The sequence below is a fragment of the Anaerosporobacter faecicola genome (assembly GCF_012070565.1).
Taxonomy (GTDB): domain Bacteria; phylum Bacillota; class Clostridia; order Lachnospirales; family Lachnospiraceae; genus Anaerosporobacter; species Anaerosporobacter faecicola.
The window spans coordinates 1-115343 of sequence record NZ_JAAQRO010000032.1; the positions used below are offsets into that span (position 1 = coordinate 1).

A 115343-nucleotide genomic window follows, 5' to 3' on the forward strand; every position below is an offset into this window, starting at 1 on the left:
GCTTACAAAAGTAGCATCTCACTTACAAAGTAGTGTAAAAGTAGCGTTTCGTTTACAAAAAATGATTCTTGATTATAAACATTGCATTTCGTCTTACAAAGTAGCATCTCATTTTACAAGTCACCAAAATTGGTAATATACGTAGTACTGATAGTAGAATATACAAGTAAAAATAGACATATGTAAAAATATGTTATACAATAGAAAATAAAGGACACTATTTGCAGAGAAAATAGAGATTCATATTAGACGCAGATTAGATTTTATCATATTGGTATGTTAAATTAGCTGACTAACGGAGGTTGTGCAATGAAAAATAGATATGGTTTTATAGTAATTCTTCTATTGCTGCTCCTATATTGCTGTTATAGCAGTATTTTAGATGAAAAAAATGAAACCAATAAACATACAGATACTGGATATAGGAAAGAGCAAACAGATGTAGAACGAAAAGAATGTTATGATGAAATAGATGTAGCTACTGAATTCGCTTTCAATCTACATTACGAAGAATTTTCAAGAATAGATAATGCTACCCACACAGATATACATATTGAATATCCACAGATAAATAATATGAAGTCCGTTGAAATCGAGAAGAAAGTCAATATGTTGCTTAAGGAAAAAGCAATTTCATTGTATCTCGATTTCGATTCGGAGGGGCTAAACTTACCAATGAAGACGAACATAGAATATTGCAATTCGAATATCCTTTCTGTTAAATATTCAGGCTATGGCTATTATTATGTGGCAATAAATGGAATGAATATAATGTATGCAACCAATATTGATTTGAATACGGGTGAGATAATTAACATTCATGTTTTGTTTACGGAGCGTTTTCAAGGGGTGTTAAATCGGAATGTATTTCGATACGATGGAGAAGATCAAGCTAGTGAGGGGGAATCAATGGACCCTAATTCTAATGCATATAGATATAGTACGGCAGATGAGAGTATCATTATGGAGATGTTTGAAAACTACTACAACGATCTGCAAACGGATCGATATTATTTTAGTGAGTCAGGTTTCCATTTACTTGTAATTACACCAAGTGGACCTACAATCTTTTTAGAATTAGTTGCAAGTTATGAGGATTTAAAGAGTTGTATGAATTTTAGCAATGGATTTTGGGATGACTATTTCGATTTGCAATAAATGCACGCAAATCAAAGAAATTAATCAACCGAATAACATGACCATTACTAATACTGTGAATAGTACAGAAAAGTTATTGTATAAAGGAGAACAACTATGATACATTCAATCAACGTTCAGTGGAAGATTATGACTCATAAAATGGAGTTTATATTTGCATTTTTGGTTGCGGTTACATATGCATGTATATCGTTGCTTTATAATTTTAATTATTATAAAGATACGGATATAAGTAAGATTCCGGCTGCAGATACACTATTTTGTATGTCAAGCTATTCGAAAACATGGTCATATTTTGAGGTTATTTTTCCATTTTTAGTTATTTTACCTTTTGCAATTTCTTTTATCAATGAAAATAGAAATGGGATAACTCCAATGTTAGTGTATCGAAGCACACATAAACAGTATTTCTTGTCAAAAGCAGTGGTATGTTTCTTAGGCGGGTTCCTAATTATTATGTTGCCTTTTTTACTTAATCTAGTATTATGTCATATCTTTTTTTCGAATAATCACAATGTGATTTTTGGAGAGTATGGGATGCCAAATTATTTTCGGACATTACTAGGGACGAATCAAGGATATCGTACGACGTTTCATGCGAAACCTTTTTTAGATGTATATTTGGTAAGTACAACCTTATACAATTTGTTGTATATCCTGTTACTATCCTTATTTAGTGGGTTAGTAGGTGTTTTCGTACTATCCTGGTCGTACTTTATTAAGAAACATGTGATTTTATTGTTCTTACCTTTTTTCATCTTAATTAGAATAACGAATGCTATGACGGTCTCGTCGTTTAACATTGCAAGTCAAAATCATGAAAAATTATTTCTTAATTATTCCATAATGGATTACTTCTCTCCATTTTCATTTAGTGGGCAAAATTGGTATTACATGCTATTACTATGTTTGATGATGATTCTGTTTTGCTTGATTGCCCATGTGTATATTTTAAGGAGAGCGTCAAAAGGTATCTTAACACTTTAGACCCTATCTACGAGAGGAGATCTCATGAAATACGTAAAAGAGTTAGCGAAAGTACTAATCGTTATTCCATATGTTCTTATTATCTCTAGTACTGATTTAGTAGGTGTTCCCTTTGATATAGAGATAGCAGAGTTACTATGGAATCGTATATTTGGAGTAGTTACGGTTGGAGATACGAAAACTTTAGTTTTGGCTGTTCAGAATATGAGTTTTATTTTTTTATTTGGTATTCTATTTGGTCACTTTATGTATAAGACGTTTACAGTTGGAAGTGTATATTATTTTTCAAGGATTTATAGTAGAGGATACTGGTATTGGGGAAAAGTAGTACAGTTAGGTATCATTAGTTTTCTATATTCTGTTACTTATGTAATGGTAAACCTATGGATCTGTATGAGAAAATCAACACAGACAATCAATCATACTGATTATTGTGTAGTATTAATTATCATTGTGTATATTGCAATTCTTATACAATTAATTGCTGTAGTTATTAATTTGCTATCAATCAAGTTAGGAAATATAATTGGTTTTTTGATGGTATGTATTGGAATTGTTATACTAATTGGAGTGGCATTAAGTGGAACGACAAATTCTGTTATACGATTACTAAATCCATTTATGATGGGAGATATGATGTCTCTTAAAGCAAGATGGATGTATTCCAAGATTATTGCGAACAGTATTTGGGTATTGGGAGGTTGCATCTATGGTATGCAGCTAATTAAGAAAAAGGATATATTACATACAGATATGGAATGATAGGGAGGAAGTCAAGATAATGCATACGGTAAAGACAATTAATTTATCAAAAAGTATAAAAAAGAGTGAATTAATCGTTAATGTTAATATGGAGCTAGAGGGTGGAACGATATATGGCTTAGTAGGTGAGAATGGTTCTGGAAAGACGATGCTTTTTCGCATGCTATCTGGTTTGGTTTCTCCAACTTCAGGTAGAATATATTTCGATGGAGAAGAAGTTAGTAGAAGTAATAAACCGAATATCGGTGTGATGATTGAAAATGCATCCCTGTTTCCAGAATTCACTGCCTATCAGAATTTAAGTTATTTGGCTGGAATAAAAAAGATTGTCGGGAAGGAAGACATTATTCAAACAATTGGTAAGGTAGGGTTAGATCCATATAGTAAAAAAACATATAAGAAATTCTCACTAGGTATGAAACAACGATTATTATTGGCACAAGCTATAATGGAATCACCAGATTATTTGTTTTTAGATGAACCGACGAATGCAATTGATCAAGAGGGAATACAAGTTATGCACAATGTTATTAGAGAACAAGCAGATCGTGGAACGGTTGTATTAATTGCAAGTCATAATAAATCGGATATATCACAATTGTGTACGTTGACCTTTCGAATGGAGCAGGGGAGGATAGAACGTGAAGAATAACAACTTGAAAATCGGTATTATCGTAGGAATATTGCTCCTTGTAAGCGTTATCGTATATGGTTTTGTATGGAAACTGAATTGTAAGGATTGTGGACTAGCCCATGTTTCCACGACGGAAGACCTTGATCACATTTCAGTCAGACTAGATTATGCGTTTGGAATGCGTGCTGAGGAAGAAAAATTATTGTTAAAGGAATTAAAAGAAGGAAAAACGCTGATTGAAGAAGCGTTACAATCAGATATAATTGTAGTTGGAAAGGCTACAGGAAATATTGTACAAAGCAATTGCAGTCAAGGACAAGAGATCATTGTAGAGAAAGTACTTACAGGACAAGAGAACATATCAGAAAACAGTAGTTGTTTTGTGTACGGATATTTTGGCTTTCAAGAAGTAGAGGGTCAAGTTATTTATATGAATCCATTAAATGTGATGCAGCCAAATGAGGAGTATCTGTTGTTTCTTGAATCTTCTGAACTTAATGAACGACAGAAGAAAAAGTCTTATTATTTGACATCAGATAGTCTTGGATATATAGCACTTAATAATAGGACAACACCTACGATTGAGAGAGAACAGATGAATGAAATTGAATTCTCCGAACTAAAAAAGTACAATTTCTTTTCTGCATCTACTGAAGTTACAGAAGCACTTATCACACTACAAAAAGAGATTATCACAACACTACTGCGGTAATTTGGACTTAATATCCCGTCGATAATAATACAAGCATCTGCCATACATATAATCGTATAGAACGATAAAAACTTCAACGATTGGTACAAAAAGCAGGAAGGTTGGAATGCGCAGATTCGTGAATAATTCCTTGCATGTAAAGTAAAGGGTGAAGATACTGATATTTGCGATTAGATAATTCAGTGCATGAACCAAGATCTTTTTGGAAGTTCTAGAATACCAGTGGTACCAGATTCCATAGTGTCCGAAAAACAAGATATATGGGACGATCGCAAGCTTATTCGGAAGTAGTAGTAGCGCAAGGAGGGAGGAAGCAACATAAAAGCTAATTCCAGTTACCCAGTTACTTTCTTCGAGAATGATTAGTATGAAGATGGAACTCAGACAATAAGAAACCATCTGTACACTTGTGGTAGAGCTTGCAAGGAATAGAAAGAATAAAGTAAATATTAAGAATATACCACATAAACTTAACGTCTTTGGCGTTAAGTTTTTCTTTTTCATGGAATTAGAAGTGTGATGTGCTCTCATGTTTGGCTCCTCCCAATATAATTATAGTAGTTTGGCACTCGAACAGTGCGTTCCCCCTACTCGAGGGAAGGGGAATGTTCTGTATAACGAGCAAAGATTGCATCACTTTTTTCTCGTATGGCAATACACAATACATTGAATACAATCCCTTTATAATCAACGAACTGCATATCCGTATATAGATATACAATCTGTAATAAGACAGAATTGATGTGTTGTTTGACTTCTTGTAGGAAACGCTCGTTGTCCTGTCGATAAGCAGAAAGCATCGGATTAAATGCATGTTCTTTTTCATCTTTTTCTAAATCATCCAGTGCATCGATACAATAAATCCATTGACCTAGATAGTCGAATAAGTTGCTAATTAATTCGGTCTGTACCGTGCAGATCGGTTGAAAGAGCTCTGCAAGTGCTTGACCGAATAATTTGCCAAGCAGTACGTAGTCGGTGCAGCCTGCTGTTTCATAGTCATGTAATTCTTTCGTATACTTGGTGAAACGTGCGGTTTCATGGGGATATTGTTTGCTAACTTTCTTGTAAGCAGAATGGTAGATTGCACTGGCAGTACGTGTTTTGAATCCACCCTCATCTTGCAAGTTATCTTGAATCTTCCCATAGGCGAAGAGAAGGTTCATATCTGCCATATATTTCGTGTATGTGTTGAGCCTGATGGGCTTTTTCTTGTAGGCGTGTAAGCAACAACGGTGTGTGGTTTCTTCTGTTTGGGTATCTGCTAGGGAAGAGAGGAGTAAAGCAAAGAATGTTACGTCATTGCTTAACAACATTCTAGGAAGTTCTCCGATATGTTTCTTGATCTCACAACAAATTCCGCAATAGAAAGAACGATATTGTTTGTATTCATACACGCGAAGGTCATCGATCTTTGGTTTAAGGTATCCGATCATAAGAAGCCTCCATTAACAACAATCCACACAATCCATACACATTAAGCAACCAAGACATTGGCAACAGTCATCACAGCCATCGTTACGATGTGGATAGATGGAATTGTAATTTTGACCATAATAACCCTGGTTGCCACCACCCCAGTAAGCATTCCCCGATTGTTTGGCAGCGAGGATCTGTTCTTTCGCAGTATTTCCAACTGCACGATATAGATCGTTAAGCTCCTGATTAAGATCATGATGATACGTTGCACAAGCAGACTCATAGGTTTGTCTAGTGGTGCGGCGGGTATTCTCAAGTTCACTCATTAAGTTAATGAACTGGTAGTTTGCCTGGGAAGCAACTGGAGTACGTTGCATCTCTTCATAAGCAACTTTCAGAACGGTTGGAATATCATTATAGATGACCAATGGTTCTTTCGTTATTAATTTGTCGTATTTGGACTGAATGGCAGGGTAGATTTGTAGAATTGTAAGCAATATAGAGATGGTCTTGTTCATCTCCTGTTCAATGGTAGGTCGAACGTAATTGCTGAATTCATCGGATGAACCGCTGCTTTGGTATCCGTATCCATAGCCATAATCGGAGTATTCATTTCCGCCTTTTTCAAATCGTGCACAGAGTTCATTGTATTCTGCATTGATCTCCTGCATCTTATCTAAATCTCCACCATTATCCGGATGGTAGACACGTATGAGTGCTTTGTATTGTTTTTTAACATCTTCCATTGATGTTGGATTATGAAACCATTTCATTGGAATTCTCCTTTGTCTATATTGATGTTGGGGTTGGGCACATTAACCGCTCAAACTTTATCTGATTATAACATGACCTTGTTTTATTTTGATAGTAACAAATGTCATATTTAATAAAATTATAAGAAAATCCCAATCGAATGCTAAGAGGATGCAATAATGAACAAATGTTAAGTTTTGTTTGTTTATGTCGAAAATGCATTTACAAGGGATAAGAGAAAGCATAAAATGTAAGAAAAAAAAGCAGGTGATTATTAATGCAAGTATTAAAAGAAGAATTACAAGTGATGATTGTGGAATCAGCAAAACATGAATTTTACATACATGGATTTAAAGCAACCTCAATGCGAACCATTGCAAAGAAAGCCAATACGACCATTGGTAATCTATATAACTATTTTGCAAACAAGGAGGAATTGTTCCTTGCGGTGGTGGGAGAACTTCCTACTTTATTAAAACAGGCACTTTATGGTCATCAGGACGCATTTGAAGAAGCACAGAATACAGAATTGAATTTTCGAGAGATTGTATTAGCAATGGAAGAACAACTTCCACAAGCATTTTTTCTCCAACATCTTCTTAGTCAGGAGTTCATTATATTGATGGAGGGGGCTGAGGGAACAAGTCTGGAAGGGTTTCGGGACGAGTTCTTGGGATTTTGTATCGAACATATGCAGGAACATATGCCAGGGGAAGAGAATGCACTTTTGGCAGCGGAGATCGCCAACAGTTTTGTATCTGTATTGATTTATGTTGCGAAACATAAAAAGAGCTTGGAGGAAGGAATCAGAGCCATTACTAGATACATAGAAATCTTGATTGCAGGTATTATGGAAGTAAATGATACCATGACGACAAATGATTGATACATATAAAAAGCTTATAAAAGTTTCGCAGTATATGATTTTGGTTCACAAGTAGAGGGAAGTTTATGGAAGGATAGATATTCTGACGTATTCCTATAGAAACAATACTAGGGGATTGGTCAGAAAAATGAGAACACAAACGAAATCGAATGTTACATAAATGGAAAGGACAAGGTGAGGAGTATGATCAAAGTAAATGATGTACATTTTCGGTATAAAAAGAATCAGGCAGAGATTTTAAAGGGGATTTCTTTTACCGTAGAAGAGGGAGAAATCTTTGGGTTATTAGGTCCTTCAGGAGCGGGAAAAAGTACGTTACAAAAAGTTCTACTGGGATTAAACAAAGGCTATAGTGGTAGTGCTCAGATTATGGGGACAGAAGCGAAGCAGATTGGAAGCCGATTCTATAATAAGATTGGTGTAGGTTTTGAATTACCGAATCTATATGAACAGTTGACCATTGAAGAGAATTTAAAAACATTTCAGAAATTATATGAGAATCCAGCGGATATTCCTGAGCTACTGCGTGAGGTGGGACTTTATGAGCATCGGAATAAGAGAGTGAATGAATTATCTAAGGGAATGAAAATGCGGCTAAACTTCTGTAGAGCATTGATTGGAAATCCGTCGATCCTGTTCTTAGATGAACCAACTTCGGGTCTTGATCCAAACAATACGAAAGTAATTCAAGATAAGATACGCAAGTTAAAGATGGAAGGGGTTACGGTTATCGTCACAACGCATAATATGACATTTGCGGATCAGATCTGTGATAGGGTGGCATTTGTGGTTGATGGGACGATCAAGGAAATCGGGAAGCCGGAAGAATTGCGCTTGCAGTATGGAGCGAGTCGGATACGCGTTAAGACGAAGCTGGAAGAGAGGGAATATCCATTAGCCGAGATAGGACAAAATATGGATTTTCTTACACAGATCAAGAATCCCGTGCTTCACATCGACACCATATGCCCAACGTTGGAGGAAATCTTTACAATTGTAACGGGGAAGATCCTATTATAACTTCACATAATACGATGCAGGGACAAAAGGACATTTCACATGGTACTTGCATGAAAGAGTAGATGGTGTTGATTTTTATATCATAAATTAGAAAGGAAAATGAACATGCGTATAAAAGGTGTTTTAAAATGGTGCGAACATGAGATTCGGATGCAGGTAAAGAATGGAATGTATCCAGTCTATATTATTGTAAATCTAATTTATATCTTTGCATTAGGCTATGTACCAGATGGTTGGAAGGAAACGGTGGCAATTCTATTAATCTTGTCGGACCCAACATTCTTAGGAATGATTTTCGTGGGAGGAATTTTATTATTAGAGAAGAATAACAGTATACCAAAAGGTATCGGCGTTTCCCCTATTGGAAGTGGAGGTTATATCCTTGGGAAATGTTTCTCCTTGTTACTCATTACAGCTATTACGGCAAATTGTATCCTGGTAGCAGGAAAAATCCCGATTCGTTTGTGGAAAGAGCTTGCGATCTTATTAACTGCGTTACTATTTACGATGATTGGTATGATTCTAAGTACATTTTCTAAAAGTTTGAATCATTTTATTGCTTTATTCATAGGTGCCACCGTAATTGGAGTACTTCCTATTGTACTTGGGTGTTATTTTCCAGATCAACTTCTTCTCAAGTGGATTCCAACGTTCGCTCTTTTCCGTGTGCTTATACAGGATGGATTTCAATTGACCAGTAATATCAAGGTGTTAACGATGGGTGAGAATCTATTTTTCTGTTTGGAACTGGTAATCTGGTGCGTTGGTACTTATGTAGGAACGAAACACGTGATTGAGAAGCGATTATTTGTTTAGGGGGGAGAGAAATGTTACGGGCTATATTTCAAAATGATGTACGGTGTGTCAAGAAAGATCCCATGGTTTGGGCGGTCTTTGCAATGCCATTTATTATGCTAACATTTTATTTTCTGGTTAGGGAGTTTGTTCCATTGATCAAGGAGTATCTGCCGGCATTGCAGTATATGTTCATAGCAATGGCAGGCTTGATGCCAGGTGCCATATTTGGTTTACGTATCTTAGAAGAAAAAGATGAACATATCTTATCCTACTTTGCTGTGACACCATTTACACTAACTGGATATTATTGCTTTCGTATGGGCGTAGTTTTGTTGTTAGGTATGGTAGAAACCATGATATTATGGTTTGGATTAGGCATTCATGCCAACCCTGTATTGTTGGTATATAATGCCCTGCTTAGCATGCTTATGCTTTGGCTTGTTGGAGCAGTAGCGAAGAATAAGATTCAGGGAATGGTATTCTTGAAATTGTTTGGTGTGGTGGTTTTATTACCTTGCGTTCGTTTATTGGGAGAAAATCATTTGGATTGCTGGCTTGGCTTGCTTCCATGGGATTTTCTATATCGAGAGATTGTGATAGGTACAAGTTTTAAAGCGGCACCATACCTCTATATGCTGTATGCAATTGGTGGAATCCTGTTATTTTATCGAAAATCCCTATCCAAAGCATAAGAGAATTCGACACATGATAGCTCTTCTTTCTGCATACAATAAAACTAAGTAATACGAAGGAAAGAAAAGAGAATGGAGAAGAAAGTGATCTTTGTCTTAGTTATCATTCTGTTGATCATTATGGGGAAGATGTGTCGTGGAGAGCTATTCGAACCGACGATGCAGCAGGAAACAACAGAAGATACTGCAATAGAGCGTACCACGGAAATGGAAGAATCGATTGTAACGGATAAAGAGGAGTTTGCAAAACAGGAAAAGCAAACGAATTCTGGTAAAGAAGAAACAATCAAAGAAGAGACAATCAAAGAAGAGACAAAGGAAACGACAAAGAAAAAAACCAAGGAAACAACAAAAGATGCAAGTAACAAAATAGCACAGAGTGAGGATTACATGGAATTATATCCAGACATGTATGTGAAAAAGCAGGCGAAGATTCCCTTGGCAACTGTAGATGAAGATGTCTTAGGTTTTCGTAAATATATGATGTCCTACCCAATTCAGAATGCAATACAGAATAAAAAGAAAGTAGCTTATCTTACGTTTGATGATGGACCAAGTGAAAATACCATAAAAGTACTTGAAATCCTACGAAAACATAATATAAAAGCTACTTTTTTTATGATCGCGGAGACAATTACACCAGATCAGTATGAACTTATACAAGAGATGATCAAAGAGGGGCATACCATTGGAATTCATACGTATTCCCATAATTATAGGCAGATCTATTCTTCGGTGAAAGCGTATCTGGAAGACTTCTATCTTGCATATAAAAAAATCTATGAAGTAACGGGAATGCAGCCTACTATCTTTCGGTTTCCAGGTGGAAGTTATAACTGTTATATGAAAGGAATGCGGGAAAAGGTAATTGATGAAATGAACCGAAGGGGATTTAACTATTATGACTGGCAGGTATCAGCAGAGGATTCCGTGGGAAATCCATCCCGTGCTTCCATTACTAGAAATGTTTTAAAGGACTTTAAGAAATATCAAAAGCCTATAATCTTAATGCATGATTCTTCCATTAATGCCCTCACTGTACAGGCTTTGGATATTATTATTCAGACAATGAAGGAAGAGGGGTATGAATTCGATACGGTAGACCGTAGATAGAATTTAACTTATGCAATGCCAATACATAAGCGAGGTCATGCTTCCCAAGTTGTTGTATGATGTCATGAAACATGTAAACAAGAAGTAATGTTGAGATGTTTCACACCCGTTCTTAGGCATCATACATCAACAGGGAAACAAATTAAGAAATTGGTAGTTGGGCGTAATTAATCGTAGTCATTAATTTTATAGCATGGTTAGATACTTAAGTTCTAATAGAAAAATTACATAAAGAACTGTAAATAAATACAAAACGCTTTAAGCAAAAACACGAAAAAAACTTTCGTAAATAAGGAAAATTAATAAAAAGTATAAGAAAATATAGTATTTTTTATAAAAAGTATATATTTCTTACAAATAAACCAAATATATTATAAGATAATTAGTAAAAATATATAATCTTTGTATTTTATTACATTTTTATCCGTACCCCTCATTGCTATACTGGAATTGAGAAACATTGATCAATGTGGGAAAGGAGATTTGTTATGAAAATACGAAAAGTATTTAACAAACGTAGTAAATTACTATTGTCAATCGTATTATCCATATCAATGGTTATGGGGCAGCTGATGATTCCAACGAACACGGAAAGCAAAGCAGCAGCCTATGAGGGGACGATTGAGTCAGTAGAAGTAAAAAGTACACTACCTGCTTATATGAAGAAGTCAAAATTAAGTTCTATGCCTTCTAATATATCAGTAAGTGTCAATGGAGGAGATGCCTTTACAACGCCAGTTACTTGGTCTGTGAAATCGGGCAATGCTTCTTACGTTGGAAGTGCCGTTGTGTTAAAGGGGATTTTACCTGAGGTAGAGAATTATGAAATAACGGCAAATGTAGTGGTATATTCCACAAAACTTGTTTACTTTGTTGACTGCGGTTCCGTGTTAAAAAGTGTAACGCCAACCGTATACAATGAGATAAAAGCTTTAGATGGAGTCAATCTAAAGAATACCGTTGCTGATCAGAATTCAGATGGAACTTGGGGATATACAACCACATCTGCTGGAAGCAAAGGTGCGAATACGACTTTAGCAGCAAGTTACCTAAGCCAGTTGAATGCAACTGGATATTATGGTAATAGCAGTTCTGGTAATAAATTAGGATACATCTTTGATCTTGAGGAAGGAACATATCAGATTACCACAGGACATTATGAATGGTGGTCTGGTCCTAGAACAAGTAATGTTACAGTTAATAGTACAAGCATTGGATCCTGTACGGTAAGCTCTAGTCAGGTACAAGGATATGTATCAGGAGAATTTGTTATGGATGCAGCAGGTACAGCCACTGTAACATTAACAAAAGGTTCTTCTGGTGATGACGCCGCTTTAACCTATATCGCGATTGAGAAGATTGAAGCTGATTCAAGTATTGATACTTCAGCTTGGGATAGTAAGTTAGCAGAAGCGAATGATAAGATTAATTCAGGAATCTATTCTGAAGAAACAGAAACAAAATTACGAACAGCAGTAGAATCTGGAAAAGATTTAATTAAAGTAGTGGAGTCTGCGCAAGATGTAACCGATGCCATAACGATGGTGCAGTATGCAATTGATGGACTTGCTTTAGCAGATAAAACAACTTTGATTAATTATGTAGAAGAGCCATTGGATACAGGACTCTATACAGTAGATGCTGCATTTACTACATATAAAGAATTGATTCAAAGTAGCGAAATTCAATCGGTATATACCGCAGCTACACCAACTCGTACGCAGATTGCTGATGCAGTAATAGCCATTGAAGCAGCTCGTGCAGGATTAACAACTACACGTACACAGATCGTAGTTGATGGGAATGACGTAGATGTTGATAATAATGGAGATGTTGTGAATAAGTTCCAAGGTTTTGGAGCAGTTACTTGTAACAATACATCCAACTTATTAATTGATTACAAAGAAGAAAACCCAACAGAATATTGGGAAATGATGAATATGCTTTTCAATACGGAAACAGGAGCTGGTTTAAGCCACGTGAAAGTAGAGCTTGGTGGAGACGTAAACTCTTCCTCTGGTACAGAACCAGCAACAATGCGTAGCGAAGATGAAGAAGCAAATGTTCGAAGAGGAGCAGGCTGGGTATTTGCAGCGGATGCTCTGACAATTAATCCAGACATCACCATTGAAGCACTTCGTTGGGGTGAACCATCTTGGACTTGGGATGGTGGATTTGAAGCAAGATACAAATGGTACAAGGAAACGATTGATGCAGCATATGATGAATTTGGAATCAAGTTATCCTACTTAAGTCCAGGACAGAATGAAAATAATGCAGGAAGTGGTTCTGTATCAGTTAGTGATAACTTTGCTTGGATCAAATACTGTGCACAAAGACTAAATGCGGAGACAGAAGGTCGTTATGATTACAGCCAAATTAAAATCGTTGCTTCCGATTCACACTGTGGTAGTGAAGCAATTGCAAAAGCAATGTTAGCAGATCCTGAATTAATGGATCTAATCGATGTTATTGGTGACCATTATCAGATTCGTGGTAATGCCTCTTTAACAACTTTGAATGAAGAGTATGGAAAAGAAGTATGGTACAGTGAAGGTGTTGCGCCTATGATCAATGCCAAAGAAAGAATCAATGCACAGCCAGAGTACGGTGGAGTTGGTGGAACAGTTGGTATGATTGATCTTGCAACCCGTTACATATGTGCATATCAATATGCAGGAACAACCTATAGTGCCAAGATGACAAGATGGGAATTCCAACCTGCCATTGCTGGTTTCTATCAAGGTAGCGCATATAGTCCAAAACAATTGATCGGTGCATTCTATCCTTGGTCTGGATATTATGAGGCAGATGGTGGATTACAAGTTGTACAACATTTTACCTTATTCTCTGAAACAAATTGGCACTACATTGAAGGTGCTTGTTACGGAGATGGAACCTATAATGATGGTGGTGTTAAGGCAGATACAGGAACAAACCATTATCTAACCATCAAGGATCCAGATACCGATGATTACTCCATGATTTTTGCCAATAATACTGCCAATGAAAGAGTATATCAGGTTCAAGCAAAGAATCTGGATACGTTCAAAAATCAACTAAATGTATGGGAAACAAGAGGACCAGATGATGGAGAAGAATATGATGCGAACTGGTTACAAAAGATCGACACCATAACACCAACCGTTTCCTCAAGTAATGGAATTAGCTATTACAATATTACAGTAAAACCATATTCTATGGTAACAGTTACAACTTTATTAGACAAAGGAACTTCTTACGTTACTGGACAAAATGAGTCAAGTGCTTCAAATGATATCTTAGCACTTCCTTATACGGATGATTTTGAATATTCCGAATATTCAGTTGATGAGAACGGAATGACTTATTTGGAGAGAAGAGCAGGAACACCACGTTATACTGCTGACCAAAGAGGTGCGTTTGAAGTGCAATCGGATGCAGACAATACAGCGAACCATGTGTTGACGCAGGTAATTTCCAAAGATATCATTCCGGCTGAATGGAATGTATGGGGTGGAAGTACAAGAACAACCTATACACCAAACACTTGGCTGGGAGACCAGAGGTGGGCAAACTACAAAGCGTCCCTTGATGTGAAGATTGATACATCAGGAAGCGACAATAATTTTGCTGGCATTGGTATTCGTCAAAACGAATCTTCAAGTGGAAGTGATTCTTCTGCATATGGAATTCGTATCTATCATGATGGTACATGGAAATTAACAGACAGTGCAACGGTTGTACAACAAGGCATTATTGATGGATTTGATAGCTCAATCTGGCATAACCTTGCAATAGAAGGAAAAGAAAATGTAATTACTGCATATGTAGATGGTGTGGAAGTAGTTACGTATACGGATACTTCAAGCCCTAACCTATGTGGTCGTTTAAGTATATTAAGTGGTTATTATAACACGTATTATGATAACTTGATTGTTGAACCAGTTGATGGATATGCGCCATATTCTGAGAAGATTGATGATGCAAGTGATTCTATAGAATTCAGTGAAACAGGTTGGACATTCCAACAATCTGGATACGCACATTATAACAGAACATTAATGGCAGGCTCCGAATCAGGTGTGATTCTATGTAATACTTATGCAACGAATCCAGGAGATTTGAATAAGATCTATTATTATAAACCAGATGGAAGTTCATGGGGATATTATGATGACACGTATTCTAGTACAACTGGATCTTATGCAGAATTAACATTTGCAGGAACAGGAATTGACTATTATGCAAAAGCACAAAATGCTTCTACGAATGTTAATGTCTATATCGATGGAGAATTAAAAGAAAATGTTACTTTAAATTCCACTGGTGTGGTATATAGTATCTCCAACCTAGAAAATACGCAACATACGATTAAGATTGAACAAGCCGCTGGATGCGTAAGTATCGTAAAATTCAAAGTACATGATTCACAAGAATCAACTACCTTTACGAGCCATTTCACAGGAACTGGATTCAATCTATTTGGTGCAACAAGTGCAAGTACCATTGATGTATATGTTGATGGTGAGTTAGTGGATGATGATGCAGCAATCCCTGCTACAGGAAATCGAGATTGTTCTTACTTTTTGAGAGGACTTACAGACGGTGAACATATACTGAAAGTAGTTGTGGAGAGTGGTACATTTACATTAGATGGTATTGATGCTATTGGTTCCATCTATGGTGTACCATTTAATAAGACGATTACAGGAATCGAAGTAAAGACAGCACCTACTCGTGTTGATTATGCAACAAGTGAATCCATTGTTGACTTGTCTGGTATTGTTGTTACGGTAAATTATGAAGATGGAACAGCAGAGGATTTCTCTGATCCAGGTCTATTCACACCAACAGCCATTGCACAGGATCAGATTGGGGAACAAAATATAACCATTAAGTATCGCGGATTTACTTCTTACTTTACGATTAATGTTGTTTCTGGATTAACATTACTTGATCCAGTTTCTCTTACCGTTCTTACAATGCCTAATAAGACGATTTATGGAGTTGGTGATGAGCTGAATACCAATGGTTTGGTCGTACAGGCAGGATTTGATAGTGGAGAAACCTTAGATATTAGTGACAGTCGAGTTATGGAATTCACGGGATATGACAAGACGAAAGTTGGTATACAGGATGTAACAGTAACATACCGAGGTTGTTCAACAACCTTCCAAGTAACGGTTACAGATTTCTCAACAGGAGCTCGTTTATCCGGAATTCAGATTATTGAACAACCGAACAAGGTTTCTTATGAAGCTGGAGAATCTTTGGATACCAATGGACTAGTTGTAGTTGCTACCTACGATGATGGGTCACAAACGGAGATCACAGATCTTTCCTTGCTTTCCTTTACAGGATTCAATTCAGGCGTTAATGGATTCCAATTAGTAACCATTACATATGAAGGAAAGACGGCTACCTTCTTTGTCGAAGTAAGTGGTAATCAAACAGCAAGTTCTGATGCTGGTGAATCAAGTCCTGTTACACCAGGGGTTATTACAAACCAAGATGAAACAGGTACTACCGATCACAGTGTTGTTCCTGCAACTATGAAGACGCAGATTAGCAATGGAATGTTACTTGTAGCAATTAATGTGAATAAAGATGTTGTTCGTGATGCAGCGAACTATAATAAGACCAACAATATTAATACGGAATTGAATATACAGATTCCAGCAAGCCAAAGTATTCTTACCAGTATTAAATCAGAAGAAGTAACCAGTATCTATTCCAACATTTCCATTGATCAAACATGTATGCCTGGAGCAGAGGGTACAGCAATTCAAGGTATCATTGTTGATAAGGGAATCATAGGAGCATTGCAAGAAACAGAAAAGACAATGCAGTTGAATATCGTAGATGAATCAAATCAAATCTGGTATTCATGGATCTTCAGTGGAAAACAGATGAAGGCTTCTAAAGATGTAGTAACGAATAAGAACCTTGCAATTGAAGTAAATGATTCAGAAAGCAAGAAAGAAATAGATACTTTAGTCTACAAGGATAAGAACAATACCAATGGCTATGTAGTAACAGCAAAAGAAACAGATCAATTACCAAGTGGTACGGTATTAAAGATCAATGTAAAATCCCAGTTGGGTTACAAAGCAGGAACGAAATTATATGTATATCACTATAACGAAGAAACTGGCAAGTTAGAAAGTATGGTAAAAGTGAAATATACGGTGGAGGCAGATGGTTGTATCAGCATGAACACCAAATATGCCGATCAACTTGTTATCCTTGAAAAACAAGCCGATTCTTCTGTTAAAACAACTTTGTTAGGCCAGATCAAAGGCTCAACGAAGAAACAAACGGTGAAGAAAGGTAAGACGATTTATGTTGCACCTACTTTACCAGAAATAATCGTAGCTGTACCAAATTACAGTGCGAAGTATACATCGTTATATGGAGAAGAAACGATGCTTGCTATGGTAACGTATCGTTCTAGCAATTCATCTGTTGCTTCTGTTAATAAAAACGGAAAAGTTGTAGCAAAGAAGAAAGGAAAAGCAACAATTACAGTCACAGTCAAATTAGAAAATGGAAAGAGCAAGACATTCAAGAAAACAATAACAGTTAAGTAACACAACCTTTGCACTTAAATGTTTTTACTGAGTAGATCATTACTATATTCGTCGGAAAACGCGCTCTCGCTTGGATCACACATACCGGTACAAAAGTTGTAAAAGTAATCACCTACTCATAGACAATTTACGGTGTACAAAGCTTGTGTTAGTAAGTGAAACGGGTGTGGTCATGGGGGATCACACCCGCAAAAAAAGGAGTGTAGAATTTTTATGAAAAAAAAGAATGTAAGACGTATGATTGCATTGCTTTTGGTATTGACATTAATTCTTCCTACGAATCCATTTGGCTATGGGGTTACAATTGCGAAAGCAGATACCGCAACCGTATTTGCTTATTATCCATTCCGTGGAGATACGAAAGATTATAGTGGTAATGGGTATGATGGTACCATTGTTGGTAATGCAACCTATGATTCGGAAGGTGGAATCAAGTTATCCAATTCCACAAGTAGTGTACGTCAGAATTATGTATCATTAGATTCTGGAATTTTAACGAAAATGCAGGATTCCAATGCATTGACCATATCTGCTTGGGTGAAGAATGGGGCATCTGGTAATAATAAGACATCGGTATTTACATTTGGTGCTTCAGATACGTATTTCTTTGGGTTTACCCCATTTAACTGGGGCTTAGCAAGATCTAGCTTTTATGTTGGAAGTGAAGTTACTGGTATCCAATATAACACTGCAAATAATGTGAATTCACCAACAAGTGGTTGGTATCAAATTACGATTACCTTAGAAGATGTATCTTCTGGAAGTAACAGTACGAAGATTAGTTATTACAAAGATGGTGTATTTGTTTGTTCTGTTACATCAGCAGCTTCTGTAAGTGCACTAGGCGAACTGTCTTTTGTAAATATTGGTGCTGGAATGCCAAGTTCAAACTACTATGATTTCATTGGTAGCTTACGTGATATCAAATTCTATAGTAGTGTATTATCTACAGAGGAAGTAGCAAATACATATGTACAGGAACAATTTGATCTTGTGGCAGCAGAAATCTGTGATTCAATTGGAGCAGATTTTCAAACACATACCGTAACACTTGACCAAGATGTGACGTTACCAACGACAGGTTCCAACAGTGCGACCATTTCGTGGGCAACAACGGATGAGAATGTAATTACTACAGATGGTGTGATTACGAAACCTTCTTTTGAAGAAGGTGATGTAGTAGCAACGTTAACAGCCACAATCGCTATTGGAGGCGTGGAGAAAGAAGTACCATTTACCGTTACAGTGGAAAAGGAAATGTCAGCAGCAGAGAAGATCGCAGCAGTAAAGGACAGCTTGAATCTTCCTATAACAGATGGTATTACAGGCAATATTACATTACCAACTAAGAATTCTTATGGAGTAACGGTTACTTGGACAAGCTCTAATCCATCTGTAGTTTCAACAGAAGAGATTGCACAAGATGGCTACGATGCAATACCAGCAGGTGTTGTTACCCGTCAAGACACAGACACGAATGTTACATTAACAGCGAACCTTAGTTTAGATGGAGAGACAGACACAAAGGAATTTGCTACAACTGTGAAAGCGAAATCCTCTTATACAACAGCAGATAATGCGGCATATCTGTTTGCATATTTTAAGGGAGAGGGCTTAACCAATGGAGAGCAAATCTATTTTGCTACCAGTGAAAATGGTTTGGATTGGGTAGACCTGAATGAAGGGGCACCTGTACTTACCTCTACATTGGGTGAATGTGGTGTGAGAGATCCATTTATCATTCGTTCAGCAGAAGGAGACAAATTCTATCTGATCGCTACAGATCTTAAGATCAATGGACGTTCTGGTGGAGAGTCAGGAAATGTATGGACAGACAGCCAAGTAAATGGTAGCCAATCCATCATGATCTGGGAGTCAGAAGATTTGGTTAATTGGTCTGAACCAAGACTTACGAAGATTGCAGCAGACAATGCTGGCTGTACTTGGGCACCTGAAATCTTCTACGATAAGAAGACAGGGGAATATGTGGTGTTCTGGTCTTCAAAAACCAGTGATGATAGTTATAGCAAACAACGTGTATATTATTGTAAGACAAGAGATTTCTATACTTTCACAGAACCAGAATTATGGATAGAATTAAAGGGACAATCAGGAGAAACTTTAAGTGCTATTGATGCTTCTGTTATCTCCGTTGAGAATGGAGACGGTTCTCTTACGTATTACCGTTTCTACAAGAATGAGGATAGTACACCAGAAGATGGAGTAACAACTGGTGGTAAATACACGATTGTTGAGAAAAGTGATTCTATGTTAGGAACATGGACAAGAGTATCAGCGGATGTATTAAAGGAAAACCAGTATGTAGAAGGTGGTACTTGCTTTAAGTTTAACGGAGAGAATAGATGGTGTCTGCTTCTTGATAACTTTGGCGGTGGTGGATATTATCCATTGGTTACTACAGATTTAGCAAGCGGTTCCTTTACTAAATTAACAACAGATGAATATTCTTTCCCATCTACTATGCGTCATGGAACGGTTATGAATATTACCAGAGCGGAATATGATACATTAATGGAGAAATGGGATTTACGAGCAAAAGAAAATACAGAAGCAGAAGTTATTGAACCAGTAATTTCTTATGACTTCAATGAAACATTGTCTGGTACGAACATTGCAGATCAATCAGGCAATTCACGTGATGGAGAGCTATTCGGTAATGCAACGTATGTTACAGATGCAGAGAAAGGACAAGTCCTTTACCTAGATGGTACAACAGATACCTATGCAGCTTTACCAACAGGCTTCTTTGATGGTAGAAACAAGTTCTCTGTATCTTTTGATGTGAAAGCAGAGACAAGTGCTTCTTCTGGATATTTTACATTTGGTATTGGAAAGAACAGTGATAAATATCTGTTCTTGAAAACAACTTCCGATACGTATCAGTATGCGATTACAAAAGGCAGCTGGAGTGGTGAGCAAACATTGAAGGCAACAATGCCATCTACTATTCAGGATGTATGGCATAATGTGAAACTTGTTGTAAACAAGAATGTAATGAGCTTATACATTGATGGTGCATTAAAATCTACGGTTAATGATATTACTACAAATATTTTGGATTTTGATAGCAGTGTAGCAGCTTATCTAGGAAAATCATTTTATTCTGGAGATGGTTATTACAAAGGCTATTATGATAACTTCAAAGTCTATAACCGTGAATTAACGAAAGAGGAGATTCATGACGAGTACTATGCAAAAGTATCCTATACCGCTTCAGAAGGTGGTACCATTGAAGGTACATTATCACAGGATGTAAGAATTGGAACGAATGCAACATCAGTAAAGGCAGTACCAAACTACGGTTATGTATTTAGGCAATGGAGTGATGGAGTAACAACTGCAACAAGACAGGATACGAATGTGGTAAATGATCTTGCTGTAACAGCAGAATTTGAAAGAGAGACGGTTACCTTAACGTATACAGCCAGTGAAGGTGGATATATTGAAGGAGAAGCCGTTCAGGTTGTTGGTAAAGGTACCAGTGGTTCAGAAGTCCGTGCAGTTGCGTCTGGAAGTAGTATCTTCGTCAAATGGAGTGATGATGTAACAACTGCATCTCGTACCGATACCAATGTAATGGAAAACAAATCGGTAACAGCAATTTTTACAGAAGGTAATGAAGGTTCCATTGAATTAACAACACTTCCTGACAAAACAATCTATCAGTTAGGAGATACTCTTAATCTGGCTGGAATTGCAGTGACCATTCATTACGCAGATGGTTCAGAGAGAACAACCTCTGATCTGTCAGAAATTACTACAACAGGATTTGATAGTTCTATTCTCGGCCAACAAAATGTTGTAATAACGGTTGCGGGAATGGCAGCTACATTTTCAATTACAGTAGTAGATGTTCCTATGGTAAAAGAGATAGTTGGAATCTGTGTGAAGAAGAATCCATCAAAATCTGGTTACAAATTAGGTGAAGAATTTGTTATTGATGGTTTGGAAATAACGGCATTCTATAACGACCGTTCCGAGGCTGACATCATTGATACCAGTTTATTTACGATAACTGGTTTTGATTCCACAACAGCAGGTACGAAGAAATTAACGGTTACATACGAGGGGAAAGAAGCAACGTTCTTCCTATATGTAGTAGATCCAAACAGTAGTAATGATGTGGTAAGTGGTGGTGGATCGAATGGCGGTTCCGGTGGAAACGGCTCAGGTGGTAGCGGAGATGTAATTATCACGATTCCAAGTAATCCAAGTGGACAGGAAACAAACGAAGATCAGCAACCGCTATCGACAGAAGAAACGATTCAGGCAGGCCGTGATGTGAATGCAACAATGGATACCAAAGTAGTAGATACCAATGTTGTTACAACAATTACCCTTAATCAACAGATGTTGAAAGAAGCAATTACGAATCAGGGACAACCTGTAGAGCTTTCTTTGCCAGTTGCGAATGCAACGAAGTTAAGACAAGAATTAGAAGCGCAGAATGTACTGGGTGCTACAACAAAAATCATTTTAGATAAAGCATATTTGCAAGAAAATGATGACGTTATTGTAAAAGACCTTGTTGCAACAGCAGAAGTATTGAAAGTGTTAAAGAACACGAAGAAAGCATTAGAAATTAAGGTAGTTGATGAGACTGGTACTACATGGTATGCATGGAATCTTAATGGAGACCAGATGTTAAAATCAAATGATTACCTTGAAACATTAAATCTTGTTGTTTCAGGAAGTGATGCAAAGGGTAATGCTTCTGTTCAAAAAACTTTGGAAGAAGATAAGAACAATACGACTGGATATGTGATTTCTTTTGATGAGAAAGCAACACTTCCAAGTGGAAGTGTACTCCGTGTGAATGTGAAGTCGCAATTGGGACTTAATTCAGGAGACGCAGTGTATGTGTACCGATTTAATGAGGAAACAGGTAAATTCGAAAGCAATGCAAAAGTACGTTATATTGTAGATGAAGATGGAATGATTAATACAAATCTTAAAACAAAAGATACGTATGTGATTCTTACGAATAAAGCCTCTACTGAAGTTAAAGTTACATTAAAACAACAGATTAGTCTGTCGAAGAAAAAAGCAACCATAGCAAAAGGAAAGAGTACGACGATTCAAGTTAATCTTCCTGATACGATTGCATTAGTACCTTCTTTCCAAGCTTCTGCAACGGAGCAATATGGAGAAGAAACAGCAGTAGCAACGGTATCTTATCAATCAAACAATAAGAAAGTTGCCACAGTGAATAAAAATGGTAAAGTGGTAGGAAAGAAAGCTGGTAAGGCAACAATCACCGTTACCGTTACTTTTGAAAATGGTACGAAATATCGTTATACGACGAAAGTTACAGTGAAGTAGAATGTCGTAAAGGAAAAGACAATCTTATGTGGAGATATCCCCAAGTGGGTCATTGATTATACCTACTTGGGATACCAACACGAAAGATTGTCTTTTTAACATACTAGGAAAGTCCTCCGACTTTCCTAGTATAACTTTCTTTACTTTGCAAAGCATTCGCTTATCTCATGTAATACAGGACATAGTTTGATGAAAATTTATACCAATTCAGCAATTCTTGATACGGCAACATAGATCTGAGAAATCCGATACCAGGTAGGGAAGTCTACAACACCAGATGCAGGCAAATCAAAAATTTGTTGGAACTGGCGAACGGCTTCTTGGGTACGTGAACCAAATGCGCCATCAGCATTGATCTTAGGAATCAAAGGATAGTTGTTGGATATGACATTCAATTGTTCCTGCATCTGACGGACTTTTGCCCCGCTGCTTCCAATCGTAAGATCGTATCCAGGCCAAGAAGAAGGCACACCAGCGATTTCGTCTGCTGTATTAATAAACATGTTTTGACCATAGAAATTACGAAGGATTTCAATTGCTGTATACCCTTGGTCACCAAGAGATTTAGAGCCCCATTGGGTCATCCTTATTGCAAAAAGGGAGGTAATAATAGAAACGGATGGTTGCAGTTTCTTTGTCATATTCCATATGATGGAGTAAGGTTGTTAGAATCTGTCTCTTATCAGAATCCAATACTTGCTCTGACAAAAGGAGAGAAGCAAGGGAAGGGAAAGAAGGAGTTTTTTCGGGTTCATTCGTATAAGCAAGAGTTTCCTTTGGCTCCTTCCTAAGTTGTTCCATCTGTTTGGTTAGTTCTTTCTTCGTTTGTGAGTAATCAGCCAAAGTGTCTATACCATTTAGATAAGCATCTTTTGCGCGCTGTAATCGGGTACTTAATTTATGTATAAGATCTTCTGTAGAAGGGAGATTTTTAGAATGGGTGTGTATGGTGTGCATAGATAACTGGTAAAACATAGAAGTTTGTGGATAAACTTCAAGCAAAGAGTCATGCAATGTGGATAACATCTTCTGTAAGCTGAGTTGATGGGACTGTAGACATCGTCCTTTCTGATAACCGCAGCATTGTAGATTATAATATGTTTTCCCTCTCCTTTCAAGTACTCGTTTATATACAAGAAGAGAACTTCCGCAATTGCTGCATTTTACCAATCCGGATAGCCAATGTTTGCTTCCTGGTGCATGTTTCCTTGGTTCTTGTTTCGTTAAGTCTTGCATCTTGGCAGCAGCATCGTAAAGTTCTTTGGTGATTAAAGGTTCATGAACACCTTGCGTTAGAATTGCAGAAGAGGGGGCTTTCTTTAACTGAAAGCGTATATACCCTGCATAGAAAGGATTGGACAGGATATAGGAAATGGTACGTTTCTCAAAAGGATTTCCACGCTTCGTTCGATAACCATAGGCATTCAGTTCACGTGCGATTTCATATGGGGAGCGGTGGTCAATAACAAATCGATGAAAGATCTGCCGTACAAGAGTGGCTTCCTCTTGGGAAATACGTGGAATCTCTTTAGCATGTGGAATATAGTAGCCAAGAGGGGGGGCCGCTTGATATCCACCACGAATGGCTTTCTCTGTCATACCCTTTAGTACTTCATCAGATAGATTAAGGGAATAGTACTCTGCCATGGCTTCTAGAATAGCTTCTAGAATAATGGAAAATTTATCATCTTCTAGATGTTCGGTAATACTGATCACACGAATGCCACATTCTCTTTTAAGAATAGATTTATAAAGAATACTGTCTTCTCTTGAGCGACTGAAGCGGTCGAACTTATGAACAAGAATTGCGTCAAAGGGATGGGGTTTCTTTTTTGCCATTCGAATCATTTGCATAAAAGCAGGTCGTTTATCTGCACGCCTTCCCGATATTCCCTCATCGATAAATATGAATTCTTCTGGGACATGGTAATCATTGGTCTTGGCATAATTAAGAAGCAATCGCTTCTGTGCATCAGGAGAGTAATCCGTTTGTTCTTCCGTACTGACACGGATATATAGTGCTGCAATATTCATTGATATAGTCTCAAAATCAAAAGGATTACTATATCCGTATTCCATACTATTTGGCCATTATGCTAATACTGTGAAACAAATGCTTCCATACTGGTATACGATATTTACTACGTTGCACAAGAACCAGAAAGTTTTATAAGAATAAATATTCTTGCTTATTCATCAATAAACTTTTATGAGGGGTTTTGTTGTGCTACTGTTGCCGTTTGTTCGTTCATAATATGATTAATATACGCGATTTTCACACTTGAATGTTTTGAAGAGTATGTGGTTGTTAAATTCTAATAAACGTTTTCGATGTGCGAAGTTTGCGTTATGTATTAATAAAAGTAAGATGCTAGAGGTGAGTACCGGAATACAAGTTTCGCAAACAAGAAAGAGGGAGGAAGAATAATATGGAAAAGATTAAGTTTGAAAATTATATTTATGAAAAAAACGGTTCCATCCGAAAGTTTCAAGCGTTATCGGAGGAGGAAAAGAAGGAGATGCATCGGCAGATGTTTCGAATTCTACAAGAACGAACGAACCTAACATGTTCTAACGAAAGTGCTAATAAAGAAAAGGAATGAAGGAATGAAGAAAAGAAAGAAGCAAAGGAATAAAGGAAGGAATAAGTAAGATAGATTAAGGAAACAACATATAAACCATATGGATAAAATTGAAAATGTTGGATAAACTACTTCTAAAACGAATCGTAAGGAGGAACCAATGAAAAAGGTAGTTTCCATATTAGTTATTGTGCTGCTTCTCGCAAGTTTAATTGGTTGTGGGAGTAAAAGTAAGAAAGGGTCAGTTAAGACCCAAGACTTGATTGATTCTATTGGAGAACAGATCGCAAAGGACAAAGGGTTGGGTTCTAAGGAAGAATTGAGTTGGAATGAGGTTGACTTACTTAGTGAGGAAGGAGCGGCAATGGTAGAGAAGATGTCACTTAATCCTTCTATATTAGAAGAGGCAATCTATTACGAAAATCCGATGAATGACAGTGCAGATCGAATTATTATTGCCAAAGTCAAAGAAGAAAAAGATGTAAATACAGTCAAATTAGCTTTTGATGAATTTCGAAAGAACCAGGAGAAAGAGTGGAAACAAAATCTGCCAGAACAATATGAGAAAGTAAAGGGTGGGCAGGTATTTGTAAAGGATGCATACGTGTTCTACTATGTCTATGATGATATTGCCAGCATAAAAAAAATCTCAGATGATGCATTAGTCAAATAAGTATCCTATTGGTTTCTATATCTAGGAACGAATGATCGAACAAAAAAAGGTTTCAATACAAGTAATTGTATTGAAACCTTTTTGTCAATTATTCTTCGTCTTCATCTTCATCAAGCATATCTTGGAATTCTTCATCATCTAAAAATTGATCAAAAGCATCCGCAACTGCTTCATATTCTGCATCATCTTCAATGTTAAGAAGCTCGATTTCATCATTTTCTAATTGTTTGAAACGATATAAGAATACTTCGCTTTCTTCATCAGTTTCTGCTTCATCTGCTGGTAATAATGCAATGTAATCATTTTCACCAACTGGGAAAATAGTTAATACGATACATTCCATCTCGGTACCATCATCTAGTGTTAATGTTACCATTCCGTGTTCTTCTTCGTTGCAACCGCAATTGCAATTGTCATCATGACGTTCGTCGCTCATGTAAATACCTCATTTCTTTGTAATAGAGATTGTCACAGAAGAAATGTAACTTCTGTTCAGTTAGTTACTGTTACTTATTTCCTATTGCAAATCTAAAAAATAAACGATTAGTAAGCTAATGTTTCTCGTTATTATGAATGTATCAGATTGCATGTGAAATTGCAAGGTGTTATTTTAAGAAAACCAGTAAAATTCAATGAGTTTATTGCAAAAAACAGTAAAAAAATATTGACTTTATTGTAAAATGGCATAAAATAATTAAGAGCGGTATATTATGCTACTATAACGGTATAATAGCGATACCTGTTTTTTGAACATTCACAGTTTAGGAGGAGAACATTCAGTGGTTACAAGCAATGCTAATGATAGCAGACCAAGAGAAAACCGTAGCAACGAGGCGAGAAATAATAATTATAGACCTAGAGTAAATCGAGATAATGATAATAATCGCGACCAAAATAGATCTTATAATGGAAACCGTGAAAATCGTCCGTATAATAAGGAAGGAAGACCATATAACAAAGAAGCTAGACCGTTTAACAAAGAATCAAGAGGCTTTAGCAAGCAAGGCGATTCCAACAATCGTGATGGTAGACCTGCAAGACCATACAAACGGGATGGAGAATCATCTGGTAATTACCAGAGAGACAACAATGGATTCAGAGGCAGGGATAACAGAGACGGTAGAGATACAAGAGGCGGAAGCTATAATAGCTACAACAAAGATCGTGGTTACAACAAAGACCGTGACTATGATTCTGATAAGAATGAAGGTAGATCTGGTAAAAGCTACGGCAGCAGAGACCAAAGAATGAAAGATACAAGTTCGCGAGAAAAAGAACAACAACCAGATAAATTTGAAACAATCAAACGTTTAGAGCGTGAGAAAAAAGCCATGCAAAAGAAACAAGAAAGCAAGAAGACAGAAAAGCAGGCAAAACCACAAGTAAAACAGAAGAGAGCGAAGAATATAGATTGGACTCGAGGATATCAAAATGGTCTTTATGACGATGATGATGAAGACTATACAATGTATCTTTAGTACAGAGGATTAACAACTTTTACACCCTGGTAGGAAGAAGGCAAACAAGCTTTTTGAATACCAGGGATGTAGAAGTTTTTTTTATAGTTGAAGCTTTTTCGTGACAACACATATTTGTGAATTATTGCGTATTACGAACAAATGTACTATAATGAAAGATAACGCAGTAAAGAAAAGGAAAGGAATTGCAGAATGTACAAGATTGTGGATCATGTCATAAAAGTCTCTGTACGGAATCTAGTGGAGTTCATTTTAAGAAGTGGCAATATTGATAACACACAGGTGATGAACGCAGATGCAGACGCAATGCAGGAAGGAAGCCGTATTCATCGAAAGATTCAAAAGCGTATGGGAAGTGAATATCAAGCAGAAGTGCCACTTAGTATAACAACGCTAGCATTTACATTAGAGGAAGAATATTCTCTATGCGTAGAAGGACGAGCAGATGGTGTCATTCATACCAACGTATGTGACGACGAGACTGGATTAGAGAAGAATATTGTAATCATTGACGAAATCAAAGCAATCTATATGGATCTGAGTTTCTTAAAAGAAGCATTTTCTGTTCATAAGGCACAAGCGATGTGTTATGCCTATATCGTGGCAAGACAAGAACAATTGGACCAAATTCAGGTGCGAATGTCCTATTGTAATATCGAAACAGAACAGATGAAATACTTCGAAGAAGATTTTACTTTTTCTTATCTAGAACAATGGTTTCTTGATTTGACAGCGGCATTTTCCAAATGGCTTCAATGGCAATGTTCCTGGAGGGAAGAACGGAATGCCTCCATTAAGGGAGTGGAATTTCCATTCCCATATCGAGAAGGACAAAGAGAGCTAGTAACGGGGGTATATCGGACAATCATACGTAATAAGAAGCTCTATATAGAAGCACCTACCGGTGTAGGTAAGACGATTTCTACTGTATATCCTGCAGTTAAGGCAATGGGAGAAGGCTTTAGTAATAAAATCTTCTATATGACGGCGAAGACAATTACTCGAACGGCAGCACAGGATACCTTTTCTTTGCTCTCTTTAAAGGGAATGAGATTGAAAGTAACCACGATAACAGCCAAAGACAAATTCTGCATTCTAGAGAAACCAGATTGTAATCCAGGAGCATGTGAGCGTGCGGAAGGACACTATGACCGAGTAAATGATGCTGTTTACGACTTAATCACTCATGAAGATGCAATAACAAGAGAGTTAATCTTGTCTTATGCGGCCAAACACCGGGTTTGTCCATTTGAGATGTGCTTGGATGTAACAAACTGGTCCGATGCGGTTATTTGTGATTACAATTATGTGTTTGATCCTAATGTCTATCTTCGTCGTTTTTTTGCAAATGAAACGAAAAACGATTATATCTTTTTAGTTGATGAAGCCCATAATCTAGTGGAACGAGCAAGAGAGATGTATAGTGCACAACTTTTTAAGCAGCATTTTCTAGATGTGAAGAAGATTGTGTCGGGTTACAGTAAGAAGATGAGTAAGAGACTTGATGCATGTAATTCCAGTCTTCTGAAATTAAAAAGGGCTTGTGAAGAATGTGAAGTCGTAGAGAATATCGGAGATTTAGTTCTGCATCTTATGCGATTAGTTGCGGAATATGAAGAGTTTTTAGTGGAATGGAAGAACTTTGAAGGGCGAGATCGTTGTTTGGAACTATACCTTCAGATTCGCCATTTTATGAATATGCATGAATTATTAGATGAGCATTATCTAATCTATTCAGATTATGACGAGATGGAAGGATTTCGTGTAAGACTCCAATGTATGAATCCGACGCATAATCTGGCAAATTGTTTAGCCAAAGGAAAAAGTGCAATTTTCTTTTCTGCTACACTTCTACCGATTGCATATTATAAAGACCAATTAGCTGGATCTGAAGAGGATTATGCAATCTATGCACCATCACCATTTGATAAGGAGCGTCGATTGCTAGTCATTGGAAACGATGTGAGTACGAAATATACAAGAAGAAACAGACAGGAATATGAAAAGATAGCAACCTATATTCAGAACTTGGTAAATGGGAAGATCGGAAATTATATGGTGTTTTTTCCATCTTATCAATTGTTAAAAGAAGTAGCCGGTATTGTAGAAGAGAGAAAACGAAGGGATGAGATTCAAGCAGATGTGGATATACAGCATAATAACATGACAGAACAAGAGAAGGAGCAGTTCCTAGAAGATTTTGTAGAGAATCCCACAAGAACAAGAATCGGCTTGTGCGTTATGGGTGGAATCTTCAGCGAAGGAATTGATCTACGAAGCAATCGTTTGATTGGTGTTATCATCGTGGGAACGGGTCTTCCTATGGTATGCAATGAACGAGAACTGTTTCGTAACTATTACGAACAATATAACGGACATGGTTTTGATTACGCATATCTGTATAATGGAATGAATAAAGTGTTACAATCAGCAGGACGAGTGATCCGAACCCAAGAGGATCGTGGAATCATCGTACTGCTTGATGAACGGTTTACCAATCGTCAATACCAGAATCTGTTTCCGAGGGAGTGGTTCCCACACGAAATAACACGAACGGAAGAATTTCCACAATTAGTGCAAAAGTTTTGGTGCGAAACACCGTAACCCTATTACCAGTTGTAATACCTTCTTCCTTCTAAAAAATCATAATGACGTAGGTGATTGTATCGGTTATTCAAAAGAAAGAATATACAGGAACCGAGCAATCCACCGAGTACGCCAAGAAAGATATGTTCCACATCCGTTGCTTCCTGTGCAATAAAATGTTTGCAGAGTTCAATGACGATTGGAAGTGGAAACAAAAGAAGCAAACGGATCAAATGACCTTTTCTCTTAAAAAGTAGGGCAATATAAAAACCATAAGGCAATGTCACCAAAGCTGATGCAAGAATATATTGAAATAATGGTTTCAAGTCCGTGTGATTATAGATGGAGTCTTCAATATAGCATGCAATACGATAGAAGGGAATCATATTACCGTGGGATGCTTCCTTTATGGATTGTTCCATTGTACTACTGATACAAGGCAATGTAACGGGTTTTGCTACAATGAGTAATGCTAAAAAACCAGCATAGTAGATAATGAACTGAATGGAACTTTTGTTAAAAAAACTAGTGAAGTGTGCATATTGCTCTCTGGAATCATGAAGATTGTGAATGACAGAGCAAAGCATAGGAATAAGCCAATTAAGCAAAACGAGGTAAAAAAGCTCCTCTTGGTACTTGATAGAGAAGGCATTTCCTTTTATGAATAAGAATCCGATGACAAAGGAACTAAATAACACAAGGATAAAACTATATAAAAATACAGCATCGAACGTATGAGAGGTTCTTATAAATATGCTGGTACACACAAATAAAGTCAAACATAAGATTGCAAAGAACAGAATTCGATTCGTACAAGTGTAGAAAAATACAAATTCTGATCCTAGGGTTAACAAACTGACTACGTCAATGATTGTTGTAAGTCGTACAGAAAGACGATTCATGATACCATCCTTTCGAAAAGTAATAATTTGTTACGACTGATGCATGAATTGTTCCGTTGTATTAGAACTCACAATTCTGAAACATTCGCAATCTGGTATATAAGTGGTGCTACTTGCGTATGTTTGATCGGCCAACACAGCGTGAAGTGACCGTTTGACCATTGCATCATATAATAATAATGAAAATATTAGGAAAATATGTCTATAACCAATTTACTATATATTTCTACTTTTGTATAGGGGAAAGTTCGTATATTTTGAATAATTTGGAGTGCATACAGTTGTTTTATCCAATCTATATGATTATAATACTGGTAAAGAAGCAGATAAAAGAACTAATAAAAGAGTAAGGTAATGGAAAAGTTGGATTTTTACAAGAGGGGTATTGCAAAAGTAATCTGCAATGTGGTAGTATATGGTTCTAGCATTTTTCTTGGGTATTTAGAAAGGTTTTTACTTAGTCGATTTAAGCAAGAGAATGTATCGTATTTTTATTTGAATGAATAAGCAGGACGAAAGAGTCTAGAGGTAGAACTCCTTTGTTTGCTCATTGCGGAACTTCAATGTGCAGCGGTGGCATTTTGGAGAATAGAGAGTATGGGAACGAAAGACTTTTGATAAAGATTACGTACACATGATTACAAATGAAAATGGAGAATATTACATTTGTACGAAAGGTAAAAATCCTTTATAGTAAATAAGCATGTGAAGGTTTGCATCTAAGAAAAATGGCTTATGTATATGAAGGAGAATTGTGGAATGAAATATTATTGTAGAATATTGATTGCGCTTATCGGTATTTTCTTTGTAGGGTTAGGTGTGGCGTTTAATGCTGCAACGCTATTTGGAAATGATGCGATTGCGATTTTATATGATGGCTTAAGAAATGTATTGAAGATGTCACCAGATCAATTAGGATTGGTTTCGAACGGTGTAAATGTTGCAATGATCATCGTTTTATTTTTCTTAGGAAAAAGATTTATTAATATAGGAACGTTGATCTACATTTTGCCATTTGGATTTTTTGTTTCAATCGGAACGAAGATCTTTCATCTTTTTTTACAACAGGAAAGTTTTATACAACGAATCATTGGAGCTGTTATAGGCTGCAGTGCAACGTATTTTGGAGTGGCATTATTTATCTGGGTTAATTTGGGACTGGATCCATTTACCGGAGTTGTTATGGCAGTATCGGAAAAATTAAAATGGACGTTTCGTAAGACGAAAATCTGTTTTGACATTATCATGGTAGCGACTGGATTTCTTATGGGCGGAAAACTTGGCGTGATTACGCTGGTAACCGTATTGACCGCTGGTCCAATTATTCAGTTCTTTACAGAACAGCTCAGAAAAATCCGCCTAGTGGAAGATAATAAATAATCAAATTATCTTGTTGCTTGATGCAGAATGTTAGCTATTGGGGAAATAGGTAAGTGAACATAAGGTTTTTTGTAAAGTTTATATAAGATCATACTATAAAATCTTCATAGAATAGGAAGTTTGAATTAGACGCGAATGTAGTCTTTCTTGCTTCTTGATTTATGAAGATTTTTTCTGACTTTTTGAACGCATTTCGAAGACATTGCATGTTATGAAATTCCTGTTTGAATTTGTCTACGAAACATTACAAAATGTGGTAAAATGGGAGTAAAGAAAAGAACTTAGGATAATGTTAAATGAAACGGTTATATAAAAAATTTTGAACAGAAGTTAGACGTTGCATATTCATTTAGAAAGAGAGGCGAGAAGAAAAATATGAAATTTATTCATACAGCAGATCTGCATATTGGAAAAGTTGTGAATGAGTTCAGTATGTTGGAAGAACAGAAACATGTGTTGGATCAAATCCTAACGATTGCAAAGGAAGAAGAGGCTGACGCTTTGGTATTAGCAGGAGATATCTATGATCGTTCTGTGCCTTCTGCGGAAGCTGTGATGGTATTAGATCAGTTCCTTCGAGAAGCCACAGCACTGGGAATTTGCATTTTTATGATCAGTGGAAATCATGATTCTCCGGAGCGAATAGCATTTGGACAGAGCATTATGTTGGAAAAGAAACTATACGTAGAAGGGGTTATCCGAGGGAATATGGAACCCATTGTTCTTGAGGATACATACGGTCCTTTGTATGTGTATTTGCTTCCATTTGCAAAGCCGGCGACAATACGACATCTATATCAGGATGAGGAGATTGTATCATGTGAAGATGGTGTTCGTAAGATGATTGAAGCAGCAGGTGTAGATGAAGCAGCGAGAAATATTTTAGTTACCCATCATTTTGTTACCAATACAGGGAAACCACCAGAACAAAGTGAGTCTGAATCAAATCTGTTGTTAGGTGGAGCAGAGAATGTAGATATTCATGTGTTTGATGCATTTGATTATGTTGCACTTGGACATATCCATGGTCCACAACGAATGGGAAGGGATACCATACGATATAGTGGTTCACCAATCAAATATTCCTTTTCCGAAGTCTTTCATAAGAAGAGTGTATCAGTAGTGGAAATCAAGGAAAAGGGGAATGTAACCATTTGCACAAGGGAGCTGACTCCACTCCATGATATGAGAAAAATTAAAGGGAAACTAGAAGAACTGATGAGTGAAGATGTGTATTCTTTAGCTGATGTGAATGATTATCTACATGTAACCTTATTGGATCGGCAGGAATTGTATGATCCGATGGGCGAATTGCGAAGTGTCTATCCGAACGTTATGCAGATTGCATTTGAAAAAAATGAACGGAAGAAGCAAGACGAAGGGCTGGAACAAGCCAGAATCTCAGTAAAACGGAAGAACATCTATGAACATTTTCAGGATTTTTACCAGAGTGTAACGGGTGAAGAATTGACAGAAGAAGAGGAGCAATGTATGAAGGACACGATTGAGGAGATTGGAGGGGAACAACAATGAGACCAATTCAGATCACCATTGCAGCGTGGGGCTCCTATAATGAGAAAGTTGTGGTGGATTTTACCCGATTTAATCAGGGAAGTTTATTCTTAATTACAGGACCAACAGGAGCAGGTAAGACAACAATATTTGATGCCATTTCTTTTGCTCTATATGGAGACGTAAGCGGAAAGACGCGTGAAAAAGGGTCCTTGCGCAGTGACTTTGCTGCAGCGGGAGAAGATACTTTTGTAGAGTTGCTCTTTGAACACAAAGGAAAACAGTACAAAGTGTACCGTGCACCCAAATACGAACGACCAAAGAAAAGAGGAGAAGGAACCACCACATCCCTTGAAGTTGCAGAACTATATGTGGAGGATCAACAGCCAATTGTAATCATAACAGAAGTGAATCGAAAGATTGAAGAAATTCTCGGATTGACATATCAGCAATTCAAGCAGGTTTCCATGATTGCCCAGGGGGAATTCCTAGAATTGCTTGTAGCCAGTTCAAAAGACCGTGTTGAAATCTTGCGAAATATCTTCAAAACCAATCAATATGAACGTTTGCAGAAGGCGTTAACAGAGAAATCTCTTCGTTTACAAAAAAATCTTGCGGAACAAAATAGCCGATTGGAAGAAATCGTGAATACATTAGATACAACCAAAGAAGAGGAAGAATTACAAGAATTATTGGAAAGCCCACCTTATCATTATGCAAGAATTCTAACACTTCTTAAAGAGTCTATTGCAGATGGGAAAAAGCAGGATCGAATACGGGAGGAAGAGATCCAGATAATGGAGAAACGGGAGAAAAAATTAGTTGAAACCATTGCAAAGGGCGAGAAAGTGATGGAAGATCGAAGACGCCTGCAACTATTGGAAGAAGAACACCTACAACTGGAGGCACAAAAACAAGAAGTTGTGCTAAAACAGGAAAAAGCAAAATGTGCATTGAAAGCGATGCAGGTAGAATCTTTTGATCGTATGTATGCATCTTCTGTAACGCGCTATACCAATGCAAAAGGAAAATGGGAGAAGATCAAAGCAGAGTTAGAAGAAGTTAAGCCAGAGCATACCAAGAGGCAGGAACAATTTCAACAGATCGAGGGTATGGAAAAGGTTCTACTACAACTACAGATGAAACAACAGCAGGTTGAAGGGTATGTTCCATTGATGGAAGAGATAACAACACTTGAGAAAAAGAGGGAACAGAATCTTGTAGAATATAAGAAAAACAAGGAGAACCAACAAGCAAGCCTGGAAGAACAAAAACAACTGCAGGAAACATATGAAAAAGAGAAGGAAGAATATGCTTCCTATGAGAATCTGGAAGTAGCAATTGAACAGAACAAAGCAAAACAGGAGAAACAGAATACCCAATTGAATCGCATTCGTGTGTTACAGCAGAAGAAACAGGAATTAGAGGACCAGATTCGTAATTGGCAAGCACTTGTTCCAGCGTATAAGGCAATAGAAGAGGAACAGATGCAGGCAAAACGCATTTATGATGAAAAAGAGATGGAATATCGAAGAGCAATTGTAGGAATTGTTGCGCGAGAACTAGAGGAGGGAAAACCTTGTCCTGTTTGTGGTTCAACAAGTCATCCAAAAAAAGCAGTTGTGGCACATGATGTTCCAAACGAGAAGGAAGTTGAAGAATACAAGAAGACAGCGGAGAAAAAGAACGCAGCATATCAGCAATATTTTATTAAAATGACTGGTATGAAAGAAAAACAGAAGGCACTACAGGAAGAATTGGAGCATTCCTGTCTAGAACAGGATCTTGCCATTAACCAGATTGAGGGAAGAGAGAACGAACTGCTCCTTGCTTTACAGGAGTTACAACAAGAAGAACAGCTACTTGGTAAGAAGAAAACCAAAAAAGAGGCTGTTAAGAATTGTATCGTTGAAAGAGAAAAAGCGATAAAAGATGTGGAAAACATATTGTCCCAACTAGGAAACAAAGCACAGCTTTTACAACAGGAACAAAGACAATGGGAAGAACAGCTTCAACAAAAGAAAGAGGCTTTACCAGTTGAATATAAAACAGTGGAAGCAATTACAGAAACACTGACTACTCTTAAAAATCAAATAGCAGCAAGCAAAAAGGAAATCAGTGCAATTCGAGAAAACTATGAAAAAATTAATTCAAGATTTGATCAATTGCAAGCGCTTCGTTGTGAACGAGAAGAGGAGATGCGTTCGATTCATGGACAATCTAAGGAAGAGAAAAAGAATCTGGAAGAAGCCCTTATAAAGTATGGATTTTCCTCCAGAGAAGCATACCAACAAGCATTTCTTCCAGAGGAAGAACGAACACGTTTAGAACAAGAAATCAAACAATATATGGACACCTATAGTCAAAATGAAGCACAGCAGAAGACGCTTAAAGAAACAATTGGGAAAGAACAGGTTCTTCCCTTGGAGGACTTGCGTAAGGAACAGGAAAGCTGCAGGAACAAAAAAGCAGAATTGCTTGAAAAACAACAGATTTCCCATACCAAACGAATGGTGAATCAAAAAGCATCACAGGCTTTAGAAGAAAAGATTAAAAAGCGGGCTGTTTTGGAAGAAGAGTATGGTGTACTAAAACAGTTGGATAATGTGACAAAAGGAAACAATTCCGAGCGTCTGGTATTCGAACAATATGTATTGGCATCGTATTTTGAAGACATCCTTCATGCAGCCAATCTGCGATTGCTGGTAATGACCAACAGCCGTTATGAACTTATGCGGTCAATGGGGGTGAATGATGCCAGAAAGAAAGACAGTTTGGATCTGGAAGTACTTGATCACTATACGGGAAAGAAACGATCGGTGAAATCGCTATCTGGAGGAGAATCGTTCAAGGCGGCTCTTTCCTTAGCACTTGGTATGTCGGATATTATCCAGAGTTATGCTGGGGGAATTCAGATTGATACGTTATTCATTGATGAAGGATTTGGCTCGCTGGATACAGAATCCTTAGAGCAGGCATTGGAGACCTTATCGGGCCTGACGGAAAAGAATCGTTTGATCGGGATTATATCCCATGTTAATGAGCTCAAGGAACGGATTAATGACCAGATCGTGGTGGAACGAGGAAAACATGGAAGTACGCTGTATATGAAGACAATTTAATGATGTAAGGGTCAAGTATCATGGAATATCATTTGACCCTTATATTTAGTTCACATTTTCTCATGTATGCAGGGCAGAAAGCATGAAAATGTTTTAATAAAAGAAATTATTCAAAAAATTAAAAAAACACTTGACTTTCTTGTCGAAAACAAGTATACTAGCAAAGTACTTGTGACGTAGCAATACAGAGCAGTACTTTGATATGGGATCATAGCTCAGCTGGGAGAGCATCTGCCTTACAAGCAGAGGGTCATAGGTTCGAGCCCTATTGGTCCCATTCCTTATCATTATGTTAAGGACAAGAAATCAAATATGGCGGAGTAGCTCAGTTGGCTAGAGCATGCGGTTCATACCCGCAGTGTCGGCGGTTCAAATCCGTTCTCCGCTATTATATTTACTGAATGAGATGTCAAATAATAGGTACACTATTATTTGACATTTCTTATATTAGGGGTCGGGTTTCAAAAACCCTTAATTTCAATCGTAATCAGGCTTGTATCAAATAGAATAACAAATGGCTAAAAGGAGGAATAACATGCGAGTAGGTATGGGATATGACGTACACAAATTAGTGGAAAACCGTGATTTGATCCTTGGAGGGGTACCCATTCCATATGAATTAGGGTTATTGGGACATTCGGATGCGGATGTTTTGTTACATGCAATTATGGATGCACTACTGGGTGCAGCAGCGCTTGGAGATATTGGAAAACATTTTCCCGACACGGATGATCGATACAAAGGAATCTCGAGTTTGGCTTTATTAAAAGAAGTAAAAAATTTGCTTGATCAGGAGCTATATGTCATTGAGAATATTGATGCAACCATTATTGCACAAAAACCAAAGATGGCTCCTTATATTCAAACGATGCGTGAGAACATTGCAAGTACTCTTCAGATTGAAGTGAGTCAGGTTAATGTCAAAGCTACTACAGAAGAAGGCTTAGGCTTTACAGGAGAAGGAAAAGGAATCTCCTCTCAAGCAATCTGTATGTTGACGAACGTTAGTAATTATGCCTATGATCATGTGATAGAAACCTTCCAACCAGCAGGTGGTTGTGGCGGATGCAGCGGTTGTAGCGGTTGCGGTAAGAAGAATGCTCCTGTGTAAGAGCAATATTGGTATATGATTAGGGTGTCAAAAGCCCATATGATCATTATATTCACTGGAAACACACAAACAAAATAAGGAATACTAATATTTTAAGTTGACAAAACATAAAATAATGAATAGAATAAAGCAAAGAATAGTGTAAAAGCGATGAACAGAAAAGTAGCAGATATTGAGATAACAGAGATGGAGTGTCACCGGCTGTAAGCATTCCTTATCAACGTATAGAATAATCTTCTTACAAATGGTTTGTAAGACTGTGAAGTGCATCTGGGAGCTGATTTTGTGAAAGGGTACTGTAGCAAGATCCGGTAGCAGCCGTTATGTGTAATGAGAGATTAATAAGAAGTATTGATTAATAAATAGAGTGGAACCGCGAAGTATTCGCCTCTAATAGGATGTTTGTCCTGTTAGAGGCGTTTTTTAGTTGATGCAAAGGTCAAAAGGTCATTTCACATTGTGCTTGCACAAATGTGAATATGACATATTGACCTGCAGGACATGAGCAAGAAGCGCGAATGCGTGGATTGCGAATGTTCCAGAATTGTGGGAGTTGCGAAGCAACGAAACAATTCGTGCATCATACAAAGGTCAAAAGGTCATTTCACACCTGGCTTGCACAAATGTGAAATGACGCTCTAATCAATGTGATCCCAAATGGAAGGAAAGTGGTTAAGAATGGGATTTATAAAGTTTGTAAAAGAAGAGATGCAGATTATCAAAGAACGAGATCCTGCAATCAAGACGCCAATGGAAGTTTTTTTATATCCAAGTTTTAAAGCCGTATTACGGTATCGGATTGCACATAAATTATATTTGAAGAAGCATTTCTTCTTGGCAAGATGGTATTCGCAAAGAACGGTTCGAAAAACAGGTATTGAAATTCACCCAGGGGCAACAATAGGAAAAGGGTTATTTATCGATCATGGAAATGGTGTTATAATAGGTGAGACTGCCATTGTGGGAGATAATGTTACCTTATATCAGGGCGTGACATTAGGTGGTACGGGTAAAGAGACGGGAAAACGTCATCCTACCATCGGTGATAACTGTATGATTAGTGCAGGTGCAAAAATCTTAGGATCCTTTACCGTTGGAGAGAATTCCAAGATTGGTGCGGGTAGCGTTGTTCTGTCCGAGGTACCGCCAAATTCAACAGTTGTTGGTGTGCCAGGACGTGTTGTCAAACGAGATAACGTGAAAGTGCCAAGAGAAGATATGGATCAAGTACATTTACCAGACCCTGTTTTGAATGATCTGTCAAGATTACAAGAAGAAAACTGTACATTACGGGAAGAGTTAGAAGCACTGAAGAAACGGGTAGAATTATTAAGCAAGTAAGTATAGGTAGGCTAGTTGGAATGACTAGGTTGCAAAATGACTACGTTATAGACAACTAAATGATGATTATTAAGTTACGTAATGAAAAGCAAGAGAAAGGAATGGTGAAGCAATGAAATTATACAATACATTAACGAAGAAGAAAGAAGAATTCAAACCACTAGAAGAAGGCAAGGTACGTATGTATGTGTGCGGACCTACTGTTTATAACTATATTCATATTGGTAATGCAAGACCAATGATTATGTTTGATACAGTAAGAAGATATTTTGAATACAAAGGATATCAAGTAAACTATGTATCAAATTTTACAGATGTAGATGATAAAATCATTAAGAAAGCCGTAGAGGAAGGTGTACCAACCACTGAGATTACGAAACGTTACATTGATGCTGTTAAGGAAGATATGAAAAACCTTAATGTTAAGCCTGCAACAACCCATCCATTAGCGACTCAGGAAATCGATGGAATGATCGAGATGATTCAGACGCTTATTGAAAAAGGGCATGCGTATGAAAAGAATGGTACCGTTTATTTTAGAACAAGAAGTTTTGATGGATATGGTAAATTATCTAAGAAAAACATTGATGATTTGGAAGCTGGGGCAAGAATTGCAGTAAGCGAAGAAAAAGAAGATCCAATGGATTTCGTTCTTTGGAAACCAAAGAAAGAGGGCGAACCATACTGGGAATCTCCATGGAGTGAGGGAAGACCAGGTTGGCATATTGAATGTTCCGTTATGAGTAAGAAATACCTTGGTGACCAGATTGATATCCATGCAGGTGGAGAGGATTTAATCTTCCCACACCACGAAAATGAAATTGCGCAAAGTGAAGCTGCCAATGGAAAAGGTTTTGCAAAATACTGGTTACACAATGGCTTTTTGAATATTGATAATAAGAAAATGTCCAAATCATTAGGAAACTTCTTCACCGTACGTGAAGTTGGTGCCGAATATCCATATGAAGTATTACGTTTCTTCATGCTAAATGTTCATTATAGAAGTCCAATCAACTTCAGCAGAGAATTGATGGAATCAGCAAAAAATGCATTAGAGAGAATCAAGAATGCAGTAAGTAACCTTGCATTTCTTCTTGAAAATGCACCAGAGCGTGCATTAACGGCAGAAGAGACAGAATTCTACAAGACAATACTTGAGAAGAAAGAAAAATTCGAAGCAGCAATGGATGATGACTTCAATACAGCAGATGCTGTTGCAGCAATATTTGAAATGGTAAAAGCAGCGAACACGAGCTTAACTGCTGATTCCTCAAAGCAAGTCATCGCGGATACAAAAAATTGGATTGTAACATTATCGAATGTATTAGGTGTTGATGTGGATACAAAGGAAGAATTATTAGATAACGATATTGAAAAATTGATTCAGGATCGTCAAGACGCGAGAAAGAATCGTGATTTTAAGAAAGCGGACGAAATTCGTGATCTACTATTAGAAAAAGGAATCATTCTTGAAGATACGAGAGAAGGGGTAAAATGGAAGAGAGCATAAAAGAAATCGCCTTTGCCAAATATCTTAGAGGTGCGTTCGAGTTAGAAGAGGTGGATATTAAAACCTATTCCCCTTTAACCCTTGCATATATTGGTGATGCGATTTACGATGTAATTATTCGTACCTTACTAGTAGAGAAGGGAAATGCACCTGTTCAGAAACTTCATAAGAGAGCAAGTTCTCTTGTGAAAGCTTCTGCCCAAGTGGAGATGTATCGGGCAATAGTAGACGAACTGACAGAGCAGGAGATGAGCATCTATAAGCGTGGTCGTAATGCCAAGTCATTTACATCAGCCAAAAATGCATCCATTACCGATTACCGTATGGCAACAGGTGTGGAAGCACTGGTAGGATATCTATATCTAACGGATCAGATGCCGCGAATCATTACATTAATGAAACTAGGACTTGCTCAGATGAACGAGGAGAAAAAGTAAAAACCATGCCATAGGCAGATAGGAGATTTATGAGATACGAAGAATTTACAATTGAAGGTAGAAATGCGGTTTTAGAAGCATTTCGTGCAGGAAAGACAGTGGATCGTCTATTCCTTTTAGATGGTTGCCAGGACGGACCAATTAAATCCATTCTTAGAGAAGCAAAGAAGGGAGATACCCTAATCAATTTCGTTAAGAAGGAACGTCTTGACCAGATATCTGAAACTGGAAAACACCAGGGTGTTATTGCTTATACAGCTGCTTACGAATATGCAACAGTAGATGATATCCTACAAGCAGCCAAAGAAAAGGGCGAACCACCTTTCATCATCGTGTTAGATAATATTGAAGATCCTCACAACTTAGGTGCGATGATCCGTACCGCAAACCAAGCAGGTGCACATGGTATCATCATTCCAAAACGCCGTGCCGTAGGCTTAACAGCAACGGTTGCGAAAGTATCGGCAGGAGCGATTAACTATACACCAGTAGCCAAGGTTACCAACCTTGCCACAACGATTGAAGACCTTAAGAAAGAAGGTTTATGGTTCGTCTGTGCAGATATGGACGGAGAAGTGATGTACAACCTAGATCTGAAAGGACCAATTGGTTTAGTAATTGGTAGTGAAGGAGAAGGTGTAGGAAGACTTGTGAAAGAAAAATGTGATTTCGTAGCAAAGATTCCGATGTTAGGAAATATTGATTCTCTGAATGCTTCTGTTGCAATGGGTGTACTTTCTTATGAAATTGTTCGTCAGAGAATGAAGTAGGGAATAAAGTGCGTATATTTTTCAGATATTTTATACAATTATATTGACAACCTGTATACGATTTGTTAAAATATCTTCGTTGACGCGATATGTGTTAACAAATCGAATACAGTTGCTGCCATGGCTCAGTCGGTAGAGCGTCGCCTTGGTAAGGCGGAGGTCGGCGGTTCAAGTCCGCTTGGCAGCTTAATAAAAAACCCTTGATGATTCAAGGGTTTTTGTTTTTGTTATTCCTCTTCTTCGCCTTCTTTTACGATCTCTCCTAGAACACGGATCAAGTCATGAATCGTGTTAATTTGGACATCTCGCTCTAAGATGATGTTACGTAGACCAACGGATAGGGTATCGAATTTTTCTTTTACTTGCGGAGCAATATAAGACATGAATCGGACCTCACTTTCTATGCTGGTTAACATAAAATTGTCTGGAGCAATCCACTCCAGCAGCATGTTTTGATCAACTTGAAACCGGCTAGGATTACTCATCGTCATCCAGAATAGAATGCTTAAGCTAACACCATTTTGCTGTATTCCTTGTGGATACATAAACATGTGCCAGACAATAAGATGAAGAACAACTTCTATAATAATAAGGGAAATTACAATTAATGTACTAACTAAAACTTCGTATTTGAATGTTTTATCAGTAGGTGATAAATTGTAATGTTCTCTTATGAAAAATAGTATCTCCATATGAGATAGATTAACACGTAAAATCTATGTGAAATTATACCTAAAGAATGAAAAAATAGCCAAAATCAATTGGAAAAAAGCGAAAAGCAAAGTATAATGTAGAAAAGAGATAATAGGAGGTATTGTTGATGAACAAATCAATAGAAAATATTATTGAAAAAGCAAGTATATCATTTCAAATGATTCATGAAATGAATGCGGCGGTACAGAAACTGTGTGAAGAAACGAAGAGTTCCGAGAATATTACAATTTCTGTTGAAGATGAATGCTTGAATGTCAAGATTAAAGTTGGAGAGAACACAGCATATACGCAGATCGCCATGTCTGAACTATATGCAAAGGTTATGAAAGCAAATACGGCAAATTGTTATGATAAGATCCTTGAGATCATTGAAGAAGGAATTGATGAAAATATTATGGTATATGCAAATTATGCCAAATAGATGAAATAAGATGTTTACATAAGCGCTCAGAAAACAGTGGAAACTACAATAGCAACAATGTTTTCTGGGTGCTTTTTGTTTGCTTGCAATCTGTAGTAAAAAAAGATAGAATAAAGTACAACAAGCAACAATGGAGGAAATAGAATGAAAATCGTGTGTTTGGAAGCAAATTGTTTAGGAAATGATGTTGATTTAACTTGTCTTCAGGAGTTTGGAGAAGTGGTACAATATGGTTCATCAACAGTGGAAGAAACCATTGAGCGTGTAAAAGATGCCGAGGTAATCGTAGTGAATAAGGTACCAATGAATGCGGATACATTAGCAGGAGCAACGAACCTAAAAGTCATCTGTGTGACGGCAACAGGAACCAATATTATTGATACAGAATATACAAACGGAAGAAATATTACGGTAATGAATGTGAAAGGATATTCCACAGATGCTGTGGTACAACATACCTTTGCCTTACTCTTTTATATATATGAAAAATTAAATTACTACGATTGTTTTGTTAAATCAGGTGAATATGTAAAGAATGATATCTTTAGCCATTTTGATAAAAAATTCTTTGAATTAAAGGGAAAGAGATGGGGAATCATCGGTCTTGGTGAAATCGGAAAAGGTGTAGCAAAAGTAGCAGAGGCATTTGGCTGTAAGGTATGGTATTATTCTACATCAGGTAAAAATCATGACCAGATATATGAGCAAGTTTCTTTGGAGAAATTGTTACAGGAGTCTGATATCATATCCATTCATGCTCCACTGAATGAGCAGACTACCAATCTGATCACAAAGAAAGAATTAAGCCAGATGAAGAAAACAGCAGTACTATTAAATCTTGGAAGAGGTTCGATTATTAATGAAGCAGATTTAGCAGATGCTTTGGAAGAGGAACTGATTGCAGGAGCTGCACTTGATGTTTTAGCAAAGGAACCAATGGCTGCAGATAACCCTCTATTGCGTGTACAGGATAGTACAAAGTTGATCATTACGCCACATATTGCGTGGGCACCTGTGGAAACAAGAAGGCGTGTGGTAGAAGAAGTATGTATGAATATGAGGGCATACTTGGCTGGAGAAGAGAGAAATGTGGTAAAATAGTACTATTTTGTAAGAAAATAGGGTTGTAATAAATGTAAAACTTAACAAGATTATGAAATTATTTTTAGAATATTAATTAAATGTTTCACTTGAATAATGGATGCAATTGGCGGAATGTATAAAGATAATCCGTTCAATTGCATTTGTTTTGTGCAAAAACACCATGAAAATTAATAAATGTAAAATATTGTAGCTTAATATGGATGAAAAAGGGCTGGAAAACTCTTGATTTTTTGACTATCTATGTTATACTTATTAAGTAAATGTTAACAAAATGTTACTTGCTTTTCGAAGATGTTTCTTAATTATTATAACTATTACAAAATAAATCGTTTGAATCAAAGAAACAAGGTACGAAGATAAAGTTGAGTGAGTAATAAGTGGATTGCGGGACAGCGCTTTCCTACTGCAAGTGAGTGTATGAACAAGCACTTACAATTTCAAATTCATAATAATGTAACGATTGTTATTATGTGACCAAAGATAACCCAAAAAAGGTTATTAAAAGGAGATTTTATATGAAGATGAAAAAATTCTTGCTTTGTATGGCTACAGCATTATTTGTAGCAAATACAGTAAGTATCAACGCATTTGCAGCGGAAGTGAATACAGTAGAACAGACACAAAACGCAGAGACAACAGTTAATGATACAACTTCACAAGAAGTAGATCAAACTACTACAAGTGATTCTACGAACACAGAAGAGAATACAACAGAAGAAACAGAAACTGCTGAAACAACAGAAACAGTAGAAGAGTCAAAAAATGAAGAAACAGATAATGTTGATAAGGTTAAAGAAGTAAAAGAAACATCTACCAAAACAACCACGACAAAGAAAGTTACAACAGCAAAAGTTTCTTACACAAAAGCCGAATTACGTTTATTATCTGCTTTGATCTATTGTGAAGCAGGGAATGAGTCCTATGCTGGAAAATTAGCAGTTGGAATCATCGTAGTTAACCGTATGGAATCAAAAGCATTTCCAAATACGTTAAAAGGTGTTGTATACCAAAAATCACAATTTGGACCTGTAAGAAACGGTTCATTAAACAGAGCATTAAATGAATATGATAATAATAAGTTTACTTCCGCAAGAGAAAAGCAATGCATCAAAGCTGCAAAAGCTGCATTAAGCGGAACCAAAACAATCACATATAAGAAGAATGGGAAAACAACCAAGAAGAATTTAAGCGGATACTATTATTTCAGTGGTAGATTATCCAATGCAAGATTTTCACTTGGTGGACATCAATTCAAGTAAAAACAGCTGATATATATAATGCTACAGTAATAACGATTAGATTATTACTGTAGTATTTTTTTTCGTTCAGAAGATGGGCATGGTCTAGTGTTATAATTTTTTCATCTGTTATGTGAATTCTTTTTATATCATGAGTTCAAGGATAAAAATTTTAGTTTTATCTAAATAGGAGTATAGTATATCCAAAAAATGTTTTGTCATATTATGAATAGCACTTTTCTAATCGAGGTAAGTGTGGTATGATAAAGTTGAAAGAAATCTACTTTTCTACTACTGGTATAAGAAGCCAGTTTTATTTTGCAATTTTGTATTGCGAGAGCATGTAGTGCGTAGTAATACATAGTATCTAGAGTGGCATACTAATTTTGACGTTCTTACTATAGAAGTAAAGTTGACATAAATTATGTTACACAATGTTACGAGTGCAGTAATTATTCAGAAAGTAGACATCTGACAGTTACAGAACGAGAACGTAGGAGGAGTCATTGAGTCATGGAAAATGTTTCGACAGAGAAGGAAGTTGTATCGAAAAACTTCATTGAACAAATTATTGATAAAGATATTGAAGAGGGACATTGCAAACAGGTTGTTACCAGATTCCCACCAGAACCAAATGGTTATCTTCATATCGGTCATGCAAAATCAATTCTTTTGAATTCTGGTTTAGCAAAAAAGTATAATGGTAAATTCAATTTACGTTTTGATGATACGAACCCAACCAAAGAAAAAACAGAATTCGTGCAGTCTATTATTGAAGATGTAAAATGGATCGGTGGAGAGTTTGAAGATCGATTATTCTTTGCATCCGATTATTTTGATCAGATGTATGAAGCAGCGATTAAGTTGATTAAAAAAGGAAAAGCATTTGTATGTGATTTGACAGCAGACGAAATTCGTGAATATAGAGGAACATTAACAGAACCAGGTAAGAACAGTCCTTACCGTGACAGAAGTGTTGAAGAAAACTTAGAATTATTCGAAAAGATGAAGAATGGGGAATTCGAAGATGGAACAAAAGTTTTGCGTGCGAAGATTGATATGACATCCCCTAATATCAACATGAGAGACCCTGTTATCTATCGTGTTGCGCATATGTATCATCATAATACAGGTGACAAATGGTGTATCTATCCAATGTATGATTTTGCGCATCCAATTGAAGATGCGATTGAAGGAATCTCCCATTCCATCTGTACATTGGAGTTTGAGGATCATAGACCATTATATGACTGGGTTGTTAAAGAGTTAGAATATGAAAATCCTCCAAAACAAGTAGAATTTGCAAAGATGTATTTGACCAATGTTATTACTGGTAAGAGATATATTAAGCGTTTAGTAGAAGAAAAAATCGTGGATGGCTGGGATGATCCGAGACTTGTATCCATTAGTGCATTAAGAAGACGTGGATTTACACCAGAATCCATTCGCAAGTTTATGGAATTATGTGGCGTATCAAAGAGCAACAGTTCTGTTGATTATGCAATGCTTGAGTATTGTATTCGTGAAGATCTTAAACTAAAGAGACCGAGAGTTATGGCTGTTCTTGACCCAATCAAATTAGTAATTACCAATTATCCAGAAGGACAGATTGAATATCTTGAAGAATCGGTAAATCAAGAAAATCCGGAGATGGGAAAACGAGAAGTTCCTTTCGGAAGAGAATTATATATTGATCGAGATGATTTCATGATCGAACCACCAAAGAAATATTTCCGTTTGTTCCCTGGTAATGAAGTGCGCTTAATGAACGCATATTTTGTTACTTGTACCGATTACATTACCGATGAAACTGGTAAAGTAACGGAGGTGCATTGTACGTATGATCCAGAAACAAAGAATGGGACAGGATTTACAGCAAGAAAAGTGAAGGGAACCATTCACTGGGTAGAAGCTACAACTGCAGTAAAAGCGGAAGTTCGACTTTATGAAAATATTGTAGATGAAGAAAAAGGAGTGTATAATGAAGACGGAAGTCTTAATTTAAATCCGAATTCACTAACAATTCTTAAGGAATGTTATATGGAACCTGCTGTGAAAGAAGCAAAACCTTTGGATAGTTTCCAATTCTTAAGACAAGGTTATTTCTGTGTGGATTCCAAAGATTCCAAAGAAGATCATCTTGTGTTTAATCGAATCGTTTCATTGAAAAGTTCTTATAAACCAGTTTAGGGAGGATGAAAAATGGCTAATATATTTTCAGGATTAGAGAATTTTGGACTAGGTGAATTATCTGGTCTGGATGTCTATAATACAACAAACGGGGACAAAAAAGACGGGGACAAAGAAGACGATAAACCCAAAATAACGGAAGCGGATTTCATATTTGATAAAACACATACTTGCCCAGTATGTGATACAGAGTTCAAATCAAAAGCAATAAAGACTGGTAAAGTGAAATTATTGGGAGCAGATTCGGATCTGCGTCCAAAATATCAATTAGTAGATTCCTTAAAATACGATGCGATTGTTTGTCCAAGTTGCGGATATAGTGCATTGAATCGTTTCTTCAACTATATGACTGCACCACAGGCAAAATTAATTAAAGAACAAATTACCGTGAATTTCCGCGGTATTGAGGATAATGGGGATATCTACACTTATGACGATGCAATTGCGCGTCATAAGCTTGTTCTTGTTAATACCATTGTAAAGAAAGCGAAGAACAGTGAGAGAGCATATACTTGCTTGAAGATTGCTTGGTTGCTACGTGGTAAATATGAAACATTGCCAGAGGATACGGAGAATTACGAATCCGTCGTTGAGAATTTGAAAAAAGAGGAAGACGAATTCATTCTGAATGCATATGAAGGATTCTCAATTGCATTCTCTAAGGAAATGTTTCCTATGTGTGGTATGGATGAGAATACGGTTACATACCTTGTTGCTGATCTTGCAAGACGTTGTGGTAAGTTTGATGAAGCAGGAAGATGGATTTCTCGAGTATTAATCGCTAGAGATGCCAATGAGCGTATTAAATCCAAAGCACGTGATCTAAAAGAGCTAATTGTACAGAATAAAAGAGAGAACGTATAGATGAATGAAAAAGACTCTCCATCATATGGAATACTGTGTATCATACACGAGCAGTCCTATGATGGAGAGTTTTTTTGTTTCTTATTCCACGTCTACACTATTCGTTTTTTGAATGGTTCGAGGAAGAGCATCTTGTGAATTCTTCCAAGGTTCATTCGCATATCGGTAATCAAATTTGTCAATGAACCAATCCAGGTCATCTCGTACACGTTTCATGTTCTCTAGATAGATTTGATTAAGGTCTTTCATAAAATTTTGTAGCATCTCTCCATTTAGCTGCTCCGGCGCCATTTGGTAGAGATCTGCATAATGGGTAGTACAAAGTCCTTTTGAATTGTGAAAAAGATCGCGGAATTCTGCTTCTTTCTTATATAGATAGAAAATAGTAACCAAATACCGTTTGTATGTATCTTCAATACGATTACATACAAAGCAAGAATGGTTTAAGGTCTGTATATAAGTAGGGACTCCTTTTGCTTCACTTTTCTTACGGAAAAGAGAGGTAGAAACTACTTTTTCGGAAGCAGATAACTTTTCTAAATCCGTAATCGTCTTATCCATATGGGTTTTCAACATTAATGCAAGACCGAGGCGATTTTGATTTTTGTAGAGCATTTTAATGTGGTTATTGCAAAAACCAACCTCATCTGTGACAGCCCGTATGTCATCTTCCATATAGCTTGGTCCCATAGTAAAATCAATTGCTTTGTTTTCGAGACTCTTATACATAGAACAAACAGGGCATTCGCAGTCTTCCTTATAGGCATCCATTACGGGAATGGTGTAGAGTTGTTCTTTCATACGATATCCATGCTTAGCATGGCTCCTTTCCAAGTCTGTACGATGACCAGATTCTAGTCACCAGTAATTTCATTATAGCATAGGAAACGTACTTTGTGCTATAATGGTTTGATTTGTAAAGAAACGTGTCGAAAAAGAGAAATGGAGTATTTCTTAATTAGGAGGATGGATATGAGGATTATTGAGAAACAGAAGAAAACGATCATAGAAGACATCAAGGATTTTGATCTGAAACAAAGTCTAGAGTGTGGGCAATGTTTTCGTTATGAAGAATTAGGTGAAGAGGAGTATCTTCTTGTTGCCAAAGGGAAAATGGTTCATGTGAAACAGAAGGATACGACATTACAGTTTTCTTGTGTAAGAGAAGAAGTGGAGAAAATCTGGATTCCGTATTTTGACCTAGATCGAGATTATGGAGCCATTAAACAATGGCTTATGGAAAAGGATGAGAAGATTGGGGAGGCAATCAAAGAAAAAAGCGGGGTACGAATACTGAATCAAGATTTTTTTGAAATGCTGATAACCTTCATTATTTCTCAAAATAAGCAGATCCCTCATATTATGCAGATTGTTGAGCGTATATCCCAAAGATATGGTGAATATATTGGAGAGTGGAATAACAAGGCATATTATAGTTTCCCAACACCACAGCAATTAAGTAAGGCCAGTGAAGCAGATTTCTTGGACATGAAAGCAGGTTTTCGTGCGAAATACTTAGTAGATGCTTGTCAAAAGGTGTTGAATGGAGAGATAAAGGAAGAGCGGTTACGTTCAATCTCTTATCAGGAAGCGCTCGAAGAGATTCAGGTGATCAAAGGGGTAGGGGAGAAGGTTGGTAATTGTGTCCTCTTATTTGGTCTTGGCAGAAGAGAAGCGTTTCCAATTGATGTATGGATGATTCGAATATTGGATAGACTTTATTTTAGCAAGAAAGGGAAAAAAGAACAAATGCAGCAGTTTGCTAAGGAGCATTTTGGTGAATATGGAGGATATGCGCAACAATACTTGTTTTATTTTGCAAGGGACAATCAAGTAAAGTAAGAATAATTACCCAGCAATTATAAAAAGAGAGAAAAAATGAGAAACAGAGAGTAAATGAGAGTATACATGAGCAAAAACCTGAAAATCGCGAAGTTTGAGAAAAACATTCAGTTGCATTTAAAAGGTAAATTTACTAATATATAAATAATCTTTTAGCACTCATTTAAAGTGAGTGCTAATAACTAAAAAGTAATGACTACGGTTAAGGAAGACTTTCCGTAATGACAAGAATAAGGAGGAATTTAATATGAAATTAGTACCTTTAGGAGACAAAGTTGTGTTAAAACAATTAGAGGCAGAAGAAACAACCAAATCAGGAATTGTTTTACCTGGTCAAGCGAAAGAAAAACCACAACAAGCTGAAGTCATTGCAGTAGGACCTGGTGGCACAGTAGATGGAAAAGAAGTTACAATGCAAGTAAAAGTTGGAGATAAAGTAATTTATTCAAAATATGCAGGAACAGAAGTAAAACTTGGCGATGAAGAATATATGGTTGTTAAACAAAATGATATCGTAGCAATTGTTGAGGATTAATTTTATTCAAGTCAAGAAGAATACACGAGAAATCTGGTTCGTACGGATTAGAACACGATTTTGTTGCACAAGAATAGATCGAATAATTGGTATAAAATAGAATAGGAGGCAATTTATATTATGGCAAAAGAAATTAAATATGGTGCAGATGCAAGAAAAGCTCTTGGAGCAGGTGTAGATAAATTAGCAAATACAGTTAAAGTAACATTGGGACCAAAAGGAAGAAACGTTGTTCTTGATAAATCCTTTGGTGCACCACTTATTACAAACGATGGTGTTACAATTGCAAAAGAAATCGAACTTGAAGATGCATTCGAAAACATGGGTGCTCAATTAGTAAAAGAAGTTGCAACAAAAACAAATGATGTTGCTGGTGATGGTACAACAACTGCTACAGTATTAGCACAAGCAATGGTTCAAGAAGGTATGAAAAACCTTGAAGCAGGTGCTAACCCAATCATCTTAAGAAAAGGTATGAAGAAAGCAACGGAATGTGCTGTTGAAGCAATCAAGAAGATGAGTTCAAAAGTTACAGGTAAAGAACAAATTGCTAAAGTTGCTGCAATCTCTGCTGGAGATGAAGAAGTAGGTCAATTAGTTGCTGACGCTATGGAAAAAGTATCAAATGATGGTGTTATCACAATTGAAGAATCTAAGACAATGAAGACAGAACTTGACTTAGTGGAAGGTATGCAATTCGATCGAGGATATGTATCAGCTTACATGGCAACAGACATGGATAAGATGGTAGCAAACCTTGATAATCCATATATCTTGATTACAGATAAGAAGATCTCTAACATTCAAGAAATCTTACCAATTCTTGAACAAATCGTTCAATCTGGATCAAAATTATTAATTATTGCTGAAGATGTTGAAGGGGAAGCATTAACAACATTAGTAATCAATAAATTAAGAGGTACATTCCAAGTAGTTGCTGTTAAAGCTCCTGGTTATGGTGATAGAAGAAAAGCTATGTTACAAGATATCGCAATCTTAACAGGTGGTACTGTAATCTCTGATGAACTTGGATTAGACTTAAAAGAAACAACAATGGATCAACTTGGACGTGCAAAATCTGTTAAAGTTGAAAAAGAAAATACAATCATCGTTGATGGTGAAGGTAATAAAGAAGAAATCGCTTCACGTGTTGCACAAATCAGAGCACAGATTGAAGAAACAACTTCTGATTTTGATAAAGAAAAATTACAAGAAAGACTTGCTAAACTTGCAGGTGGCGTAGCTGTTATCCGTGTTGGTGCTGCTACTGAAACAGAAATGCAAGAAGCTAAATTACGTATGGAAGATGCCCTTGCAGCTACTAGAGCAGCAGTTGAAGAAGGTATCATTGCAGGTGGTGGATCTGCTTATATCCATGCAACAAAAGAGGTTGCTAAACTAGTTAGTGAATTAGAAGGTGACGAAAAAACTGGTGCTAATGTAATCCTTAAAGCATTGGAAGCTCCATTATTCACAATCTCTGCTAACGCTGGTCTTGAAGGTGCAGTTGTTATCAGCAAAGTAAGAGAACAAGAACCTGGTATGGGATTCGATGCATTAAGAGAACAATATGTAGATATGGTTCAAAATGGTATCCTTGACCCAGCTAAGGTTACAAGAAGTGCATTACAAAATGCAACAAGTGTAGCTTCTACATTGCTTACAACAGAATCTGTTGTTGCTACAATCAAGAAAGATGAACCAGCTATGCCAGCAGGTCCTGGAGCTGGAATGGGAATGATGTAATTCCCTCCTTTGCAATCTAAGCAATCTAAGCAATCAGTGTATGATCGAAGCAAGTGCTAGAAATATAAGCAAGTGACCTGTTGGATAAACAAGTGACCTGCTGGATAAACAATTGATTGGTTTTATAAACAACCCATACTCCAAACTAGAATCCATTATCATTGTTTCTAGTTTGGGAGATGGGTTGCTTTTGTTTCACTCTGCATCGGCAGTTTATATAAATTTTATTACATAATACTTTCATTTTCGTACATTTTTTAGTATAATGTATTTAATTGCTTAATTTGTAATTGTTTAAAACCAAACGACACAAAGAAATCGGATGAACGTATACAAGAGTACCATCAAAAGAAGTACGTTAAAATCTGTTAATGCTAAGTTTGTTTGAACGAATAAGAAAAGGCAGAATAAGTGAAAAGGAATAAAGGATTTAGGAGGACCTAATTATGGGCGACACATATGCAGAAGCAGGAGTACCAAGACTACCAAATATGAAGACATATCTTATTAAGTTTTTACTAATTGTATTAACGTTATCTTGTGGGTTTCTTACGGTAGCTGTATCACCAGTTTTCTTTACATTTTTATTAGTTTGTATAGTAGCAGATACATTTTTATTCCCAAGATTAAATGTGGAATATGAGTATATCTATTGTGATGGACAGATTGATTTTGATCGTATAAGCGGAAAAGCGAAAAGAAAAAGAATGTTACGTATCGATATGGATCAAGTAGAGATTGTAGCTCCAGCAACATCACATGCATTAGATTCGTACAAGAATAATACGAATTTCAAATTAAAAAACTACAGTTCTTTAAGAAAAGACGTTACACCATATGTTATCTATTATGCATCAGGTGAGACGAAGACAAAGATTTTATTTGAGCCAAGTTCCAAGATGCTTGATTGTATGAAATACAAAGCACCTCGTAAAGTGATGAGGGATTAGTATTTTGGTGATTTGGGAAGAAGTAGGTTTATACAATTTCTTAATATGTATATAAGAAATAATTATATAATATCTACAAATAATAAAAAAAGTAAATATAGCAACTAAAATATAAAAAAGATTGTGTGAAAACAATCTTTTTTTGCGTTTAATAGGTTGACAAGTTAATTTTTTTTGGTTATACTTGTGAAAATTACTGTCTACGACAGAAAGACATTTTGAGAATAATGTCATTCATTAACAATTATGAGAAAGTGAGGATATTTGAAATGGGAACAATTATCGGTGAAGGAATTACATTTGATGATGTGTTACTCGTACCAGCATATTCAGAACATATTGCGAATCAAGTTGATCTATCGACTAACTTAACGAAAAAGATCAAATTGAATATTCCAATGATGAGTGCCGGAATGGATACTGTAACAGAGCACAGAATGGCCATTGCAATGGCAAGACAGGGTGGCATTGGAGTTATCCACAAGAATATGTCAGTAGAAGCACAAGCAGAAGAGGTAGACAAAGTTAAGCGTTCAGAAAATGGCGTTATTACCGATCCATTTTATTTATCACCAGAACATACATTAGAAGATGCCAATAATTTAATGGCTAAATTTAGAATCTCTGGTGTTCCAATTACGGAAGGAAAGAAACTAGTAGGAATTATTACAAATCGTGATCTCAAGTTTGAAACTGATTTTACAAGAAAAATCAAAGACTGTATGACTAGTGAAGGTTTGATCACTGCTCCAGAAGGAATTACCTTAGCCGAAGCAAAAGAGATGCTTGCTAAAGCCAGAAAAGAAAAATTACCTATCGTAGACAAGGATGGTAACTTAAAAGGTTTGATCACAATTAAGGATATTGAGAAACAGATCAAATACCCATTGTCTGCAAAAGATGAACAAGGTAGACTCTTATGTGCGGCAGCAGTTGGAATCACAAATAATATCTTAGTTCGTGTAGATGCTTTAGTTAAAGCAAAAGTAGATGCAATTGTTATTGACTCAGCGCATGGACATTCTAAGAATGTATTGAATACTGTAAGAATGGTAAAAGAAAAATACCCAGATTTACAAGTAATTGCTGGTAATGTAGCAACGGGAGAAGGAACGAGAGCTTTGATTGAAGCTGGTGTTGATGCAGTTAAAGTTGGTATTGGACCTGGTTCAATCTGTACAACAAGAGTTGTTGCTGGTATCGGTGTTCCACAGATCACAGCAATCATGGATTCATATGCAGTAGCAAAAGAATATGGTATTCCTGTTATTGCAGATGGTGGTATCAAATACTCAGGAGATATGACGAAAGCAATCGCAGCAGGTGCGAATGTTTGTATGATGGGTAGTATCTTCGCAGGTTGTGATGAAAGTCCAGGAACTTTCGAATTATTCCAAGGTAGAAAATATAAAGTATACCGTGGTATGGGTTCTATTGCAGCAATGGAAAATGGTAGTAAAGATCGTTACTTCCAATCAGATGCAAAGAAATTAGTTCCAGAAGGTGTAGAAGGTCGTGTTGCTTATAAAGGAACAGTAGAAGATACAGTATTCCAACTTATGGGTGGTCTTCGTTCTGGAATGGGTTATTGTGGATGTCCAACTGTTGAAGAATTGAAAGAAAGAGGAAGATTCGTTAAGATTTCTGCAGCTTCCTTAAAAGAAAGTCACCCACATGACATTCATATCACAAAAGAAGCTCCAAACTATAGTGTAGAACAATAATAGATTAAATCATATATACCAATCTGTTGAATTGAACAGAGGGAAATACAAAAAGAACGATGAAGGAATTCATCGTTCTTTTTGTGTATTCACCAAGTGAATATAGTGAATACAAGTGTAAGGTAGCGAATAATCGATTTTTGGGGTAATGATTTTAAATTGTCTTCAATTTCGGTAAGTTATAATTAATTCCAATGTTTCTATTATATATAGAAGAAAAAACTCCACCTTATATAAAATGCACCATATATGGAAAGGTTAAGAATTTATTAATGTGTTGAAACTACAGGAAAATTGTGAAATAATAAGTATAAAAGACGAAAGATATATAACAGTTCATGCTGATAGAGGAATACAAGATTGATGGGGCAAACACAATGAGAAGAAAATTGACAAGAGAACAGTATAGAAGAAAAAAGAAGATGAAGCGACTGCTTGTTTTGAGTAGCTTAATATTACTATTCATAACAGGGGTGGGGTTGATCGGTGGAGGATTAAGCAAGTTAGGAAAGTCAATCTTTCATCAGAAGAGTAGACAAACGATGCAATTGGTAGATGGTTTCTATGAGAAATTAGAAGTGGAGGAGATGCTATTAACCCCCAATGAATATTCAAGACCACAGATTGCCTTGAATAAAGTGAATGGTGTAGTGATCCATTATACTGCAAATCCAGGAACAGATGCAGAAGCAAATCGTAATTATTTTGAAGGACTTAAGGAAGGTAAAACTTATAGCAATGGAAATTATATCTATTCCAGTAGTAATTTTATTGTAGGACTGAAAGGAAATATTGTTCAATGTGTACCGCTTAACGAAATAGCTTATGCATCCAATGAACGTAATGAAGATACCATTTCAATTGAGGTATGTCATCCTGATGACACGGGAAAATTTACGAAGAAATCCTATAAATCATTGGTGAAATTAACCGCCTGGATCTGTTCCGAATATAATTTACAAAAGGAAGATATTATACGTCACTATGATGTAACTGGAAAACAATGTCCCAAATATTATGTTGAACATGAGGAAGAATGGCTACAATTTAAAGAAGATGTATTTCAAATGATTGAAGAAAATGCAAAGAATGAGGAAAAAAAATAATAGAGTTCAGGAACGATTATTACAAGTATCTATTAAAGAGGAATAGGAAAAGAAGAGAAGTAAGAAAAATAGAAAAAGTAATAAAAATTGAAAAAGTAATAAAAAACGGAAAGTAAGAAAAAACGAAGGTAATAAAATAGTAAAGCAAGAAAAAAGAAAAGTAAGAAAAAGAAAAGTAAGACAAACAAAAAGCAAGTAAAGAAGTGAATAGCATATAAAAAGAAGACAATCTTTAAAGAAAAGATTCAAGAGGTACATCATCTTTTGAATCTCCATTTAAAGGTTGTCTTTTTGTTTTAAAATGAATGAATTATAAGGATAACGTAATGTCTTTTCCAAGTGGCGTATAACGTGTGAATTTAACGCCGGCAGCAGTAAGCATGCGTTTGGAAGCATGTACAGCAGGTGTATGTGCATATTTGTCATCCATATAGATGATTTCTGAAATCCCTTTTTGTATGATTGCTTTCGTACATTCATTACAAGGAAAAAGGGTTACATATACTTTGGAACCTTTGATATCAGAACCCGTGTAGTTCAGAATTGCATTGAGTTCGGCATGACAAACGTAAACGTATTTGGTCTCAAGGGGATCTCCTTCTCGTTCCCAAGGAAATTCATCATCGGAACAGCCGTAAGGCATTCCATTGTATCCAACCGATAGAATCTTATTATCTTGACTGACGATACAGGCACCTACGCTAGTTCCTGGATCTTTGCTTCGTTCTGCTGATAAAAGTGCAATTCCCATAAAATAAGCATCCCAATTAATATAGTCTTGTTTCTTCATAAAGTAACATGCTCCTTTCGAAGTCAGACGGCTTTGTGTACAGAACAAATTGCCGTGAGATTGCATGAGGTGTTCTCACAGACCTCCGTCGCTAATCGCGTGTAGATGTCATCGTTTCGTACACATATTTTATCACTTATCCCTATGTTCTGTAAATCGAATTTTTGTGGAAAATGAGAAATTAAACCAGTATTTCTGTAATTATACGATATTTTCTGACGGAATACTATTACAACGAGAATCAAACGACTTTACATAAACTTAACATTCAAAAAATATGTAGATAACATGTGTCGTGTAAATTATGTACTGTAAGGGAGAGGTAACAAAGAAAAGGGTGAATATCAAAGATGTTCCAGGAAGTTACCTTACATAGTAAAAGGGGCTATGGAGAACCTTAAGCGCAAAAAAGAATAGAATAAGAATTTATAAAATTGGAGGAAAAAAAATGAGACTAAAAAAATTCGTAACATTATGTATGGTAGGAGCAATGGTTTTTGCATTTGCTGGTTGTTCAAAAAAAGACAACAATACTAATTCAAACAACGCAAATACGCAGGAAACAACAGAAACAACAACAGAAGCAACTGATGCAGCAACAACAGAATCATCTACAGATGCAGCAGCAACAACAGATGGATCAAGCTTAAGTGGAACAGTAGTTATTACAGGATCGACTTCCGTTGAAAAGATTTTGAATGACATGATTGATGAATTTCAAGCAATGAATCCAGATGTAACGATTAACTATACTGGTACTGGTTCATCAGCAGGTATTGCGGACACATTAGCTGGTAGTAATGATTTAGGTGCTTCTTCAAGAGAAGTAAAAGACGAAGAAAAATCAGACACAATGAAAGAAGTTGTATGGGCACATGATGGTATCGCAGTAATCACAAACCCAGCAAATCCTGTAGCAGATATTACTCTTGAAAACCTTGCTAAAATCTACAGTGGTGAAATTACAAACTGGAATCAAGTTGGTGGAAATGATGCTCCAATCGTAATCGTATCGAGAGAAGGTGCTTCAGGAACAAGAAGTGCATTCGAAGAATTAATCAAACTTGAAGATAATGGTGGATTAACAGAAGATGCAACTGTAGTTGAAGGAAATGGTAACGTTCAAACTACCGTAGCTGGTAATGAAAATGCAATTGGTTATGTATCTTTCTCATTCATCGATGACACAGTAAAAGGTCTTACAGTAGAAACAGTTGAACCAACAGCAGAAAATGCAAAAGCAGGAACATATCCATTATCACGACCATTCTTATTCGTATACGATGAAAACAACTACACTCCACAAACACAAGCATTTGTAGAGTTTGCAACAAGCGATGATGGTCAAGCATTTGTTGAAGAACACGGAGGCATTAGAATCGATTAATATGAAAACGACAAAGATACGCGAAAAAATAATAGAAACAGTATTCTTCCTATGTGCATTAATTAGCGTAATCAGTGTTGTAGCAATCATAGCATTTGTATTCTCCAAAGGACTGAAACCGTTCTTTGGAGATCATGCGTATAATTTTCTTGATTTTATCACTGGGGTTCGTTGGGACCCAGAGAATAACCAGTATGGTGTATTCTATATGATAGCGGGATCCGTATTTGCTACAGCTGGAGCCATTATAATTGGTGTACCAATTGGTTTATTAACAGCAGTATTTATTGCAGAAGTTGCACCGAAAAGTTTAGTTAAGATCATAAAGCCTGCCATTGAATTACTTGCAGGTATTCCTTCTGTTATCTATGGAGCATTTGGTATGGGAATCATCATACCTGTAATAGAAAAGATTTCTCCTCAACCACAGGGGCAGTCATTATTAGCGGTTATCTGTGTACTGACCATTATGATCTTACCTACGATCATTACATTATCAGAAAGTTCGTTACGTGCAGTACCAAAATCCTATCGAGAGGCTTCTTTAGGACTTGGTGCATCGAAGATGCAGACAATCTTTCGTACAGTAATTCCTGCTGCGAAATCTGGTATCTTATCAGCAACCGTATTAGGAATTGGTAGAGCCATCGGTGAAACAATGGCAGTTATGATGATCGCGGGAAATGCAATCGGTGGAATACCAACAAGTATATGGGATAAGGTTCGTCCATTAACGGTTAATATCTCAATGGAAATGGGATATGCATCAGGTACCCATCAGGAAATGCTATTTGCAACAGGTGTTGTATTGTTTGTATTTATCATGTTTGTCAATATAACCGTAATCCGTATAACACATAAAACAGTTGAAAAAGATTGAAAGGCAATATCGCACTACATCGGATTCGATGAACGGCGATATGCATGGGTATAAGAATGAAGATAGAGAATAATAAATCAAGAATGATCAAAGATGCTATTGGAAAAATTGCGTTGTATGTTGCTTCCAGTTTAAGTGTAATGACATTAGTAATCATCATTGGTTTTGTATTCGTGAAAGGTTTGCCAGGCATTAATTTTGATTTTCTCACAAGACAGTGGCAGGATAAAACTACATTTGTAAATGTTACTTTACAGAATACGGAGGATACGGATCTGAGTGATTCTTATATTCCGTCTATTCGTGCCTATGTGGAGCATAGTGAAGAAAGTTTTACGATTATAAAATTAAAAGATGGTTCATCTCTTGAAAAAGCAAAAAATCTTAAAAATGAAACATATGAAGTGAAAAAGAAAGATATGATTACCAAGATCGATTCGACTAATGTGAAGGATATGAGTATGGAAGAGTTCAGCGAGCAGATGAATTCTGTAGCAAGCCAGGGAATTACCCGCCTGAAGGTAACAAGACCAGGTGGTGGAATTCAACCAATGCTTATATCAACACTGTATATCATCTTACTTTCGTTGGCGATTGCAGCGCCAGTGGGAATCTTATCTGCATTGTATCTAACGGAGTATGCAAAGAAAGGTAAGATATTAGGTGTAATCCAATTTGCAATTCAAATGTTAGCTGGTATTCCTTCAATAATCTATGGTCTGTTTGGTATGTTAGTATTTGTACAGTTGCTAAAAATGCAGTATTCCATATTAGCAGGTGCATTAACATTAAGTATATTGTTGTTACCAACGATCATTTCGACAACTTCTGAGTCACTAAAAGCAATACCAAAGGGGTACCGGGAATCTTCCTTAGGACTTGGTGCAACGAAATTACAGACGAATTTTCGCGTAGTACTTCCTAATGCTCTTCCAGGTATCTTAGTAGCAATCATTTTAAGTATTGGTCGTATCGTTGGAGAATCTGCGGCACTAATCTGGACTGCGGGTACGATAGCACAAGTGCCATCGGCTTTAACAGGGAATACGGCAAGTGCAGCAACACTTACAACGAAATTATATCAGTTATTAAAAGAGGAAGGCGATGTAGCTTCTGCCTGTTCCATTGCGGTTGTTATTATTGTTTTGATTTGGATACTGAATCTATTATCTAAGTGGATCACTAAGAGATTTACAGTGAAAGAGTAAAGGAGTTATTACATGACAAATAATGTTAAATTTCAAGTGCATGATCTAGACCTCTATTATGGGGACTTCCAGGCACTTAAAAAAATAAATATGGAAATATTAAAGAATCAGATCACTGCATTCATTGGTCCATCTGGATGTGGGAAATCTACATTTTTAAAGACGATTAACCGAATGAATGATTTGGTTGAAGGTGTAAGAATTGATGGTCAAATTCATATGGATGGCATAGATATTTATAAAGATATTGATGTGATCAATTTACGTTCAAGAGTTGGAATGGTATTTCAACAACCAAATCCATTCCCTATGTCCATCTATGATAATGTAGCATATGGACCAAGAATACATGGTATCAAGAAAAAAAGTCAATTAGATGAGATCGTTGAGAAAAGTTTACGTCAAGCAGCAATCTGGGATGAAGTAAAGGACAAATTAAAAAAGAATGCACAGGCAGTTTCTGGTGGACAACAACAAAGAATCTGTATTGCACGTACCTTAGCGGTAGAACCAGAAGTCATTCTAATGGATGAACCAACTTCTGCACTTGATCCAATATCTACATTAAAGATTGAAGATTTAGCAGAGGAATTAAAAGATAAGTACACCATCATTATCGTAACACACAATATGCAACAAGCTAGCAGAATATCAGATAAAACGGCGTTTTTCCTTCATGGTGAAGTGGTGGAATATGGAGAAACCAGTCAAATCTTTAATAATCCAAAAGAACAAAAGACAGAAGACTATATTACAGGACGTTTTGGTTGAGAATTATTATTGTGTAATGAAATAAAATCGTATATGATTAAAGGAGATTGTATCTATGACAAGACATATATTTATGCAGGAGTTACGTGAACTAAACCAACATGTAATCCGAATGGGAAGCTTATTGGAACAATCAATGAATGATGTGATTGTTGCACTAGAACGCTTAGATGCGGATTTAGCCAATCAGATTATCAAACGTGATGATGCCATTGATGAATTAGAACATCAGATTGAAAAGGAATGTATCGCCATCATTGCAAAACAACAACCTTTAGCTTCGGATCTTCGTAAAGTTACTTCTATTATGAAGATTGTTACAGATATCGAAAGAATTGCAGACCATTGTGCGGATATTTCAGAATATATCATCTTATTAAGTCAACAATCGGATGGAGTTGCACCAAAGAATCTAAAAGAAATGGTAAATACCATGAAAGGTATGGTTATTGAAACAATTGATAGTTTTGTAGAAGTTGATCTAGAAAAGGCAAACCAAGTCATTGCAAAAGATGATATTGTAGATAATTATTTTGCAAGCATCAGTGATGAACTTACCCAGATCATGTTAGAAAAGAAAGAAGCGATACCAGCAAGTGTTAGTTACTTGATGATTATTAAATATCTGGAAAGAATGGCGGATCATGCAACCAATATTGCAGAATGGATTGAATATATTATTACAGGAAAGATGATTGAGTAATCATCGAATCAGATACATTAGAGGATGGAATGAAAGAAGGGAGTTTGCTTATGAGTACGAAGACGATCTTGGCGGTAGACGATGAACCACATATCTTAGAACTGCTTCAGTATAATTTGGAAGGAGCAGGGTATGCGGTAGTCAAAGCGGAGACAGGAGAGGAAGCAGTAGAACATCTGGAGAATAAGAATTATGATTTTTCAGTTGTATTACTGGATTGGATGTTACCAGGAATCGATGGAATTGAGGTACTTAAGCGAATTCGTATGAATGAGAGATACAAGAACATACCAGTGATTATGCTAACAGCAAAAAGTGATGAGATCAGTAAAGTCGTGGGATTAGAGATTGGTGCAGATGATTATCTCTCGAAACCATTTGGCGTACATGAGTTATTAGCAAGGATCAAGGCTGTATTACGAAGAAGTGGTGTGACAGAGCAGCCTCCTGTTAAGGACCAAGAAGAAATCATTGCAATTGATGGATTGGTGATCAACAAGACTAGAAGGACGGTCGAAATTGATGGTAAGAATGTAGAACTGGCATTAAAGGAATATGAATTATTATATCTACTGGCGAAAAATAGGGGGATTGTATTCACAAGGGAAAATCTTCTGGAGAAGATTTGGGGATATGATTACCTAGGAGAAACAAGAACAGTAGATGTTCATGTTCGAAATATAAGGAAGAAGATTGAAAAGGATGATACAGCTCCTCTTTACATAAAAACGGTAAGAGGAATTGGATATAAATTTGATTAGAGGCAAGATCTTGTGTGTAAGGGAGGAAAATGATGCAAAAGAAACTGATGTTTTCTTATTTGATAATTATCCTTGCAGCAGTAGGTATCTCAATGTTTGCTTCATGGTCTAAGGGATATCAATACATGGACGAACAGAAAAAAGAATATCATCTGATGCAGGCGGAATTATTGGCAGATACATTTTCAGAAGCAACCATTCCGTCATTCCAAACATTTGTAGAAGAGTATGGTAATAAATACGGAGTCAGGATTACGATTATCAGTAATAAGGGAGAAGTATATGCCGATTCAGAAACAACGAATAAGTTGGAAAATCATGCTACGAGAGAAGAAGTCGTTGGAGCATTAAAAGGTGAACATGTTACTGTGATCCGTTATTCCAAAACAATGGGGAAAAAGTATGCATATAGTGCAGTTCCCATTAAAAATGGTGATTTTGAAGGGGTAATGCGTGTTTCATTACCATTAGCAGAGGTGAATGCACTGAACAAGAATCTAGTAGTATCGGTAATCATGACGGTACTTCTTTGCATGGTTGGTGCAACATTACTCGCATTTTTATTTACGAAATACCTATCGAAACCAATTGATGATGTGACCAAGGCAGCAGAAGGCATTGCTTGTGGCGATTATGAAACAAAAATCTATACCAGTGATACCCAGCAGATTGGACGTCTTGCCGAGGCATTCAATCGAATGAGTGATAATCTTAACACCAGTGTTCGTGCTTTAAAACGTAGAAATATTGAGTTCGATGCAATGTTAAAGAGCATGGCGAGTGGTGTGATCGCAGTGGATAATAATGATATGGTGATGTTCACGAATTCGGTATTTACGGAGATGGTTGGCTACGAGAAAGAGCAAATCGAACATCAACCATTTTATTCTTTTATGAGAAATGCTCTTTTATTTCAGATTATTTCTGATGTAAGAGAAAACAAACAAACGGTTATGCAGGAAGGTACCTTATCAATGACCAAAGATAAGATCATTCGTGTAACCGCAACACCGTTATTAAAGGAAAACCAAAAAGAGTTAGGAATATTATTAATCTTAGAAGATATCACACAGATTCGTAAGTTAGAGAATATGAGACGGGATTTTGTTTCTAATGTTACCCATGAGTTAAAGACGCCTTTAACGTCAATTCGTGGATTTGTTGATACGTTGAAAGCAGGCGCCATTAAGGAAGAACAGGTTGCTGTTCGATTCCTTGATATTATCGATATTGAAGCAGAACGACTTTCTGGTCTGATTAATGATATCTTATTGTTATCTGAGATTGAATCGAAGGAAGACCAAGAAATTGTGCCTTGTGACGTGAACCAAGTTATTACAGACGTCATTGAGTTATTGCAACCAAAAGTAGCAGATAAGAACATTCGGATCATCTATGAACCGAAGATGGGCGTGGACTCATATCCTGCTAATGTTGATCGGATGAAACAACTACTTATTAATTTATTAGATAATGCAGTGAAGTATACAGAAGATGGAACCGTAACCATTCAATGTGAGAAGAAGAATGATAAGTTAGTCCTCTCAATCCAAGATACTGGTATTGGTATGGAGGAGGAGCATCTTGATCGAATCTTTGAACGGTTTTACCGTGTTGATAAAGGTCGTTCTAGAAAGATGGGAGGTACAGGTCTTGGCTTATCCATTGTGAAGCATATTGTTGAGCGTTACAATGGGACCATCCGAGTGGAAAGCAAAATCAATAAAGGAACCAAGTTTACCATACAGTTACCATATTAATAGAGAGCAACCGAAGTAGTGAATGAACTATTTGGGTTGCTTTTTGGTTGCAAAACTCTCAATAGATCTTCAATGCTTCCCTACTGGTGCACAATGTCACGAAACACGCTTCACATCTAAGCATTCCTAAATGTGTACGGAAGGTTCAGCAAGAGGAACGGAATCGCCATCGATTCGGCCTCCTGCCTCAGACAGGCTGGCTCGGCAAGAGGAAGTTTAAATTTGCTCTTGCATATTGTTAGAAATGGTGGTATATATTAAGTGACCGAAAAAATAAAAATGGTCATATAAGTTATTGATACATAAAACTTATAGATACATAAAAAATATAGATACAAAAAGATATGTTAATGTTTTGATAAAATAAAAGTATGACTTTTTTATTATAAGGTAATAAACAATAAAGAATAAAGAATAAAGAATAAAGAATAAAGAATAAAGAATAAAGAATGAGTAAGCAAAAGAGGGAACAGATATGCCACCTATATTTACGATTAAGAAACGGGAAGAGATTAGTGTGAAATTGTTAGAAGCGGGCATCTCCATTATTAAGGAGAATGGTATTCGTAAGATTTCTATTGAGAGGGTAACAAAACGTACAGGTATTGGGAAAGGTACTTTTTATCATTTTTTTGATAGTAAGGAGCAGTATCTTGTTGAAGTGATTCGTTTTAGCAAGGACCAGATGTATCAGTTCCTTAATCAGACGATAGAAGAACGAGGCGGAATTGATCGAGAAGCGTTTCTTACATTATTAGATCGATTTTCTGTTAATGGTAGTAATAATATTATTGCTTTTATGACAAAAGAGGATGAGGCGTGGTTAGAAGATCAATTTTCGAATAAGAAACTCTTTGATCGGGAAAGAGAAAAAGAGATTATTGCAAAGTTATTTGCCAATGCAAAGGGATTACGAAAAGATAGAAATCCTCATGTAGCTGCCAATATGATGAAAATCATGGGTTTTACGGCGGAATGGAAAGAAAATCTCTATGAAGATGCGTTGGATGAAAGTATTCGATGTCTTGCAATGAGTTTGTGTGATTATTTGTTTGAAGAATAGGCTGATGCTGAGGTTGATAAAAAGGAGGAGTATCCATGAAAGTTGTCGAACATATAACAAAAGGGGAGTTATTTCAAATTGGAGAAGCAATCGGAGAAGCTTTTGTAACCAATGAATTGTTTCATGAATTTGGAGATTTACAGGAGAGAAAATCGATCGTTATGAAATACATGCATGCTTATGTACAGTGTACTTATGAAAGCGGGTGCTTATATCAGAGTGAAGATGGGAAAGCATTCATTGGATTGGCCTATAGCGACCAAAAGAACATTCTGCCGAAATTGAAGATGTTATGGAAAGTATTAAGGGCAATTCCTTTTTCAAAGGCAAAACGATTTATGAACCATATTGGAGAAATTGCAGATGGGAATAAAGAATATACCAAAGACCTCTATCTAGAAGTCTTAATGGTATGTGTGCTGCCAGGTTTTCAGGGGCAGGGGCGGACGAGAGAATTGTTTCAATTTGCGAAAGACATGGCAATGAAAAGAAATGTCCCTGTACTGTTTGACACCGATATGGAAAATTATGCGAAGATCTATCAGCATTATGGCTGTGAATTATATCACACCAAAACTGCTTCCAATGGAGTAACGCGTTATAATCTTATATGGAAACCTTCTTTTGCTTCCGAATCAGTCGATCGATCAGGAAAAGAATAAGACTTCCAAGTATTACGAGAAGGACGATTCCAATGGCACAGTACATAAAATATTCTTCTGGCAGCAGATTAATAATTGGATCTGTTGCTGGATCGAATAGCCAGTCATCATTTCGGAAGGCTATCTTATGAAATAGAAGAAAGGTCTTGTCAAAGTTTATCGCGGTAGCCAAGCCGAATAATAGGGGCAATACGATAATGGTAATTGCAGAAGTTCTCAGATAAGAGGTATCATGCCTCTTTTTTTTGTACATAATGATACCTAGAAGTAAAATGCCTGTTATAGCAGCTACGTAGTAGAAGGAAACAAAGATTACTTTCGTTTCTGCAAAATGACTAAGCCCGCTAGGAGAAGCTGGTAAGGAAGGAAAGTTAAGTTCACCGTGATAGAAAGGAGAACAGTAATCGATCAGGGCATCGTAATTCTCTATAATCGTCTGACGATCTAGCCCAGAGTATTCCTGTATTTCCAATTGATTGATATTTTTATAGTATAAACTACGGGTATTAAGTATGATTATAACGGAGATGGATATAAAAAATAAGGTAAATAATACACCAATAAGGATGTTTGTTATCCGCGTTGACCATTTATTTTGTAGATACTTCATATGAACTCCTTTGCTTTGTTTCAGAATAGTATTTTTTTAGTAGCATTTCTTTATAGGAAACATCTGCTAAGATGATATCATAGAGGGAAAATAATAGTCAAGGTGGGAAACAGTAAGAACAGGATCATATTGCGATTTTTTATCAGTATATGAAAGGATAAGAATTTGCATAATTGGACATAAAGTGCTATAGTAACAATGGGTTTTCTAAGTAATATTGGAAAATTATTCGGTAACAGTAAATAGAGGCGAAGGTGCTGTTTTGGTGTAAGAAACAGTTCCTGCTGTTGAAGAAAAGAGGTATTCATAATGACAAAGATTGATATTATATCAGGATTTTTAGGAGCTGGAAAAACAACTCTGATTAAGAAATTAATAGAAGAAGCTTTCAAAGGCGAAAAACTTGTACTTATTGAAAATGAATTTGGTGAGATTGGTATTGATGGAGGATTCTTAAAGGATGCAGGAATTCAAATAACTGAAATGAATTCTGGTTGTATTTGCTGTTCGCTTGTTGGTGATTTCGGTACTGCATTACAAGAAGTCATTACCAAATATTCTCCACAAAGAATTATTATTGAGCCTTCTGGTGTTGGCAAATTATCCGATGTCATTCGTGCTGTAGAGAAAGTGAAAGACGAGAATCAGGATATCGTATTAAATAGTTTTACTACGGTTGCAGATGTGAATAAATGTAGTATGTATATGAAAAACTTTGGTGAATTCTACAATGACCAAGTAGAAAGTGCTAATACCATCATATTAAGTCGTACTCAAACAACAACAGAAAAGAAATTAGATGCATGTGTAAAAGCATTGAAAGAACATAATCCAGATGCAGTTATTATTACAACACCTTGGGAAGAAATTACGGGTGAAACAATCTTAAAAGCAATGGAGAGAAAGAATGATTTAGTGAAAGAACTTATGGAAAAGGAAGAAATCTGTCCAACTTGTGGACATCATCATGATCACGAAGACCACGATCATGACCATGAATGCTGCGGACACGACCACGACCATGATCATGAATGTTGTGGACACGACCACGATCATGACCATGAATGTTGCGGACACGACCACGATCACGACCATGAATGTTGTGGACACGATCACGACCATGACCATGAATGCTGTGGACACGATCACGATCATGATCATGAATGCTGTGGACATGACCACGATCATGACCATGACCATGATTGTTGTGGACATGATCACCATGGACACCATCATGCAGATGATGTATTTACAAGCTGGGGTACAGAAACACCTCATAAATATGATGAAGCAGAACTAAAAGAAATCCTTCAAAAACTTGCTGGTTCCGATACGTATGGAATGGTATTACGTGCAAAAGGTATTGTCCCAAGCAATGATAATTCTTGGTTGCATTTTGATCTTGTACCGGGTGAATTCGAAGTACGTCATGGCGCAGCGGATTATACAGGTAGATTATGTGTAATTGGTGCAAAACTCAAGATTGATGAGATTGAAGAGTTATTTCATATTAATTAAGCAGATAAAGTAAGGAGGATATAGAATGGCGGAGATACCAGTATATGTGATTTCAGGATTCCTGGAAAGTGGTAAAACGACATTTCTTTCAGATACCATACAGGATAAAGATTTTCTTGATGGAGGACTTTCTCTTCTGATCACTTGTGAAGATGGAGAAGTTGAATACGATGAGAACGAATTACAGAAACTCAAAGTGAAGAAAATCGAGATTGAAGAGGAAGAAGATTTAACAGAAGAATTCATGTTGGAACTGCAGAAAACCTATCGCCCAGCAAGAGTACTTATCGAATATAACGGAATGTGGAATGTAGGTCGCTTGATTAATGAAGCACTTCCAAATCCATTTACCGTTGTGCAAATCATTACGCTTGTTGATGCCACAACTTTTGAAGTATATATGAACAATATGCGTTCTTTAATGGCAGAGCAATTCAAAATAACGGACATGGTTATCTTCAATCGCTGTACAGATCAGACAAATCAATCTTTCTGTAGAAGAAATGTTAAAGCGGTAAATCGTCGTGCACAGGTTTTTTTTGAAGGATTTAATGGAGAAGAGATCCAAGAAGAACCAGAAGAACTTCCATTTGATACCAGCGGTCCAGTTATTACCTTGGAAGATGAAGATTTTGGACTTTGGTATGTAGATGCATTGGATAACTTAGATAACTATGTAGGCAAGACCATCAAGTTCCGTGGATACGTCTATAAACCAGATCGCTTTCCAAAGGGAGTCCTGGTTCCTGGACGATTTGCAATGACATGCTGTGCGGATGATGTAGCATTCATTGGTTTTATATGCCAGTACAAGGGTGCAGAAAACTTTGTTAGTAAGCAATGGGTCAATGTAACAGCTGAAATCGGAAAAGAATATCAAAAAGAATATAAAGGCGAAGGACCTGTGTTATATGCAAAGAGCATTGTACTAACAGGTGAGCCAAAGGAAAAATTGGTATACTTTAGTTAAGATGAATAAAAGTTGGTATAATTCTCTGTGAGAAAAAGAGGATACTAGAAAATTAAGCTAGTATCCTCTTTTATTTACGCGAGCAACGAGCCAAAGTCCAAGTTTACTTGAGACCTTGGCGACTGCCGCGATAATTTGATAAACTCGCAAAACGTGTTTATCATAGTTTTGGCATGATGTAGAAATAGTTAAGAATATAGTGTTATGACTACTAGAGATGTTATGAACAGTATGTAGATCGTTATCCAATATATTTCAGTAATGTTTGATTATAACGGTTAGAAGTCTTAGTACTTTTTATAACAATAGCACTTTGATAGTAATAATCATAGTGATCTTTTAAGTGCCAACGTTCTATTAATTCTGTCGTAGGGATATATGTGTAGTATCCTAATGTGGATGGGTCCATGAAAATAATAGAAGTATCATTATATCCGCATGCGACTACATAATGACCATTATCCCAAGAGTCCGCATAGTTGGTAATGGTATCAGCCCAAGCTTGAATCATTAGAATTGCGGGAAGACCTTGATTTAGGAAATCTTTAAGTTCATTAATGCTTACCATATCGTAAAAGCGTGCATTATATGATAGAGAGTTACTAAGTCTTAGAATATCTCGAAAATCTGTACCGTATGTTGGAATGGAATGAAGTTCTTTTGCGAGATAGTCTTCTTGGTATTCTTCGAGATAATAGCCCAATATACATTGTAAGGCAGCAGGACCGCAGGTATAGGAAGTAGCTTGTCTGCATATTGGAACAGGGATGATATAAGTTTCCATACTTCTCCTTATTGGATAATTATTTACTTCAATTATATGATACAAGATATCAGGTGTATGCGTGAATGAATCTTATATGTTACTATTTACAGTAAGGTTTTGCTAAATATATGATACAAGCTTTTGCAATATGCTCGGATAGGAGTTTACTAAAAATTATGGAATTAATAAAAAATAACAAGAAAAACTTGACAATCCCATAAGACTGTAGTAGTCTGTAGTAAAGAACAGACTACTACAGTCTTATGGGAGGCAAGTATGGAAGAATACATTAAGTTATTTGATTCAGAACTAAAGGTTATGTCGGTTATTTGGAAAGAAGGGGATATACCAGCTAAAAAAATAGCGGATATTTTATCAGATGAAATTGGATGGAATAAGAATACAACGTATACCTTAATAAAACGATGCATAAAAAAAGGAGCAATAGAACGATTAGAACCGAGTTTTATCTGTCATGCATTAATCGAAAAAGAAAAAGTACAAGAAGTTGAAACCGAAGAGTTACTTAATAAGGTCTATGATGGATCCGTTGATAAATTATTCTCGGCATTACTTGGAAGGGGAAAATTATCGAAAGACCAGATACAGAAATTAAGAAAAATGATCGATGAAGTAAAGTGAGGTGGTTTTCGTGAGTTTGGTTCAGAGAAGCTTTGTTGGGGCCGTAATGATTATGGTAATTTTGATTGTACGAGGGCTAACAATACATAAGTTACCGAAAAAAGTATATTTGGTTCTTTGGGGAATTGTAATACTACGTTTGCTGATACCATTTTCAATGGTTTCATCTTTGAGTGTCTATTCCATCATTCATAACAGAACAGCAAGTATGAATAATGAAAATAATGATTCAATAAGTAAGATTATTCCAGTTGCACCGAAAAAAGAAATGATAACAGTATCCGTTGAGCAAAATCTAGAAAAATCGGATGACATGAACAATAATCAAGAAAAAGTTAATGAAACAAATCCTGTAAGGACAGTATTCACGTGGAAGCTAGTATGGATATTGGGGGCAGTCGTTTGTATTCTTGTGTTTGGTGGAATGTACATACGATGTCGATTCCTATTTCGAGAATCATTTCCAGTGAAAAATGAATACATAGATTTGTGGCTTAAACAGCATCCATTGCATCGAACGATAACAGTACATCAGACGGATCGAATCACTTCGCCACTTACGTATGGAATCTTGAGGCCAGTTATCTTATTGTCCAAATATACGGATTGGGAGAACGAAGAACAATTACAGTATATTTTATCTCATGAATATATTCATATTTGTCGGTTTGATGCAGTCAGAAAACTATTCTTACTAATAGTACTATGTATTCATTGGTTTAATCCATTTGTTTGGCTGATGTATAGATATGCGAATCGTGATATTGAATTATATTGCGATGAAAGGGTTATACATCGTTTTGGAGAACATAATCGAATCATCTATGCAAAGATGTTACTTGATATGGCTGAAACCAGACATATAATGACACCATTAAGCAGTAATTTTAGCAAAAGTGCAATTCAAGAAAGGATTAAGGCTATTGTAAAGTGTAAAAAAGCGACTGTTTTTACTGTTTTCATAGCAGCTGCATTAATCGTTGTGATTACAATCTGTTTTGCAACATCTTGCAAAGCGGATAAAGAAAAATTAGATCCAGTTGCCAATACAGAATTTTCAAAGGAAGAGTATGATATGCTTGATAAACTAAGATTCGATGGGTATGAGGAGTTGTCAATTGCACAATATCAAAAGAAGGTATGGGAAATTACCGACAATGCTGTATATGATGAATTGCTGGAGCGCTTTTATCAAGATAATACCTTATATGAACAAGCCAATACGAATGAAACAGCGTCCTTTATTTTTCATATACTATTACCGTTAACGAAGGAAAAATGGCAATCAAGTGACTTTGGAGATATGATTCATACCAATAGTAGTAATGCGGCTAATCCTGCATATTTGGAATATGAATTTACTCTTAACATACTTGATCCAAACGAACTAACAGTAAAACAATATAATGATACGAGAATTGGCATCATGCATGATATTTCAAAGATAATAGAGGATCGGACAGAAGAGGAATTAGAGGATGCATTAACTATGAATGAAATGATACAACCGAAACTAGATGAAATTATTAAGAAATGGCAAAGAAAAGAGCTTGATGTTGTATGTAAATATTTCATGTATCAGCCATTCGTGTATGATGATCAGAACAATATTCAAAAACAATGGGAGGATATATTAGCTCCATATGAAAAGTTCGGATTATCTTATGAATATATCCCTGATTCGGAAGGAAATGGACTCAAAATGTACTATAAGGGAAAAGAAGTTCGTGGAATCTATGATGATCAAGAAGGAGAATGGATCACAGAGCATGCTGGTATCTCTACTTATTCTGCAGATGCAGTTGAACTTTATACGGTATATGATAATGGTACGTTAGTAGGATTGCGTTTTGCATCAAAGGAGGAGCAAGAAGAATTTACAAAACAGAGAGAACAAGCTACGGCTAAAAATGAAGAAAATACGTATTATGAACCTGAGAGTGCAACACAGGTCGATTATGAGTCTGTTTTTACCTTAATGTCATCAGATTATGAAAAAATGACAGTAAACGATTTTAATCAAAAGCTTTTAGATTGGGCAAATGTTAATTATGAGAGTATGGAAAGAATCGGATTTGCAGTTAGTAATAACAGTTATAGCATTTCATTAACAGAAAGAGAACAAGCATTTTTAGAGACTACTTTTACCCTGTCAAGAGAAGAGAATACAGAAATGATAAGAAGTGTACAAAGTGGTAAAGCGGAAGAAGATCCCATCCACATGATTACATTACCTCAGAGACAATTGGGCGAGTATAGTTGGTGTGATTTTTGGTTTCAATTTACGTATCATATTACTGATCCGGCACAGATTACAGTAGAGGAACGTGATAAATGTATCCGTGGTATGATTGATGATGTGCAAGAATACTATGATACCTGTACGAATAGTGAATTGATAAAAATGAAAAAAAGCGATGTTATATCATACATAGAGAAGACTATGGAAAAATATAATAATCAAAAGATTAAAATAAGTATTTACAATGAGCAGGTTGGTTTTGAAAATAATTTATAGAGTATGAAAAGAAGGTATTGTGCCATTGCTTTAATCTTCATTCACAACATAATTGATACAAAACCAACAGAATAGATAGACGCCAATAATGATAAAATAGGTGGCACCGAAAAGTTTACTTGGTGTACGGATATAAAAAATTGTGTGAAAAATGGTAAATGCGGATACAAATTGCAAGAGTGTAATAATTGGTCTTCTTTCTTTTAATTTTCGTTCTTTTTTCATAAATCCTCCTGAGGAATACGATTTCGATATCACATGAATGCAATGGTGGATGCAACAAAAAAAACCTAGTATTAGTTTATCATACGAAACAGGAAAAATAAAGCAAATCATAACAAATTTTGCGAGATGAATAATTTGCAGGTTTAGTTGTTAAAGCACACAAACCAGGAATTCATAAGAACACTTAATAGTTATCAGAAAGATTTTTAATGAATCTTATTCTTGCGATTTGAAAATGAATGTAGTATAGTATGTGTAGAGATTCGTATGACTGGCGGAAAATGGGAGCACCCATAGGGAGTACGAATAATAGATTAGCCGACCGCCTGGGCAACCATTGTATTCTGGTTACCTAGGTAGTTTTTTTATATAATAGGAAAGTCCTCCGACTTTCCTACTATATAAAATGTTCCGCAAAGATACGCATTCTTTGTTCTATCATCGAGATAATTCTGTAAAATTCAGAAGCTAATTTTGAAAACACGAGGTATTTTTCTTGATGGAGTTGAACTTCACACTTACCAGCAAACACTCTATAAACCAAATAAACCATGCAGGTAAGAAGGAAGAGAAAAGACGGAAAAGAAGAAAGCGCAAGTGACAAAAGGTCATCTTGGTAAGTAGATGTAATGGAACCAATTGACCCATGCTCGTGAGAAGAAACGAGTAACCAATAGCCAATCAAAGGAGAGAAAACATGAGAGCATTAATTAGTGTGTCAGACAAAACGGGTATTGTAGAATTTGCAAAGGAACTTGTAGGTCTTGGTATTGAGATCATATCCACTGGTGGAACATACAACAAGTTAAAGAGCGAAGGTATTCCTGCAATCGAGATTTCAGAGTTAACTGGCTTTCCTGAATGTTTAGACGGTCGTGTAAAAACATTACATCCAATTGTACATGCTGGATTATTAGCAATGCGTAGTAAACCAGAACATATGAAACAACTTGCTGACTTGAACATTGAAACCATTGATATGGTTGTTGTTAATCTATATCCATTCAAAGCAACAATTCTAAAAGATGGCGTTACAAGAGCAGAAGCAGTAGAGAATATTGATATCGGTGGACCAACAATGCTTCGTAGTGCAGCGAAAAATTATCAGGATGTAGCAGTTGTGGTTGATCCTAGAGATTATGAAGTTGTAATAAAAGAGTTAAAGGAAGAAAAACAAGTTTCCTTAGATACGAAATTCTACTTAATGCAAAAAGTATTCATGCATACATCTAATTACGATACAATGATCGCTGATTACTTAAAGAAGGAAAGAAACGATCATGAATTACCAGAAACATTAACCATGACATTTGAAAAAGTACAAGATATGAGATATGGTGAAAATCCTCATCAGAAAGCAGCCTTCTACCGTGAAATTGGAAAGAAAGTTGGATCAATCGTTGATGCAGAACAATTAAATGGAAAAGAATTATCCTTTAATAATATCAATGATACAAACGGAGCATTGGAATTATTAAAAGAATTCACAGAGCCAACTGTTGTTGCTTGTAAACATGGTAATCCTTGTGGTGTAGGAAGCGCTGATGATATCTTAGAAGCATGGGATAAAGCATTTGCAGCAGATAAGGTTTCCATCTATGGTGGTATCGTAACAGTAAACCGTGAAGTATCTTTAGAACTTGCTGAGAAGATGAAACCAGTTTTCCTTGAAGTTTTAGTAGCACCTAGTTACCAGAAAGAAGCGCTGGAATTATTACAAACAAAGAAGAACCTTCGCATTCTTCAATTAAAGGATATCTCCGTACCACAAGATAAGAATGCATATGATCTTAAGAAAGTAAATGGTGGATTAATTGTTCAAACCATTGATAGTGAATTAATGAATGAAGCAGATCTTAAGGTTGTAACGGATCGTGCTCCATCTGAAAAAGAGATGGAAGATTTACGTTTTGCTTGGAAAGTTGTTAAGTTCGTAAAATCCAATGGTATTGCACTTGCAAAAGACAAACAAACCATCGGAATTGGACCTGGACAAGTAAATCGTGTATGGTCAACAAAACAATGTATGGAACATGCAGAAGAATTAATTGGACCAGATGCAACAACGGGTGCAGTATTAGCTTCTGATGCATTCTTCCCATTTGATGATAGTGTAGAAGCAGCACATAAAGCAGGAATCACAGCAATCATTCAACCAGGTGGATCTATTCGTGATGAAGATTCCATCAAGAAATGTAATGAATATGGAATTGCAATGGTATTTACAGGAATGAGACATTTTAAACATTAATCTGCTTGCATACAATATGGAATTATAATAATATATCGCAATAGTAAAGCAATACTATATAGAAAGAGGATATCGAACCAAGAACGATCATATTCGATATCCTCTTTTCTTGTGTATCGAGGAAGGATTGTAATTCTTACTGATTTATTGTAAGCTTATGAGTAGAGCATGAAAGGTGCTTTATATTGGCTTTAAAAAAGAAATTGAAAGGATTGGAAGGGAAGAATGAAGAAAAATAATCAAGGAAGCCTAAGAAATCAAGGAAATAGAGGTTTGAAAAAAATTGCTGTTGTAGGGTTGATGATTTGCTTAAGTTTTGCTACAGGTTGTTCAAAAGAATCGAAGAAGGAAACCGAGGCAGAAACCAAAATGGAAACGGCTGATCAATCGCTAGAAGAATTTATGTTACAAGAATCCATTGCACTTACCGAAAAAATTGATGCAATGGCGGAAGATACAGAATTGATGCAATTATATATTACAATGGATACTTTATTGGAAAAAGGAAAAATAATTGGAGAACAGGATTATACGACACCAGTTAAGGCGTATCAAATCTCTTATAATGCAGAAGACTTGATCAAATTCTTATCAGAGGAAAGTGAAATAACTGGAGAATGGAGCACAGAAAGAAAAGAATTGATCGAGAATAAAGTAACGGCATCCAATATCTTCAATATAATCAATTCACAAAAAGGTGCAGAATTTCTTGCATTATCTTCTTTGTTAACATATAAGAAAGGATACCAGATGCCTTCTGATTGGAAAGAGAATTGTATTATTTATCTTGTATATGAAGGTGACTATTCGAGTATGACAGGATTCCAAAAAATTGGAGATGGCGTAATAGAAGGTGTTAGTACCATTGTGGAAACGAATGAGGATTTAATCGAGCAGTTGGAACAATTTGGACTTAAAGTTACTGAATTAAAATTATAGTGTGAAAAAGATAGCGTAATGAAAGTATAGAAAAAAAGGGGGAGGGGATATCATGTATCGAATTATGATTGTAGAAGATGATGTTCCTTTACGGGAACAGCTGAGCCAGATTTTACAGGGGTATGGCTATTCTGTTTGTGTAATTCAAGATTTTCATAAAGTGGAAGAACAGTTTGAGAAGGAATCACCACATTTGGTCGTTTTGGATATTAATCTTCCTTATTATGATGGTAACTATTACTGTAAGATCTTCCGGAGATCTAGTAAGGTGCCAATCATTATAACATCAGCAAGAAATAGTGAGATGAACCAGATTTTAAGCATTGAATTGGGGGCAGATGATTATTTGGTTAAACCATTTGCTGTGGAGCTTTTTATTGCAAAAGTAAATGCATGGATACGAAGAACCTATGGGGATTATGCAGCAGAAACAAAAGGAAAGGAAGAAGATAATCAGTTGGCTGTTGGTGACTTAACCTTGGATGAAAAAGGGTTTAAGCTGATTGGAAAAAGCAAAACAATGGAACTTAGTAAGAATGAGTTTAAACTGATGAAAGTGTTTTTTCAGAGAAAAAGAGAAGTGTTGACAAGAGAAGAATTATTGGAAGCCTTATGGGATCAAAGTGATTTTGTTGATGACAATACGTTAACAGTCAATATCACCAGACTACGAGGAAAGCTTGCAGATTTGGGATATGAAGGAATCATTAAGACAAAACGCGGTGTTGGTTATGTGTTTGATCTAGATTGATAGGAGGTATAGGTTAATGAGGGAAAGAGATATCTTTCGGATGTATATAAAAAGAATCTTACCAGATACCTGTTATTATTTTCTTGCAATCCTTCTACTTACGGTATTTTATCAGCTCAGTACGGGACAGACCGTTGAAATCCTGTATCCATATACGATTGCCGTTACCATTTACTTTATCTGGATGGGCATTCGTTATGGTTCCTATCGTAATTTTTTTATTAATTTAGTAAAAATGGAGAAGAACTGTACCTATCAGGGAGCATTTGGCAAGGAAGATGAAGTGTTGATTAACCAGACTTTTCATAAGGTACATAAAGAATACTTGTTTAACATACGGAATCTGGAGGTGGAGCAGGAAGAACAACGACGCTTCCTGTCTGCATGGATTCATAGTATGAAGACACCGGTGACGGTTGAGAGTCTTATTGTTCAACGGGTGAATCGAGGAGAACTCAATGAGAGAGAAGCAATGAATGAACTGATGGCAGAGAATGATAAATTACTGTCTAGTCTCGATATGGTATTGAATATGGTTCGATTAAAGGAGTTTGCCAGGGATTATCGGCCAGAAGAGTTTGATCTGGAGGAAGAATTAAAGAAAATCATTAATGACAACAAACGTTTATTTATCTATTCAAAGGTATTTCCGAAGATTATTAAGGAAGGGAATGAGGAGGAAAAGGCAGTCGTGTTATCCGACCGTAAATGGAATCGCCATATGATTGAACAACTAATCTCCAATGCAGTGAAATATTCCAAGGAAGAGGGCGTATCGAAGAATGTGTTCTTTCGTCTGCAAAAAGAAGAAAAACGTTCGGTTTTATGGATTGAAGATCAGGGAATCGGAATTGAGAAAACAGATCTTGCAAGAGTATTCGAACCCTTCTTTACTGGAGAGAACGGGCGAAATGGGAAGAATGCTTCTGGAATTGGATTGTATTTTTGCAAGGAAATCAGTGAACATATTCAATGTGATTTGCAAATCGAGTCGACGGTGGGGATTGGAACTAAGGTGAAAATCGTGTATCTGAACTATCCAAGTGAACTATGATGGGCCTAGCATTCCGTAGCGGAGCTAAGGGTACCTCCACCACAGACAGCTATTAAAATCCCATACGCAGTTTTTGTAACGAATGATGCTGTAATTTAGCACGGAATATGACTCTTGAGAAAGCTTACAATATTGTAAGCTTTCTTTAGTTAATTCAATTTTAAATCCTGTCAAAATGCAGTATGATAGATTTAACAAAAAACAAGAGATAAAAGAGGAGTGAGTAGGATGAACGTATTAGAGGCAAAACAACTAACAAAGATCTATGGTGATGTAGAAAGTGAAAATGCTACAAAAGCGTTAGCTGGTGTTGATTTTAAAGTAGAAGAGGGCGAATTTGTAGCTATTATGGGACCAAGTGGAAGTGGTAAGTCAACACTTGTTAGTATATTGAGTGGAATAACAGAACCAACCACAGGTAGTGTGGTGATCAAAGGAAAACGAATTGATCAGATGAATCGATTTGATATGGCATTGTTTCGGAGAAGAAGTCTTGGATTTGTATTTCAGGAATTTAATTTATTAGATAGCCTTACAATTAAGGAAAATATCATACTACCGATGGTATTGGATAAAAAAGATGGTTCAGCAATGGATCAAAAGGCAGCAGAAGTAATGAAGTTATTTGAAATCGACCATATTGGTGACAAGTATCCTTATGAAATATCGGGAGGACAACAACAACGTGCAGCTGTTTGTCGATCCCTTGTAAATGATCCCGTTATGGTTTTCGCAGATGAGCCAACAGGTAATCTGGATTCGAAGTCAGCTAATGCGGTAATGAATTGCTTCAAGAAGATGAATGACGAGAAGAATACAACAATTTTAATGGTAACCCATGATGTGTTCGCTGCAAGCTTCTGTAAGAAAGTAATCTTTATAAAAGATGGTAAGATCTGTTTGGAAGTTGCTAGTAACGGAACGAGAAAAGAATTCTTTCATCGTATTCTGGATTGTCAAGCGGTAGTTGGAGGTGAGAATAATGACCTTTAGGAATGTAGCAGTCAAGAATTTTAAGAAGAATATTCGAAATTATTCCTCCTTCTTTTTATGTAGTTGTTTTACAATCATGCTGTTTTTCATGTATACGACAATGCTTTTTAACGATGACTTAAGGGATTCTGAGCAAATGGAACTCTTGCTCTATGTATTTCCAATAACATTGGTTGCCATTGGTGCCTTCTCTGTTTTCTTCATCAATTACGCCCATCGTACTTTTATCAAGGGAAGAAATAAAGAATTCGGTATCTTTATGAGTTTGGGAATGAATGAAAAAGACATACATAAACTTGTTTTGTTCGAAAATATTCTAATCGGTACAGGATCAATGATTGTTGGAATCGTAATTGGTTCCCTGTTGTCTCGTTTATTCCAAATGGTTGTCTTAGCATTAATGGAATTGGATAATATCAAATTTCAGTTATCTTGGGAATCCTATGCACTTACGATTGGCGTATATGTAATTATCTTTGGTATCGTTATTCTAGAAACAAGTATGAAGATGAAGAAGATGAGTATTGGTGTACTACTGAAAGAAGCAAGATTTCGTGAAGGAGAGGAATATCGTAAAAGAGATACGATTCTTGGAATCCTTGGATTTGCAATCATGATTATTGGTGTATGTTCGGTAGCCGTGATTGCATCCAATGATAAATGGAATTCCAATCCGTTGATTCTTGGAATCTATATGATTCTATCTTTCTGGGGGTTGTATCTAGCAATTAGTCACGGTGGTAACTTTGTCATCCATCGATTTAAAGTCGGTAAGAATTACTATAAGAATTTAGTAAGTATTACACAGATTCATCAAAAATTCAACCAGAATAAGAAAATTATCTATATCTTAAGTATCTTAAGTACGATGACGATTTTCCTTGTTGCATCACCGGTTGCATTGGTTCGGTTATCAGAGGATATTGCCCTAATGGACCCTTATAACTTGGAGATCATGGAAGGTGAGAATGCATATTCTATTAGTGATGAGGAACTGAAAGAAAAATTTGAACAGTATGAGATAACAAAAGAATTAAATTTGCCATTTTTATTAGGTCATATTCAGCTAGAAGGTTCTGATCAGATGATGGAAAAGCCCATTATGGCGGTTTCCGATTATGAGCAGATTATTGGTAAGAGCATTTCTTTAGATGAGGGAGTAGCAATTCATTATATATTAGACTGGACACCGGGGCTACATGGTGTTGAGCCAGGAAAAACATATGATATTCTTGCAGGGGAGAGCAAGATATCGGTAACGATGAAAGATTCCACAAGAAGTTCTTGGAACATGGTTGCCTTTGGAAATGATGGTATAATCGTAATGAATGATAAGGATTATGCAAAATTAGAAACTAGTTGTACAGAAGAGAGCCAGTATTATTACCATGGTATGCAATTCAAAGATTGGAAGAATTCACAGAAAACAGTGGAAGCTTTAAAGGAACAAGTGAATGAATCAGCAGCATACCCAATTAATTCAACAATTACAGGTTATAATGATTTGAAAAAAGGATATTCTGTGTTCTTATTCGTAACCACTGTACTTGGAATCTTATTCTTTGTAGCAAGTGGAAGTGTACTGTATTTCAAACAATTTGCGGAGATTGGAGAGATGAAAAAGTCTTTTTATCAGATGTATAAGATCGGTATTACGAAGAAAGAGATAAGCCGAATTGTAAGCAAGGAATTATTAATTATCTTCTACATTCCTCTTGTATTCGGAAGCTATATGGGAATGTCCCTCATCTACTTAATGACATTTATTGTGGGTGGAGATGATGTGATCAAACCATTTATTCAAACAGCAAGTTGTGTAGTTATCTTGTATTTCTTTTTACAAAGTATCTTCTATTTTATCACAAAGAGACGTTATATGATGGAATTAACAAAATAAGAACAAGTAGGTAAATAAAAGAAGCACCACATAAGCAATTCATTGCTTGTGTGGTGCTTCTTTACTACTTATGTAACTAGGATTGATCTTTTATAGTTTAACTACGTTCGTAGCTTGAGGTCCTTTTTCACCATCAACAACTTCAAATTCAACTTTGTCACCTTCGTCAAGTACTTTGAATCCATCCATTTGTAATGCTGAGAAATGAACGAAAACATCTTTTCCTTCTTCATCTGTAATGAATCCAAAACCTTTGCTTGCATTAAACCATTTTACTGTACCGTTTTTCATAAATAGTGCCTCCATATACATTATACCAGGTATTTCTACCTTTCAAATTTAGACAATTCAAATCATTACTGATTCTGAAATATCATATCTTAATTTACCATAAAAATATAAAAAAGTCAAATTAGGGAGAACGTGAAATTATTACTATGTGTGATTGATCAATCGAAAATTGTTTCAAATAAATTTTGCATAGCTGGACAAAATAAGTATGGAACAGTGTTTAAATCAGGGGTTTTGGTGACAAAATGTAAGTAGTATGCTATAATCAAAACCAATGGAAAATTCATATAGTATATATAATATATGGAAATATATTTTGTGCATATCCATAAAGCATATCGTAACAATAAGATTCGTATAAACTAGAAAACGTGAATTACAGATTAGGAGGAAACGATTGCATGTCCAGAAATATTAAGAGTATAGATGAACTAGGTAATTTATCACAATATGAAATAGTGACATCCCAACCAATTGCTGAGATGAAAACGATGGGAATCATATTAAAACATAAGAAAAGTGGAGCACGTATTGTTGTTATGTCCAATGATGATGAGAATAAAGTGTTCTTTGTTGGATTTAAAACGCCACCAATGGATTCCACAGGTGCAGCACATATCGTAGAACATACGGTGTTGTGTGGATCAAAGAATTTCCCAGTAAAGGATCCTTTTATTGAGTTAGAGAAGGGGTCACTTAACACATTTTTGAATGCAATCACTTACCCGGATAAGACCATCTATCCAATTGCTAGTTGCAATGAGCAAGATTTTCAAAATCTGATGCATGTTTATCTAGATGCCGTATTCTATCCAAATATCTATTATCGGAAAGAAATCTTTGAGCAAGAAGGTTGGCATTATGAAATGGAAAATCTGGATGATGAGCTGAAGATTAACGGTATTGTGTATAATGAAATGAAAGGCGCATTCTCCTCTCCAGAACAAGTACTGTTTCGATTAATCAAGAAATCATTATTTCCAGATACGGCGTATGGTACAGAATCTGGTGGAGTACCAGATAATATTCCAGATCTATCTTATGAAGAATTCTTAGATTTCCATAAGAAATACTATCACCCAGTGAATAGTTACATTTACCTCTATGGAGACATGGATATCGAAGAAAAATTAGCTTGGTTAGACAAAGAATATCTTTCCGAATATGATCAAATCTCTGTAGATTCCCATATTGATTTGCAAGCCTCTTTTGATGAACCAAAGGAAGTTGTGACACATTATCCAATCTCAGCAGATGAATCAGAGGAGGATAATACGTATCTTAGTTATAATGCAGTTGTTGGAACTTCTGTGGATGCCAAATTGGTCATGTCCATGAAAGTGTTGGAGTATGTACTGTTAAGCGCTCCAGGTGCACCTTTGAAACAAGCTTTGTTAGATGCGAAGATTGGGCAAGATATCTTAAGCGATTACGATAGCAGTATTATGCAACCAATGTTCAGCATTATCGCGAAGAATTCCAATGAACAGCAAAAACAACAATTCAATACGGTGTTAAAAGAAACACTACAGACAATTGTGAAAAATGGAATAGATGAGAAAGCCTTACGTGCGGCTATTAATTATTTTGAATTTAAGTATCGAGAAGCAGATTTCGGACAATTCCCGAAAGGACTCATGTATGGTATTCAGATCTTAGAAAGCTGGCTGTATGATGATACGAAACCATTTATTCATATGGCTGCTAATGGAATCTTTGCCTTCCTAAAAGAGCAGATTGGTACAGATTATTTTGAAGGATTAATTCAAAAGTATCTCTTAGAGAACAAACATGTAAGTGTTGTTATTGTAAAACCAGAGATCGGTTTAACTGCCAAAGTTGAGGAAGAGATGAAGAAGAAATTGGCTGACTACAAAGCAACCTTAAGCCAACAGCAGTTGCAACAGATTGTTGACAACACCAAAGCTTTGACCAAATACCAGGAACAACCTTCTACAGCAGAAGAATTATTGACAATTCCACTCTTATCAAGAGAAGATATTAAGAAGGAAGCGCAGCCAGTTTATAATAAAATTAAGATGGTAGATAATACGACAATCGTACAACACGATATCTTTACCAACCAGATTGCGTATCTTCGGATCTTATTCGACGCCAAATACGTACCAAATGAATTGGTCCCTTATGTTGGACTGTTATCAACCGTTTTAGGATATGTAGATACGAAAAAGCATAGTTTGTTAGAGTTATCCAATGAGATTAATATTCATACAGGTGGAATCAATACGTTTATCAATACCTATGTAAAAAAGAATGATGTAACAAACTATAAGCCTGTTATGGCGTTTAAGATTAAAGTATTATATGATGAAGTACCAGTAGCGATGGAACTGCTTCAAGAAATTCTACATGAAAGTAAAATAGAGGATACGAAGCGTTTACTTGAAATCCTAATGGAAATCAAATCCCGTATGCAGATGAAATTAAATTCTTCTGGTCATTCTGTAGCCGTAAGCCGTGCAACATCTTACTATTCACAGGCAGCCATGTTCGATGAACTGACGAGTGGTATCTCTTATTATCACTTTATTGATGGTTTAATTCAGACATTTGATTCGGCTAAGGAAGAAATTACCGAGAAACTTAAACAAGTTAAGGATTGCTTATTTAGGAAAGATACGGTATTATTAAGTGTTACTGCTGATGATGAGGGATATGAAGTGATTCAGCCGTTGATCAAACCATTTTTGGATCAACTATCAGAACAATCGATTACCACAAAGCTTGGTAAATTTGATTGTCAAAGATTAAATGAAGGTTTTAAAACGGCCTCTAAAGTGCAGTATGTAGCAAGAACAGGAAATTACCGCGTTGATGGATTTGCCTATACAGGTGTTCTTCGAGTGCTAAAGTCAATCTTAAGTTTTGATTATTTGTGGAATACGGTTCGTGTAAAGAATGGTGCATACGGTGGTATGTGTGGATTTAGCTTTGATGGAAATGGGTACTTTACTTCGTATCGTGATCCCAAATTGAAGGAAACCAATGAAATCTATGAGCAAGTTGTGGACTATATTGCAAACTTTACCGTTGATGATCGTGACATGACAAAATATATCATTGGAACGATCAGTTCCGTCGATACACCTCTTAATCCGGCAGCAAAAGGTGGACGTTCTTTGGCAGCATATCTGAGTGATATGACGACTATGGATTTCCAGAGGGAAAGAGAACAGATTCTAACTGCAACGAAAGAGGATATCCGTGCATTGGCAGATTTGGTGAAAGCCATATTAAATGACAACAACTTGTGTGTAATCGGTAATGAAACAAAACTTCAAGAAAATGCAGAGATGTTTGGAACGATTAAGAGCCTTATATAGATAGGAAAACAAATGAGGACAGAACGGTGTGCAGGGTAGATTGCACACCAATTCTGTTCACCAGCAAAAGCTACAACAAATGAAAGGCAAGGGATAGGATGAAAAAAGAATATAAGTCAGGTTTTGTAACATTGATTGGTAGACCAAACGTTGGAAAGTCTACACTAATGAATCAGATCATCGGACAGAAGATTGCAATAACTTCGAATAAACCACAAACAACAAGAAACCGTATTCAGACCGTCTACACTAGTGAAGAGGGACAAATTATCTTTGTTGATACCCCAGGTATCCATAAAGCAAAGAATAAATTAGGGGAATACATGGTGACGGTTGCGGAGAGAACGTTGAATGAAGTTGATGTGATCTTATGGTTAGTGGAACCAACAACATTTATAGGAGCTGGAGAACGACATATTGCAGAGCAGTTAGCAAGAGCTACTACACCAGTCATCTTAGTTATTAATAAGATTGATACCGTAAAGAAAGAAGAGATTCTTACATTTATTGATGCATACAAAGATATCTGTAAGTTCGCAGAGATCATACCAGTATCCGCATTGAATGGAGAGAATAAAGAAAACCTGATGAAATCCATCTTTGAATACTTGCCAGAAGGTCCTCAATTTTATGATGAGGATACGATTACCGATCAACCGGAACGACAGATCGTAGCAGAATTAATCCGTGAAAAAGCATTACGTTTACTTGATGAAGAGATTCCACATGGAATTGCTGTGTCTATTGAAAGTATGAAGGAACGGAGACATGGTCATATTGTTGATATTGATGCAACAATCGTATGTGAAAGAGATTCACACAAGGGTATTATTATTGGAAAACAGGGTTCCATGTTAAAGAAAATTGGTACACAAGCGCGTGGTGAAATTGAAAATCTATTGGATATGAAGGTCAATTTACAATTGTGGGTAAAAGTGAAAAAGGACTGGAGAGACAGTGATTTCTTATTAAAGAATTATGGTTATAATAAAAAAGATATTAATCTGTAAGGGTTACGAGAGAAAGCATTACAAAATTGTATAAGGTAGTACAGAAATGGGCAACCTAATGAGAGAACAGCAGAAGTGTTGTGAGAATGAACATAGAATTAGGGGGCGCTAATATGAATAAGAAGAATTATTGGTTAGAATTTGAAAAGTCAGGATTTATTACGGACTATTTGAATTATGTTGCTTGTACAAGTGAACATATGGGCAATACAGAAGAAGAGAATAATCAAGTTAGAGAAGGTGGATATGGTGATTTCACCCGTTGTCGTGACAGGGATGGTACTGGCTGCGATGCCAGTTGGTGAGTATGACAAGAGAATTGTTCTACTTACGAAGGAACGAGGAAAGATAACAGCATTTGCAAAAGGCGCTAGGAAACAGAATAGCGCCTTACTTGCGTGCTCACAACCATTTACCTTTGGACAATTCAGCATTTACGAAGGAAGGAATTCGTACTCCATTAATCATTGTGATGTACAGAATTATTTTGTAGAGTTGAGAGAACAGTTAGAAGCGGTGACCTATGGAATGTATTTTTGTGAATTTGCCGATTATCTTACAAGAGAGAATGTAGATGAGTCGGGAATTTTAAAATTACTATACCAATCATTGCGTGCGTTATCAAAAGGAACCATTCCTTATGATTTGATCCGTGCAATCTTTGAACTAAAGATGTTGGCGCTCAATGGGGAAGCCGTACAGGTTTTTGAGTGTGTCAAATGTGGTAAAAAGGAAAAGTTAAATGCGTTAAGCTTATCCTATGGAGGTTTGCTTTGTGCAGATTGTAACAACAAGGAACAGAAGGTTCTGTATCTTCAGGATTCGACAATCTATGCGATGCAATATATTATCTCTTCTACGATTGAAAAATTATATACATTTACCGTATCGGAAACTGTACTGGGAGAATTACGATACTGCATGAAACATTATCTTTCTTTATTTATAGACAAAGAATTCAAAACCATTGAGATGTTAGACGTATTTCACTAGGATAGCTAAGGCGGTGTAAATTGATGCTTTAAACTTAGAAATATGGACCAAGCAGTGGTAAAATCATGTAATTTTATGTTGAAAAGAAGCGCGAATAAAGGTACAATTACAGTAATCAGACTTTCGTTTTACAATTAAAATAAGATCGGGAGGTATTGCAAAATGAAAATTACACTTGTGCTTGTGGGTGCGCTTGTTGCATTGATGGCAGTTGGGTGCAAGAAAGGGGATTCTTCCCTTCGTGCAGAGGATGTTACCACCAATACAATTATAGTTAAGAAAGATGACACAGTGCAATCTTCATTTGTTGAGGAATTCGATAAGGAGTATTATAGCAAAGAAGAATTGGAAGAGTTTATTGATCAAGAAGTTAAGGAGTACAATGATCAGAATGGGGAAGAACAAGTGAAGATGAGTTCTATCCATGTAGCTGATAAGAAAGCAAGTGTTGTATTCTACTATCATGATATAGAAGATTACGCTAATTTTAATGGAATTGACACGAGGATTTTTACAATAGAACAGGCAGGTCAGGATTCGGATTTCTTAGCAGCAGAATTTATTAATGCGAAGACAGAGGATTCGGTTGCAAAGGATGTTGTATTACAAGAAGAAGAGGCACAGGTTTTGCTTTTACAGGAACCGGTTGTGATCAAAGTAGAAGGAACCGTACTATATTATAGCAATGTGAAAAAGATTGCGAAGAACGAATGGCAGGCAGATGGTGAGAATCTTGCTGTCGTTGTTTATAAGAAGAAATAGTGACAACCCTACATGGTATTCGATTTTGTGCAAACGCAACGGGAAATGACCGTTAACCCTTGCATCATAATATATTATTATATATAATAAGTAGAGCGTCAAAGGACGAAGTTGGCGTATTAAACATTTGATATCCACCTTGTTTAAGGTGTTATCTCCTGTTTTGTGGATTAAAAGTGAAAATATAGTTATAGAGTTGTGCTGTCAAGGACAATTGAATCTATAACTTATATCATTATAGAAAGTATTGAAAGGTAGAAAAGCAAATGGAAAAGACAATGGAAAAAATCGTAGCATTAGCCAAAGCAAGAGGATTTGTATATCCTGGTTCTGAAATCTATGGTGGTCTTGCAAATACTTGGGATTATGGTAACCTAGGTGTAGAATTGAAAAACAATGTAAAAAAAGCATGGTGGAAGAAATTTATTCAGGAAAATCCTTATAATGTCGGAGTTGATTGTGCGATTCTTATGAATCCACAAACATGGATCGCATCAGGTCACTTAGGAAGTTTCTCTGATCCATTAATGGACTGTAAGGAATGTAGAGAACGTTTTAGAGCGGACAAGATCATTGAAGACTTCATGGCTGAGAATAATATTACGATTGAAGGTTCTGTAGATGCTTGGTCCAATGAAGAAATGGCAAACTATATCGAAGAACATCAAATTGCCTGTCCAACTTGTGGAAAACATAACTTCACAGAGATTCGTCAATTTAACTTAATGTTTAAGACGTTCCAAGGTGTTACAGAAGATGCTAAGAATACCGTATATCTTAGACCAGAAACAGCACAAGGTATTTTTGTTAACTTTAAAAATGTTCAAAGAACTTCAAGAAAGAAGATTCCATTTGGTATTGGTCAAGTAGGTAAATCCTTCCGTAACGAGATTACACCAGGTAACTTTACATTCCGTACAAGAGAATTTGAACAGATGGAATTGGAATTCTTCTGTGAACCAGACACTGATCTTGAATGGTTTGCATATTGGAAAGAATTCTGTATTAAGTGGTTAAAAGATCTTGGTATGAAGGAAGATGAGATGCGAGTACGTGATCATGAAGCAGCGGAACTTTCCTTCTATAGCAAAGCAACATCAGATATCGAATTCTTATTCCCATTTGGTTGGGGAGAATTATGGGGAATTGCCGATCGTACTGATTATGATTTATCTAGACATCAAGAAGTATCAAAAGAAGATCTTTCTTACTATGATGATGAAAAGAAACAGAAATACGTACCATATGTAATCGAACCATCTCTTGGTGCTGACCGTGTTACATTAGCATTCTTATGTGGTGCTTATGATGAAGAAGAAATTGGAGAAGGAGATGTACGTACCGTATTACATTTCCATCCAGCATTAGCTCCAGTAAAAGTTGGGGTACTTCCTTTATCAAAGAAATTAGCAGAAGGTGCAGAAAAGATCTACGCAGAATTAAGCAAATACTATAATTGTGAATACGATGACAGAGGTAACATCGGAAAACGTTATAGAAGACAAGATGAAATCGGTACTCCATTCTGTATCACTTACGACTTCGAATCAGAAGAAGATGGTGCAGTAACGGTTCGTGATCGTGATACAATGCAACAAGAGCGTATTAAGATTACTGACTTAAAGGATTATTTTGATAAGAAATTAGCATTCTAATTTAAACAAGTGTTAAACATATGGTTCAAGCTAGCGCAAGCTTGGGTAAGTGGAATATAAACATTTATAATTTTCAATAGAGGAATCTTCACCATGTTGTGAACGTTGATATTCGTTATCGATGGTTATGACTTGGTGGAGATTTTTTTCGCATAGAAAAGTGGCGAAAGACTTTTGACCATGATATCATAATATGGTATAATATTACAGAAATTAGCTAAAAATATGGAGGAACGTAAATGAATATTCAACTTTATTTTTAATACTTATGATTTTCGTGTACTGAAACAGTTGGTTTGACATTTTATTAAGACGTCGAATACAAATTGTATCAGCAGAGCCGTGTAAATGAAAATCATAAGAAAGGAATGGCTACATGAATGAATTGAAGTAGCTGTACATAACATGTATTCAAAACAACATATGCTTACGGTGCTTCAAGAGATTGATGTAGTGATTAGGGAAAAAAGTTGAATACATATTTTGTGAGAAAGAAACGTTTGTTTTTTGGATATTGCCTATTGGTATTACTTATGGCTTTCACATCCATTATTTCAAATTGGTCTGTACAACCTTTGATTGACCATGTAGGGGATTGTACAGAAAGAAAATTATATATTTATATTGTTCTAGCAATTGGAACAACTTGTGTTGATATGAGTGTTTTCTGCATGCTGAGGGTTTTAAAAGAAAAATTACGATGTAGTTTTCTTGTTGATTTAAAGCAGGATTTGATGAAAGCAATACTTCAACGAGATTTTCAAACCTATTATGAGAAAGAACAATCCTTTTATGTGAACCTCCTAACGAGAGATGTGGATTGTATTAGCTCACAGTACTTTGACAGTATATGTGGAATATATAGCGTGGTTGTTAATACTATTATAACCTCAATAGCATTGGTCATAATCAATCCAGGAATTTATGGATTTTGTATTCTGATTGGAGGTGGTATGTCTTTACTTCCAAAATTATTTCAGAAACAATTAAGTGTGGCACAATCGAAATCCTCTGATTGCATGGAACGGTATCTTCATCGTCTGAAAGAACTGTTAGGTGGCTTTACCACAATAAAATTATCACGAATGCAGAACCGAATGCTCATATCAATAGAAAAGCGAAATTCGGATATGGAGAATGCTGTATATAAAAATGCAAAATTCGTTCAAATTGTTAGTTGGATATCTATGTTCGGGACTTCTCTTAGTTATGTAATCAGCATCGTAATCGGTGTTTATATGGTAAAAAAACAGCAACTTACCGTTGGCGAATTACTGGTAATTACACAGATGATTGGTGGAATAATTGTGCCTTTTGAAGAATTGCCCTATTATATATCCAGTCTAAGTTCATCGAAAATCATACAAGATAAAATGAAAAATGTACTGGGACGAGCAGGAGAAAGTACAGAAGGACTACAAAATTCAAAGATAAAGATCTGGGCCAAACAAAATAACGACAAGCAAAATAATAACAAAAAGATGGAGTATCAAGAGAATACATACAAAAAGATTTACACCCAAGTAAATAAATCATTAAAAGGTGAATTAAACCAGTGGAAATCTGATTATCTTCGACTTGATCAAGTTACATTTGGATATGAACCAGAGAAACCAATCCTTAAAGATATCGTATTTACATTTGGTAAAGGGAAAAAATATATCTTGGTAGGGGAAAGTGGAAGTGGAAAATCTACGCTTGTAAAACTACTGCTGAATATTGTAAGATGCGATCATGGTATGGTTTTTTTGAGAGAAAGACCAATTAAAGAATATCCGGAAGAATGGTTCTATCAGGAAGTACATTATATGGAGCAGGAACCATTTCTATTCGATGATACCATTTATGAAAATATTCTTTTAGGGCGTAAAGAATCGGAGAAACGAGTACTTGAAGTGTTAAAACAGGTAGGACTATATGAACGAGTGCAACATATGGAAGCAGGAATTTATTCTAGGATTGAAGAGCAGGGAAGAAATCTATCTGTAGGAGAGAAGCAGAGAATAGGAATAGCAAGAGCAATCCTTAGTGGAGCAAGATTCTTATTGTTTGATGAAATGACGGCCAATATTGATCCCGTATTGGCAATGGAATTAGAGAGGGAGATCTTCGCTCTGACAGATGTTACTTGCCTACTTATTACTCACCAATTTCATTCTTCAATAATGCAAAAATGTGACGAAATACTAGTACTTGCAGACGGACAGATTGTGGAACATGGAAAACTACAGGAATTGATAAATCTGCATGGAAAGTTCTATGCAATGTATCGAGAAGCATGTTTTCAAACGAAACAACTGGTTTATGAAAAATAAATAAGGTAAAGAGTGGATTACGGAAAGAATCAAAACATTCACCGAAGAGTTGGAAGTTATGATTAAGAAGATGAAAGGCATTCGAGAGGTTGTTAATCAGTAGAAAATAGTGTTTCATTTGGCTTTATAAGAAAATATTATAGATAGCAGATGATACAAGCTGTTCATTCGATTAGAGAAGAAAGAACAGCTTGTATCATGGTTAGAAAAGTTAATGTTAATACTAGATATAAAAGAGAAAAAGAGTAAGGATTATTCGTTTATAAGTAAATTATGCCAAGCATACATATACAAAATGCGAGAGAAAACAGCATTTTAAGAAGGTTCGATAAAAAATTCACAAATTGCAATATTTAAGCTTATTCATTGAATAATATCGATTTCATAATACTATTTATTATAAATGAATATAAATGAACAAGGTAAAATGTATAAAATAAAAAATATTAAATGAATAAAATAAGTAAAAATGCATAATAACAATGGATATCAATGGTATATAAATAGTTTGGTAAGTAAAAAATACGAAAAAAATAGTTTCTTAATTATACAAACTATGCTATAATAGGTTTCGGTGGCAAACACGTTAAAATAAGGTGTTATGCCCAGTATTTGGTCTATTTTAAAGGTGGACAAGTACAGATCAAATCAGAGAATATTCTGGTAATTCTTGATACGACAGCCAATACATTTTTTCGTTTGTACATATTAGGTATTGGTTTGTTTGCGTGACTAGCAAAATGGTCGTACGAATTAAATATTAGGAGGTAAATAACACAATGGCAAAATGGGTATATTTATTTAAAGAAGGCAATGCTGACATGAGAAACCTTCTTGGTGGTAAAGGTGCAAACTTAGCTGAAATGACAAATTTAGGCTTACCAGTACCTCAAGGTTTTACAATCACTACAGAAGCTTGTACTCAGTACTATGAAGATGGTAAGAAGATCAATGATGAAATCATGGGACAAATCATGGATCATATTGCAAAAATGGAAGAAATCACAGGTAAGAAATTTGGTGATAAAGAAAATCCATTATTAGTTTCTGTACGTTCTGGTGCAAGAGCATCTATGCCAGGTATGATGGATACTATCTTAAATCTTGGTTTAAATGAAGAAGTAGTTGAAGTATTAGCTAAAAAATCAGGAAACCCTCGTTGGGCTTGGGATTGCTACAGAAGATTCATTCAAATGTTCTCTGACGTAGTAATGGAAGTTGGTAAAAAATACTTTGAAGAATTAATTGACAAGATGAAAGCAGCTAAGGGAGTTACTCAAGATGTTGAGTTAACTGCTGATGATTTAAAAGAACTTGCAAATCAATTCAAAGCTGAATATAAATCAAAAATCGGTTCTGAATTCCCAGTTGATCCTAAGGAACAATTAATGGAAGCAATCAAAGCCGTATTCCGTTCATGGGATAACCCACGTGCTAATGTATATCGTCGTGATAACGATATCCCTTATTCTTGGGGTACTGCAGTTAACGTACAGATGATGGCATTCGGTAACATGGGTGAAACTTCTGGTACAGGTGTTGCATTTACTCGTAACCCTGCAACTGGAGAAAAGAAACTTATGGGTGAATTCTTAATGAACGCTCAAGGTGAAGACGTTGTTGCTGGTGTTCGTACACCTCAAAAGATTGATCAATTAAAAGAAGTTATGCCAGAAGTTTATGATCAATTCGTTGAAATTTGCAAGACTCTTGAAGATCATTATAGAGATATGCAAGATATGGAATTCACAATTGAAGACAGACATCTTTACATGTTACAAACTCGTAATGGTAAGAGAACAGCAAAAGCTGCTCTTAAGATCGCTTGTGATTTAGTTGATGAAGGAATGATCTCAGAAGAAAAAGCAGTTGCTATGATCGACCCTAGAAACCTTGATTCTTTACTTCATCCACAATTCGATGCTGATGCAGTTAAGAAAGCAGAACCAATTGCAAAAGCTCTTGCAGCAGCTCCTGGTGCAGCTTGTGGTAAGATCGTATTCACTGCTGATGATGCAAAAGCATGGGCAGAAAAAGGTGAAAAAGTTGTATTAGTTCGTCTTGAAACTTCTCCAGAAGATATCGAAGGTATGAAAGCAGCTCAAGGTATCTTAACAGTTCGTGGTGGTATGACTTCACATGCAGCTGTAGTTGCACGTGGTATGGGTACTTGCTGTGTATCTGGTTGTTCAGAAATCAATATGGACGAAGAAAATAAGAAATTCACTCTTGCTGGAAAAGAATATCATGAAGGAGATATTATCTCATTTGATGGTTCTACAGGTAAGATTTATGATGGCGCTATGCCAACAGTAGATGCTACAATCGCTGGTGAATTCGGAAGAATCATGGGTTGGGCAGATAAATTCAGAAAATTAAAAGTTAGAACAAATGCTGATACTCCTGCAGATGCTAAGAAAGCTCGTGAACTTGGCGCTGAAGGTATTGGTCTTTGCCGTACAGAGCATATGTTCTTCGAAGGAAACAGAATTGATGCATTCCGTGAAATGATCTGTTCTGATACAGTAGAAGAAAGAGAAGCAGCACTTGCTAAGATTCTTCCTGTACAACAAGATGACTTCGAAAAATTATACGAAGCTTTAGAGGGATGCCCAGTAACAATTCGTTTCTTAGATCCACCTCTACATGAATTCGTTCCAACTGATGAAGAAGATATTGAAAAACTTGCAAAATCTCAAGGTAAATCAGTTGAAACAATCAAAGCAATCATTGCTTCTTTACATGAATTCAACCCAATGATGGGTCACAGAGGATGTCGTCTTGCTGTTACTTATCCTGAAATTGCTAAGATGCAAACAACTGCAGTTATCCGTGCAGCAATCAATGTAAAGAAAGCACATCCAGAATGGACAATCAAACCAGAAATCATGATTCCATTAATCTGTGATATCAAAGAATTAAAGGTTGTTAAGAAAGTAGTTGTTGATACTGCTGATGCAGAAATCAAAGCAGCTGGTTCTGATATGACTTATGAAGTAGGAACAATGATCGAAATCCCTAGAGCAGCTCTTACAGCTGATGAAATCGCTTCAGAAGCTGAATTCTTCTGCTTCGGTACAAACGATTTAACTCAAATGACATTCGGTTTCTCTCGTGATGATGCTGGTAAATTCTTAGATGCTTACTACGATGCTAAGATCTTTGAAAGCGATCCATTTGCAAGACTTGATCAATCAGGTGTTGGTAAATTAATGGAAATGTCAATCAAACTTGGTAAAGCAGTTCGTCCAGAATTACATGTAGGTATCTGTGGAGAACATGGTGGAGATCCAACATCAGTTGAATTCTGTCACAAACTTGGTTTGAACTATGTATCTTGTTCACCATTCCGTGTACCAATCGCAAGATTAGCAGCAGCTCAAGCAGCTATTGCAAACAAATAGGCATCGCATAAGCGAATAGCTTATTTGAAAGTGAATAAATGATAAGATTTCCCCTATTGTCTGCAAATGACAATAGGGGATTTTTATTTAGAAGTATAAGTAGGATTTGTTCATTGGAACCGAGAGCGGTCGCACAGAATCATTCTCAGGAATAATTGTTTTTAATTCGAGTGGAAGTTTTAGTTGATATCCATTCGAATTTAATGTATTATTCTTTTGTAAGATTAAGTGTAAGGAACTGCGTACAATTCTTAGTGTGATACCCCTAATAGCAAACCACAAGTTGAACTGGTGGTTGTAGACTTAGGGATAACAATAGATTTTATGAGGAGATTCACAACAATGAATACTTTTATTATAAAAGACATACTTGTAAAAGAGAATAGAATTGATTATGAATATGTTATAGAAGGTGAATGGAAGAAGTATTTCTCAACGAAGGCTGAGTTCTGGGTTGAATATAGTGAAGATATTGAAGACATGCCAAAGGCATTAGCTGCTGTTCCGTTGGTTAGTAATGTGATTGTACTTGCGTCAATATTTAATGCAAAAATACAAGTTCCTTGTTTAGACAAGGATTTTTATGAGTCAATCAATGCGTTTATGGCTGGATTTGCAAACATGTATCCGGTTATTCCGTTTAAATATCAGGATGTGATCTATTGCGATTGTATAGTTGACACTAAAAGTAATAACAGAAAAAACGATGATAATAATGCGCTACTGTACTTTAGTGGAGGTGTGGATGCGTATACATCTTTGATTCGCCATGAGCAAGAAAACTTAATCTTGTTTACGGTGTGTGGAGCGGATATAGCTTATAACAATGAGCAAGGATTTTTGAATATCTTTGAGAAGAATTTGCAAATTGCAAAAAAACATAACATGGATATTGTGTCTTGCGTATCAACGTTACGGGAGTTTATTAATGAGAAAGAAATATATGACTATATTTTTCCGTTAATAAACGACAATTTTTGGCATGCTTTCCAGCATGGATTAGGCATGTTTGGTTTAGCTGCGGGAATGGTGCATTGTTTTGATTTGAAAAAATTGTATTTTGCATCTTCGTTTTGTGATAAGGATGAGGATTACACCTGTGGATCGGATCCAACGATTGACAACTATGTGCATATTGGATCTTCGGTTGTATGTCATGATGGTTATGATTTAAGCCGTCAAGATAAAATTGCTAGTTTATGTAGATATAGAAATGAAAAGAACAAAAAATTGGAACTTAGAGTGTGTTATAGTTCGAGCAAGGGGGAAAATTGCTGTAAGTGTGAAAAGTGCGTTCGAACTATGTTGGGAATTTTAGTGAATGGTGGAAATCCAAATGAGTTTGGTTTTGCTTATGATAGAGACACAATATATAAGAATCTGGTCAAAGCATTGTTGGTATATAGTGAATCTCCACAAATTGCTTATACAATTTATAATGAAATATTTGAAAAATTGAAATTAATGTATTCCTACGAAGACTTTCCAGATGAGATTAAAGTGTTTTACAATTCTGACTTCTATGATGTAATGCGAATGTTGGATGTTATTCGACTGCAGATGGTAGAAGAAATGAAAATGTATGAAAAGACTGATGAGAATGATATTGGAAGTTTATTATATAAAGATTATGTTGAAATGGATGCCAAAACACATAAGAGATTTATAAAACAAATTAACCAGTCAAGCGAAATTAGACCTGCTCAAAATACTGGCTATTGGATTGGTAATGGTGGATTTATGATAGATTCGAATGGAGATGTGAATGTTCAATCGAGTACTATTATAATTACTCGAAAAAAATTAAGTATAATAATAGAAGGTTGGGCTGCTGATTTTATGAATGGTTCGCCATTGGCGTTATTAACGGTAAAGTTAAATAATAAAATATATAGTGCGAACTATGGTGGAGAGAATAATAATCTTGCAAAACATTTTGGAAATGCGGCATATAGAAATATAGTGTATGACATAGTGTTGCCTTTTAAAGAATTGGAGAAGGCAAAAAAAATATCGTTTTGTATGTATAGTTATGATGGTGATCAGTTAATTTGTTATCCAGATATCGAATATGCAATTGTTGTGAAGAAGGAATGTCATTAGGATTATTTAAGAAAATAAAATCGCAAAAAAGAAAAAATTATATTTATGAAATACATAAAATTTCTGTCAAATAAAACTAAAAATTATAATAAGGGGCTGTCGCGACAGTGAACCGCTCCCCGTCAAGTAGACAATCAAAAAATAAAAAGTTATTTCTGCCACCAAGCAAAGCTGGTGGCAGTTTTTATGCTACCAACATATATAATTCCCCAGAATCCTTCCATTGGTCCATTGTCAATACATTTTGCAACGCTAGACATACTTTGTGTCATTCCTGCAGCTTCCAGTTTGTTGTGAAAGATTCGATTTGTATATTGAAATCCCGTCGCTATGACACAGTGGATGTGCATCAGGATTATCGGCAATTGCTTAATCAAAAGTGTAGAACGTCCCTTGTTGTTTGTAGGTAAAAATTTGGATGAACAATATACTAAGGGAAAACCTGATAAAAAGTAAAAACCAATTCTCTTTAAACGTGAGTATATTCCCTTGTTACGTTATATTCACCAATAATAAATAATGGTATCATTATGTTAGGAGGTGTTCCAATGAGAAATGTAAATCTGAAAATTGCAGAGTTAAGAAAACAAAAGCAGATTGGACAACAAGAACTAGCAAAAGTATTGGGGGTTACGTATCAAACTATTAGCAAATGGGAAACAGGAGTAACCATGCCAGATATTCTGTTGTTGCCTGCGATAGCAGAGTATTTTGAGGTAACTGTTGATCAGGTACTAGGATTACAGCCGTTATCTATGCAACAATATAAGCAGAGGAATACAGATGATCGTGACAGCTGGAGTGAGAATACGGACAAACTATTTCAGAATAGAAAGAATTTTTGGAATCAGGATTACTTGCAATTCTTAATAGATAAAGTATGGAAAATTGTAAAACCAATAAAGGTTATTGATTTTTGGTGTGGTGATGGTTACTTAGGAAAACAGTTATTGGAACTTTTGCCAAAAGGGAGTTCTTATACGGGGGTAGATCATGCATATTTTATTGAGAAAGCAAGAACGACATTTGAAGGAGCAACAATTCCTTCCAGTTTTGTGGAATCTAATATATATGAATTCCGTACCGTGGAACAATATGATCTTGCAATTTGTCAATGTTGTTTACGGCATTTGAATAAGCCGAAGGCTGCAATGTATACAATGGTGGAATCTGTGAAAAAAGGCGGTTTGGTTGTTTGTGTCGAAGTAAATCGAGAGTTTGAGAATGATGGAACATATCTAGACGGAATGGATTATGACGAGTTATGTACGAATTTTGATTACCATCCTCTTTGGAGAACAGAACTTGAAAAAGAGGGAAGAGATTATGCTATTGGTATGCGTGCACCATTTTATATGGAACAGTTGGGGTTACATGATATTGATGTGAGAATGAATGATAAGGTGATGTTCACTTCTGTAAGTGATCCAAATTATGAGCAGAAAGCAAAGAGTTTTATAGAAATCAATGGTTATGATCAGGAACGAGGAATTGCAGAAAGTGAAAGCATGATTGATTTCTTTATGAATCGTGGAATAAAGCGAGCGGAAGCTGAAAAACTTGTCATGATGCAGACAAAGATAGCACATCATTTTACAAAAGAGGAAAAGAAAAGCTTCCTTAAAGTACATGGGTTAATGATTACATATGGAACGAAGTAATGGATTGGTAAAATATAGGAATAATGAGAAAGAAATTGATAAGGATTGAAGGACAAAGCAATAGTCATGAAAAAATCAAAGGAGGTGCCCATATGACGATAGAGCCATACAAAGGAATTGCAGAGATATATGAAGAAATCCGTCCCTCCTACCCTCAGGAATTAATTCAGGACATAATTAATTCCACGTATTTGTCGTATTGCGACAGGATATTAGAGATTGGAGCAGGGACAGGAAAAGCAACAACTTTATTCGCAGAACGAGGATATGGAGTACATGCAATAGAGATTGGAGAAGATATGGCGGAAATCCTTAGAAAGAAGTGTTCTCCATATCAATTGGTTACTGTGGAGGTATGTTCCTTTGAAGACTGGATCAATTCAGAAAAAGAGGAATATCATCTAATCTATTCAGCGCAAGCATTTCATTGGATTAAGAAAGAAATCAAATATAAAAAATGCTATGATCTACTAGAGAAAGCCGGCTATCTGGTATTGTTCTGGTATGCACCCACAAATAATAAATCATTCGAACGGCTGAAACTGGACGAACAGATTAATAAAATAGTTGATCAGTACATAAAAAAATCGGAAGGAAATAAAAGGAGTCCATGTAAAGATAGTGAGAAACAAAGTGTAGGACAAAGTGAGAAACAAAGCGAGGAACAAAAGGACAATCATATTGAAAAAAATACAAGCAAACTACCAGTAAGACGAACACACACAGGAGTCTACAGTGCAGACGAACGAAAAAAAGAAATTGAAGAAAGTGGCTTATTCCAAATTATTGAACAAAAGGAATATCTCCATAAGATAATCAATACGCCAGAACAATATGTACAGGCAATGCGTTCTGTGCCTGCCTTTGCTTCTTGCCTAGATCGAATGGAAGAGAGTATTATTAAGGAATTAGAGAATAAAATTATATCCCTCATAATTGCTTATGGGGGATATGTGGAAGAAGAGTTTCAATACTCTTTATATATTGCACAGAAGTTCGTTCGTGTCTAGTAGAAAGTAATTCTCTAATCTTGCAATAGCATGGCACCTATTGAAGTTCTATACTAGCGTTTACAAAGAGGCAGAATCAATTTCACACAAAATCCACCATACTGGCTGTGAGAAATGATTGTTTGTCCATTGTGAACTGCCAGAATCTGTTTTACAATAAGCAGTCCAAGACCATGCCGTTGCTCGGTTGTAGTATCATCACATACCATATAATGTGGCGTTGTATTTAACTGGTGAATCTGCTCATCGGTAGCGCCTACGCCATTGTCGGCAACCGTTATCATACAAGAGTCGTCTAAAGATTGCACGGTAACATAGATGGTACAGCCGTTCTCGTTATGGTTAATAGAATTTTGAATCAAATTCATGATGGCCCTTCTTAGTAAATCTTGATCTGCCTGAATCAAACAAGTATTTGGGCTTGTATCTGTTTCCCATTCGATCGGATGGGTATGATCAATATCGGTATTCATAAAATCAACGACAACCTGTCGAACAACAGCAACAGCATTCATTTTGCTAGGTTGAATCGGCTGCATGTTATATTCCAGTTTGGAGGCTAGGTTTAGGTCATTAATTAAGTTTTGCATCTTCTGGCTTTGGCGAAGAATGACCATTGCTTTTTTCTGTTGTTCTTCTGTAAGATGCGTATCGGATTCTAATTGCCCAGCATATCCCATGACCATGGAAAGAGGAGTACGGATATCATGGGAAACCCCAGCAATCCAATTGGCGCGAGCAGTTTCTTTTCGTCTTAATTGTGACTTTTGCTTCTGTAATATTTCAGAAGTTTGATTGATGCTGACGGCAAGTTCTGACAGCAGTCCTTTTTCCAATATATGAACAGGATTACTGGTGGAAAGCGATTGAATTCCATTTATGATTGGTTTAATAGAGGTTAGCAGTTTGGAATTTGCTAAAACATAGATGATCAGGAGTAATAAGATATTCGCAAACACTATGGCAAGTAGGATTTTAGGTAAGTTTGCAATCAGATGATAATCCCAGCTTGGCCACATATGCTTCCAATAACTCTCTTTTGGGTAACCAAGGACAAGTAAACCATTTTCTGATTCCCCTGTAAATGTTGGATAACCAGCGATATAGCCACGTGTAACGTTGGATATAGAAGAGGCGGTATAGGAAAGAGGTACGCAGTTCGGTAGATGATCACTTTTCCATACAACTTGAAGTGTCGTATTGTCAATCAAGATTGCCCAAGCATGGGCTTCTTGGAGTTGGGTAGTACTCTCTTTCGATAAGACAATCCCTTGCTCCGTGGATTGTAATGCCTTAGCGGTTTCTGCTGCAGTAACCCAAGGGGAGCCATTAGATAATTGCTTGGAAGCGATGATGGCGAATACGACTGCATTAAGCAAAAGAAGCATGAGGGAGCTAAGGAGCAAGAGACCAACATAACGACGAATGAGTTTCGGAACACTTTTCATAAAAATCACCATTCCCTTTCAACAATTAATTTGTATCCTAAGCCTTTAATCGTAACTAAAGATACAGGTTTGGAAGGGTTTTCTTCAATCTTTTCTCGGATTCGTCTGATATGAGCCATTAAGGAATTTTCATAGCCATATGGGTTATCGCCCCATGCTGCTTCACAAAGTGTATCAATGGTTACAATTCGACCGGCATTGCGGTAAAGTGCGGATAATAATTCGTGTTCTTTGGCTGTAAGAGGGATATGTTCGTCCGCTTTGATTACTTCAGCACGAGAAAAATCAATGGTACTGCTATGTAACTTGACAAGAGGATTTTCTCTTTTGTAGCTTCGTCTAAGAATTGCCATAACACGAAAAAGAAGTTCTTTCGGTAAGAATGGCTTAACCATGTAATCGTCTGCTCCAAGAGAGAACCCTTTCCATTTGTCCTCCTCTTCACCACGGGCAGTTAAGAATAGAACGGGATAGTCCTGTTCCTTTCTTACTTGTTCCATTAAGGAAAAACCACTTCCATCGGGGAGCATTACATCAAGGATTACCATTTCAGGAGAATATTCTTTGATTTGAGACATTGCTTCTTTTACATTGCTAGCAGTATGAATGTTGGTAAATCCATCTTCTGTTAAGATGGATACAACCATATCTAAAAGTTCCTGTTCATCATCCACGAGCAAGATCCGTTTTGATTTTAAATAGGATAATTCCATTCAGAAACACCTTCTTTCTGCTACTTATTATAGCATAGATCTTGTTAATTTATCTGTTTTGATAAAAATGTAAGGTAGATGTAAGGTAGGGAGAAGGATAGCGCAAGGTTCTTTCTGTAAACTAAAAGACAGAAAGAAAGGAGTAAATGCGATGAATATCATTGAAACGAAAAACCTTACAAAATCCTATGGTAATTTTACTGCGGTGTCAGGGGTGAACCTTCATATCCCCAGAGGAACGGTATACGGATTTTTAGGACCAAATGGAGCTGGAAAATCCACTACGATGAAAATGTTCTTAGGGCTTACGAAACCGACGGAAGGAACGTTCTCCATTGATAACAAAAGATATCCAGAAGATCGAGTGGAGATTTTGAAAGAAGTGGGATCTTTTATTGAAGCACCGGCATTCTATGGAAATCTTAGTGGCGAAGAGAATCTGGAAATTATCCGTAAAATCTTAGGACTTCCGAAAGCCTCTGTTAAAGAAGCATTAGAGCTAGTTGGTCTTACCGAACACAGAAAACGTCTTGCAAAGAAGTATTCATTAGGTATGAAACAGAGATTGGGACTTGCGAGTGCACTAATTGGAAGACCACCAATTCTGATTCTTGATGAACCGACGAATGGACTTGATCCGGTTGGGATACATGAGATTCGGACATTGATTCGGTCATTACCACAGAAGTTCAATTGTACGGTATTCGTCTCTTCTCATTTGTTGTCTGAAATCGAATTAATGGCAGACAACATCGGAATACTGAATCACGGACATCTTATTTTTGAAGGAACACTTCCTATGTTAAAGAGAAATGCTTCGCTGCAAGGATTTCCAACGGAAAACTTGGAGGAAACATTTTTGGCAATGATTGATGAAGATAATAGACAAAGGAGTGGTAAGAGATGAGTATTGCACTAGAATGGAAGAAAACAAAGCGAACGGGCTTTTTCCTTACATTTGTGGCAGGTGGACTTCTTGCAGGGGCAGTACCGATCCTTAATATGATGGTTCGTGAGAAGTGTTATGTTGGAAGAAAAGAACCTGCAGTTGACATCATACTCAATGCGAACTGGCAGTTGATGGCCATGCTTACGATTCTTCTCCTACTGGTGGGAGCCTGTATGCTGTACCATACCGAATATGCAGACAATGCCATACAGAGAATGCGTACGATGCCAAAAAGGGAATGTGGTCTTTTCTACAGTAAATGTGGTCTACTTCTCTTCATGAGTATCTTCCTTGTTTTCCTGCAAGCGTTAGCAATTTATTTCTGTATGGTTCACTGGTTTGCGTATACAGCAGAACAGATTTCTGTATTGATTTATAATTTTAGTTATACATTCATCTTGTTGTTACCATCTGTCTTTGGGTTCCTCTTGATCGCTTCTGTGTGTAACAATATGTGGATTCCACTTGGAATTGGCGTTGTCTGCATATTTACAGCAACAATGTTACCAACAAACAATCGCTGGCTATCTCTATTTCCGTTTGCACTACCATTCCAAACGTATGTAGGGAAGGATTGGAATACGATACGAATGGATCTCTTAGCAGCAGTGGTTGAAAGCATGTTGGCGTGTATCGCGGAAGGGATAATCTTGAAAGGAAGGAGGGCTTTGGCATGAGTTTGAAATCACTTATTGGAATTGAGTATACAAAAATTAGGCGTTCAAAAATTGGAGTGATTCTATTACTAGCAACATGCATTCTTTGGATTCCATCCATCGTGAATGCAGATTTAAATTTTACGATGCAGGCAGAAGGAATCACACCTGAGAATAATTTCTTCATACAGGGATTTATGGCAATGTCTTGGTTTATGTTTCCTGCAACGATGCTTGTAAGTACTGTTTTGATAAATCAGACGGAAAGAAAGAATAGTGGAATGTTAAAAATGTTGTCTATGCCGATTTCTATCTGGAGATTGTGTTTGGCAAAATATGTGGTATTACTTACTTTAGCGGCATTGCAGATTATGATGTCAGTGGGAATGTATTATATAAGTGCTGCTATCGCCTCTCAGACACAAGAGTATAATTTGCTCTTGTCTCCGTTGTTTGTATGTAAGGAAGCTGCTTTGATCTGGTTATCAGCCATTCCAATGTTGGCAATCTTTTGGCTCTTAACGATATGCATACAGACACCAATTGTGCCGATTGGCCTTGGATTTGCCTCGATTGTTCCTTCCGTATTAATCATTAATACAAAATTCTGGTTTGCGTATCCAATGGCATATCCATTCTTTTTCATTACATCAGAGTACGGAAAACTAGCAAAAAATCTAACAACAACACAAGCAGAACCAATACCGTGGATTCCAACAGCAATCTTCATTACACTTGTATGCGTTTTGTTATCCTGTATAAGGTTTGGAAAGTATGAAAGGAGATAAGTAGTATGAAAGAGCGAATAATAACCTTGATCAGTACGATCATGATGTGTGTACCATGGACAATTCTACCATTAAGAATGAACCAGTGGGCCCTTAAGTCCCCAACTGCTGAGATCATGATTGCCAGCTATGCAGCATTTATGATTCTCAGCGGAGTTTTTACTGTTTGGGCATATACAAAAGGAAATGTAAAGAATGGTTTGATGAAACTATGTGTTGTAATGAATAGTGTATATAGTGTTGGTGGTTTGGTAGCTTTTGCGATGATGTTACTTCCTAAATTGGTGTAAGCAAGTTACGACCTTGTCTTGTAGATTCGAATGATCACACCATCTTTGGTTGGTTCCCCAATTCCAGTCAGGCTGGTTGTTTCCCACTCTGCAAGACAGGCGCTATCTGTAACAATAGTAGGACAACAATGTGCAAGATCACGAGCATTGTTTTCAATAAAAAGATGGCAAGGATTTCCTTCGTGATCAATCCCTTCTAACATATATCTAGCGGACAAGAGACATTCTCCTGTTTTCTCAATCTTCTGGGTGTCAACACAGGCACCAATTGTATTACCTTGAAAATAAGGACCATTTGCTTTTGCAGTAAATGGAATCATGCAGATATCTTTTGTATGTCCAATCACATGGAGCGATTTCTCGATTATAACATCAATTGTTAACAATAATTCCATAAGAACTCCTTCCTACTGTATAGATAACTTCCTTAGTACTGTTACGGGTGAAGCTAAGGGAGAGAAAGTTTTTAGGCGTTTATAGAAATCAACGACTCGTTCATAACTTTCAAGCGCAAAGTTTGATTTAATAATAGCAGTGAGGATACGGCATGTCAATTCTAAGGGGCGATATTTGCTACCGTGTTGAACGGTAGGCAAATATCGTTGAGTCTAGTTGCATTAACGTGTATGAGAAAAACAATCAAAAGTTATTGAATTGGTATGATGTTAAACATTGTGAGTATAGCTGCACATTACTATGATTCAAAAATATGTTTCGTTAATATAATAAATATAATTAATATGTATTACAGTTATGTCAATGCATGGTTTATAATATAAACATAGATGGTTCTTGTGTTAGAAACAAGACGAAAAATTCGAACAAGAGAGGCTGTAACCAACGATTGATTAAACGGTTACAAGAGGTATATCCGATACAGAAAGATCAGAAGGTTTTGTTCCCATTCGAGCGAATTGAGTTCCTAGCAAGAAAGTAATAGAGGAAAAACCAAACGGAACGGACAGGAAGAAAGGAGTAGACAAATGCGTGATTTAGAAAGAATACAACAATTAGTAGGAACGATTACAGAAGAAGATTTGTTGCATGTTGACATCGCAGTTAGTGATACAGTGGGAATCTTTGTGCCAAGTACAGGGTTTTGCCAATATGCCATAACACCAAATCATACGCATCCCTCTTATATGTTTAATATATTTGTTCTAGAAAATCAGCAAGTGATAAAGCAAAGTATTGCCCTTTCAGAGAACCATTTACTTGCCTGCGTGCTATCTCCAGACGTTCCTCATACGGAGGAGGAAGGGGATAACTTCAATCGTTATTATGCAGTGATGGTAGATAAGAACTATATGGAGAAGGTCTATGCGGCGTATACGGGGAGGCAAGTACCGATGTTCATCTGGCATCAATTTCAGGTAGATCAAAACATTGTGTTCTATATAAAACAGTTTATGGAAGAATATGAGAACCAAAGTAGGAAAGAAAATGGAATCTTGTCACAACTTTCCGATATCCTTGTACATAAAATAGTGAGATGCATGTTAGAGATGGAGCAAGAAGAGAACAAACTTACCCAGGATTTTGGCGTGGAGAAAGCAAAACAATACATGTTACAAAATTATGGAAAGAAGATAACAGTAGCTGACTTAGCCAAGGAAGCCAATGCATCTATATCCCATTTTGAAAGACAGTTTAAGAAAACCTATGGTTGTTCACCGATACAGTATCTACTTCAGATCCGATTGGAAAAGGCAAAGTCGTATCTACGAATGGAGGAGAATCAGATTACGGAGATTGCATTACAATGTGGATTTTCCAGTGCATCAAGTTTCATTTCACGGTTTCAATCATATACAGGAGTGCGTCCAACACAGTACCGAAAATCATATCAAGTTGAAATGGATGAGAAGATAATACGTAATTAAGCAATATTTTGATAGTTTCTCTGAATAAAGACTGTTACTATATACCCAATACCCATATTTGAAAATTGCTCAGGGCCAATCTTGAAACAATCGCATGTTTCCTGATGTGGTATATCCAACAAATCGTTTATGGGATTGAGAATTATAGGATTATTAGGGAGGAACGAACGATGATGACAAAAAATGAAGTAATTGAAGCAATCAACAAAAACCCCGTATTTTATCTAGCAACTGTAGAAGAGGATCAGCCTCGTGTCCGTGGAATGTTACTATATTCTGCTGATGAGAATGAAATTGTATTCCACACTGCCAAAATGCGCGATGTATATAAGCAACTTATGAAGAATGACCGTGCAGAGTTATGTTTCAATGCCGATGGTGTACAGATTCGAATTAGTGGAAAGTTGGAACTCATTGAGGACAATGCTCTAAAAGATGAGATTGCCAATCATCCGACAAGAAAGTTTTTGGATAAATGGAGAAATTCGATAACAGTAGAAGAATTTCATCAACAGTTTGCAGTATTTCGTTTAACAAAAGGAAACATTACCTTATGGACGATGGAACGTAATATTGAACCCAAGATCGAATTGGAATTCTAAGCGATATTTTGAATCATGAAAAGATAGCAAATAATCGAAATTAGAGTTTATATAAGAGATGAGCAGAAATGCGAGGGTTGAGAAGAATCGCAGATCGTGCTAGAAAGAATTATACAAATTATACATAACACAAATAGAAGAACCAAATCCACAGTTGCTTGCATTGCAACATGTGGATTTGGTTTTTTATATAAAAGGAAAGTCTTCCGACTTTCCTTTTATATAACCTTCCGTGGGATGCACACTCGCACATAAGGTAGATGTCAGCTGAAGCTGGCGCGGAGAACAAAGTGTACTTTGAAACATTTATTAACTTTGTTCTATTCTCAATTCAAAGTGTTTATTTTGTTTAAAGCCTGAAGAGCATTAGAAAGTCAGAAGAACAATAAGAAAGTCAGAAAAACGGACAAGGGGATTTCGCAAAAATAGTCGAGAAGATGAAACGAAAAATCGATATGATGTTAGATGTCAACAGAAACACAGAGGTGTTAACAGAAATAACTTGCACTTGGTGATTTGTAGAGTGTACAAATTACCAGACTTTTGAAAGGGTAAGGTGAAAAAGATGAGAGAAGTGATAAAGGTTGAGAATCTTTCCAAGTTTTATGGAAAGGAGCAAGCAGTAGATAATCTAAACTTTTCTGTTGAAAAAGGAAAGGTATTTGGTTTACTTGGGGCGAATGGTGCTGGAAAAAGCACGAGTATAGAATGTATACTTGGAACGAGGAAAGCAGATGGTGGAACGGTACAGATCTTAGGAAAGAATCCGTGGACAGATCGAAAAGAGATTTTTGAAAAAGTGGGAGTACAATTTCAAGAAGCAAATTATCAGCAGGAGATTCGGGTAAATGAATTGTGTGAAGAAACGGCAGCTCTTTATAAAGAACCGGAAAATTGGGAATTACTCTTATCAGAATTTGGAATTGACAAGAAAAAGAAGAATGCAGTAAAAGATCTGTCAGGAGGAGAACGACAACGACTGTTCATTGTACTTGCATTGATACCAAAACCGGAATTGGTCTTTCTTGATGAATTAACAACAGGTTTGGATGCAAAAGCAAGAAGAGGTGTTTGGAAGATTCTCGAACGGCTAAAAGCGAAAGGCCTTACGATAATCTTAACCTCACATTTTATGGATGAAGTGGAGGCATTATGCGATACCATCTGTATCTTGCGAAAAGGAAAAACCGTGTTTTATGGCACGGTAAAGGAAGCAATTCAAGAAAGTCCTTATGAGAAGTTTGAGGATGCATATTTGTGGATTTCAGGTGAGGAGGAAGAATAGGATGAAGACATTCAAAAAAATGCTGAAGATCGAAGGTAGATTATCGATTCGTGATATGAATATGGTGATATTTGCAATCATTATGCCACTTGTTGTGCTAATAATCATGGGAGTGATTTACGGAAAGAAACCAGCGTTTGACGGAGCAACGTACACCTTCTTAGAACAATCCTTTGGTGCATTAAGCACCATCGCCATTTGTGCAGGTGGACTAATGGGTTTACCAATCATGATTGCAGATTATCGTGAGAGAAAGATTTTGAAGCGGTTTCAAGTAACGCCAATCAGCGCAGGAATGATCTTAACCGTACATTTGGTGATCTATTCCTTATACTCCTTGCTATCCGTCGTTCTGCTTTGGATTGCAGCTCGTGTATTCTGGGGAGTAGAGATTCGCGGATCTCTTGGTGTGTTTGTCCTTGGTTGGTTCCTGGTTTTGGTATCCATGTTGAGTATCGGAATGTTGGTTGGTGGTGTAGCAAAGAATTCGAAGCAAGCATCGGTAATCGCTTCTGTTCTATATTTTCCAATGCTAGTTTTTTCAGGAGCAACGTTACCATATGAAGTAATGCCAGGTGGAATGCAAAAGGTGGTGGATGTTATGCCGCTAACCCAGGGAATTAAGATTCTGAAAGCAGCGACGTTAGGAGAGTCCGTCGGTCAAGTATTTGTACCAATCGTAATAATGGTGGCACTTGCGTTGATCTGTATTGTTTGTTCTGTGCGGTATTTCCGTTGGGAATAGGGTCAGGTAAAACTAGAATTTAATTCAGTAAAGGTATCGTTTTTACAGGAAAATATTTAATATTTTCCTGTAATGGAGTACAATAAAGAGGGAGGCGATCAGATGGAAGAGAAGACATTGGCTGTTCAAAGAATGCAGGATTACATCGAAAAACATGTAAATGAAACAATTACTTTAGCGGATTTGGCTAAAGTTTCATTGTTTTCTCCGTGGTATGCCCATCGTTTGTTTAAAGAGTATACCAACTATTCACCAGCAGATTATATACGTCGTTTACGGTTATCCCGTTCTGCCGTTCGTTTGCAAAAGGAACATTGTAAGATCATTGATATTGCATATGAACTGGGATTTCAGAGCGTGGATGGATACCAGAGAGCATTCTATCGGGAATTTGGTTGGAATCCGAGTGAATATGCAAAAAATCCGGTCCCAATCCCTTTATTTATTCCTTATGGTGTAATCTATAATGAGATTCGAAAGGAGCATAAAAAAATGAATGAAGTAAAAAATGTATTTATACAGATCATAAAGAAGCCTGCAAGAAAGGTTCTTATAAAAAGAGGTAAAGAAGCAATCGATTATTTTGGGTATTGTGAAGAAGTTGGTTGTGAAGTTTGGGGGTTACTGGCAAGTATGAAATCCATAAGTGGAGAACCCGTTTGCCTGTGGTTGCCTGATCAATATAGAAAACCTGGAACATCTCTCTATGTACAAGGGGTAGAGGTTCCGTTAGATTATGATGGAATCATTCCAGAGGGATTGGATGAAATTACATTACCAGAAGCAGAATATCTGATGTTTCAAGGAGAACCATTCTTAGAGAAAGAGTACTGCCAGGCAATTGATGGTGTACAAGAAGCAATAAAGAAATTCGATCCTACAATCCGTGGATATGAATGGGATGAACAGAATCCGAAGATTCAATTAGAGCCGATTGGGAAAAGGGGATACATTGAAATGTTAGCGGTAAAATCTATTATGTAGGAAAGAATCTATTTGCAAAAGAGGAACCACGGAACGTTTTGTCGTAAAGAATCAATGTAAGAATACAGGAAAATTACAAAGCCACAAAAGTAGTTACGAATAAGGTAGCTACTTTTGTGGCTTTTTTATATAATAGGGATGTACTTTTATGTTCCTATTATATAATCCCTCTGGGGGGGAGGCACATTCTCAAATTAAAAATATGAACGTATGTGGAATAGAAAAGTTGTTCTTTAGAAACAAAGGTTGAATTGAAATATTAAGGTAGATGAAAGGAAGGGTATTATGAACGTAATTATACGAAAAGAAACAGAAGCGGACCAATATGCATCTGAGCTAGTGGCGAAACGAGCATTCTGGAACAAGCATCACCCAGGTTGCTCCGAACATTATCTTGTACATAAGCTTCGCTTGGATCAGACGTATATTCCAGAGTTAACAAGAGTGGCGGAAGTCGATGGGAAAGTAGTTGGATTGATCATGTATGCGATATCCTCTTTAGTACGAGGAGAAGAGAAAATTGAAGTTCTTACCTTTGGACCATTATGTGTTGATCCAGATTATCAGGCAAAAGGGATCGGAGGCAGATTACTAGAATCTTCACTAGAAGATGCAAGGAAAATGGGATATCGAGGTGTTGTGATTTTTGGTGAACCAGATTATTATCCGTTACATGGTTTTAAGACTTGTGACTATTGGAAGATTGCCACACTTGACGGAAAGAATTTTGATTCATTTCTTGGATATGAACTAATTCCAGGAGGGCTTGCGTATCCCGGAGCAAAGTTTCAGGAAGCTGCGGTATATAGTGAATTACCAGCAGAGGAAGTAGAGGAATACGATAAGAAGTTTCCGTATATGGAGAAGTTACGGCTACCAGGACAATGGCCAGATGAAGAATAAGAATACGTATTCCGAAATAGGAAAAGATTTGCTATAATAGTACAAGGAATAGAGCGTTAATTCTTATTAAGACGTTCATGATTGTGGGAGGAAGATCAGTGAAAAGTATGAAAAGATTGGGAAGTGTCATTCTAATCGTATTGTTGCTTGTAGTAAGCGTTGGAGAACATGTTCCTGTACATGCAATTGCTACAAAGCAAGCAAGTAGCCAAGCAAAGGTAACGATAACCAAAAAGAAGACAACCATAACAGCGGGAAAGTCCTATACATTTCGAGCAAAGACGGAAGGAACAACGGAGACAATCACTTGGTCTGTTTCCAACAAAAAGATTGGAACGATAACAAAGGCAGGTAAATTCTCAGCAAAACGTGCGGGAAAAGTAACCATAACAGCCAAAGCTGGTACTGCTTCAGCGAAGGTGAAAGTTACCGTGAAGGGAAAACAAATCATCGCGATTGACCCAGGGCACCAAAGCAAAGGAAACAATGAAAAGGAAGCCATTGGACCAGGAGCAAAGACGACCAAAGCCAAAGTAGCTTCGGGAACATCAGGAGTGAGTTCGAAGGTTCCAGAGTATAAGCTTACCTTGGAAGTTTCTTTGAAACTAAAAGAGGAATTGTTGGACCGCGGCTATGAGGTAGTTTTAACAAGAGACACGAATGATGTGAATATTAGTAATAAGGAAAGGGCACTTTTCGCAAATGAAAGTGGTGCTGACATCTGTATTCGTATTCATGCAGATGGATCTACCAATGCCAGTGTAACTGGAGCGAGTGCATTGTATCCGTCCACGAAGAATCCTTATGTATCCAAATTAAGCAAAGCAAGCAAAAAACTTGCTAATTCGGTTATCAAAAGTTATTGCAAGAAAACTGGTGCGAAAAACCGTGGGATTGTAGCGAGAGATGATTTGACAGGAACCAATTGGAGTACCATTCCGGTAATTGTTCTGGAGATGGGATTTATGAGTAATGCAAAAGAAGACAAACGAATGCAGACAGACAGCTATCAGAAGAAGATTGTTGAAGGAATCTGTAATGGTATTGATTCGTATTACAAGTAACAATATGTGTATGCTTCCAGGTGATATATCATGAAAAAGTGTGCCGAAGTAAGACAGATGGCGTCTTGCTTCGGCACACTTTTTTATGTAATAGGAGATTGCTTTGCAATTCCCCTGTTCTGATATAACTATAGATGCACATCTAGAAATCCTTTTTCTTCATGATATTCAAACTGATCATATAGGACAAGATTCCAGATAAGATTAGAACAACACTACCTAGATAAGGAAGGTATTTTAAAAACTGTGTAAGAAAAGCAGAATCTATATTAGCAAAAACATTATTTTTAGAAAGGATTATCACAAGAACCGTTGGAATTCCTAGAACGGCTAGCATGATCATACGACTGTTTTCACTTCCTAATTTAAAGATGATGGGTAGTACGATAAAGTTGAATAACAATCCACCTGCTAATGCACCAATGCTGTAAGAGGAAAAAATCGTAAAAGGTGTTTCTGGATTTGTAAGATGCTGAACCACGCTCAATATGGTGGAGCATAGCATACCACCAAGGATAAAGAAGAAGGAGTTCAGGTATTTGGATTGAACCAACTTCGTTCTGGTAATTGATGTTGTTAGGACATATGACATCCATTTTGATTGTTCATCAAAACTAAAGGTGGAGATATTGATTATACTGAAGAAGACGACAAAATATGTGGCAAAGAAAGAGAGATCACCGGAACCTATCCCCAGTATGGAATAGAATATAAGTAAAGCGAGTGCAATTATGAAACTTTTCTTTAAAACGATAAGGTCTTTAATAAATAATCCTCTTAACATGATTGTTTACCTCCTGAATAGAATAACATGATCTGTTCTAATGTAACGTCTTCTACCATAGCAGATGGATATTGTCTGAGAAAGGCATGCTTATCATTAATTAGTATTGATGTATTGAATGCATTGGTCAACTGGTTGATCACAAAGGAAGGGGAAAATTGTCCAGCTTCTTTATTGGTACAATGAACGATGCCATAACGTTCAAGTACATCATCTTTTGTCTGGGAGAATACGATTTGTCCATCTTGGATAAATGTAATGTAATCGCAGATCTTCTCTAAATCTGTGGTGATATGGGAAGAAAGAAGAATTGTATGTTCTTCGTCCTGTATAAAATCTAAGAAAACATCAAGGATCTGGCTACGAATGACGGGATCAAGTCCACTGGTTGCCTCATCTAAGATTAATAGTTTTGGATGATGAGAAAGTGCAACGGCTAAGTTTAACTTCATCTTATTCCCTTTGGAAAACTGTTTCACTGTTTTGTTCGTTGGAATATGGAATTGATCAATATAAGAATGGAATATAGTAGAATCCCAATTCTTATAGATGTTTTTCATAATAAGATTGATATCTTTGACACGCAATGCATCGTGGAAACAGCATTCATCCAGTACTACACCAATTTCCTCGCGGTCTTTACTAGTTGCGGAATTTGTTATGTCATGACCATTAAAAAAGATGGTACCTGAATCAATGTTGACCATGTTTAAGATGGATTTAATCGTTGTTGTTTTTCCTGCTCCATTTTCTCCAATAAACCCCATAATTGTACCTTTTGGTATCTGGATTGAAACGTTATTGAGTGTGAAATTTGGATAATTCTTTGTTAGATTATTTATGTCCAAGCAATATTCCATAATAATTACCATGTCCTTTCTAAAGTTTGTATCTTTTTTTGTTATACACGTATTGTTGAAAAGAACTGCCTTTCACAGAACCTTCTTATTCAAAATCATAGAGCATCTTTAGTAATTCAATTAAATCTTGAAGATTCATATCAGTATGGCGAGCGCTTTCAATTGCTTTCTGCATATGTTCCTCTGTTTCTTTTAAGAATTCTTCCCGAATCACTTCGATGTTTTGTTTCCCTACGAAACTTCCTTTGCCAGTAATTGTTTCGATTAACCCATCTCGTTCTAGTTCCTCATATGCTCGTTTGGTGGTGATTACGCTGATCCGTAATTCTTTTGCCAAGAGCCGCATGGAAGGAAGCGCTTCTCCTTCTTTTAATTGGCCAGTAACGATCTGTGTCTTTACCTGGTTGTAAATCTGTTCATATATGGGAATACCAGATGAGTTATTGATTAAGATATCCATTCGAATGTACTCCTTTGTTATATTGTATATATACTGTATATACAATATAACTCTATATACAATTCGTGTCAATATAAATTTTTTTTACCTTTTGAACCTTGCATCAATATTATAAGAAACTACATATTAATCTTGATTTTTCTGTGTTATACTAAAAGAATGCAAAAAATTAATACGAAAGGATAAAGTAGTAATGAAAGAGAAACAGTCAATATTACTGACAGAGGGAAGTATTTGGCGAAAATTAATTTTGTTTGCGATACCAATCTTTATTGGAAATGTATTTCAACAACTATACAATACGGTGGATTCATTGATCGTTGGTAATTTTATAGGAAATGATGCACTAGCAGCAGTTAGTTCCTCAGGAAATCTTATCTTTTTACAAGTGGGGTTTTTCAATGGAATTGCCATGGGAGCTGGAGTCGTCATATCAAAATATTTTGGAGCAAAAGACTTTAAGAAGCTACAAAATGCGATACATACGGATATTGCATTTGGATTGATCGCCAGCGTAATCTTAACAGTACTTGGAATCATATTCTCACCACAGATTCTGACCTGGATGGGAACAC

96 protein-coding genes, 3 tRNA genes, 2 pseudogenes, 1 riboswitch and 1 other annotated feature (1 of these 103 running past the window's edge) are annotated in these 115343 nt (G+C 36.4%); of the genes and pseudogenes, 80 read left to right on the forward strand and 21 right to left on the reverse strand.

All coding sequences use genetic code 11. The features are described from left to right. Nucleotides 1–309: 309 nt before the first annotated feature. From HBB17_RS14125 to HBB17_RS14145, 5 genes are all read left to right on the forward strand, one after another. The gene (locus HBB17_RS14125; protein WP_167958160.1) at nt 310–1158 is read left to right on the forward strand and encodes a DUF4163 domain-containing protein; all 849 of its coding nucleotides are present in this window, start codon (nt 310–312) and stop codon (nt 1156–1158) included. Nucleotides 1159–1254: 96 nt separating this feature from the next. Then, the gene (locus HBB17_RS14130) at nt 1255–2145 is read left to right on the forward strand and encodes a hypothetical protein (protein WP_167958161.1); all 891 of its coding nucleotides are present in this window, start codon (nt 1255–1257) and stop codon (nt 2143–2145) included. A 24-nt stretch (nt 2146–2169) separates the two neighbouring features. Beyond that, nucleotides 2170–2907, forward strand: coding sequence for a hypothetical protein (locus HBB17_RS14135; RefSeq protein ID WP_167958162.1), 738 nt, complete (start codon nt 2170–2172; stop codon nt 2905–2907). A gap of 19 nt (nt 2908–2926) precedes the next feature. After that, the gene (locus HBB17_RS14140; protein WP_167958163.1) at nt 2927–3559 is read left to right on the forward strand and encodes an ABC transporter ATP-binding protein; all 633 of its coding nucleotides are present in this window, start codon (nt 2927–2929) and stop codon (nt 3557–3559) included. Next, a complete protein-coding gene (locus HBB17_RS14145) occupies nt 3549–4253 on the forward strand; it encodes a hypothetical protein (protein WP_167958164.1) in 705 nt (234 codons plus the stop codon). The genes HBB17_RS14140 and HBB17_RS14145 overlap by 11 nt, the downstream gene beginning before the upstream one ends. Here the strand turns inward: HBB17_RS14145 and HBB17_RS14150 are convergent. From HBB17_RS14150 to HBB17_RS14160, 3 genes are read right to left on the reverse strand one after another with little or no spacing between them, the layout of a single operon-like run. Next, nucleotides 4242–4784, reverse strand: a complete 543-nt coding sequence (locus tag HBB17_RS14150) for a hypothetical protein (RefSeq protein WP_167958165.1) — start codon at nt 4782–4784, stop codon at nt 4242–4244. The two genes, HBB17_RS14145 and HBB17_RS14150, sit on opposite strands and share 12 nt — an antisense overlap. A 56-nt stretch (nt 4785–4840) precedes the next feature. Then, nucleotides 4841–5689, reverse strand: coding sequence for a DUF5685 family protein (locus HBB17_RS14155; RefSeq protein WP_167958166.1), 849 nt, complete (start codon nt 5687–5689; stop codon nt 4841–4843). Nucleotides 5690–5701: 12 nt separating this feature from the next. Then, a complete protein-coding gene (locus HBB17_RS14160) occupies nt 5702–6445 on the reverse strand; it encodes a J domain-containing protein (RefSeq protein ID WP_167958167.1) in 744 nt (247 codons plus the stop codon). 257 nt (nt 6446–6702) lie between these two features. Between HBB17_RS14160 and HBB17_RS14165 the strand changes: the two genes are divergently transcribed. The 7 genes from HBB17_RS14165 (at nt 6703) to HBB17_RS14195 (ending at nt 22849) form a co-directional block, all read left to right on the forward strand. Continuing rightward, nucleotides 6703–7311, forward strand: coding sequence for a TetR/AcrR family transcriptional regulator (locus HBB17_RS14165; RefSeq protein WP_167958168.1), 609 nt, complete (start codon nt 6703–6705; stop codon nt 7309–7311). Between the two features lie 183 nt (nt 7312–7494). Beyond that, nucleotides 7495–8331 carry an ABC transporter ATP-binding protein gene (locus HBB17_RS14170; protein ID WP_167958169.1) on the forward strand — a complete coding sequence of 279 codons (837 nt, stop codon included), beginning with the start codon at nt 7495–7497 and terminating at the stop codon, nt 8329–8331. Nucleotides 8332–8436: 105 nt separating this feature from the next. After that, nucleotides 8437–9147, forward strand: coding sequence for a hypothetical protein (locus HBB17_RS14175; RefSeq protein WP_167958170.1), 711 nt, complete (start codon nt 8437–8439; stop codon nt 9145–9147). Between the two features lie 11 nt (nt 9148–9158). Then, entirely contained in the window at nt 9159–9821 is a 663-nt protein-coding gene (locus HBB17_RS14180) for a hypothetical protein (RefSeq protein ID WP_167958171.1), read from the forward strand. A gap of 72 nt (nt 9822–9893) precedes the next feature. Beyond that, the gene (locus tag HBB17_RS14185) at nt 9894–10934 is read left to right on the forward strand and encodes a polysaccharide deacetylase family protein (RefSeq protein WP_167958172.1); all 1041 of its coding nucleotides are present in this window, start codon (nt 9894–9896) and stop codon (nt 10932–10934) included. Nucleotides 10935–11422: 488 nt separating this feature from the next. Continuing rightward, the gene (locus tag HBB17_RS14190) at nt 11423–17506 is read left to right on the forward strand and encodes a bacterial Ig-like domain-containing protein (protein WP_167958173.1); all 6084 of its coding nucleotides are present in this window, start codon (nt 11423–11425) and stop codon (nt 17504–17506) included. A 213-nt stretch (nt 17507–17719) separates the two neighbouring features. Further along, complete coding sequence (locus tag HBB17_RS14195; RefSeq protein ID WP_167958174.1) at nt 17720–22849, forward strand: immunoglobulin-like domain-containing protein; 5130 nt, start codon at nt 17720–17722, stop codon at nt 22847–22849. A gap of 197 nt (nt 22850–23046) precedes the next feature. Here the strand turns inward: HBB17_RS14195 and HBB17_RS14200 are convergent. Together HBB17_RS14200 and HBB17_RS14205 are read right to left on the reverse strand one after the other, a co-directional pair. Next, nucleotides 23047–23433 (reverse strand): annotated as a pseudogene (locus tag HBB17_RS14200) (peptidoglycan-binding protein); the annotation flags it as partial. Next, entirely contained in the window at nt 23414–24928 is a 1515-nt protein-coding gene (locus tag HBB17_RS14205) for a recombinase family protein (RefSeq protein ID WP_167958175.1), read from the reverse strand. The pseudogene HBB17_RS14200 and the gene HBB17_RS14205, both read right to left, overlap by 20 nt. 350 nt (nt 24929–25278) lie before the next feature. Here HBB17_RS14205 and HBB17_RS14210 point away from each other — a divergent pair, with 350 nt between their 5' ends. After that, the gene (locus HBB17_RS14210) at nt 25279–25452 is read left to right on the forward strand and encodes a hypothetical protein (protein ID WP_167958176.1); all 174 of its coding nucleotides are present in this window, start codon (nt 25279–25281) and stop codon (nt 25450–25452) included. Between the two features lie 139 nt (nt 25453–25591). Beyond that, a complete protein-coding gene (locus tag HBB17_RS14215) occupies nt 25592–26104 on the forward strand; it encodes a DUF4358 domain-containing protein (protein ID WP_167958177.1) in 513 nt (170 codons plus the stop codon). 88 nt (nt 26105–26192) lie between these two features. On the opposite strand, the gene HBB17_RS14220 is transcribed toward HBB17_RS14215, so the two are convergent. Next, the gene (locus HBB17_RS14220) at nt 26193–26540 is read right to left on the reverse strand and encodes a DUF1292 domain-containing protein (protein ID WP_167958178.1); all 348 of its coding nucleotides are present in this window, start codon (nt 26538–26540) and stop codon (nt 26193–26195) included. A gap of 343 nt (nt 26541–26883) precedes the next feature. Here HBB17_RS14220 and HBB17_RS14225 point away from each other — a divergent pair, with 343 nt between their 5' ends. Then, complete coding sequence (locus tag HBB17_RS14225; RefSeq protein WP_167958179.1) at nt 26884–27582, forward strand: hypothetical protein; 699 nt, start codon at nt 26884–26886, stop codon at nt 27580–27582. A 192-nt stretch (nt 27583–27774) separates the two neighbouring features. Continuing rightward, a complete protein-coding gene (locus HBB17_RS14230) occupies nt 27775–30186 on the forward strand; it encodes an ATP-dependent DNA helicase (RefSeq protein WP_167958180.1) in 2412 nt (803 codons plus the stop codon). Nucleotides 30187–30191: 5 nt separating this feature from the next. Here HBB17_RS14230 and HBB17_RS14235 read toward each other — a convergent pair whose 3' ends face one another. Then, a complete protein-coding gene (locus HBB17_RS14235) occupies nt 30192–31070 on the reverse strand; it encodes a VanZ family protein (RefSeq protein ID WP_167958181.1) in 879 nt (292 codons plus the stop codon). 759 nt (nt 31071–31829) lie between these two features. Here HBB17_RS14235 and HBB17_RS14240 point away from each other — a divergent pair. The 11 genes from HBB17_RS14240 (at nt 31830) to HBB17_RS14290 (ending at nt 42440) form a co-directional block, all read left to right on the forward strand. Then, the gene (locus HBB17_RS14240) at nt 31830–32450 is read left to right on the forward strand and encodes a YczE/YyaS/YitT family protein (RefSeq protein WP_238483755.1); all 621 of its coding nucleotides are present in this window, start codon (nt 31830–31832) and stop codon (nt 32448–32450) included. Nucleotides 32451–32825: 375 nt separating this feature from the next. After that, complete coding sequence (locus HBB17_RS14245; RefSeq protein WP_167958183.1) at nt 32826–33983, forward strand: exonuclease SbcCD subunit D; 1158 nt, start codon at nt 32826–32828, stop codon at nt 33981–33983. Next, a complete protein-coding gene (locus tag HBB17_RS14250) occupies nt 33980–37084 on the forward strand; it encodes an AAA family ATPase (protein ID WP_167958184.1) in 3105 nt (1034 codons plus the stop codon). The genes HBB17_RS14245 and HBB17_RS14250 overlap by 4 nt, the downstream gene beginning before the upstream one ends. A gap of 204 nt (nt 37085–37288) precedes the next feature. Continuing rightward, a tRNA-Val gene (locus HBB17_RS14255) sits at nt 37289–37361 on the forward strand. A gap of 37 nt (nt 37362–37398) precedes the next feature. Next, nucleotides 37399–37472 (forward strand) — tRNA-Met (locus HBB17_RS14260). A gap of 147 nt (nt 37473–37619) precedes the next feature. Next, the gene (gene ispF, locus HBB17_RS14265; RefSeq protein WP_167958185.1) at nt 37620–38195 is read left to right on the forward strand and encodes a 2-C-methyl-D-erythritol 2,4-cyclodiphosphate synthase; all 576 of its coding nucleotides are present in this window, start codon (nt 37620–37622) and stop codon (nt 38193–38195) included. A gap of 141 nt (nt 38196–38336) precedes the next feature. Further along, nucleotides 38337–38590 (forward strand) — a binding site (T-box leader). Between the two features lie 283 nt (nt 38591–38873). Further along, nucleotides 38874–39536, forward strand: a complete 663-nt coding sequence (gene epsC / locus HBB17_RS14270; protein WP_167958186.1) for a serine O-acetyltransferase EpsC — start codon at nt 38874–38876, stop codon at nt 39534–39536. Nucleotides 39537–39648: 112 nt separating this feature from the next. Further along, nucleotides 39649–41046 (forward strand): cysteine--tRNA ligase, encoded by a 1398-nt coding sequence (cysS, locus tag HBB17_RS14275; RefSeq protein WP_167958187.1) that lies wholly within the window; start codon nt 39649–39651, stop codon nt 41044–41046. Further along, nucleotides 41031–41483: a Mini-ribonuclease 3 gene (locus HBB17_RS14280; protein ID WP_167958188.1), complete on the forward strand. Its 453-nt coding sequence runs from the start codon at nt 41031–41033 to the stop codon at nt 41481–41483. The genes cysS and HBB17_RS14280 overlap by 16 nt, the downstream gene beginning before the upstream one ends. Nucleotides 41484–41512: 29 nt before the next feature. Further along, a complete protein-coding gene (gene rlmB, locus HBB17_RS14285) occupies nt 41513–42253 on the forward strand; it encodes a 23S rRNA (guanosine(2251)-2'-O)-methyltransferase RlmB (protein WP_167958189.1) in 741 nt (246 codons plus the stop codon). Between the two features lie 114 nt (nt 42254–42367). Next, nucleotides 42368–42440 (forward strand) — tRNA-Thr (locus tag HBB17_RS14290). Between the two features lie 40 nt (nt 42441–42480). Here the strand turns inward: HBB17_RS14290 and HBB17_RS14295 are convergent. After that, complete coding sequence (locus HBB17_RS14295) at nt 42481–42945, reverse strand: hypothetical protein (RefSeq protein WP_167958159.1); 465 nt, start codon at nt 42943–42945, stop codon at nt 42481–42483. 128 nt (nt 42946–43073) lie between these two features. On the opposite strand from HBB17_RS14295, the gene HBB17_RS14300 reads away from it, so the two are divergent. From HBB17_RS14300 to HBB17_RS14320, 5 genes are all read left to right on the forward strand, one after another. Then, nucleotides 43074–43388, forward strand: a complete 315-nt coding sequence (locus tag HBB17_RS14300) for a hypothetical protein (protein WP_167958190.1) — start codon at nt 43074–43076, stop codon at nt 43386–43388. A 144-nt stretch (nt 43389–43532) separates the two neighbouring features. Further along, a complete protein-coding gene (locus HBB17_RS14305) occupies nt 43533–44489 on the forward strand; it encodes a D-2-hydroxyacid dehydrogenase (RefSeq protein WP_167958191.1) in 957 nt (318 codons plus the stop codon). 518 nt (nt 44490–45007) lie between these two features. Then, the gene (locus HBB17_RS14310; protein WP_167958192.1) at nt 45008–45751 is read left to right on the forward strand and encodes a cell wall hydrolase; all 744 of its coding nucleotides are present in this window, start codon (nt 45008–45010) and stop codon (nt 45749–45751) included. Nucleotides 45752–46243: 492 nt separating this feature from the next. Beyond that, on the forward strand, nt 46244–47920 hold the full coding sequence (locus HBB17_RS14315; protein WP_167958193.1) for a glutamine--tRNA ligase/YqeY domain fusion protein: 1677 nt from the start codon (nt 46244–46246) through the stop codon (nt 47918–47920). A gap of 12 nt (nt 47921–47932) precedes the next feature. Continuing rightward, nucleotides 47933–48784 carry a DUF2225 domain-containing protein gene (locus HBB17_RS14320; RefSeq protein WP_167958194.1) on the forward strand — a complete coding sequence of 284 codons (852 nt, stop codon included), beginning with the start codon at nt 47933–47935 and terminating at the stop codon, nt 48782–48784. 81 nt (nt 48785–48865) lie between these two features. Here HBB17_RS14320 and HBB17_RS14325 read toward each other — a convergent pair whose 3' ends face one another. Further along, nucleotides 48866–49585, reverse strand: a complete 720-nt coding sequence (locus tag HBB17_RS14325; protein WP_167958195.1) for a DUF6062 family protein — start codon at nt 49583–49585, stop codon at nt 48866–48868. A 171-nt stretch (nt 49586–49756) separates the two neighbouring features. Between HBB17_RS14325 and HBB17_RS14330 the strand changes: the two genes are divergently transcribed. From HBB17_RS14330 to HBB17_RS14355, 6 genes are all read left to right on the forward strand, one after another. After that, nucleotides 49757–50626: a DNA-3-methyladenine glycosylase family protein gene (locus HBB17_RS14330; RefSeq protein ID WP_238483756.1), complete on the forward strand. Its 870-nt coding sequence runs from the start codon at nt 49757–49759 to the stop codon at nt 50624–50626. Between the two features lie 247 nt (nt 50627–50873). Beyond that, on the forward strand, nt 50874–51161 hold the full coding sequence (locus HBB17_RS14335) for a co-chaperone GroES (protein ID WP_167958197.1): 288 nt from the start codon (nt 50874–50876) through the stop codon (nt 51159–51161). Nucleotides 51162–51281: 120 nt separating this feature from the next. Next, a complete protein-coding gene (gene groL, locus HBB17_RS14340; RefSeq protein WP_167958198.1) occupies nt 51282–52907 on the forward strand; it encodes a chaperonin GroEL in 1626 nt (541 codons plus the stop codon). Between the two features lie 446 nt (nt 52908–53353). Continuing rightward, entirely contained in the window at nt 53354–53857 is a 504-nt protein-coding gene (locus HBB17_RS14345) for a DUF6106 family protein (RefSeq protein ID WP_167958199.1), read from the forward strand. 269 nt (nt 53858–54126) lie between these two features. Then, nucleotides 54127–55581, forward strand: a complete 1455-nt coding sequence (guaB, locus tag HBB17_RS14350) for an IMP dehydrogenase (RefSeq protein WP_167958200.1) — start codon at nt 54127–54129, stop codon at nt 55579–55581. 377 nt (nt 55582–55958) lie between these two features. Continuing rightward, complete coding sequence (locus HBB17_RS14355; RefSeq protein ID WP_167958201.1) at nt 55959–56687, forward strand: peptidoglycan recognition protein family protein; 729 nt, start codon at nt 55959–55961, stop codon at nt 56685–56687. 310 nt (nt 56688–56997) lie between these two features. Here HBB17_RS14355 and HBB17_RS14360 read toward each other — a convergent pair whose 3' ends face one another. Further along, complete coding sequence (locus HBB17_RS14360; protein ID WP_167958202.1) at nt 56998–57477, reverse strand: deoxycytidylate deaminase; 480 nt, start codon at nt 57475–57477, stop codon at nt 56998–57000. A gap of 448 nt (nt 57478–57925) precedes the next feature. Between HBB17_RS14360 and HBB17_RS14365 the strand changes: the two genes are divergently transcribed. The 9 genes from HBB17_RS14365 (at nt 57926) to HBB17_RS14405 (ending at nt 66672) form a co-directional block, all read left to right on the forward strand. Next, nucleotides 57926–58864 carry a phosphate ABC transporter substrate-binding protein gene (locus HBB17_RS14365; RefSeq protein WP_167958203.1) on the forward strand — a complete coding sequence of 313 codons (939 nt, stop codon included), beginning with the start codon at nt 57926–57928 and terminating at the stop codon, nt 58862–58864. Between the two features lies 1 nt (nt 58865). Then, the gene (pstC, locus tag HBB17_RS14370; protein ID WP_238483757.1) at nt 58866–59744 is read left to right on the forward strand and encodes a phosphate ABC transporter permease subunit PstC; all 879 of its coding nucleotides are present in this window, start codon (nt 58866–58868) and stop codon (nt 59742–59744) included. A 56-nt stretch (nt 59745–59800) separates the two neighbouring features. Beyond that, nucleotides 59801–60952, forward strand: a complete 1152-nt coding sequence (gene pstA, locus HBB17_RS14375) for a phosphate ABC transporter permease PstA (protein ID WP_167958205.1) — start codon at nt 59801–59803, stop codon at nt 60950–60952. Between the two features lie 12 nt (nt 60953–60964). Continuing rightward, the gene (gene pstB, locus HBB17_RS14380) at nt 60965–61723 is read left to right on the forward strand and encodes a phosphate ABC transporter ATP-binding protein PstB (protein WP_167958206.1); all 759 of its coding nucleotides are present in this window, start codon (nt 60965–60967) and stop codon (nt 61721–61723) included. Between the two features lie 55 nt (nt 61724–61778). Then, a complete protein-coding gene (gene phoU, locus HBB17_RS14385) occupies nt 61779–62426 on the forward strand; it encodes a phosphate signaling complex protein PhoU (RefSeq protein ID WP_167958207.1) in 648 nt (215 codons plus the stop codon). A gap of 50 nt (nt 62427–62476) precedes the next feature. Beyond that, nucleotides 62477–63187, forward strand: coding sequence for a response regulator transcription factor (locus tag HBB17_RS14390; protein WP_167958208.1), 711 nt, complete (start codon nt 62477–62479; stop codon nt 63185–63187). Between the two features lie 29 nt (nt 63188–63216). Further along, on the forward strand, nt 63217–64947 hold the full coding sequence (gene pnpS / locus HBB17_RS14395; protein ID WP_167958209.1) for a two-component system histidine kinase PnpS: 1731 nt from the start codon (nt 63217–63219) through the stop codon (nt 64945–64947). Nucleotides 64948–65422: 475 nt separating this feature from the next. Next, entirely contained in the window at nt 65423–66010 is a 588-nt protein-coding gene (locus tag HBB17_RS14400; protein ID WP_167958210.1) for a TetR/AcrR family transcriptional regulator, read from the forward strand. A gap of 35 nt (nt 66011–66045) precedes the next feature. Further along, nucleotides 66046–66672 (forward strand): N-acetyltransferase, encoded by a 627-nt coding sequence (locus tag HBB17_RS14405; protein WP_167958211.1) that lies wholly within the window; start codon nt 66046–66048, stop codon nt 66670–66672. Here HBB17_RS14405 and HBB17_RS14410 read toward each other — a convergent pair. Then, entirely contained in the window at nt 66617–67282 is a 666-nt protein-coding gene (locus HBB17_RS14410; protein WP_167958212.1) for a TIGR01906 family membrane protein, read from the reverse strand. The two genes, HBB17_RS14405 and HBB17_RS14410, sit on opposite strands and share 56 nt — an antisense overlap. Before the next feature lie 309 nt (nt 67283–67591). On the opposite strand from HBB17_RS14410, the gene HBB17_RS14415 reads away from it, so the two are divergent. Further along, complete coding sequence (locus HBB17_RS14415) at nt 67592–68800, forward strand: CobW family GTP-binding protein (protein ID WP_167958213.1); 1209 nt, start codon at nt 67592–67594, stop codon at nt 68798–68800. 25 nt (nt 68801–68825) lie between these two features. Beyond that, a complete protein-coding gene (locus tag HBB17_RS14420; RefSeq protein WP_167958214.1) occupies nt 68826–69770 on the forward strand; it encodes a TIGR03943 family putative permease subunit in 945 nt (314 codons plus the stop codon). Between the two features lie 241 nt (nt 69771–70011). Here the strand turns inward: HBB17_RS14420 and HBB17_RS14425 are convergent, their stop codons facing one another. Next, nucleotides 70012–70554, reverse strand: a complete 543-nt coding sequence (locus tag HBB17_RS14425; RefSeq protein WP_167958215.1) for a C39 family peptidase — start codon at nt 70552–70554, stop codon at nt 70012–70014. 258 nt (nt 70555–70812) lie between these two features. Between HBB17_RS14425 and HBB17_RS14430 the strand changes: the two genes are divergently transcribed. Then, nucleotides 70813–71178, forward strand: coding sequence for a BlaI/MecI/CopY family transcriptional regulator (locus HBB17_RS14430; RefSeq protein WP_167958216.1), 366 nt, complete (start codon nt 70813–70815; stop codon nt 71176–71178). Nucleotides 71179–71188: 10 nt separating this feature from the next. Next, nucleotides 71189–73696 (forward strand): M56 family metallopeptidase, encoded by a 2508-nt coding sequence (locus HBB17_RS14435; protein WP_167958217.1) that lies wholly within the window; start codon nt 71189–71191, stop codon nt 73694–73696. 30 nt (nt 73697–73726) lie between these two features. Here HBB17_RS14435 and HBB17_RS14440 read toward each other — a convergent pair whose 3' ends face one another. Further along, nucleotides 73727–73921, reverse strand: coding sequence for a hypothetical protein (locus HBB17_RS14440; protein WP_167958218.1), 195 nt, complete (start codon nt 73919–73921; stop codon nt 73727–73729). Nucleotides 73922–74178: 257 nt separating this feature from the next. Continuing rightward, nucleotides 74179–74260, forward strand: a riboswitch (ZMP/ZTP riboswitch). Between the two features lie 358 nt (nt 74261–74618). Between HBB17_RS14440 and purH the strand changes: the two genes are divergently transcribed. The 6 genes from purH to HBB17_RS14470 all read left to right on the forward strand — a co-directional run bounded on the left by purH (nt 74619) and on the right by HBB17_RS14470 (nt 81806). After that, the gene (purH, locus tag HBB17_RS14445) at nt 74619–76172 is read left to right on the forward strand and encodes a bifunctional phosphoribosylaminoimidazolecarboxamide formyltransferase/IMP cyclohydrolase (protein WP_167958219.1); all 1554 of its coding nucleotides are present in this window, start codon (nt 74619–74621) and stop codon (nt 76170–76172) included. A 225-nt stretch (nt 76173–76397) separates the two neighbouring features. Then, nucleotides 76398–77111 (forward strand): hypothetical protein, encoded by a 714-nt coding sequence (locus HBB17_RS14450; protein ID WP_167958220.1) that lies wholly within the window; start codon nt 76398–76400, stop codon nt 77109–77111. A 52-nt stretch (nt 77112–77163) separates the two neighbouring features. Next, nucleotides 77164–77862 (forward strand): response regulator transcription factor, encoded by a 699-nt coding sequence (locus HBB17_RS14455; protein WP_167958221.1) that lies wholly within the window; start codon nt 77164–77166, stop codon nt 77860–77862. A gap of 16 nt (nt 77863–77878) precedes the next feature. After that, complete coding sequence (locus HBB17_RS14460; RefSeq protein WP_167958222.1) at nt 77879–78916, forward strand: sensor histidine kinase; 1038 nt, start codon at nt 77879–77881, stop codon at nt 78914–78916. 228 nt (nt 78917–79144) lie between these two features. Beyond that, nucleotides 79145–79909: an ABC transporter ATP-binding protein gene (locus tag HBB17_RS14465; protein WP_167958223.1), complete on the forward strand. Its 765-nt coding sequence runs from the start codon at nt 79145–79147 to the stop codon at nt 79907–79909. Next, entirely contained in the window at nt 79899–81806 is a 1908-nt protein-coding gene (locus tag HBB17_RS14470; RefSeq protein WP_167958224.1) for an FtsX-like permease family protein, read from the forward strand. The genes HBB17_RS14465 and HBB17_RS14470 overlap by 11 nt, the downstream gene beginning before the upstream one ends. A gap of 90 nt (nt 81807–81896) precedes the next feature. Here the strand turns inward: HBB17_RS14470 and HBB17_RS14475 are convergent, their stop codons facing one another. After that, the gene (locus HBB17_RS14475; RefSeq protein WP_167958225.1) at nt 81897–82097 is read right to left on the reverse strand and encodes a cold-shock protein; all 201 of its coding nucleotides are present in this window, start codon (nt 82095–82097) and stop codon (nt 81897–81899) included. A 401-nt stretch (nt 82098–82498) separates the two neighbouring features. On the opposite strand from HBB17_RS14475, the gene HBB17_RS14480 reads away from it, so the two are divergent. From HBB17_RS14480 to HBB17_RS14520, 9 genes are all read left to right on the forward strand, one after another. Then, nucleotides 82499–85441 carry an insulinase family protein gene (locus HBB17_RS14480; RefSeq protein WP_167958226.1) on the forward strand — a complete coding sequence of 981 codons (2943 nt, stop codon included), beginning with the start codon at nt 82499–82501 and terminating at the stop codon, nt 85439–85441. Between the two features lie 98 nt (nt 85442–85539). Continuing rightward, complete coding sequence (gene era, locus HBB17_RS14485) at nt 85540–86451, forward strand: GTPase Era (RefSeq protein ID WP_167958227.1); 912 nt, start codon at nt 85540–85542, stop codon at nt 86449–86451. Between the two features lie 113 nt (nt 86452–86564). Continuing rightward, nucleotides 86565–86756, forward strand: a complete 192-nt coding sequence (locus tag HBB17_RS14490; protein WP_167958228.1) for a hypothetical protein — start codon at nt 86565–86567, stop codon at nt 86754–86756. Then, the gene (gene recO / locus HBB17_RS14495; RefSeq protein ID WP_238483762.1) at nt 86728–87444 is read left to right on the forward strand and encodes a DNA repair protein RecO; all 717 of its coding nucleotides are present in this window, start codon (nt 86728–86730) and stop codon (nt 87442–87444) included. The genes HBB17_RS14490 and recO overlap by 29 nt, the downstream gene beginning before the upstream one ends. A gap of 162 nt (nt 87445–87606) precedes the next feature. Further along, nucleotides 87607–88206: a hypothetical protein gene (locus HBB17_RS14500; RefSeq protein WP_167958229.1), complete on the forward strand. Its 600-nt coding sequence runs from the start codon at nt 87607–87609 to the stop codon at nt 88204–88206. A gap of 266 nt (nt 88207–88472) precedes the next feature. Beyond that, nucleotides 88473–89861 (forward strand): glycine--tRNA ligase, encoded by a 1389-nt coding sequence (locus HBB17_RS14505; RefSeq protein ID WP_167958230.1) that lies wholly within the window; start codon nt 88473–88475, stop codon nt 89859–89861. 485 nt (nt 89862–90346) lie between these two features. Next, on the forward strand, nt 90347–92176 hold the full coding sequence (locus tag HBB17_RS14510; RefSeq protein WP_167958231.1) for an ABC transporter ATP-binding protein: 1830 nt from the start codon (nt 90347–90349) through the stop codon (nt 92174–92176). Nucleotides 92177–92955: 779 nt separating this feature from the next. Then, complete coding sequence (ppdK, locus tag HBB17_RS14515; RefSeq protein WP_167958232.1) at nt 92956–95580, forward strand: pyruvate, phosphate dikinase; 2625 nt, start codon at nt 92956–92958, stop codon at nt 95578–95580. A 342-nt stretch (nt 95581–95922) separates the two neighbouring features. Continuing rightward, nucleotides 95923–97683 carry a hypothetical protein gene (locus HBB17_RS14520; RefSeq protein ID WP_167958233.1) on the forward strand — a complete coding sequence of 587 codons (1761 nt, stop codon included), beginning with the start codon at nt 95923–95925 and terminating at the stop codon, nt 97681–97683. Between the two features lie 200 nt (nt 97684–97883). Here the strand turns inward: HBB17_RS14520 and HBB17_RS20475 are convergent. After that, nucleotides 97884–98006 (reverse strand): annotated as a pseudogene (locus HBB17_RS20475) (IS3 family transposase); the annotation flags it as partial. A gap of 225 nt (nt 98007–98231) precedes the next feature. On the opposite strand from HBB17_RS20475, the gene HBB17_RS14530 reads away from it, so the two are divergent. Together HBB17_RS14530 and HBB17_RS14535 are read left to right on the forward strand one after the other, a co-directional pair. Further along, nucleotides 98232–99344, forward strand: coding sequence for a helix-turn-helix domain-containing protein (locus tag HBB17_RS14530; RefSeq protein WP_167958234.1), 1113 nt, complete (start codon nt 98232–98234; stop codon nt 99342–99344). Between the two features lie 92 nt (nt 99345–99436). Then, the gene (locus tag HBB17_RS14535) at nt 99437–100354 is read left to right on the forward strand and encodes a class I SAM-dependent methyltransferase (protein ID WP_167958235.1); all 918 of its coding nucleotides are present in this window, start codon (nt 99437–99439) and stop codon (nt 100352–100354) included. 53 nt (nt 100355–100407) lie between these two features. Here HBB17_RS14535 and HBB17_RS14540 read toward each other — a convergent pair whose 3' ends face one another. Together HBB17_RS14540 and HBB17_RS14545 are read right to left on the reverse strand one after the other, a co-directional pair. Then, nucleotides 100408–101802 (reverse strand): sensor histidine kinase, encoded by a 1395-nt coding sequence (locus tag HBB17_RS14540; RefSeq protein ID WP_167958236.1) that lies wholly within the window; start codon nt 101800–101802, stop codon nt 100408–100410. Between the two features lie 5 nt (nt 101803–101807). After that, complete coding sequence (locus HBB17_RS14545) at nt 101808–102515, reverse strand: response regulator transcription factor (protein ID WP_167958237.1); 708 nt, start codon at nt 102513–102515, stop codon at nt 101808–101810. Nucleotides 102516–102666: 151 nt separating this feature from the next. Between HBB17_RS14545 and HBB17_RS14550 the strand changes: the two genes are divergently transcribed. The 4 genes from HBB17_RS14550 to HBB17_RS14565 are packed head-to-tail and all read left to right on the forward strand — an operon-like array spanning nt 102667 to nt 105198. Then, on the forward strand, nt 102667–103422 hold the full coding sequence (locus HBB17_RS14550) for an ABC transporter ATP-binding protein (RefSeq protein ID WP_167958238.1): 756 nt from the start codon (nt 102667–102669) through the stop codon (nt 103420–103422). Continuing rightward, a complete protein-coding gene (locus tag HBB17_RS14555; RefSeq protein ID WP_167958239.1) occupies nt 103419–104141 on the forward strand; it encodes an ABC transporter permease in 723 nt (240 codons plus the stop codon). The genes HBB17_RS14550 and HBB17_RS14555 overlap by 4 nt, the downstream gene beginning before the upstream one ends. Beyond that, nucleotides 104138–104908 (forward strand): ABC transporter permease, encoded by a 771-nt coding sequence (locus HBB17_RS14560; RefSeq protein WP_167958240.1) that lies wholly within the window; start codon nt 104138–104140, stop codon nt 104906–104908. Before HBB17_RS14555 ends, HBB17_RS14560 begins: the two co-directional genes overlap by 4 nt. A gap of 5 nt (nt 104909–104913) precedes the next feature. After that, on the forward strand, nt 104914–105198 hold the full coding sequence (locus tag HBB17_RS14565) for a hypothetical protein (RefSeq protein ID WP_167958241.1): 285 nt from the start codon (nt 104914–104916) through the stop codon (nt 105196–105198). A 5-nt stretch (nt 105199–105203) separates the two neighbouring features. Here HBB17_RS14565 and HBB17_RS14570 read toward each other — a convergent pair whose 3' ends face one another. Next, nucleotides 105204–105593 (reverse strand): hypothetical protein, encoded by a 390-nt coding sequence (locus HBB17_RS14570; protein WP_167958242.1) that lies wholly within the window; start codon nt 105591–105593, stop codon nt 105204–105206. Between the two features lie 588 nt (nt 105594–106181). On the opposite strand from HBB17_RS14570, the gene HBB17_RS20360 reads away from it, so the two are divergent. From HBB17_RS20360 to HBB17_RS14605, 7 genes are all read left to right on the forward strand, one after another. After that, nucleotides 106182–107081, forward strand: coding sequence for a helix-turn-helix transcriptional regulator (locus HBB17_RS20360; RefSeq protein ID WP_207717361.1), 900 nt, complete (start codon nt 106182–106184; stop codon nt 107079–107081). A gap of 170 nt (nt 107082–107251) precedes the next feature. Beyond that, nucleotides 107252–107683, forward strand: a complete 432-nt coding sequence (locus tag HBB17_RS14580; protein ID WP_238483758.1) for a pyridoxamine 5'-phosphate oxidase family protein — start codon at nt 107252–107254, stop codon at nt 107681–107683. Between the two features lie 565 nt (nt 107684–108248). Continuing rightward, nucleotides 108249–108968: an ABC transporter ATP-binding protein gene (locus HBB17_RS14585; protein WP_167958243.1), complete on the forward strand. Its 720-nt coding sequence runs from the start codon at nt 108249–108251 to the stop codon at nt 108966–108968. Between the two features lies 1 nt (nt 108969). Next, nucleotides 108970–109713, forward strand: coding sequence for an ABC transporter permease (locus HBB17_RS14590; RefSeq protein ID WP_167958244.1), 744 nt, complete (start codon nt 108970–108972; stop codon nt 109711–109713). 102 nt (nt 109714–109815) lie between these two features. Next, the gene (locus HBB17_RS14595; protein WP_167958245.1) at nt 109816–110697 is read left to right on the forward strand and encodes a helix-turn-helix domain-containing protein; all 882 of its coding nucleotides are present in this window, start codon (nt 109816–109818) and stop codon (nt 110695–110697) included. Between the two features lie 285 nt (nt 110698–110982). Continuing rightward, nucleotides 110983–111600 carry a GNAT family N-acetyltransferase gene (locus HBB17_RS14600; RefSeq protein WP_167958246.1) on the forward strand — a complete coding sequence of 206 codons (618 nt, stop codon included), beginning with the start codon at nt 110983–110985 and terminating at the stop codon, nt 111598–111600. A gap of 107 nt (nt 111601–111707) precedes the next feature. Continuing rightward, nucleotides 111708–112664, forward strand: coding sequence for an N-acetylmuramoyl-L-alanine amidase (locus HBB17_RS14605; protein WP_167958275.1), 957 nt, complete (start codon nt 111708–111710; stop codon nt 112662–112664). 142 nt (nt 112665–112806) lie between these two features. Here HBB17_RS14605 and HBB17_RS14610 read toward each other — a convergent pair whose 3' ends face one another. The 3 genes from HBB17_RS14610 to HBB17_RS14620 all read right to left on the reverse strand — a co-directional run bounded on the left by HBB17_RS14610 (nt 112807) and on the right by HBB17_RS14620 (nt 114768). Beyond that, a complete protein-coding gene (locus HBB17_RS14610) occupies nt 112807–113448 on the reverse strand; it encodes an ABC-2 transporter permease (RefSeq protein WP_167958247.1) in 642 nt (213 codons plus the stop codon). After that, nucleotides 113442–114320 carry an ABC transporter ATP-binding protein gene (locus HBB17_RS14615; RefSeq protein ID WP_238483759.1) on the reverse strand — a complete coding sequence of 293 codons (879 nt, stop codon included), beginning with the start codon at nt 114318–114320 and terminating at the stop codon, nt 113442–113444. The genes HBB17_RS14610 and HBB17_RS14615 overlap by 7 nt, the downstream gene beginning before the upstream one ends. A gap of 73 nt (nt 114321–114393) precedes the next feature. Further along, the gene (locus HBB17_RS14620; protein ID WP_167958248.1) at nt 114394–114768 is read right to left on the reverse strand and encodes a GntR family transcriptional regulator; all 375 of its coding nucleotides are present in this window, start codon (nt 114766–114768) and stop codon (nt 114394–114396) included. Nucleotides 114769–114961: 193 nt separating this feature from the next. Between HBB17_RS14620 and HBB17_RS14625 the strand changes: the two genes are divergently transcribed. Then, nucleotides 114962–115343, forward strand: the 5' portion of a protein-coding gene (locus HBB17_RS14625) for an MATE family efflux transporter (RefSeq protein WP_167958249.1). The gene runs 974 nt beyond the window's last position; only the first 382 of its 1356 coding nucleotides appear in the window; the start codon lies at nt 114962–114964; the stop codon falls past the right edge of the window.

Bases quoted from the DNA above. Each gene is read 5' to 3' on its own strand.
- HBB17_RS14410 (WP_167958212.1), bottom strand. From the start codon at position 67,282: ATGAAGTATCTACAAAATAAATGGTCAACGCGGATAACAAACATCCTT.
- HBB17_RS14425 (WP_167958215.1), bottom strand. From the start codon at position 70,554: ATGGAAACTTATATCATCCCTGTTCCAATATGCAGACAAGCTACTTCC.
- HBB17_RS14620 (WP_167958248.1), bottom strand. From the start codon at position 114,768: ATGGATATCTTAATCAATAACTCATCTGGTATTCCCATATATGAACAG.
- HBB17_RS14190 (WP_167958173.1), top strand. From the start codon at position 11,423: ATGAAAATACGAAAAGTATTTAACAAACGTAGTAAATTACTATTGTCA.
- HBB17_RS14505 (WP_167958230.1), top strand. From the start codon at position 88,473: ATGGAAAAGACAATGGAAAAAATCGTAGCATTAGCCAAAGCAAGAGGA.
- HBB17_RS14465 (WP_167958223.1), top strand. From the start codon at position 79,145: ATGAACGTATTAGAGGCAAAACAACTAACAAAGATCTATGGTGATGTA.
- HBB17_RS14590 (WP_167958244.1), top strand. From the start codon at position 108,970: ATGAAGACATTCAAAAAAATGCTGAAGATCGAAGGTAGATTATCGATT.
- HBB17_RS14585 (WP_167958243.1), top strand. From the start codon at position 108,249: ATGAGAGAAGTGATAAAGGTTGAGAATCTTTCCAAGTTTTATGGAAAG.
- HBB17_RS14500 (WP_167958229.1), top strand. From the start codon at position 87,607: ATGAAAATTACACTTGTGCTTGTGGGTGCGCTTGTTGCATTGATGGCA.
- HBB17_RS14215 (WP_167958177.1), top strand. From the start codon at position 25,592: ATGAAAAAGGTAGTTTCCATATTAGTTATTGTGCTGCTTCTCGCAAGT.
- HBB17_RS14150 (WP_167958165.1), bottom strand. From the start codon at position 4,784: ATGAGAGCACATCACACTTCTAATTCCATGAAAAAGAAAAACTTAACG.
- HBB17_RS14195 (WP_167958174.1), top strand. From the start codon at position 17,720: ATGAAAAAAAAGAATGTAAGACGTATGATTGCATTGCTTTTGGTATTG.
- HBB17_RS14330 (WP_238483756.1), top strand. From the start codon at position 49,757: ATGAGGATTATTGAGAAACAGAAGAAAACGATCATAGAAGACATCAAG.
- HBB17_RS14140 (WP_167958163.1), top strand. From the start codon at position 2,927: ATGCATACGGTAAAGACAATTAATTTATCAAAAAGTATAAAAAAGAGT.
- HBB17_RS14130 (WP_167958161.1), top strand. From the start codon at position 1,255: ATGATACATTCAATCAACGTTCAGTGGAAGATTATGACTCATAAAATG.
- guaB (WP_167958200.1), top strand. From the start codon at position 54,127: ATGGGAACAATTATCGGTGAAGGAATTACATTTGATGATGTGTTACTC.
- HBB17_RS14245 (WP_167958183.1), top strand. From the start codon at position 32,826: ATGAAATTTATTCATACAGCAGATCTGCATATTGGAAAAGTTGTGAAT.
- HBB17_RS14315 (WP_167958193.1), top strand. From the start codon at position 46,244: ATGGAAAATGTTTCGACAGAGAAGGAAGTTGTATCGAAAAACTTCATT.
- HBB17_RS14280 (WP_167958188.1), top strand. From the start codon at position 41,031: ATGGAAGAGAGCATAAAAGAAATCGCCTTTGCCAAATATCTTAGAGGT.
- HBB17_RS14540 (WP_167958236.1), bottom strand. From the start codon at position 101,802: ATGAAAAGTGTTCCGAAACTCATTCGTCGTTATGTTGGTCTCTTGCTC.
- pstA (WP_167958205.1), top strand. From the start codon at position 59,801: ATGAAGATAGAGAATAATAAATCAAGAATGATCAAAGATGCTATTGGA.
- HBB17_RS14460 (WP_167958222.1), top strand. From the start codon at position 77,879: ATGAGGGAAAGAGATATCTTTCGGATGTATATAAAAAGAATCTTACCA.
- HBB17_RS14560 (WP_167958240.1), top strand. From the start codon at position 104,138: ATGAGTTTGAAATCACTTATTGGAATTGAGTATACAAAAATTAGGCGT.
- HBB17_RS14600 (WP_167958246.1), top strand. From the start codon at position 110,983: ATGAACGTAATTATACGAAAAGAAACAGAAGCGGACCAATATGCATCT.
- HBB17_RS14430 (WP_167958216.1), top strand. From the start codon at position 70,813: ATGGAAGAATACATTAAGTTATTTGATTCAGAACTAAAGGTTATGTCG.
- HBB17_RS14490 (WP_167958228.1), top strand. From the start codon at position 86,565: ATGAATAAGAAGAATTATTGGTTAGAATTTGAAAAGTCAGGATTTATT.
- pstC (WP_238483757.1), top strand. From the start codon at position 58,866: ATGAAAACGACAAAGATACGCGAAAAAATAATAGAAACAGTATTCTTC.
- HBB17_RS14480 (WP_167958226.1), top strand. From the start codon at position 82,499: ATGTCCAGAAATATTAAGAGTATAGATGAACTAGGTAATTTATCACAA.
- HBB17_RS14615 (WP_238483759.1), bottom strand. From the start codon at position 114,320: ATGGTAATTATTATGGAATATTGCTTGGACATAAATAATCTAACAAAG.
- HBB17_RS14310 (WP_167958192.1), top strand. From the start codon at position 45,008: ATGAAGATGAAAAAATTCTTGCTTTGTATGGCTACAGCATTATTTGTA.
- ppdK (WP_167958232.1), top strand. From the start codon at position 92,956: ATGGCAAAATGGGTATATTTATTTAAAGAAGGCAATGCTGACATGAGA.
- HBB17_RS14295 (WP_167958159.1), bottom strand. From the start codon at position 42,945: ATGGAGATACTATTTTTCATAAGAGAACATTACAATTTATCACCTACT.
- HBB17_RS14230 (WP_167958180.1), top strand. From the start codon at position 27,775: ATGTACAAGATTGTGGATCATGTCATAAAAGTCTCTGTACGGAATCTA.
- HBB17_RS14210 (WP_167958176.1), top strand. From the start codon at position 25,279: ATGGAAAAGATTAAGTTTGAAAATTATATTTATGAAAAAAACGGTTCC.
- HBB17_RS14320 (WP_167958194.1), top strand. From the start codon at position 47,933: ATGGCTAATATATTTTCAGGATTAGAGAATTTTGGACTAGGTGAATTA.
- epsC (WP_167958186.1), top strand. From the start codon at position 38,874: ATGGGATTTATAAAGTTTGTAAAAGAAGAGATGCAGATTATCAAAGAA.
- HBB17_RS14250 (WP_167958184.1), top strand. From the start codon at position 33,980: ATGAGACCAATTCAGATCACCATTGCAGCGTGGGGCTCCTATAATGAG.
- HBB17_RS20360 (WP_207717361.1), top strand. From the start codon at position 106,182: ATGCGTGATTTAGAAAGAATACAACAATTAGTAGGAACGATTACAGAA.
- HBB17_RS14610 (WP_167958247.1), bottom strand. From the start codon at position 113,448: ATGTTAAGAGGATTATTTATTAAAGACCTTATCGTTTTAAAGAAAAGT.
- HBB17_RS14450 (WP_167958220.1), top strand. From the start codon at position 76,398: ATGAAGAAAAATAATCAAGGAAGCCTAAGAAATCAAGGAAATAGAGGT.
- HBB17_RS14555 (WP_167958239.1), top strand. From the start codon at position 103,419: ATGAGTATTGCACTAGAATGGAAGAAAACAAAGCGAACGGGCTTTTTC.
- HBB17_RS14220 (WP_167958178.1), bottom strand. From the start codon at position 26,540: ATGAGCGACGAACGTCATGATGACAATTGCAATTGCGGTTGCAACGAA.
- HBB17_RS14305 (WP_167958191.1), top strand. From the start codon at position 43,533: ATGAAAATCGTGTGTTTGGAAGCAAATTGTTTAGGAAATGATGTTGAT.
- HBB17_RS14345 (WP_167958199.1), top strand. From the start codon at position 53,354: ATGGGCGACACATATGCAGAAGCAGGAGTACCAAGACTACCAAATATG.
- HBB17_RS14125 (WP_167958160.1), top strand. From the start codon at position 310: ATGAAAAATAGATATGGTTTTATAGTAATTCTTCTATTGCTGCTCCTA.
- pstB (WP_167958206.1), top strand. From the start codon at position 60,965: ATGACAAATAATGTTAAATTTCAAGTGCATGATCTAGACCTCTATTAT.
- HBB17_RS14175 (WP_167958170.1), top strand. From the start codon at position 8,437: ATGCGTATAAAAGGTGTTTTAAAATGGTGCGAACATGAGATTCGGATG.
- HBB17_RS14570 (WP_167958242.1), bottom strand. From the start codon at position 105,593: ATGGAATTATTGTTAACAATTGATGTTATAATCGAGAAATCGCTCCAT.
- HBB17_RS14595 (WP_167958245.1), top strand. From the start codon at position 109,816: ATGGAAGAGAAGACATTGGCTGTTCAAAGAATGCAGGATTACATCGAA.
- HBB17_RS14420 (WP_167958214.1), top strand. From the start codon at position 68,826: ATGGCGGAGATACCAGTATATGTGATTTCAGGATTCCTGGAAAGTGGT.
- HBB17_RS14455 (WP_167958221.1), top strand. From the start codon at position 77,164: ATGTATCGAATTATGATTGTAGAAGATGATGTTCCTTTACGGGAACAG.
- HBB17_RS14325 (WP_167958195.1), bottom strand. From the start codon at position 49,585: ATGAAAGAACAACTCTACACCATTCCCGTAATGGATGCCTATAAGGAA.
- HBB17_RS14160 (WP_167958167.1), bottom strand. From the start codon at position 6,445: ATGAAATGGTTTCATAATCCAACATCAATGGAAGATGTTAAAAAACAA.
- era (WP_167958227.1), top strand. From the start codon at position 85,540: ATGAAAAAAGAATATAAGTCAGGTTTTGTAACATTGATTGGTAGACCA.
- HBB17_RS14240 (WP_238483755.1), top strand. From the start codon at position 31,830: ATGAAATATTATTGTAGAATATTGATTGCGCTTATCGGTATTTTCTTT.
- HBB17_RS14530 (WP_167958234.1), top strand. From the start codon at position 98,232: ATGAGAAATGTAAATCTGAAAATTGCAGAGTTAAGAAAACAAAAGCAG.
- HBB17_RS14470 (WP_167958224.1), top strand. From the start codon at position 79,899: ATGACCTTTAGGAATGTAGCAGTCAAGAATTTTAAGAAGAATATTCGA.
- HBB17_RS14580 (WP_238483758.1), top strand. From the start codon at position 107,252: ATGATGACAAAAAATGAAGTAATTGAAGCAATCAACAAAAACCCCGTA.
- HBB17_RS14135 (WP_167958162.1), top strand. From the start codon at position 2,170: ATGAAATACGTAAAAGAGTTAGCGAAAGTACTAATCGTTATTCCATAT.
- HBB17_RS14400 (WP_167958210.1), top strand. From the start codon at position 65,423: ATGCCACCTATATTTACGATTAAGAAACGGGAAGAGATTAGTGTGAAA.
- HBB17_RS14440 (WP_167958218.1), bottom strand. From the start codon at position 73,921: ATGAAAAAAGAACGAAAATTAAAAGAAAGAAGACCAATTATTACACTC.
- groL (WP_167958198.1), top strand. From the start codon at position 51,282: ATGGCAAAAGAAATTAAATATGGTGCAGATGCAAGAAAAGCTCTTGGA.
- HBB17_RS14300 (WP_167958190.1), top strand. From the start codon at position 43,074: ATGAACAAATCAATAGAAAATATTATTGAAAAAGCAAGTATATCATTT.
- HBB17_RS14155 (WP_167958166.1), bottom strand. From the start codon at position 5,689: ATGATCGGATACCTTAAACCAAAGATCGATGACCTTCGCGTGTATGAA.
- HBB17_RS14405 (WP_167958211.1), top strand. From the start codon at position 66,046: ATGAAAGTTGTCGAACATATAACAAAAGGGGAGTTATTTCAAATTGGA.
- HBB17_RS14355 (WP_167958201.1), top strand. From the start codon at position 55,959: ATGAGAAGAAAATTGACAAGAGAACAGTATAGAAGAAAAAAGAAGATG.
- recO (WP_238483762.1), top strand. From the start codon at position 86,728: ATGGTACTGGCTGCGATGCCAGTTGGTGAGTATGACAAGAGAATTGTT.
- HBB17_RS14565 (WP_167958241.1), top strand. From the start codon at position 104,914: ATGAAAGAGCGAATAATAACCTTGATCAGTACGATCATGATGTGTGTA.
- HBB17_RS14550 (WP_167958238.1), top strand. From the start codon at position 102,667: ATGAATATCATTGAAACGAAAAACCTTACAAAATCCTATGGTAATTTT.
- phoU (WP_167958207.1), top strand. From the start codon at position 61,779: ATGACAAGACATATATTTATGCAGGAGTTACGTGAACTAAACCAACAT.
- HBB17_RS14535 (WP_167958235.1), top strand. From the start codon at position 99,437: ATGACGATAGAGCCATACAAAGGAATTGCAGAGATATATGAAGAAATC.
- HBB17_RS14335 (WP_167958197.1), top strand. From the start codon at position 50,874: ATGAAATTAGTACCTTTAGGAGACAAAGTTGTGTTAAAACAATTAGAG.
- HBB17_RS14185 (WP_167958172.1), top strand. From the start codon at position 9,894: ATGGAGAAGAAAGTGATCTTTGTCTTAGTTATCATTCTGTTGATCATT.
- HBB17_RS14235 (WP_167958181.1), bottom strand. From the start codon at position 31,070: ATGAATCGTCTTTCTGTACGACTTACAACAATCATTGACGTAGTCAGT.
- HBB17_RS14180 (WP_167958171.1), top strand. From the start codon at position 9,159: ATGTTACGGGCTATATTTCAAAATGATGTACGGTGTGTCAAGAAAGAT.
- HBB17_RS14520 (WP_167958233.1), top strand. From the start codon at position 95,923: ATGAATACTTTTATTATAAAAGACATACTTGTAAAAGAGAATAGAATT.
- HBB17_RS14605 (WP_167958275.1), top strand. From the start codon at position 111,708: ATGAAAAGATTGGGAAGTGTCATTCTAATCGTATTGTTGCTTGTAGTA.
- HBB17_RS14365 (WP_167958203.1), top strand. From the start codon at position 57,926: ATGAGACTAAAAAAATTCGTAACATTATGTATGGTAGGAGCAATGGTT.
- pnpS (WP_167958209.1), top strand. From the start codon at position 63,217: ATGATGCAAAAGAAACTGATGTTTTCTTATTTGATAATTATCCTTGCA.
- purH (WP_167958219.1), top strand. From the start codon at position 74,619: ATGAGAGCATTAATTAGTGTGTCAGACAAAACGGGTATTGTAGAATTT.
- rlmB (WP_167958189.1), top strand. From the start codon at position 41,513: ATGAGATACGAAGAATTTACAATTGAAGGTAGAAATGCGGTTTTAGAA.
- ispF (WP_167958185.1), top strand. From the start codon at position 37,620: ATGCGAGTAGGTATGGGATATGACGTACACAAATTAGTGGAAAACCGT.
- HBB17_RS14545 (WP_167958237.1), bottom strand. From the start codon at position 102,515: ATGGAATTATCCTATTTAAAATCAAAACGGATCTTGCTCGTGGATGAT.
- HBB17_RS14165 (WP_167958168.1), top strand. From the start codon at position 6,703: ATGCAAGTATTAAAAGAAGAATTACAAGTGATGATTGTGGAATCAGCA.
- HBB17_RS14415 (WP_167958213.1), top strand. From the start codon at position 67,592: ATGACAAAGATTGATATTATATCAGGATTTTTAGGAGCTGGAAAAACA.
- HBB17_RS14475 (WP_167958225.1), bottom strand. From the start codon at position 82,097: ATGAAAAACGGTACAGTAAAATGGTTTAATGCAAGCAAAGGTTTTGGA.
- HBB17_RS14170 (WP_167958169.1), top strand. From the start codon at position 7,495: ATGATCAAAGTAAATGATGTACATTTTCGGTATAAAAAGAATCAGGCA.
- cysS (WP_167958187.1), top strand. From the start codon at position 39,649: ATGAAATTATACAATACATTAACGAAGAAGAAAGAAGAATTCAAACCA.
- HBB17_RS14205 (WP_167958175.1), bottom strand. From the start codon at position 24,928: ATGGAATACGGATATAGTAATCCTTTTGATTTTGAGACTATATCAATG.
- HBB17_RS14360 (WP_167958202.1), bottom strand. From the start codon at position 57,477: ATGAAGAAACAAGACTATATTAATTGGGATGCTTATTTTATGGGAATT.
- HBB17_RS14390 (WP_167958208.1), top strand. From the start codon at position 62,477: ATGAGTACGAAGACGATCTTGGCGGTAGACGATGAACCACATATCTTA.